This window comes from Kitasatospora atroaurantiaca (assembly GCF_007828955.1).
GTDB lineage: Bacteria > Actinomycetota > Actinomycetes > Streptomycetales > Streptomycetaceae > Kitasatospora > Kitasatospora atroaurantiaca.
Genome location: NZ_VIVR01000001.1, coordinates 969325 through 1084667, shown reverse-complemented (window position 1 = coordinate 1084667; position 115343 = coordinate 969325). Strand labels below are relative to the sequence as shown.

The window sequence follows — 115343 nt, the reverse complement described above, 5'->3', positions numbered from 1 at the left end:
TGTGGGCCGTCTCCACCGGGCGGCCCAGCACCGAACCCAGCTCGGCGATCAGCTCCAGCAGGGTGGTACGGGTACCGAAGGCCAGGTTCACCGGGTCGGCGTGCACCACCCGGCGGACCACCGCCTCGGTGATCACCTGGGTGACCGTGCCCACGTACGTGAAGTCCCGGCTCTGCCCGCCGTCGCCGTGGACCGTGACCGGCCGGCCGGCCAGCGCCGCGTCCAGGAAGGCCGGCACCACGGCCGCGTACGCGTGCCCGGCCGCCTGAAGCGGGCCGAAGACGTTGAAGAAGCGCAGCGGCAGCACGCCCAGGCCGTAGCAGTGGTGATAGGCCGCCAGGTATGCCTCGGTGGCCAGCTTGCTGACGGCGTACGGGCTCATCGGCGCGGTCCGCATGGTCTCGCGCTTGGGCAGCTCCCGGTTGGCGCCGTACACCGAGGACGAGGAGGCCGCGGCGACGTACAGCCCGCCGGCCCGGCGGGCCGCCTCCAGGACCTCCAGGGTGCCCGTGGCGTTGGTGTGGTGGCTTGCCAGGGGGTCGGCCACCGAGCGCGGGACGGAGGGCAGGGCGGCCAGGTGCACCACCGCGTCGGCGCCCGCGAAGGCCTCGTCCAGCAGGGCCGGGTCGAGGATGCTGCCCTCGTGCAGGGCGATGTCCAGTCCGTCCAGGTTGGACTTGCTGCCGGTGCTGAAGTTGTCCACCACCCGGACCTGTTCGATCTCCGGTCGGGCCAGCAGGGCCCTGGCGAGATTGGCGCCGATGAACCCTGCTCCGCCGGTCACGACCACGCGCATGTTCGAGGTTCCCCCCAGTTGGGCCGGAGCCTCCCCGCCCCGGGCTCTGCGCCGATGGTAGCCGCGCGGCGCCGGTCGGCGGGGCGATCCCTCACAAACTGTGCTGCCCCGACTTGCGCTGACGGTACATCTCCTCGGCGGCGTCCAGGACGGCCGAGAGGTCCCCGCCGGCCGTCGCGGTGGCCACGGCGGCCACCGCGCCCTCGACGAAGGGGGCGTCGGCGAAGCGCACCGGGAAGGGCAGCCCGTGCTCGTCCGCCGCGGCCAGCAGGGCCAGGACGGTGCCGACCGCGCTGCCGAGGTCGGCGAGGACGGCCACCCCGTGGCCCTGGTCGACCCGCCGGGCCGCGGCCGCGACCAGCACCGCGCTGGTGCCGGGCCCGTCGGCCAGGCTGCCGCCGGTGGTGGCCACCGGGGCGGGGTCGTCGCTGCCGGCCAGGGACACGGCCAGCCGGCCGGCGGCCGCGGCAAGCTCCTCGCTGTGCGAGACCAGGACCACCCCGACCCGGCCGTGGCCCGAGGGCCGGGCCGGACGGGCGGGCTCGGCCTCCGTCGGCTGGTCGGCGTGCGGAGCGGACGGGGCGTTCGAGATCGGGATGACATCGGCCCGGGGGGCGTCCCGGCGGTCCATCGGCTGCTCCTGGTGGCCAGTGAAGAGGTGCGGTGCGCGGTCTGATGGGGTGTGAGACCAACACTCTCGCAGTCCGGCCCGCCCGGCAGCCTCAACCGGGGGCCGTGTCCGGTAGGTGGGCGGGCGCCCCTTGCGGTTACCCCGCTGCCCCAGGCGGACGCCTTAACACAGCCGCCGCCGCCGGACGGGCGGAACAGGACGTTCTCGCCCCGGTCGGAGGAGTCCTGGGCACAAGCGCTTCCCAGCGCCGCGCGCGTGGATACGCTGAGGTCTCGGACGACGTCGGGAGGAGCGCAGCAGTGGCGGCCAACATCGGTACGAGCGTGGAGACCAGCAGCGGTACGGGGACCCTCGGGGGCGGTCGCAAGCCCGAGTTGGACCTGGCCGGGGCCGACTGGCTGTCGAGCAGCCAGGGCGTCGGGGACGTGCAGATCGCCTTCGTCGAGGGCTACATCGCGATGCGGGACGGGCGGCAGCCCGAAGGGCCGGTCCTGGTCTTCACCCCCGCGGAGTGGCGGGCCTTCGTGCTCGGTGCCCGCGACGGCGAGTTCGACCTGACCTGATCCGGGTCCCGCGATGTCAGGTCGTGGACCCGTCCCTTGATCCTTAAAAGAAATCTGATGGTCCGCTACTCGTTGACTGTTCGACAAGAAACGGCCCACAGTATGAACAGACAGGCAGACGCCGTGCCCATCGCCCCCACGCGACCGAGCACGGCGCCTGCTGTACTGCCGGCACGAGTGCCGGTTCCTCCCGAGGTGAATCCCCGTACGCGCCGGGGCGCGTCGGCCGGTCCCGGCCCCCTGAGGGGCCGGCAGTCGCCGGGAGGCGGTGGCGCCGGCGTCCGATAGCGACTCGGACGCAGGTGCCGGGTGCCCGGGATCCGCACGCCCCCACGCGGCGGTGTCCCGGGCAGGTCCGCGAGTGCGACGGGCCGGGGCCCCGCGAACCTGGCTTCTGGTGTTGTGTGGTGCCGGTCTGTCCGGTACTGACGGTCGGTGGACAGCTGGAAGTGCGTTGGCGGCTCAGGTGTGTCGCACGACGATGTGCACAGTGAGGGAACGCGCACACGGGCGCGCTGCGACATGCCGCCCCCCGGTGGATCGAGTCCACAGCGGCTGTCGTGCAGAACCGAACGTAGCCCGGACGGTTGCTCAGAGTCAACATTGGTCTCTGAGCGTGGATCTCGGTCGGACTGCCGACCCGCCCCGTGAGCAGGCGGTCACGGGCACGTACGATGGAGTCATGTCATTTCTCCGCCGTCGCTCCGGCTCGCCCGCAGGACCGGACTTCGACGTGCTCGCGATGGACCCGGGCGACTGGCCGGGCCACTTCGGGGCCATGATGATGACCGGCGCGGACGGCTCGTGCCAGGGGATCTTCCTGCGCTACGACCTCTTCGGCGGCCGCGGCCCCGCAATGTTCATCGGAAATTTGCCCGAGGGCTCGCCGGCCCGGGACGCGGAGGACGGCGTCCCGTTCGAGGTGCGGCAGCTGCTCGCGGCACTGGAGAACGAGGAGCCGGTGGAGTTCGTCTCCGCCGAGGACTTCCCGGTCATGCTCGGCGACGACCTGCTGATCGTGAAGAAGGTCAAGGTCAGCGAGGAGCGGGTGTTCTGCGCCCAGTTCGGGCGCAGCGACGGCGTGCAGGTCACCATCGCCTCCTGGGACCGGCCGATCGCGGACGATCTCTACCAGCTGCTGAAGCCGCTGCCCGCGGACATGTTCCAGCAGGGCTGAGCGCCGCCGCAGCGGGCGTTGCTTGACGATTTCGATCAACGCTTCGTACAGTCACGAGCATGTCGTGTCGCCGCATGCTGCTCACGCGCCGCAGCTATCTGGACCTGCGGCGGACCGCGAGCGCGGTGTGTCCGGTCTGTTGAGGGGGAGCCGCCGGCTCCTCCGGCGGCGCGCGCTCGGCTGATCGGCCGGCCTCCTCCCCTCCGTCGGGGCGCCGCACCAGGTACCGCGCGCCTCGCCCGGCGTGCCGCCCGCAGTCCGCCGAGCTCCACGCTGCCGCCCCGGAGGCACCCGCATCATGACCGTCACCGATGGCACCTCGCCGCTCGCGGACGCGCTCGCCCGCCTGCCCCGGGTGGTCGACCTGCTGGCCGCCCGCGCCGAGGAGCACGACCGGGACGCGACCTTCCCGTACCAGGGCATCGAGGCCGTCCACGAGGCCGGACTGCTCACCCTGACGGTGGCTCAGCGGTACGGTGGACCCGGCGGAACGCTCGCCGACACCGTCCGGGTGCTCGCCGGGCTCGGGCGCGGCGACGCCTCGGTGGCCGTCCTCGCGGCCTTCACCCTGCTGCAGCACGCCGAGCAGGCCAGGGCAGACCGCTGGCCAACCGCCGCCTACCGCAAGCTGCTCACCGAGTCCCGGCGCGGCCCGGCCCTGGTCAACACCCTGTCCATGGAGCCCGGCGGCTCCGGAGCCCTGCCGGCCACGGTGGCGCGGCGCGAGGGCGACGGCTGGCTGCTGAGCGGGCGCAAGACGTACTGCACCGGCGCCGAGGCACTCGCCTGGATGGCCGTTCGGGCACGCACCGACGAACCCGTCCCGAGGACCGGCCTGTTCCTGGTCCGTGGCGACAGCCCGGGGATCGAGGTGGACCCGGTCTGGGACCAGCTCGGCCTACGGGCCAGCGCCTGCCATGACGTGGTCCTGGACGGCGTGGCCGTCCCCGCCGAGGCCGTGGTCGGTCTCGCGCCGTACGAGGGGCAGGCCCCGGCCGACCCGATCGACCTGGCCTGGCACGACCTGGCGCTCTCCGCGGTCTACCTGGGCGTGGCCCGCGCCGCGCAGGACTGGCTGGTCCGGTTCCTGCACCAGCGCACCCCCGCCAATCTGACCGAGCCGCTGGCCACCCTGCCCCGCTACCGCAGCGCGCTGGGCGAGATAGAGAGCTCCCTGATCGGGGCCGAGGAACTGGTGGCCGGGCTGGCGGCCGGGGTGGACCGGGGCGAGCCGACGGCGGCCGCCCGCAGCGGGGCCGCTCAGCTGCTCGTCAACCGGGCCGCGACGGCCGCCGTGCAGCAGGCGGTGACGCTCACCGGGAACCCCGGTCTGAGCCGCCGTCACCCGCTCGAGCGCTATCTGCGGGACGTACTGAGCGGCCGGGTGCACTTCCCGGCGGACGAGGCGGTGCTGGACGCGGTCGGTCGGGCGGCCCTGGAGCGCGGGGCCGGCCGGGGGCTCTGAGGGACCCCGGCGCGGCCTCAGCGGGTGCCCACCGCGGCCCGGACCGCCCGACGGGCGAGCGCCGCGTCGTCGTACAGGCGGCGGATCATGATGCGCTGCTCCTCGCCCGCGCCCGGTACGTCGTGCAGCCGGATCTCCCGCATCAGCACCAGCACCAGGTTGACCAGGAACGCGTCCCGGGCCATCGTGCCGCCGGACTGGGCGAGTTGGCTGATCTGGCGGCGCGCCGCGCTGTCCCCGGAGAGCACGCTCCACAGCACCGCCAGGTCGTACCCGGGCAGGTACCAGCCGGCCTGTTCCCAGTCGACCAGGACCGGGCCCGAGGGCGCCAGCAGCATGTTGCCGAGCAGGGCGTCGCCGTGGCACAGCTGCCAGGGCATGTGGGCCAGCCCGTGCAGCAGGCCGCGCAGGTCGCCGGCGTCGCGATCGGTGAGCTGGCCCACCGAGTGGAAGCGGGCGATCTCCAGCTGGTAGTCGAGGGGCTTGCCGAAGACGTCCGTCGGCGGACGCCACAGGTTGAGCGTCCGGACGGCGCCCAGCACCGCGCGCACCTCGCCCGGCGTCGGCGCGTTGACCGGGTGCCGCTCCCGGGCCGCAGGGCGGCCGGGGACGCGCTCCAGCACCAGCACGCAGCGGTCGTGGTCGGCTGCCACCAGCCGGGGCAGCCGGACCGGCGGACGGTGCCGCACGAAGGCGCGGTAGACCGCGACCTCGTGGTGGAAGCGTTCGACCAGCTGCTGGTGGTGCTCGCTCCTCGCGGCCTGCGGGGAGAGGCACTTGGCGACCACCGGGGCCCGGCCGATGGTGCCGGCGATCAGGATGTGCTGGCTGCCCTCCCGGAGCACCTGGCGGGGGAGGAAGGCGGGACATATCCGCGAGATGTTGGCGACGGCGGCCCGGACGGCGGGGGTCTGCAGGGTCGCGGGGTCGACCCGGTCCATCGAGGTGTCGGCGGTACGGCCGCGGAGCAGCCGCTCGGCGCCGCCGCGGGCGGCGAGCTGGTCGGCGGGCCGGGGCATCGCCGTGCGGACGGCGAGGGCCCGGGGGTCGCGGAGGTCGGTGCCACGGGGGGCGGGGCCCTGGCCGGGGCGGCCGCCGGCTGCGGTGGGGGGGCGCAGCGCGGTGCGGGTCTGGGTGGGGGTGCCGGTGGTGGCTGAGGAGTACATGGGGTGGTGAGGATCCCTTCCTGGCCGGCGGTGGCCCCTGCCGGTGAGAGCTGACGCCAGTGGACTGCTCCGCCGCCGCGTGTTCCTGGCGCGTCGGGCGGAGCCGGAGGGTGGAGCTCAGGCGCCGGGCACGGAACGAGGCGTTCGCGGACCGTCCGCACCCTGGGGAATGCGGTGGTCGCTGCTGCCGCGGCCATGCCCGGCGCCTGTGCGCCACCCGGCCGCGCCACCCCCTCGGATGAGGCCACGGGAAGGCCGTTGACCGGCCGTCAGGGCAGCAGCCCCGGGCAGGTGGCGGGCCTTCCCGATCCGAAGTCGAGGTGGCGCACCTCTACATGACACCCGATCACCACTGGTACACCATGTGGCGGACCCTGGCGAAGCCTGGCGAATGGTCGCGTGGCACATGACAGCGCACTAGGGTCGAAGTAGCCGAGGAACCTGGGGGCTTCACGTGAGCAAGGGGCCGAACACCAGACTCGCCGACCTCTTCGCCCTGACCGGATGGTCCAAGGGCGAGCTGGCCAGGCTGGTCAACCGGCGGGGCGCGGCGATGGGCCAGCAGCAGCTGTCCACCGACACCTCGCGGGTGCGGCGCTGGATCGAGCAGGGGGAGATTCCCCGCGATCCGGTGCCGAGGGTGCTGGCCGCCGTGTTCACGGAGCGGCTCGGCCGTGTCGTCACCACTGAGGACCTCGGTCTGGAACGACACCGGCCCACCAGGTCCGACACCTCGCGGTCGGCAGAGCCTTGGGAGCCGGATCGGACGGCTGCGGTCCTCACCGAGTTCACGGGAATGGACCTCATGCTCAACCGACGCGGATTGGTGGGCGCGGGTGCCGCGCTCACGGCCGGCGCCGTCATCGCCGACAACCTCTACGACTGGCTCAACGGCCCGGACGTGGCGTACGCCGCCACCCGTCCCGGCCCCCGACAGGTGATCACCCAGGGCGGCATGCGGCCCGTGATGGACGTCTACGAACCCGGCCCGGTCGGGGCCGACGAGGTGATCGCCCTGGAACGCTCGGTGGAGGTGTTCCGGGCCTGGGACGCCTCCCGCGGCGGTGGGCTCCAGCGCAAGGCCGTGGTCGGCCAACTCAACGAGGTGGGCGGGCTACTGACGCACGACCTGCACCCCGAGGTGAAGCAGCGGCTGTGGACGGTCGCCGCCAACCTCGCCGTACTGGCCGGCTGGATGTCGCACGACGTCGGCCTGGAGCCCACCGCCCAGCGGTACTTCGTGATCGCCGCCCAGTCCGCCAAGGAGGCCAACGACCGCCCCAGGGCGGGCGAGGCGATCTCCCGGGCCGCCCGCCAGATGCTCCATCTCGGCCGTGCCGACGACGCGTTGGAGCTGATGCAGCTGGCCCAGGCCAGCAGCGGCGAGCGCGCGCTGCCCCGGACGCGGGCGATGCTGCACACCGTCGAGGCCTGGGCGCAGGCCGCGCTCGGCCGCTCGGAGGCGACCAGACGCGTGCTCGGCGAGGCCGAGGACCTCTTCGTCCAGGACACCGGCGAGGCTCCGCCGAGCTGGATGCAGCTGTTCAACGAGGCCGAGCTGCACGGCATGCAGGCCCTCGTCTACCGGACGCTCGCCGAGCACGACGCGGGCGCGGCCCGGCTGGCCGAGCGGCACGCCCGGCTGGCGATCGAACTGCGGCCGGTCAACGGGCGCGAGCGCTCGGCGCTGCTCGACCGGATCACCCTGGCCTCGGTGTACTGGATCTCCGGCGAGCCGGACGAGGCGCAGGTGCAGGCCAAGCTGGCGATGGCGGCGATCGGCCAGACGTCCTCGATGCGCACCTGGGACCGGCTGCGCGAGATGTACCGGCTGGCGGGCCGCTACCAGGGCCTGCCGGCGGTGGCCGAGCTGCGGGAGGAGATCGACGCGGTGATGCCGGAGCGCCGCCGGGAGATCTAGCCGGCCCGGAGCAGCAGAAGATCTAGAGGGTGCGCAGAAGCATCCGCAGGGCGGTCACGTGCCCGTCCTCGTCCAGCACCGGTTCGCCCGCGCACCGGACGCTGCCCACGCCGCCGTCCGCATGCCGGACGCGGACCACACCGGCTCCGGCATGCCCGTGCACCAGCGCCTCGGTGACCATGCGGTGCATCGCGGGCCGGTCCTGCGTGAGCAGGTGGGCGGGGAGCTGGTCGAGGGTCAGCGGGCCGAGCCGGGGGTCGCGGGCCAGCAGCCGGAAGGCCTCGGGCGACCAGTGCACCGCGTCCGTGAGCAGATCCCACTCGGCCGCGGCGGCTCGGCCGGCCGGCCCCTGCGCGGGCACCGCCGGAAGGGCACCGGAGGTGAGGCTCATAGCGGGTCCTACGGGTAAGGAGGATGCCGCGCGCACCTGGTACGGCGCGGCCGTGGATCGACTTTGCCATGGCCGCCCGTGCGGTGTGAGGGGTTCGCGCAAATCCCTTGGAAAACTTCCTGCGGCATATGCCGATCCGGTGGAGGGTCAGAGGTCCGGTTCGCCCTGTGTGCGTAGCGCGCGCCCAGGCGGTAACCTTCGGTGATTCCGGCGCCCGGGCGCCCGCGCAGTACCCACCAGACCCCCCGGCGACGGAAATCCCGTTGCCACCACGACCGCCGCAACGGATGCTGACCTCATGTTCGAGCCAGTGATAGCGCCCAGTGCCAGTCTCCTCGGCCTCCTCCAGCGAGGCCGCGGTGACGGGCAGCTGCATGCGCTGGCAGCCGACCGGGGCGAGGCGATCGCCGCTCTCGAGGAATGCGTCACCTGCGACCCGAGGGCCGACTGGCAGGTCGAGAACCGCTCCCTTTACTACGCACGCCTCTACATGGAGCTGGAGGCGCCGCTCACCGCCCTCGAGCAGCACCTGCACGCTGCCGAGGACGTCTACGACCAGGACGAGAACCGCACGGGTCTCGCCCTGGCCGTGCTCGGCCACCTCGCCGCGTACGGCCGCCGGGACGCGCTCGACCTGCTGCGCGGCTACGTGGCAGTCGGTACCAACTGGGCCTGGGCCCTGGACGAGCTCGCCCTGCGCGACGACGACCGGACGCTGCTCTCCCTGGCCCCCTCCGTACTCGCCCGCTTCCCCGCCGACGAGCGGGGCGACGCCGAGCTGAGGGAAGCCATCCGCACCGCGTACGAGCCCAGGCCCTGGCGGCTGTGGGCCCCCCACCACCCGCGGATCGCCGCCGCGAGCGAGCAGTCGCCCTTCGACCTCTGGCAGCGCCAGCTGAACCGCAGCGGCGTGACCCCGGGCTGGAGCACGTCCGACGTGCTCGCCTGGGCGGACCGGGTGGATCAGGCCGATCCCGGCTCCGCCGTCGATCCCGCGGCGGTGGCCCGCCGGGCCGCAGCGGCCGCTCGCTGCCTTGCCGCCGTGGTCCGGCCGCAGGATCGCGAGACCGTCATCGAGGCCGCGCGCCACGGCGAGCCCGGTGCCCGCACGGCGGCCCTGCGCTACCTGGTCGACCAGCAGGACCACTCGGCGGCCGAACTCATCGAGGCCGCGGCCGCCGACGTCGACGAGCGCGTCGTCAACGCAGCCCTGGAGGTGCTCGGCCGGATGCGCGGCCCCGAGGCGCTGGCGCATGCCCGCCGTTGGGCCGATCCGGACACCGGCGGCGCGGACAGCGCCCTCGGCGAGGCCGCCGTCCAGCTGCTCGCCGACGCGGGGGAGCCCGCCGACGGCCCGCTGGTGGTGGCCGCGCTGCGCCGCTGGATCTCCGTCCGCGGAGTCGCCGGTGCGGGCCTGGGCACCCTGGTGGACGGTGTGGGGCGGCTGGCCGCCGCCGGAGCCGTCCCCGCCCTGCGCCACGTCTACGGCGAGGCCGCCTCCTCCGAACTGCGCGGCCGGGCCGCCCAGGCGCTGGCCGTCACGGACCGGCACTTCGCCCGGGGCCTCGCCGTCGAGTGCCTCTGGGACTGCGAGGAGGCCACCCGTGAGCTGGCCGCCCGCCATGTCACCACCACCGGCGACGTCCGGGTTCTGGAGCGGCTGCGACGCCTCGCCGCGGATCCGGCCGAGGAAGCCGAGGTGCACGCGGCGGTACGCGGGCGGCTGACCTCGCGGGACCGTACTTAGTGGCTCCGCCGGTAGGTCGGCCATCGATCAGGTTTGGGCATCACAGGGGCGCGGGGGCACCTACCGGCGGAGCCTCTTAGCTTGGCTTTAAACCCCACCAAGATCATGTCTTGGTGGGGTTCGTCGTTCGCCTGACAGCTGGGCGGCCCTTGGGTGATCGTGTCTTCTCGCTGAAGTCGACAGTCGATCAACCCAAAGGCCGTGATGGACAGTCTGCAAGACGGCGCCGCGCGCGTCGAGGCCCTGGCCGGGTTGTCCCGGTTTCGCCGTGAGCTGTACGAGTGTTTGACGTTGCGGGCGGATGCCCTGTTCGAGCTCGTGGATGCGGTTCTGTGCGCCACCGGGCCGGTGACGTCCCTGCCGGAACTCTCGCTGGCGGGGGTGCACCGGCGTGGGCACGGAGCGATGTACGACGCACTGGCCCAGGGGCACATCGACGTGTCCCGCCTGCGGATCGCGCTGGCCGGACTGCGACTGCCGCGCGGGGCGGACGGGCAGCTGTCCATCGCCCTGGACGTCACCCCGTGGCCGCGTCCGGACGCTGAGTGTTCACCGGAGCGGTTGCACTGCCACCGACCGTGCCGGTGTGACGGCAGGCGCCAGACCGTTCCGGGCTGGCCCTACCAGGTCGCGGCGGCCCTGGGTGGTGGACGCTCCTCGTGGACCGGGCCGCTGGACGCGGTGCGGCTGGGGCCCGGGGACGATCCCACCGAGGTCACCGCCACCCAGATCCGCGACCTCATCGCCCGCCTGGAGCAGGCCGGGCAGTGGCGCCCGGGCGATCCGCCGGTCTTGTTCGTCCTGGACTCGGGCTACGACATCGTGCGCCTGACCTGGATGCTGCGCGAGGAGCCGGTGCGGCTGCTGGGACGCATCCGCGCCGACCGGGTGATGCACGCCCCGGCCGGCAAGCGCCACGGCTCATGGCCTGGGCGTCAGCCCCGGCACGGAGCGGAGTTCCGTCTGGCACAGGCCGCGACTCACCCGGCACCGGCCCAGGAGTCGACCGGCGTCCACGACCGCTTCGGCCAGGTCACCGCCCGCTGCTGGGGACACCTGCACCCGAAGCTGGAGCGACGCGGCTCCTGGGCCGACCACGAGGGTGAACTCCCCATCGTCGAGGGAACATTGCTCCACCTCGCGGTCGAATACCTGCCCGGCAACCGCGACCCCAAGCCGCTATGGCTGTGGCACAGCGACCCCGACGCCACCGCACACGACGTCGACCGCCTCTGGCGGATCTTCCTTCGAAGATTCGACATCGAGCACACCTTCCGCTTCCTCAAGCAGACGCTCGGGCTGACCCGCCCCCGCCTTCGCACACCCGAACAGGCCGATCGATGGGTGTGGCTGATCCTCGCCGCCTACACGCAACTCCGGCTCGCCCGACCCCTGGCCGAGGACCTGCGGCGCCCCTGGGAGAAGCCCCTGGCACCGGATCAGCTCACCCCCGGCCGGGTCCGGCGCGGCTATCCCCGCATCCGGCGGGCCGTGGGCACTCCAGCCCGCGCGCCGAAAGCATCCCGTCCCGGCCCGGGCCGCCCTAAGGGACGCACATCCGCCCCAGCACCTCGCCACCCGGTCGGGGTGAAACAGCGCAAAGCGGACATGCCTAGACGCGGCGGGGCCGAGTAGCAGCCTTAAAGATCAAGCTTAGCCGGGCCCGCCACCTGGTCGGGCGCGACCTGACGGACCGCGCGCGGATCGCGTTCGGCGCGGGGTGCGGTGGGGCATGATGGGCTGGCCCTGTCAGCTCTCGTCCAGGAGCGCCCGCTCTCATGAACCGTTCCCGCATCCTCGCCCGTGTCGCTGCGCCGCTGGCCGCTCTGGCGGGTGCAGTCGCGCTGGCGGGCCCCGCTTTCGCGCACGTCGAGGTCGAGTCGGACACCGCGCGGGCGCTGGCCGTCAACGCGGTGGTCGCCTTCGACGCCGAGGGCGAGTCGGCGACCGCCGGGATCAGCCAGATCCGGGTCGCGCTCCCGGCCGGTATCGCGCCGGCCGACGTGACGCTCGCCGAGGGGCCGCAGGGCTGGTCGCTCACCGCCGCCTCGGACGGTTACACGGTGGCCGGACCGGCGCTGGCGCCCGGCAAGAGCGCCGAGTACAAGATCAAGGTCAGGCAGCTGCCGGACGCCAAGGAGCTCGCCTTCAAGTCCCTGGTGACCTACACCGACGGCCAGGTCGACCGCTGGATCGAGCTGCCGCAGGGCGGCAGCAAGCCGGAGCACCCGGCCCCCGTCCTCAAGCTGACGGCGGCCGCACCGGGTGCGGCGCCGCTGGCCGCGAGCCCGAGCGCCTCCGCCGGTCCCTCCGTCCCCGCCACCACCTCCACCCCGACGGCGCAGCCGGCACCCCTGCTCGCCGTGCACTCCGACGGCGGCTCGTCGGACAGGACTCCGGTGCTGATCGGGATCGTGGCGGCGGTGCTCGTTGCCGGAGGCGGTGTCGCGTGGTGGCGGCGCCGGTCCGCCCGGAGCTGAGAACGACGCTGCTGCCCGGCCCCCTTCGAGCGGGGCCGGGCGGCAGTGCGGTCGGTACGGCTACTTGACGGCGCCCGCGTCCGGCGCCAGGACGTTCGCCGTCACCAGGCCCATGATCACCGCGCCGAGGATCACCCGGTACACCACGAACGGCATAAAGCTGTGGCTGGAGATGTACTTGAGGAACCAGGCGATCGCCGCATAGCCGACCACGAAGGCGATCACGGTGGCGAACATCGTCGGCCCCCAAGCGGGCGCCGGTCCCTCGCCGATCTTGAACAGTTCCAGCGTTCCCGAGGCGAGCACCGCGGGGATGGCGAGCAGGAACGAGTACCGGGCCGCCGCCTCCCGGCTGTAGCCGAGGAACAGGCCGGCGCTGATGGTGCCGCCGGAGCGCGAGACGCCCGGGATCAGGGCGAGCGACTGCGCCAGCCCGTACCCGATGGCGTGCGAGAAGGTCAGCTCGCTGATCGGCCGGGCGTTGCGGACCGCACGGGTGCGGTCCGCGACGGCCAGGATCAGGCCGAAGAGGATCAGCGTCGTCCCGATCACGCGGAGGTCGCGCAGCGAGGTCTCGATGGTGTCCTGGAAGGCGGCGCCGATGATGCCGATCGGCAGCGTCCCGAGGATCACGAACCAGCCGAGGCGGGCGTTCGGGTCGCTGCGGCGCTCCGGCTTGAACAGCGCGGCCGTCCAGGCCCCGATGATCGCCGCGATGTCGCGGCGGAAGTAGATCAGGACCGCGGACTCGGTGCCCAGTTGGGTCACCGCGGTGAAGGCCGCGCCGGGGTCCTCCCACCCCACGAGGGCGGAGAAGACCCGCAGATGGGCGCTGGAGGAGACCGGGAGGAACTCGGTGAGCCCCTGGACGAGGCCGAGTACGGCCGCGTGGAACCATTCGGTCACCGGGCACCCGCCGTGGGTATCCGTGGGTCGGTGCGCATCTGCGGTCCTGTTCTTGTCAGGGGAGGCATGAGGGCACGCCGACCCGGCGGCGCCGGTCGTCCCGGGGCTGGGCACCGTCCGGCGCGGCATGATGATAAGCGTTCAAGGTGTCCGGCTTCTGTCCAGGGAGTCAGGATTGCGTCAAGGCGGGCCCGCCAGGGCGCATCGCGTGCGAAGCTGGCCCGGTGACGATCTCCGACTTCCCACTCCGGTACGAGAGTTGGTTCACCCCGCTGGCCGTCCCGCTCGGGACCGGCCCGCGCAGAGCGGGTATCCGGATCAGCGACGGCAAGGTCTCGGTCCGGATGGGCTGGGCCTTCCACGCGGAGATCCCCCTCGGCGCGATCCGTAGGGCCGGACACGACCACGGCGGGGTCAGCGGCTGGGGCGTGCACGGCTTCGGCGGCCGCTGGCTGGTCAACGGCTCGTCACGAGGCCTGGTCCGCCTGGAACTCGAACCGGCCGTTCCCGCGCGTGCGGTCCTCCTCCCCGTCCGGCTGCGCGAGCTGCGGCTCAGCCTCGAGGACCCCGAGGCCTTCCTGGCGGCGCTGCGGGGTGCGGCCTAGCCGCGAAGCGGCTCCGCCGGCAGTTGGGCAGCGCAGCCAGTTGCACTGTCCAGGGGCGCGGGGAACTGCGCGAGGCGGGAGGCTGCGGGCTGTTGCCTTCCGATCTCGCGCAGTTCCCCGCGCCCCTGTTGTGGTTGCTCAGCTGCCTAAGCTCTGAGCAGGGCGAAGCGGATCGGCGTCCCCGGACGGGCCTGCGCGGCCGCGGCCAGGTCCGGCCCCGGGACGACGCCGACGACCGGGTAGCCGCCGGTGGTCGGGTGGTCGGCCAGGAAGACCACCGGGCGGCCGTCCGGCGGGACTTGGACGGCGCCCAGCACCATGCCCTCGCTGGGGAGTTCGCCCTCACGGGCCCGGGCGAGCGCCGGGCCCTCGGTGCGCAGCGCGATGCGGTTGCTCGCCTCCGCGACCTGGTAGCGGCTCCGGGCCAGCCCGGCCACCGCCTCGGCCGTGAACCAGTCGGCCCGCGGCCCGAGCCGGAGCCTCAGCACCAACTCGCCCGGCGGCGCGGGCAGCGGCACGAGGTCCACCGGCGGGTACGGTCCGGCGGCCTGCCCGACCGGCAGCAGGTCACCGACGGCCAGCGGCGCCGGGCCGAGACCGGACAGCAGGTCGGCCGAGCGGCTGCCGAGCAGCTCGGGCACCGCGATCCCGCCCGCCACCGCCAGATAGCTGCGCACCCCGTACGTCGCGGCCCCGATCTCGACCACAGCTCCCGCCGGTACGCCCACCGGCGCTCCCCACGCGGCCGGCCGGCCGGCCACCCGTACGGGCGCGGGCGCACCGGTCACGGCGACCACCGCCGCTGCCGTCGCGCGCAGGGCCACCCCGCCGAGCGTGGTCTCCAGGCCCGCCGCGCCCGGCGCGTTGCCGACCAGCCGGTTCGCCGCCCGCAGCGCCGGCTCGTCCAGGGCCCCGGCGCGCGGCACGCCGAGGTGCGCGACGCCGCGCCGGCCGAGGTCCTGAACCGTCGTCAGCGGTCCGGCCCGCACCACCTGCAGCGCGGTCACCTGGGCGCCCGTACGGGGAGGAACCGGACCCGCACGCCCGGCGCGAGCAGGGCCGCCGGTTCGCGCCGGGCGTCCCAGAGCGCCAGCGTGGTGCGCCCGAGCAACTGCCAGCCGCCGGGGGAGGAGCGCGGGTAGACCCCGGTGAACGGGCCCGCCAACGCGACCGCGCCCGCCGGGACGGAGCTGCGCGGGGTATCCCGCCGGGGCACCTCGTACCGGGCGGGCAGGCCGGTGAGGTAGCCGAAGCCCGGGGCGAAGCCGCAGAACGCCACCCGGTACTCGGGCGCCGCGTGGATCCGTACGGCGGCCTCCACCGACACGTCCCAGAGTGCCGCCACCTCCGGCAGGTCCGCGCCGTCGTACGCCGTCGGCACCTCGACCAGCGGGCCGTCGGCGGGCGGGTGCAGGGAGACCTGCCAGTCGGCCAGCTGCCGGGCCAGGGCGGCCCGGTCGGCGATGCCGTCCAGCAGCACCGTCCGCGCCGCCGGGACGATCTCGGTGATCTCGGGCAGCTCCGAGCGGCGGGCGAGCAGGTGGGCGTACAGCGACTCGGCCCGCTCGGTGCAGTCGGCCTCCACCAGCAGGGCGTCCTCGCCGACCGGGCGGAGCGCCAGCCCGTCCCGCATCAGACGAACGCCTCGACCCGCACACCCGCCGAGGCCAGCGCCCCGCGCACCCGCCAGGCGAGTTGGGCCGCACCCGGGGTGTCCCCGTGCACGCACAGCGAGCGCGCCTCGACCGGAACCGGCTCGCCGCCGATCGCCGTGACCAGGCCGTCCCGGGCGATGCCCACCGCGCGGGCGATCACCGCCTCCGGGTCGTGCACCACGGCCTCCGGGTCGCGGCGCGGCACCAGCGTGCCCGCCCAGGTGTACGCCCGGTCGGCGAACGCCTCGGTGACCACCGGCAGCCCCACACCCTCCGCCACCGCCAGCAGCCGTGAGCCCGGCAGGCCCAGGACCGGCAGCGGCCCGTCGCAGACCGCCCCCGCGCGCAGGACGCCCGCGACCACCGCCTCGGCCTGCTCGGAGTCGCCCACCACCTTGTTGTAGAGCGCGCCGTGCGGCTTGACGTACGAGACCCGGGAGCCGGCCGCGCGGGCGAAGACCTGCAGGGCGCCGATCTGGTAGGCGATCTCGTCGGCCAGCTCCTCCGGCGGGACGTCCATCGCCCGGCGGCCGAAGCCGACCAGGTCCTGGTACGAGACCTGGGCGCCGATCCGGACCCCGCGCTCGGCGGCCAGCGCGCAGACCCGCCGCATCGTCGAGGGGTCACCGGCGTGGAAGCCGCAGGCCACGTTGGCACTGGTGACCACGGAGAGCAGGGCTTCGTCGTCGGTCAGGCTCCAGCGTCCGAACCCCTCGCCGAGATCCGCATTGAGATCGATCACCGCATCGGCCACGCCACGCCCGCCTCCCGCGCCAGCAACCCGCGCCCGCTTCCTGGGCTGATCGTAGGGCCTGGCCAGGGGCCCGGGTGCACCTGACCCGTGCCCGGAGCGCGCCACCGGGTGCACGCGCTCCCTCGGGCGGCGGAACGTTTCGCAGACCGACCGGCAAACGGTGGGCGGCGTCGCGACGCCCGTGCTCTCGCCTGGACTGCGTTGCCGTCAGTCGCCGCAGCTCCGCTGGTACTCCTTCCTCCGCCTTGCCGGACTCGGCCCGGACGCCGCTCCTTCATCCGCCCACCGTTTGCCGGTCGGTCTCAGCTTGATCTTTAAGGCTGCTACTCGGCCCCGCCGCGTCTAGGCATGTCCGCTTTGCGCTGTTTCACCCCGACCGGGTGGCGAGGTGCTGGGGCGGATGTGCGTCCCTTAGGGCGGCCCGGGCCGGGACGGGATGCTTTCGGCGCGCGGGCTGGAGTGCCCACGGCCCGCCGGATGCGGGGATAGCCGCGCCGGACCCGGCCGGGGGTGAGCTGATCCGGTGCCAGGGGCTTCTCCCAGGGGCGCCGCAGGTCCTCGGCCAGGGGTCGGGCGAGCCGGAGTTGCGTGTAGGCGGCGAGGATCAGCCACACCCATCGATCGGCCTGTTCGGGTGTGCGAAGGCGGGGGCGGGTCAGCCCGAGCGTCTGCTTGAGGAAGCGGAAGGTGTGCTCGATGTCGAATCTTCGAAGGAAGATCCGCCAGAGGCGGTCGACGTCGTGTGCGGTGGCGTCGGGGTCGCTGTGCCACAGCCATAGCGGCTTGGGGTCGCGGTTGCCGGGCAGGTATTCGACCGCGAGGTGGAGCAATGTTCCCTCGACGATGGGGAGTTCACCCTCGTGGTCGGCCCAGGAGCCGCGTCGCTCCAGCTTCGGGTGCAGGTGTCCCCAGCAGCGGGCGGTGACCTGGCCGAAGCGGTCGTGGACGCCGGTCGACTCCTGGGCCGGTGCCGGGTGAGTCGCGGCCTGTGCCAGACGGAACTCCGCTCCGTGCCGGGGCTGACGCCCAGGCCATGAGCCGTGGCGCTTGCCGGCCGGGGCGTGCATCACCCGGTCGGCGCGGATGCGTCCCAGCAGCCGCACCGGCTCCTCGCGCAGCATCCAGGTCAGGCGCACGATGTCGTAGCCCGAGTCCAGGACGAACAAGACCGGCGGATCGCCCGGGCGCCACTGCCCGGCCTGCTCCAGGCGGGCGATGAGGTCGCGGATCTGGGTGGCGGTGACCTCGGTGGGATCGTCCCCGGGCCCCAGCCGCACCGCGTCCAGCGGCCCGGTCCACGAGGAGCGTCCACCACCCAGGGCCGCCGCGACCTGGTAGGGCCAGCCCGGAACGGTCTGGCGCCTGCCGTCACACCGGCACGGTCGGTGGCAGTGCAACCGCTCCGGTGAACACTCAGCGTCCGGACGCGGCCACGGGGTGACGTCCAGGGCGATGGACAGCTGCCCGTCCGCCCCGCGCGGCAGTCGCAGTCCGGCCAGCGCGATCCGCAGGCGGGACACGTCGATGTGCCCCTGGGCCAGTGCGTCGTACATCGCTCCGTGCCCACGCCGGTGCACCCCCGCCAGCGAGAGTTCCGGCAGGGACGTCACCGGCCCGGTGGCGCACAGAACCGCATCCACGAGCTCGAACAGGGCATCCGCCCGCAACGTCAAACACTCGTACAGCTCACGGCGAAACCGGGACAACCCGGCCAGGGCCTCGACGCGCGCGGCGCCGTCTTGCAGACTGTCCATCACGGCCTTTGGGTTGATCGACTGTCGACTTCAGCGAGAAGACACGATCACCCAAGGGCCGCCCAGCTGTCAGGCGAACGACGAACCCCACCAAGACATGATCTTGGTGGGGTTTAAAGCCAAGCTCAGGCGGCGAGCCCGTGCGGCTGTCGCACCGCCGCGGCCCACTCCAGCCGCCGGATCCCGCGCAGCACGATCAGCAGCGGGATGACCCCGATGACGCCGAACGACATGTCGACGAATCGCCAGTACAGCGGTATCCCGCGCAGCGGCCCGCAGATCAGTGCCAGCGGGATGATCCCCGCACAGGCGATCACCGCCCACTTGATCACCCAGACATTCCGGACCGGGTCCTTCAGCGGCCCCCAGCAGCCCGGACCTGGCCCGACCTGCGCGGACCTGACTCCAGACCTGAAATTGAACACGTTCAACATGGCTGCGAGGCCGGTCCAACCAGGACAACCGGGCTCGTTTCGGACCTTGTCGGTGCGAACCTCTAATCTTGTCCACCGTGACCGCCATCGCAGACCAGCCCGCCGCGTACGAGCTCCGGCCGACCGCCGCAGCTTCCGGCCGGCCCGCCCCCGGCCCGGCCGCCGACGAGGGGCTGGCCCGCCGGCTCAAGGCGCTGGCCTGCACCGCCCCGCTGCACGACCTGGAGAGCCGGAAGGTCAACCTGGCCGGCGAGTACAGCTCGTACGCCATGGCCGAGGTCGGCCTCGCCGTGATCGACCTGGTCACGCTCAACATGGACTTCGACACCGGCGCCGACCGCGACATAGTGCTCGGCCGCCTGATGCCCCGGATCGCGGCGCAGAACCCGGCCCGCCCGGCGGCCGAGCACGAGCGCGTCGGCCGCTGGGTGCTGGAGTCGCTGATCAACGTCGGCAGCGTCGACCGCGGCTTCCGCGCGGTCTACGGCACCTTCGGCGCGGACGGCGCCTACGTCCGGCGCGACTACGACTTCAAGCTGATCGAGGAGGTCCCCGGCCCGGACGGCGGGGTCTACCTCCGGACCACCGACGAGGCCGTCAACGTCCTGGTCGGCGCGCTCGACACCGACGTGACCTCGGCCCAGATCGCGGCCGAGGTCAAGCTGGAGGTGCTGATCCGCCGCGGGCGCCTCGCCGATGCCCAACTGGCCGCCGAGCAGGCCCGCTACCGCACCGTCCAGTACGCCGAGACGCTGCGCCGCGCGCTGGACGCGACCCGCCGCAACGTCCGCGCCGTCGACTGGATGCAGGCAGTCCCCGACCTCATCGACGAGGCGCTCGACCACATCGCCGACCGCTACCGGCACGAGAACGCGATCCTCACCAACATCCGCAAGGCCCGCGACGAGACGGAGGAGCCGGAGCACAAGCGCCGCGCCGCCGAGCTGGTCGACATCGTCAAGGACTGCATCCGCCGCCACACCCAGCTGCAGACCCGCCTGCTGGAGGCCGGCCCGCTGTTCCGCGCCGAGCAGGACCGCCAGGCCTTCGCCACGCCCACCGCGCGCAGCGGCATCGACCTCTACGGGCACCTGCTCGCCCCGCTGCTGAACCTGCCGATAGCGCAGGCCACCCGACCGACCGACGCGTTCTTCGCCCGTGGCACCGGGCTGCGCACCCCCACCTCCGTTCGCGTCACCGACCTGGTCGACCTGCTGCTCACCCCGCCCGTCGAGCGCGAGCACCTCGGGGCCGAGCTGCCCGACCCGGACTTGGTCGCCACCCCCGACGACAGCCGCTTCTCCGAGGCCCAGCTGGAGGCGGCGCTGGAGCTGCTCGACCTGCCCGCCGACGCACCCCGCCGGCTCTCCGGCCTGCTCGCCGAGGCCCGGCGGCGGGACCCTGAACTCCCGTACCTGGTCGCGCTGCTCGCCGTGCACGCGGCGAGCCCGCCGGTCGGCACCGCGTACCGGCAGGGCGAGGAACGCCTGCTCTTCGCCGTCGACGACGGCACCCCGCTGGACGACCCGGAGTTCGGCGGCGCCGACCTGATCGTCGGCAGTGCCCTGCTCGACTCCGCCGCCATGGCAGCCGACCGCAAGGACGCGAGCTGATGACGCCGCCCCACAGCCGCACTCCTCAGGTGGCGCCACCCCAGGGGCGCGGGGAACGGCGCGAAACGGAAGACGACCGCCGTTCACTCTCGCCCCGACGCCGGCCGGCACCTCGCGTCACTTCGCTGAGGGGTTGCCGCTTGCTCCCCGATGGATGGTGCGGCACCGAGCCCTCCCGATTCGCGCAGTTCCCCGCGCCCCTGAATACCTTCCCCGCGCCCCTGAACAACAAGGAGCACCGCCCGTGACGACCGACCACGAGCCCCCGGCACCGGCTGCCGCGGCCGTCACCCCCGCCGACGTCGCCGACGCTGCGCGCCTGGTCTCCTTCGGTCTCCAGGCCAAGCTGCTGCCCGCCCGCGACGCCGAGTACGCCGAGCTGGTCCGCCGCCACCGCGAGGACCCGCCGTTCGCCCGCCTCGCCGACGCCGTCGCCACCGGCATGGGCCTGGTCGTCCTGGAGGTCTCCCCGCGCGCCGGCATGGCCGTCGCCGCCGCCGAGGACTCCGTCTTCGCGGTGCGGATGGGCGACTACTCCCGCCGCGCCGCCAGCGAGTCCACCGACCGCTTCCTGCACGGCCTGGCGCACCTGGCCGTTGCCGCGATGGCCTTCCCCCGCCCGGAGGACCTCGCCGACGACGGCTACCTCGGCCGGATCACCGTCAACGGCGTCGACGCCTTCGTCCGCCAGGCCTGCCGCCGCCTCGAGCAGCAGGCCGACGCCGCGGGCGCCAACACCGACCCGGCCAGCGACGCCCCCGGCCTGGAGGCGGGCTGGCGGGTCTGGGCCCGCCGCAGCGCCACCGGCGCCACCAAGGACGCCCGCCGGCTCTCCGGCTCCACCATCGGCATCGTGGCCAAGGCCGTGCTCTTCCTGGTCGACTCCGGCTTTCTGCAGAAGACCTCGGACGACGCAGGCGGCACCTACCGCACCACCGCCCGCTACCAGCTCCAGGTCCGCGACCTCGCGAGCAGCGCCGCCATGGCCGAGCTGATCGACCTCGGCGTCGTCCCCGTCACCGACGGCACCGCCACCCTGCTGCCGCCCGACCACAGCGAGGACCTCGTCGCCGACGCGGGTCTGCCGTTCCACTCGCTCTGACCGTCTCGCCCGACCGCCCCACCCTGACCGTCCAGGAAAGATCCCTTCATGTACGAGCTCAACCGGGTCCGCCTGTACTCCATCGGACCGGCCGGCGCCCGCTACGCCGACACGGTGCTCGACCTGCGCGGCGTCGGCGAGCCGGTGGCCGACCCGGCCCCCCAGCAGCCCGGCCTGTTCGGCGAGGAGCCCGAGGGCCCGCCGCGCCGCCCGGCCCCGGCGGGTGTGCTCTTCCTGGAGAACGGCGGCGGCAAGTCCGTCCTGCTCAAGCTGATCTTCTCGGTGATGCTCCCCGGCCACCGCAACACCCTCGGCGGCGCCAGCTCCGGTGTGCTCCGCAAGTTCCTGCTCGCGGACGACTGCGGCCACGTCGCACTGGAGTGGCAGCACACCGTCACCGGCGAGCTGATCGTGGTCGGCAAGGTCAGCGAGTGGCGCGGCCGCCAGGTCTCCTCCGACCCGCGGAAGTTCGCCGAGACCTGGTACTCCTTCCGGCCCGGCCCCGGCCTCACCCTGGACTCCCTCCCGGTCGCCGAGCGGATCAGCCTGAGCGGTGACCAGAAGGCCCGCGGCCGCCGCCGCACCATGAAGGGCTTCCGCGACGCGCTGACCGAGGCCGGCAAGGCCTACCCGTACCTCGACCTGGTCTTCGAGGACATCCACGACCGCTGGAACGAGCACCTCGGCGACCTCGGCCTCGACCCCGAGCTCTTCCGCTACCAGCGCGAGATGAACGCCGACGAGGGCGAGGCGGCCGGCCTCTTCGCGGTCAAGCACGACGCCGACTTCACCGACCTGCTGCTGCGGGCCGTCACCGACACCCGCGACACCGACGGCCTGGCCGACCTGGTCCACGGCTTCGCCGCCAAGCTCGGCCGCCGCGCCGAGCTCACCGCCGAACGCGACTTCACCGGCGGCTCGCTGGAGCTGCTCCAGCGGATCGTCGAGGCCACCGCCGCCCGCGAGTCCGTCCGTGAGACCCACCGCACCGCCGAGCGCCGCACCCGCCGCCTGGTCCACGCGCTCTCCGCCCGCGGCGCCGCCGAGCGCGAGCGCGCGCACGACCTCGCGATCGAGGTCGCGGCCGCCGCGAGCGCCGTCACCGCCGCCGAGAGCGACCGCACCCGGCACTCGCTGATCACCGCCGAGCTGACCTACCGTCACGCCACCCTCGGCCTCGCCGCCGCCACCACCGAAGCCGCCGCGCTGCGCCGCGAGCTCACCGAGGCCCGCACTCTGCACTCCGCCTGGCAGGCCGCCGAGGCGGTGCTGCGGCACCGCGCCGCCGCCGACCGGGCGGCCAGGGTCGCCGTCGCCATCCGCGAGGCCGAGCTCGACGCCGCCCCCGCGCTCGCCGCCCGCGCCCAGGCCGCCGGTGCGCTCGCGCGTGCCCTGGAGACCGCCGCCCTGGCCGCCGAGACCCGGGCCGACCAGGAGGAGCTGCGGGCCGGCGAGCTGCAGTCGGACGGCGCCGCCGCCCAGACCGAGGCCACCGCCGCAGCGACCGCCGCCCAGAAGGCCCGCAGCGAGGCCGAGCACCTGCGCCAGCGCCTCGCCGAGGTCGAGCAGGAGACCCAGGCCGCCGTCGAGGCCGGCTGGATCGATGCCGGCACGGACGACCCGGACCCGGCCCGGGCAGCCCTGCAGGCCTCGGACGAGGAGAAGGCCGCCACCGCCGCGCTCGAGCAGGCCCGCGCCGCCGCCGAACAGTCCGCCGCCCGGGTCCGCGAGACCGCCGCTGCCGAGGCCCGCGCCGAACTGGCCGCCGCCCGCGCCACCGACGCCCGTACGGCAGCCCAGCGCGCCCTCGCCGCCGAGCGGCGCACCGCCGCCCAGCTCGCCGCCGAACCCCGCCTCGCCGAGCTGCTCGCCCTGACCCCCTACCAGGAAGGCGCCGACGAAGGGGAGGGGTTCCTGACCCCGGAGGTCCTCGACACGGCCGCCGAGGACCTCCGCGAGCAGCTCGACCAGAACGTCGCCACCGCCGAGCGCACCCTCTTCGACCTGCGTACGGCCGCCGCCGACGACTCCCGCATCCTCGCCGCCCTCGGCGACGGCGGCCTGCTGCCGCCGGGGCCGGACGTGCTGGCCACCGTCGAGTACCTCGGCGAGCACGGCATCCCCGCCCTGCCCGGCTGGCGCTACCTCGCCCAGTCCGTCGACCCGGCCGACCACGACGCGATCCTGGCGGCCCGCCCCGAACTGGTCGACGGTGTCGTCGTCACCGACCCGGGCTCGCTGGAGCGCGCCCGCGATACCCTCCAGGCGGCCGCTCTGCTGCCGCGCTCGACCGTCGCCGTCGGCACCGCCGCCGCGCTGATCGCACCGATCGCCGACGAGCCGCCGTTCTTCCTGGTGCCGCCGAACCCGGCCATGCACGACGAACGCGCCGCCGACGACGAGCGCCGCGAGCTGCGCACCCGCGCCACCGCCCGCGAGGAGCACATCCGCGAACTCGCCGCCCGGCTCGGCGGCGACCGAGCCCTCGCCGCCCGCCTGGCCTCCTGGCACGCCCAGTGCCCGCCCGGCACCCTGGCCGAACTCACCGAGGCCGCCCGAGAAGCGGCTCTGCACGCCGAGACCGCCGCCGCCGAGCTGGCCACCCTGCGCGCCGAGCACGCCGAGGCCGAGACCGACCACGCCGCCGCCGCGTACGCCCACGAGGAGCGCCGCGAGGCTGCCCAGCGGGCCCGCCGCCGGGCCGACGCCCTGGCCGGCCTCGCCTTCCGCCTGCGTGAGCGCGCCAACTGGACGCGCCGCCTGCGCGAACTCGCCGAGGACGCCGCCGAGTGCGAGCGCCGCCAGGCCGCCTGCGCCGAGCGGGCCCGTACCTGCGACGAGGACCGCCGCGCCGCCCAGCGCGCCGCCGACGACGCCCGCCGCACCGCCCGGACCCTGCGGGCCGAGCGTGCCGAGCTCTCCGCCGTCTCCGACACCGTCGAGCCGGCCGAGGCCCCCGCCTCCCTGCCCGCCCTGCGCGAGGCCTACCGCGCCGCCTCCCAGCTCTACGAGAAGGTCGGCGTCGGCGCCGACCTGCGCGCCGAGCAGGCCCGCGCCGAGGGCGACGAAGCGGCCGCCGCCACCGAACTCGACCGCCTCACCAACAAGGTGCGCACCCGCGCCGAGGAGCTGCTCGCCAGCCCCGACGGAGCCGACGGCCCGGCCCGCCAGGCGGCCGCCGCCCGCGCCGAGGAGCTGGTCGCCACCATCGAGGCCCGCTCCGCCACCGCCAGCGAGCAGCTCGGCCGCCTGCGCGGCGAGGCCGAACGCTCCGCCCCCGCCAGCGGCGAGGCCCACACCGAGCTGCCCGAGGACCTCGTCCCCACCGACCCCGAGCACGCCCAGGTCCTGCTCCGCACCGCCACCACCCGGCTCGCCGAGCGCCGGGAGCGGCTGGAGACCGCCCGTACCGAGCACGCCGACCTGCAGCGCACCCTGGACGCCGCACAGAGCGCCGCCGCGGACTTCGACGAGACGGCCGCCCAGCTCCGCGACGGCCTGCGCGACCACCACCCGGACGAGCCCGAGCAGGCTGCCGAGCCGTACCTCGGCAGCCTGGCCGAGGCCCGCGGGGCGGCCGCCGACACCCGGCGTACCCTGCGCGCGGCGGCCACCGAGCTCACCGCCGCCGAACTCGCCGTCCGCGACGCCTCCGACGCCCTGATCCGGCACGCCAACGCGGCCCGCTACGAGGCCGTCCGCACCCCGGCCCGGCAGCAGATCCGCGAGCTCCCGGCCGCCTCCCTGCCCGACCACGCCGCCGCCTGGGCCACCGCCTTCGCGCCCCGACTCCGGGTGCTCTCCGACGAGTTGGAACAGCTGGAGCGGAACCGCGGCAGCATCGTCGACCGCCTGCGCGGCCTGGTCGAGAGCTCGCTCACCACGCTCCGGGCCGCCCAGCGGCTCTCCCGCCTACCCGAGGGCCTGGGGGAGTGGTCCGGCCAGGAGTTCCTGCGGATCCGCTTCGAGGACCCGGACCACGCTGTGCTGGTCGAGCGCCTCGGCGAGGTGATCGACGAGGCCACCCGCGCCGCCGTCCGCAAGAACTCCGACCTGCGCCGTGACGGCATGTCACTCCTGCTCCGCGGCGTCGCGGCCGCGATCGGCCCGAAGGGCGTGAGCGTCGAGATCCTCAAGCCGGACGCCGTGCTGCGCGCCGAGCGGGTGAGCGTGGGCCAGATGTCGGACGTCTTCTCCGGCGGCCAGCTGCTCACCGCCGCCATCGCCCTGTACTGCACGATGGCCGCCCTGCGCGCCAACGACCGGGGCCAGTCCCAGCTGCGCCACGCCGGCACGCTCTTCCTCGACAACCCGATCGGCCGCGCCAACGCCACGTACCTGCTGGAGCTCCAGCGCGCCGTGGCCGACGCCCTCGGCGTCCAGCTGATCTACACCACCGGCCTCTTCGACACCACCGCGCTCGCCGAGTTCCCGCTGGTCATCCGGCTCCGCAACGACGCCGACCTGCGGGCCGGACTCAAGTACATCTCGGTGGAGGAGCACCTGCGCCCCGGTCTGCCCGCCCCGCAGGACCCGGACGGCCCGGCCGTCCACGGCGAGATCACCGCCACCCGGATGTTCAAGCGCCCGGCCGACGTCCCGGTGGGAGTGCCCGAGTGAACCGGCGGGAGGCCGGACGGCGCGGCGCGGAGCGCTGAGGAGAACCGTGCGCCGTCTGCGACCCGCGCGCTCCCTCTTGCCTCGGGCGACGGCCGAGGTTCACCGGGTGTGACCGGCCCGGAGAGGTAAGGTCGAGGCAGCTGTCCGCTCGGATCGTGCTTCGTCGAGGGGGATTTGACGATGCATCGGACAGTACCCACTCCGTAGCTTCCTGACCGACGCCGACCGGCCGGTCGTGGGGAGTCGAGGAAGAGTTGAAGAATTCTTCATATTCATAGATGCTGTAGCCCATACCGGCATCGGAGGCGGCTGTGGCAGACGTGTTCGACCAGGAGCTGCGCGAGCAGCTCGCCCAGGCACGCCTAGCGCTGGCGGCAGCCCGTGAGGCCGGGGACGAGGACGGCGTGGACGCGTACCGCGGCCGCATCACCGGGCTGCTCCGGATCGCCGCCCACCACGGCATCGAGCTGCCGCACACCCCCGAGGAAGAGGACGAGGACTGAGCATGCCGGTCCCGCTGTACCAGGCCAAGGCGGAGTTCTTCCGCACTCTCGGCCACCCGGCCCGTATACGAGTGCTCGAACTGCTCCAGGACGGCCCGCGCCCCGTCCGCGAGTTGCTCGCCGAGATCGACATCGAGGCCTCCAGCCTCTCCCAGCAGCTCGCCGTCCTGCGCCGCACCCAGCTGGTCACCGCCACCCGCGAGGGCAACACCGTGGTCTACGCCCTGAGCACCCCGGACGTCGCCGAACTGCTCCGTGCCGCCCGCCGGATCCTCACCGACATGATCGCCGACCAGGGGGAGCTGCTGGCCGAGCTGCGCGGCGGCGAAGTCCGCGGAACACGCCGGTGAGTGCGGCGTACGGTGCCCTCGGCCGCCGTAGCGCCGACCGCGTCCTCGCCGTCCTGCCGAACCGCCGGACGCTGGCCACGATGGCCCGTTCCCCGCGCCGGGACCTGCTGGCGGGCCTGACCGTCGCGATCGTCGCTCTCCCGCTCGCCCTCGGCTTCGGCGTCGCCTCGGGCGCCGGGGCCCAGGCCGGGCTGGCCACCGCGGTGGTGGCCGGGGCACTCGCCGCGGTCTTCGGCGGCTCGAACCTCCAGGTCAGCGGGCCGACCGGGGCCATGACCGTGGTCCTCGTCCCGATCGTCCACGAGTACGGCGCGTCCGGTGTCCTGACGGTGGGTCTGCTGGCCGGAGTGCTGCTGATCCTGCTGGCACTGGCCGGTGCCGGCCGGTACATGGCGTACGTGCCCGCGCCCGTGGTGGAAGGCTTCACGGTCGGCATCGCCGGGGTGATCGGGCTTCAGCAGGTGCCCGCCGCGCTGGGCGTCGCGCCGCGCGGCGGGGAGAACGTCGTGGTGAGCGCCGCGCACGCGGTCGCCGACTTCTCGTCCGGTCCGCACCTCGCCTCGCTCGCCGTGGCGGCGGGGGTGGCGCTGGTCATGCTGGTGGGCGGCCGGCTCCGTCCGGGAGTCCCGTTCTCGCTGCTCGCCGTGGTCGCCGCGACGGTGGTCACCGGTGTCGCCGAGTTGGACGTGGCCACCATCGGACACCTGCCGGCCGGGCTGCCGATGCCCTCGTTCGGCTTCTTCGATGCGGGCGCCGTGCCGGCCCTGGCCACCTCGGCCCTGGCGGTCGCGGCCCTGGCAGCCCTGGAGTCGCTGATGTCGGCGACCGCGGCCGACGCCATGACGGTCTCCGAACGACACGACGGTGACCGCGAGCTCTTCGGCCAGGGCGTGGCCAACCTGGTCGCCCCGCTGTTCGGCGGCGTCGCCGCCACCGGCGCGATAGCCCGGACGGCGGTCAACGTCCGCTCCGGCGCCGCCTCCCGCCTGGCCGCGCTGATCCATGCGGTCGTCCTGGCGGCCGTGGTCTTCGCGGCCGCCCCGCTGGTGTCGGGCATCCCGCTGGCCGCGCTGGCGGGCGTGCTGATCGCCACGGCCGTCCGGATGGTGGAGGTCGGGTCGCTGCGGGCGCTGGCCAGAGCCGGTCGCGGGGAGGCGGCCGTGCTGCTGCTCACCGCCGCTGCCACGCTGGCCTTCGATCTGGTCACCGCGGTGATCGCCGGGCTGGTGGTGGCCGGCGTGCTGGCGCTGCGCCAGGTCGCCCGGACGGCCGGTCTCACCAAGGTGGCCCTCCACGAAGGGCTGCCGCCCGCCGACCACCACCGCGAGGAGCAGGAACTGCTCGCGGAGCACATGGTGGCGTACCGGATCGACGGCCCGATGTTCTTCGCCGCCGCCCACAGCTTCCTGCTCGAACTCGCCGAGGCCAGCAACGTCAAGGTGGTCATCCTGCGGCTCTCCCGGGTCACGGCGATCGACGCGACCGGGGCGCTGGTGCTGGGCGACGTGATCGGCAAGCTGCGCCGGCGGCATGTGACGGTCCTGGTCTCCGGGGTGCGCGAGGAGCATCTGCGCACCCTCGACGCCCTCGACGTGCTGGGCGAGCTGAGAGCCGACGGCCAGGTCTTCGGGACCACGCCCGAGGCGATCGCCCACGCCCGGGCCCAGCTGCACCGCACAGGTATCCTGCCCGTCGGGACCGCCGAAGCCACCGAGAACCAAGGAGCCCCGCGATGAGCGACGCCAAGGCGGACGAGAAGAGCAAGCGAAAGTCGATGATGATCCGCGCCGTCATCTACATCGCGGCGACCCACGTGTGGGCGGGCTTCATGATCCTGCTCTTCACCCTCGGCAAGCGCTGAGCCGGCCCACAGCCGAGCGCCGCCGGCCCGAGCAGTACGGCTTCGCGGTGGAAAGGCGCGGCTGACCTGCGACCGGAGGATCAGCCTCGAAGCGGCGCCCGGCGTATGCCCGGGCGCCGTCCGCGCTCCCGGCTCCCCGCCAGCGGCGAGGCCGAGCCGGGCCCGCGCCTGCGCTGGGCGGCGATCTGACGGGAGATCATGATCTCCAGCAGGCACCAGGTCGTCCCGAACACTCCGAGGCCGCTGGCCAGCAGGGCCGGAGTCAGCAGCCCGCTGTGCGCGTACGAGGCCAGCGTCGCCACCGTCAGACTCACCAGCGTGCACGAGAGGAACAGCCACGCCCGTACGGCGGCGGCCCGGACCTCGTCGGGTAAACGGCGGCGTGCGGCGGACATCGGCGACCCCCAGGCGCAGACGGCGTACGGCGGCGCACGGCGCACCCCCGGGCAACAGCCTGCCCCGGGCGGCCCGGATCATGCCCGCAAAGCGTCGAATCCCTCGCAAACCGGGCAGGCGGCTCAGCCGAGGGTCGCGTCCAGCTCGTCGAGCGCCCCCACCACGATCGTGCGCATCGCCCGCTCGGCCTGCTCGGCGTCGCCCGCGCAGATCGCGTCCGCCACCTCCCGGTGCAGCTTCACCGCGTACGGCTTGGGCTGATGCGGCATCAGGTGATGCTCCGTCCGCCCGGTCAGCACCGCCCCGACCGTGTCGCCGAGGTGGGCGAACATCTCGTTCCCCGATGCCCGCAGGACGGTCGCGTGGAAGGCGATGTCGTGCTTCAGGAAGGTCTCCAGATCGGCGGCGCGGGCGGTGACGGTGAGTTCGACGGCCAGTGCGCCGAGCTCCCGCCGCTGGTCGTCGGTCGCCTGACGGGCCGCCAGTGCCGCCGCGGCCGGCTCGATCGCGACCCGCAGCGAGCCGAGCGAGCGCAACTGCGCCGAGCGGTCCGTACCGGCCAGCCGCCAGCGGATCACCAGCGGGTCGAAGACGTCCCAGTCCGACTTGGGCTGAACCGTGATGCCCACCCGCCGCTTCGACGTGACCAGCCGCATCGACTCCAGGATCCGCACCGCCTCGCGGACCACCGTCCGGGACACCCCGTACTTCGCCTCGAGCTCCTCGCTGCGCAGGACCGTGCCCGCCGGGATCTCGCCGGATGCGATGGCCGGTCCGAGGTCTGCGAGAAGTCGGCCGGGCAGGCCCTGGATGTCCATCCGTCCAGATTAGAGGCCGAGGCTGGGACCATCCCTCGTGCGACATGGAAAGTATGACGATTATGTTTCTAAGGCTTAAATAAGTCATACCTTTAGGCCAAGGTTGCACCGGATCAGGCAGAACAGGAGCACCACCCATGGCTCTCAGCGTCGAGGAGCACCGGCCGACCATCGTGGTGATGGGCGTCTCCGGAGTCGGTAAGACCACCGTCGCCCGACTGCTCGCCGCACGCCTCGGCCTCCCGTACGCCGAGGCGGACGACTTCCACCCGCCGGCCAACATCGCCAAGATGTCGGCCGGCACCCCGCTCGACGACCGGGACCGCTCCCCGTGGCTGCACGCTCTCGGCGGGTGGCTGGGCGGACGGGCGCAGGCCGGGACGGGGGGAGTGGTCACCTGCTCGGCGCTCAAGCGGCAGTACCGCGACATCCTGCGGACCCACTGCCCGGGCGCGTTCTTCCTGCATCTGAGCGGCGGACACGGCCTGGTCGAGGACCGGCTCGCCCACCGGGCCGGCCACTTCATGCCCGCCTCGCTGCTCGACTCCCAGTACGCCACGCTCGAACCGCTCCAGCCGGACGAGCACGGCGTGGTGCTGGACGTCGCCCACACCCCCGAACAGCTCGTCGAGCTGGCCGCGGCACTGCTGCGGCCCGTCAATGGAGACCTCGCGTGACGACCCCCGCCACCCTGCTCGCGGCCGCCCCACCGGCCCTGCCGCACACCGACAGCGACGCCCAGCTGCTGGTCGCGGTCCTGCTCAGCATCGGTGTGATCGTGCTGCTGATCACCAAGCTGAAGCTGCACCCCTTCCTCGCCCTGACGCTGGGCTCCGGCGTGCTCGCCGCGGTGGCGGGCGCCCCGTTCGACAAGCTCACCAGCAGCTTCGTCACCGGTTTCGGAGCCACCGTCAGCGGCGTCGGCCTGCTGATCGGGCTGGGCGCGATGCTGGGCAAGCTGCTCGCCGACTCCGGCGGGGCCAACATCATCGCGGACACCGTGCTGAGCCGCTCCAGCAGGCGCATGCTGCCCTGGTCGATGGCGCTGATCGCGGCGGTCCTCGGCCTGCCGCTGTTCTTCGAGGTCGGTGTCGTCCTGCTGATCCCGATCGTGCTGCTGGTCGCCCGCCGGGGGAACCTGCCGCTGATGCGGATCGGCATCCCGGCCCTGGCCGGCCTCTCGGTCCTGCACGGCCTGGTCCCGCCGCACCCCGGGCCGCTGGTCGCGGTGGACGCACTGAAGGCGGACCTCGGTGTCACCCTCGCCCTCGGCCTGCTGATCGCCGTCCCCACCCTGATCGTCGCGGGCCCGCTGTTCGCCCGCGTCGCCGAGCGCTGGGTCGGCCCGCTCGAGCTCCCGGCCGAGACCACGCCCGTCGAGACCGGGCAGCACCAGCGCACCCCGAGATTAGCCGCGGTCCTCGCGACGATCCTGCTGCCCGTCGTCCTGATGCTCGGCAAGGCACTGGCCGACGTGGTGATCGACGACCCCAAGGCAGGGCCGCAGCGCGTCCTCGACTTCGTCGGCTCGCCGCTGATCGCCCTGCTGGCCGCCGTCCTGCTGGGCATGCTGACCCTCGGCCGGGCCGCAGGCTTCAGCAAGGCGCGGATCTCCACCACGGTCGAGAAGTCGCTGGGACCGATCGCGGGCATCGTCTTCATCGTCGGCGCGGGTGGCGGCTTCAAGCAGACCCTGATCGACGTCGGGGTCGGCAACGCGGTCAGCACCTGGTCCGCCAAGTGGCACATCTCCGCGCTGCTGCTCGGCTGGCTGATCGCCGTCCTGATCCGGCTCGCCACCGGCTCGGCCACCGTCGCCACCATCACCGCGGCCGGCATCGTCGCCCCGCTCGCGGTCGGCATGTCCAGCACGCACGCGGCGCTGCTGGTCCTCGCGATCGGCGCCGGTTCACTGTTCTTCTCGCACGTGAACGACGCCGGGTTCTGGCTGGTCAAGGAGTACTTCGGGATGAGCGTCGGCCAGACCCTGAAGTCATGGTCGGTGATGGAGACGGTCATCTCCGTCGTCGCCATCGCGCTGATCATGCCGCTGAGCCTGGTCGTCTAGCCCGACCGCTGCGCCGCCCCCGCCCTGCTGAGGTTTACACCCCGGGGGCGGCGTGCCTAGCGTTGAAAGACGAAGAGCGTGGGGAGAGCAGCTATGACGTACACGATCTCCGGCAACTACGTCGCGGCCTGTTCGTGCGCCGTGATCTGCGGATGTGCGGTCGACGCGCAGCCCAGGGACGCGCAGGGCGGTACCGAGTGCCGTGGTGCAGCTGTCTTTCACATCAACGAGGGCAATCTCGACGACCTGGACCTGTCCGGTGTCGACTTCGCCTTCTACAACCTCTTCCCGTCGCACCTGACTGCGGGCGACTGGAAGGTCGGGCTGGTCGTCGACAGCGGCGCCAGCGACGAGCAGGCCGGTGCGCTCGAACGGCTCGTCTCGGGCCGGGAGGGCGGGCCGTTCGGCGAACTCGCGCAGTTCTTCGGTGAGTACCTCGGAATGGAGCGGGCCGGTGTGTCCCTCACCGACGGGGAGACGCCGGGATTCCGCGTCGAGGGGCGCAGCGAGGTCTCGTTCGAGGCGTTGAAGGGAATGGACGGGACTCCGACGACGATCAAGAACGCGATGTTCGGCTTCGCCCCCGAGTACCAGGTCGGCAAGTCCACGGGCAGCTCGGACGCCTTCGGTCTGAGCTTCAACGGGGACTACGGCGAGCGGGCCGACTTCGTCTTCAGCAGCGAGGAGGAAGGGGCCGTCCACGGACGCGTATGAGCGCTCGCGGTGCTACTGCCGAGGAGGCCGCGGATTCCGCAGGCCTCCTCTTCCACGTCCGCGACTCACATCTGTGTCATCTGCAGCCCCGGCAGCAGCCAGTCCTGGAACGGTGCGAGCACGGCGAGCACCAGGAATCCGATTCCCACCACCCGGGCGAGCACGGGCCCGTACCGCCACAGCTTCTCCAGGAAGATCGCCACGGCCAGCCCCGCCATTGCCGCGATGTTCATGACGCCCAGCGGGATCAGCACCACCATCAGCCCCGAGCAGCAGCCGAGGCAGTAGCCGCCGTGGTGCAGCCCCACCCGCAGGTCCCGGGCCCATGGCCGCCAACTCGAGTAGTGCATCAGCTGGGCCATCGGACTGCGGCAGTGCCGCAGGCAGACGTACTTGAGCGGGCCCAACTGGTACAGCCCGGCGAGCCCGAAAGCCACGACGCCGATCCAGCGGCCCGCGTCGGGGTGCCGGTCGACCAGGCCGCCGGTGAGCGCGAGGCCGCCGTAGGCGAGCAGCCCGAAGGCCGCCCAGACGAGCAGGTAGCCCGCGAGGAACTCGGCCGTCCGCGCCGCGCCCGCCACTCCGGGCGACCGGCGGACGATGGCCTTCGCCCAGGTCACGGCCACCGGCGCGACGGACGGCAGCATCATCGCGGCCATCATGGCGACCCAGAGCAGCAGGAAGGCCGGCAGCGCCATGCCCATCGTGCCGGGCTCGATGCCCATGTCCCGGGCCTGTCCGATGGTGAGGACCCAGGCGAGCGCCGCGATCAGCAGGATCAGGGCCCAGGCGATCGCGAGATCCCGGACCGGGAGGAGAGTCCCCGACCGGATCGGGCTCTGCAGCGGTGTGCGTGTCGCGGCCGTGTTCCGCGTGTACAGCATGGCCCACCTCCTGGGCCCCTCTCCAGGACAGCACGGAACCCTCCGCCGGGGAAACCCGGCGAGAACGCGGGAAGGGCGGGCACCCGGTCGGGTACCCGCCCTTCGCTCCGCGTGCCTTGCTCAGCCCTGCTTGCGCTCCGCGAGGAAGGCCTCGACCTGCTGCCGGATCTCCGGCGTGTCCAGGCCGCGGACCGTCATCGTGGTGCGGCGGCGCAGGACGTCGTCCGGCGTGTAGGCCCACTCGTTGTCGGCGGCGTACGCGACCTGGGCCCAGACGTCCGGGCCGTCCGGGTGGATCGGGTCGCCCAGCTCGGGGTGCTCGGCGATCAGGTGCGCGATCTCGAAGGAGAGCGTGCCGTAGTGGCTGGCCAGGTGCTTGGCGACCAGCGGCTCCATCCGCGAGCCGGGCTCACGGTCGATCAGCAGGCGGTGCGCGACGGCGTTCGGCGCACCGACACCCGGCAGCGGGACGGTCGCGGGGATCGCCGACATGTCCTCGGCCAGTCCGGTACCGGGCACGTGCGCCAGCTTGTCGAGCACGGTGCGGCCGATGTGACGGTACGTCGTCCACTTGCCGCCCGCGACCGACAGCATGCCGCCGCGGCCCTCGGTGACCACGGTCTCGCGCTTGGCGGCGGCGGTGTCACCCGGGCCGCCGGGCAGCACGCGCAGGCCCGCGAAGGCGTACGTGATCAGGTCGCGGTCGAGGTGCTCGTCCTTGATGGCGTGCCCGGCCTCGTCCAGGATCTGGTCGATGTCGGCCTCGGTGGCGCGCACGTCCTGCGGGTCGCCGGTGTACTCCTCGTCCGTCGTACCGAGCAGGACGTGGTCCTCCCACGGGATGGCGAAGGAGACGCGGTACTTGTCGATCGGGATGGTGAGGGCCGCGCGCCACGGCGTACGGCGCTTGACCACCACGTGCGCGCCCTTGGAGAGGCGGATGCTGGGCGCGGCGCCCGCGTCCTCCATCTTGCGCAGGTGGTCGACCCACGGGCCGGTGGCGTTGAGCACCAGGCGGGCGTTGACGCCGAACTCGGTGCCGTCCAGGCGGTCCTTCAGCTCGGCACCGGTCACCCGGGTGCCGGTGAAGCGCAGCCCCGTCACCTCGGCGTGGTTGAGCACCACGGCGCCGGCGTCGACGGCCGCACGTACCGTCATCACGGCGACGCGCGAGTCGTTCATCTGGTGGTCGCCGTAGACCGCGACCGAGCGCAGGCCCTCGGTGCGCAGCGCCGGCACCTGCTGGGCGGCGTGGGCGGCGGTGGAGACCCGGCCCATCCCGTCGCGGAAGGCGGACAGCGCCGAGTAGAGGAAGACGCCGGCGCCGAGCTTGGTCGCGCCGTGCGGGCCGCCCTTGTAGACCGGGACGAAGAAGGTCAGCGGGTTGACCAGGTGCGGGGCCACGTCGGTGGCCAGCGCGCGGCGCTCCTTGTGGTTCTCCGCGACCAGCTTGACCGCGCCGGTCTGCAGGTAGCGCAGACCGCCGTGGACCAGCTTGGAGGAGGCGCTGGAGGTGGCGCCGGCGAAGTCGCCCGCGTCGACCATGGCGACCTTGAGGCCCGACTGGGCTGCGGTCCAGGCGGTGGCGGTGCCGAGGATGCCGCCGCCGATCACCAGCAGGTCATAGGTGGCCTTGCCCAGCAGTTCGCGGGTCTCGGCACGGGAGGCGGCGTGGCCGGTGGTGCGGCCGGCGCCCAGAGTCGGGATGGTTGCCATGGTGTGTTCACGGCGGCCGGTGCGGGCGGCGCGCCGTTTCTCCTCTCGATGTGCGGTACGGCCTCGCGAGAGGCCGGGCCCGGCCTCGGTCAAGGCCGGCAACGACGATCGCCGGTCGGGGCCCGGTCAGGCCCCGACCGGCAGCACGGTCAGCTCTCCTCGTCCTCCTCCACCCAACCCATGGTGCGCTCCACGGCCTTGAGCCACTTCTTGTACTCGCGCTCCCGGGTGGCCTCGTCCATGCGGGGGGTCCATTCGGCGGCACGGTGCCAGTTGGCCCGCAGGGTGTCGAGGTCCGGCCAGAAGCCGACCGCGAGGCCGGCCGCGTAGGCGGCGCCGAGCGCGGTGGTCTCGGCCACGTACGGGCGCTCGACCGGGGCGTTCAGGACGTCGGCGATGTTCTGCATCAGCAGGTTGTTGGAGGTCATGCCGCCGTCGACCTTGAGGGCCGTCAGCTCGACGCCGGAGTCCTTCTCCATGGCGTCCACGACCTCGCGGGTCTGCCAGGCGGTGGCCTCCAGGACGGCCCGGGCCAGGTGGCCCTTGGTCACGTACCGGGTCAGACCGGCGATCACACCGCGGGCGTCGGAGCGCCAGTACGGGGCGAACAGGCCGGAGAAGGCCGGGACGAAGTAGGCGCCGCCGTTGTCCTCCACCGTGGAGGCCAGGGTCTCGATCTCGGCGGCGGTCGAGATGATGCCGAGCTGGTCGCGCAGCCACTGCACCAGCGAGCCGGTGACGGCGATCGAGCCTTCCAGGGCGTACACGGGGGCCTGGTCGCCGATCCGGTAGCCGACGGTGGTCAGCAGGCCGTGGTACGAGTTGACGACCTTCTCACCGGTGTTCAGCAGCAGGAAGGTGCCGGTGCCGTAGGTGGACTTCGCCTCGCCCTCGTCGAAGCAGGTCTGGCCGAAGAGGGCCGCCTGCTGGTCGCCGAGCGCGGAGGCGACCGGGACGCCCTCCAGGTCGCCCACGGCGTGGCCGTAGACCTCGGCGGAGGAGCGGATCTCCGGGAGGACGGCCAGCGGCACGTCCATCGACTCGGCGATCTTCTCGTCCCAGGCCAGGGTGTGCAGGTTCATCAGCATGGTGCGGCTGGCGTTGGTGACGTCCGTGACGTGCTTTCCGCCGTTGACGCCACCGGTGAGGTTCCAGATGACCCAGGTGTCCATGGTGCCGAAGAGGATGTCGCCGGCCTCGGCACGCTCGCGCAGGCCCTCGACGTTGTCCAGCAGCCAGCGGATCTTCGGGCCGGCGAAGTAGCTGGCCAGCGGGAGGCCGGTCTCGCGGCGGTAGCGGTCCTGGCCCACGTTGCGGCCCAGCTCGCGGCAGAGCGCCTCGGTGCGGGTGTCCTGCCAGACCAGGGCGTTGTGGACCGGCTTGCCGGTGTTCTTGTCCCACAGCACGGTGGTCTCGCGCTGGTTGGTGATACCGATGGCGCGGATGTCGTCCTTGGTCAGGCCGGCCTTCTCGAGAGCGCCGCGGACCACGGACTGCACACGGGTCCAGATCTCGGCGGCATCGTGCTCGACCCAGCCCGGCTGGGGGAAGATCTGGCTGTGCTCCTGCTGGTCGACGGCCACGATCCGGCCGTCGGCACCGAAGATGATGCAGCGGCTGGACGTGGTGCCCTGGTCGATCGCGGCGATGTAGTTGGCAGTCATGAAGTCCTCGGCTCGGGATGAGGGTTCGGGGAAGGGCGGGCCTGACGATGGGTCAGTCCCCTTGCACAGGCCTGAGGCAAACACGGGCTCAGAAGACCAGGTTGTACAGGCCGCCGGCCAGCAGGCCGCCGATGAGCGGTCCGGCCACCGGGATCCACGCGTAGGACCAGTCGGAGCCGCCCTTGTTGGGAATCGGCAGCAGCGAGTGCACGATGCGCGGGCCGAGGTCACGGGCCGGGTTGATGGCGTAGCCGGTCGGGCCGCCGAGTGAGAGACCGATGCCGACCACGGTGAGGGCGACGATCAGAATGCCGGTGCCGGAGAGGCCGAGGCCCTTGTTGAGGCCTTGGGTGAGGATGCCCAGGCAGAGCACCATGGTGCCGATGATCTCGGTGAGCAGGTTCTGGATCGGGTTCCGGATCTCGGGACCGGTCGAGAAGATGCCCAGGGTCGGATCCTCGTTCGCCTGGAACTGGCCGAGGTAGGTGACCCAGACCAGCGTGGCGCCGATGATCGCGCCGAACAGCTGGGAGCCGATGTAGAGCGGCACCTTGCTCCAGTCGCCGCTCTCCACGGCGAGGGCGATGGTGACCGCGGGGTTCAGGTGGGCGCCGGACTTGGGTGCGGACATGTACGCGGCAATAAGGACCGCGAAGCCCCAGCCGAAGGTGATCGCCAGCCAGCCGGCGTTGAAGGCCTTCGACTTCTTCAGGGTGACGGCGGCGCAGACGCCACCGCCGAGGAGTATCAGAGCGGCGGTGCCGAGAGTTTCGCCGACGAAGATGTCGCCGTTGGAGAACGCGGACACAAAGACTCCTTTGTCCGTATGGCCCGGAGCAGGGTGGGGGAGGGGTGCATCGCGGTGGGGGAGTCCGCGACGGGCGGGCGTATCCCGTCCCTGGGTCACGCCCTGGCGGTGGCTGTTCGGTGATCTCCGGACGCCGTTCGACAATGTCGACCGCCATGCGGAAGCTTCCCCCTCTCGCAGCCTCCGCGTCAAGGCCGGGTGACATACCTGTGACCCATCACTCGCAGTGGTCGGACGGTGCTGGAGAAGCTAGCGCTCGAATGGCCGGAAATGCGGACAAAACGCCAACATGCGGACAGGCCGAAACCCATCCGTGCCAAAGGCTTGGCGAAGTGTCAGGAGCGTCAGAACCGGCCCGCGCCCAGATCCCGCGAGATCGCGCGCGCTGCGCTGCGTACCGAGGCGACCAGCGAGGGCCGGACGAAGCCGTCCTCGCACACCGTCTCGACGGCCCCGCTGATGCACACCGCGCCGACCGGGTTGCGCCGCCGGTCCTGGATCAGCGCGCCGATCGAGGCCACGCCCTCCCAGGTCTCCTCGATGGCGTCTGCCCAGCCGCGCTCCCGGATCAGCGCGCACTCGGCGTCTATGTCGCCCGGGTCGGTGAGGGTCCGTGCGGTGTACGCCTCGAACGGCCCGTCGCCCAGCTGGCCGCGGGCCACCGGGTCGTACGCCAGCAGTACCTTGCCCAGCGCGGTGCTGTGCAGCGGCTGCATCGAGCCGACCTCGAGCACCTGGCGGGTGTCGTCGGGGCGGAAGACGTGATGGACGATCAGTACGCCCTGCTGGTGCAGTACCCCGAGGTAGACCGTCTCGCCGCTGGCCCGGGCCAGGTCGTCGGCCCAGACCAGGGCGCGGGCGCGCAGCTCGTGCACGTCCAGATAGCTCTGGCCGAGGCGCAGCAGCTCCGCGCCGAGCTGGTACTTGCCGCTCTCCGGATCCTGCTCGACGAAGCCCTCCATCTGAAGGGTGCGGAGGATGCCGTGCGCCGTGCCCTTGGCGAGGTCGAGCGAGGTCGCCACCTCGGAGAGGCCGAGCCGGCGCTCGCCACCGGCCAGTAGCCGCATGATCGCGGCGGCCCGGGAGAGCGACTGGATCGGGCCGGGCATGCGCACCTCCGCTGACAGGCGGTCGACATTGTCGACCACAGTGGTATCGCCATGAGTCTGCCAGGCCGGAGGCGCCGCGTGCACCTTTCCGGTCAGTTCTCCCCGGCGCGCACGGCCTCGGCGAGCCGGGAGATCTGCGCCGGACCCACCCGGCAGCAGCCGCCGACCAGCCGCGCCCCGTCGGCCAGCCAGGCCGCCACCCGCTCCGGGCGGAAGGTCGATCCGCCCTGCCAGTCCCGGGCGTCGGCGTCCCAGTGCTCCCCGCTGTTCGGGTAGACCACCACCGGCTTGCCGGTCACCTCGGCGGCGATCCGCACCGCCCGGTCGGCGTCCTCGGGGGTGCAGCAGTTCACACCCACCGCGAGAACCTCCGGCACGTCGGAGGCGAGCGCGAACGCCTCGGCCAGCGGCTGCCCGGCCCGGGTGCGGTCGCCCTCGATGCTGTACGAGAGCCAGGCCGGTACCCCGAGCCCGCTGATGGCACGCAGCAGTGTGCGGGCCTCGTCCGCGTCCGGGACGGTCTCGATCGCCAGCACGTCGGGCCCGGCTGCGGCCAGCGCCTCCAGCCTGGGCCGGTGGAACCGCTCGAGCTCCGCCTCGCTGAGGCCGTACCGGCCCCGGTACTCCGAGCCGTCCGCCAGCACCGCGCCGTACGGGCCCACCGAGGCGGCCACCCAGAGGGGGCGGGTGGGCTCGGCCTGCCGGGCGGCCTCGCGGGCCAGCTCGACGCTCCGGCCCAGCAGCCGGGCGGCCTCGGCGCGGCCGACGCCCCGCCGGGCGAAGCCCTCGAAGCTGGCCTGGTAGCTGGACGTGATGGCGACCTCGGCGCCCGCCTCGAAGTAGCCGAGGTGGGCGCGGGTGATCGCAGCCGGGTCGTCGGCCAGCAGCCGGGCCGACCACAGCTCGTCCGAGAGATCGTGCCCGGCGTCCGCCAACTGGTTGGAGAGCCCGCCGTCCAGCACCAGCGGGCCGGCGGCGAGCGCCTCGGCGAAACCGGCCGGGCGCGCGGGGGGAGTGGCGGGCACGAGCGCCTCCTGAAGGTCTTGGCAGCTGTCTGAACTCTAGGACGGCCCTGGTCAGCGCCGGATAGCGGGCTCGCCAGGCGAGGCGTCCGGCCGACTCCGGGGAAATGCGGTGGCCGGTTGTCGGAGGTCTGCGCTAAGTTGTTCTCAGTCGGAGAACGACTGGCTCCAGAGGTCATCGAGGGAGGTGCGGCATGGCAGCGCAGCGGGTGCCTGCCGACCAGCAGTGGCTGGCGGCGTACGATCCGCGGGCCTACGCGCCGGTGGCGGTCACGGTCGACGTGGTCGCCCTGACGCTGCGGCAGGGCAGGCTGCACGTCCTGCTGGTCGAGCGCGGCGGCCCGCCGTACCAGGGCTGCTGGGCGCTGCCCGGCGGCTTCCTGCGGGCGGGGGAGGAGGGCCTGGAGGAGGCGGCGGCCCGCGAGCTGGCCGAGGAGACCGGCCTGCACGGCACGGCCGGCTCCGACGCCGCGCTCAGCCGTGTCCACCTGGAACAGCTGGGGACGTACGGCGCCCCGGACCGTGACCCACGGATGCACGTGGTCTCGGTGGCCTACCTGGCCTTCGCACCCGACCTGCCCGACCCTCGGGCGGGCAGTGACGCGGCGGCCGCGGCGTGGCATCCGGTCGCTTCGCTCGACCTGCCTACCGCCGGGGCCTCCGGCGACCTGCCTGCCGCCGGATCCTCCGGCCCGTCCGCCGAGACCCACGGGGGTGGCCTCGGCGGGCGGGCCGCGAGCGAGCCGGCGGGCATCGAGCTCGCCTTCGACCACGCCAGGATCCTCGCCGACGGCCTCGACCGAGCCCGCGCGAAGATCGAGTACAGCCCGCTGGCCACCGCCTTCCTCGGCCACGACTTCACCATCCCCGAGCTGCGCGCCGTCTACGAGGCGGTCTGGGACGAGAGGCTCCACGCCGGGAACTTCCACCGCAAGGTGCTCTCCGTCCCCGGCTTCGTCGAGAGCATCGGCACCACGGCCGACCGCGGCGGCAGCCGGGGAGGCCCCCGCGCCCGCCAGTACCACGCCGGCGACGCCCAGCTCCTCCACCCACCGCTGCTCCGCCCCGCCCGTGAGGAGGAGGTCCGGTGACCGCCGCCCGCCCGGCCCGGCCGCCCACCACGCCACGCAGCTTCGTCGAGGCACTCGCCGCCGTGGCCGGCGCCACCCATCCGGACGACCTGTTCCCCGCCGACCTCCACGAGGCCGCCCGCCGGTACCGGCGCCTCGCCCGCCTGCTCCACCCCGACGCCGCCCCGGCCGCCCACCGCGCCGAGGCGCAGGCCGCCTTCGTCTCCCTCGGCCACCTCTGGGAGCTTCACCGGTGCACCGGCGGCCCAGCCACCGAGCTCCGTACCGCCCGCCACCACTACCGCCTCGGCCCGCCCGTCGCCACGGGCGACATCGCCCTCCTCCGCGCGGCGGAGACCGCCGGCACCGATGCCCTCCTCAAGATCCCCCGGTCCGCCGCCGACAACGACCTGATGGAGCGCGAGGCAGCCGCACTCACCCGCCTCGCCCGCCACGGCGACCGGCGCTTCCACGCCTACGCCCCGACCCTGGTGGAGACCTTCCGCCATCACGACGCCACCGCACCCGCAGCCACCGCCCGCCGTGTCAACGCCCTGGTCCGCCTCGACGGCTTCCACCCGCTCACCGACGTCCACCGTGCCTGGCCCGACGGCCTCGACCCGCGCGACGCCGCCTGGATCTGGCGCCGCCTGCTGGTCGCCCTCGGGTACGCCCACCGAGCCGGCGTCCGCCACGGCGCGGTCCTCCCCGAGCACGTCCTCGTCCACCCCGCCCAGCACGGGCTCGTCCTCGTCGACTGGTGCTACGCCACCACCGGCGAGCACGCACCCGCGCCCGCCCTGCTCGACCGCCACCGCGGCTGGTACCCACCCGAGGTCCCCGCCCGGCGCCCCGTCACCGAGGCGACCGACCTCCACCTCGCCACCCGCTGCATCGAGCAGCTCATGGGGCCGAAAGCACCGAAGCAGCTCCGGGCCTTCATAGCCGGCTGCACCCTGCCCGCCGAGGCCCGCCGCCCGCACGACGCCTGGAAGCTCCTCGCCGAGCTCGACGAGGTCCTCCACCGGCTCTACGGCCCCCGCACCTTCCGGCCGTTCCACCTGCCCACCACCCGCTAGGGAGCACCCCATGGGAAGCGGTACCTGGTCCACCAACGTCTACGACGCCGCCGCGCACTACCGCGCCGCCTCCGGCACCAGCGCCTTCGACTACAGCGACCGCGCCACCAGCGGCGCCCGCCACACCTGGAAGGCGCACCCGTCGCTCGACCCGCGCGGCCTCACCGTCCGCGAGAGCCGCGACTCCGACGAACACCCCGCCTCGCTCGCCATCGCCGTCCTCTTCGACGTCACCGGCTCCATGCAGACCGTCCCCCGCGTCCTGCAGACCAAGCTCCCCGAGCTCTTCGGCCTGCTCCTGCGCAAGGGGTACACCGAGCACCCGCAGATCCTCTTCGGCGCCGTCGGCGACGCCACCTGCGACCGCGTCCCGCTCCAGCTCGGCCAGTTCGAGTCCGACAACCGGATGGACGACCACCTCGGCAACATCCTGCTCGAGGGCGGCGGCGGTGGTCAGATGACCGAGTCGTACGAACTCGCCATGTACGCCATGGCCCGGCACACCGCACTCGACTGCGTCGAGCGCCGGGGCCGGCGCGGCTACCTCTTCCTGATCGGCGACGAGAAGCCGTACGGCAAGGTCAAGGCCCGCGAGGTCCGCGACGTCCTGGGGGACGACCTCGCCGAGGACATCCCGATCACCACGATCCTCGCCGAGCTGCGCCGCCTCTACGACGTCTACTTCATCCTCCCCGCCGGCACCGCGTACGCAGGAAGCGACGAAGTCCTCGGCACCTGGCGCAAGCTGCTCGGCCAGAACGTCATCGAACTCGACGACCTCGACGCCGTCTGCGAGACCATCGCGCTCACGGTCGGGCTGGGGGAGGAGGCGATCGACCTCGAAGAGGGCCTCGACGACCTCACCGACCTCGGCTCCGGCTCCGTCGCCACCGTCGGCAAGGCCCTGGACGGCCTCGCCCGGCGCAGCCGCGACATTGCCGTACCCGGCGCGTCCCTCCTCGACCCGGCCGACCAGGCCACGGCCGGGACCACCCGACTGTGACGAGCGATCACGTCATCGTCTGCGATCTCGGCTTCGGGGACGCGGGCAAGGGCACCGTCGTCGACCGCCTCTGCCGGGGCCCGTACGGCCCCGGCAGGGCGCGGCCCGTCCATGCGGTGGTCCGCCACAACGGCGGCGCCCAGGCCGCCCACAACGTGGTGACGGACGACGGACGTCACCACACCTTCGCGCAGTTCGGCTCCGGCACCTTCGCCGGCGTCCCCACCCATCTCTCCCGCTTCATGCTGGTCGACCCGCTCGCCCTCGCCGCCGAGGCCCGCCACCTCGCCGCCCTCGGCGTGCCCGACCCGCTCGCCCTGCTCACCGTCGACCGCCGCGCCCTGCTCACCACCCCCTTCCACGCCGCCGCCAACCGCCTCCGCGAACAGCGGCGCGGCCAGGCCCGCCACGGCTCCTGCGGCCTCGGCATCGGCGAGACCGCCCGCTACGCCCTCAGCCACCCCGGCGACGCCCCCACCGCCGCCGACTGCACCAGCCCCGCCCGGCTGCTGCGCAAGCTCACCCTCCTCCGGGACCGCCTCGCCGACCAGCTCGACACCAGCCCCGGCGAGTTCCCCGCGCCCCCGCCCGCCCACTGCGCCGACGCCTTCCACGCCTTCGCCGAGCACATCCGCCTCACCGACGAGGCCCACCTGCCCGAGCTGCTGCGCACCGGCCCGGTCGTGTTCGAGGGCGCCCAGGGCGTCCTGCTCGACGAATGGCACGGCTTCCACCCCTACACCACCTGGTCCACCACCACCTTCGCCAACGCCGAGACACTGCTCGCCGAGGCCGGTGCACCGGGCTCCGCCCTCCGCCTCGGCGTCCTGCGCACCTACACCACCCGCCACGGCCCCGGCCCGCTCCCCACCGAGTCCAAGGCCCTCGCCGTGCCCGAACCGCACAACGACACCGGCCGCTGGCAGGGCGCCTTCCGCCTCGGCCACTTCGACACCGTCGCCCACCGCTACGCCCTCACCGCCGCCGGCGGTGCCGACGCGCTCGCCCTCACCCACCTCGACGCCCCCGCGCGCCACCGCGACCTGCGCCTCTGCGAGGCGTACGAGCTCGACGGCGCACCCCTCCACTGCATCACCACCGGCGCCGTCGGCGACCTCGCCGCACAGGCGCAGCTCACCGCCGCCCTGCTGCGCGCCCGCCCCGGAAGCCTCACCGACCCCGGCCCCGATCCGCAGTCCTGGGTCGAGCAGATCACCCAGCGCCTCGGCGTCCCCGCGCTCATGGAGTCGTACGGACCGACAGCGCGCCACAAACGCCTCCCCATGCGCCCCACCCCGGCCGCTACGCTCGGACCCATGACCACTCAAGAGGCCGACGACCGGACGACCTACGGGCCCAACTCCCACTGCCACTGGTGCGGTACGCCCTACCCGCCCGGCACCGTCGAGTGGCCGCGCACCTGCCCCGGCTGCTCCGAGATGAGCTGGCGCAACCCGCTCCCCGTCGTGGTCACCCTGCTCCCGGTCAACCTCCCGGAGGGCGGCCAGAGCCTGGTCGTGATCCGACGCACCATCGAACCCGGCTACGGAGAACTCGCCCTCCCCGGCGGCTACATCGACTACGGCGAGAGCTGGCAGCAGGCCGCCGTCCGCGAACTCCGCGAGGAGACCGGCATCCACGCCGACTCCACCGACGTCACCCTGGTCGCCACCGACTCCGACACCGCCGGCGGCTTCCTCTGCCTCTTCGGCCTGCTCCCGGCGCGCGACCTCGCCGAACTCCCGCCCAGCAAGCCCACCGACGAGACCGACGGCTGGCAGCTCGCCACCCCCGCCACCCCGCTCGCCTTCTCCTTCCACACCCGCGTCAGCCAGTCCTGGTTCAGCGGGCAGTTCCGGTCCCTTCAGTAGACGAACCACCGACCCGCCCGGGACCCCCTGGCGCAGCCGACGATCACGTGGCAGGGTCTGGATCTGTCAGAGCCACCTCGGACGGGCCCTGCCACAAGCACTCCCGTCCCCACCTTCGGCCGGGAGACCACCACCCGTGAGCACCCCACCCCAGGACCAGCCGCTCTGGCGGCCCGACCCCGCTCGCGCCGCCACCGCCCAGATCGTGGCCTTCCAGGCATGGGCCGCCGAACACCACGGCGCCCCGGCCGCCCCCCTCGCCCCCGTCCCCACGGACGACGAGGCCGCCGCCCGCTTCGCCGCTCTCCACGCCTGGTCCACCGAGGACCTCAGCCGCTTCTGGGCGGCCATCACCGAGTGGTTCGAGGTGCGCTTCAGCACCGCACCCGAGTCCGTCCTGGCCGACCCGGCCATGCCCGGCGCCCAGTGGTTCCCGGGCGCCCGCCTCAACTACGCCGAGCACGCCCTCCGCTTCGGCGAGGCCCCGGAGAACGCGGACAAGCCCGCCATCCTCCACCTCGACGAGACCACCGACGAGCCGGTCACCCTCACCTGGGCCGAACTCCGCCGCCAGGTCGGCTCGCTCGCCGCCGCCCTGCGCGAGCGCGGCGTCCGGCCCGGAGACCGCGTCAGCGCGTACCTGCCGAACATCCCGCAGGCCGCCGTCGCTCTCCTCGCCAGCGCCGCCGTCGGCGCCGTCTGGACCTCCTGCGCCCCCGACTTCGGCGCCCGCAGCGTCCTCGACCGCCTCCAGCAGATCGAGCCGGTCGTCCTCTTCGCCGTCGACGGCTACCACTACGGCGGCAAGGACTTCGACCGCGCCGACGTCGTCGCCGAGCTGCGCCGCGAGCTCCCCTCGCTGCACACCGTCGTCCACGTCCCGCTCCTCGGCGGCCCGTCCCCCGAGGGCGCCCTCCACTGGGACGACCTGGTTTCGGACACGGCGGAACCCGTCTTCGAGCCCCTCCCCTTCGACCACCCGCTCTGGGTGCTCTACTCCTCCGGCACCACAGGCCTGCCCAAGGCCATCGTCCAGAGCCAGGGCGGCATCCTGGTCGAGCACCTCAAGCAGGCCGCGCTCCACCTCGACCTCGGCCCCGAGGACCGCTTCCTCTGGTACACCTCCACCGGCTGGATGATGTGGAACTTCCTCATCGCCGGCCTTCTCGTCGGGTCCACGATCGTCACCTACGACGGCAGCCCCGGCCACCCCGACACCGGCGCCCTCTGGTCCGTCGCCGCCCGCACCCGTGCCACCATCCTCGGCACCTCCGCCGCGTACGTGATCGCCAGCCGCAAGGCCGATCTCCACCCCGGCCGGGACCTCGACCTGTCCGCCGTCCGCTGCATCGGCACCACCGGCTCCCCGCTCCCGCCCGACGGGTTCCGCTGGATCTACGACGAGGTCAAGCAGGACGTCTGGCTCGCCTCCGTCAGCGGAGGCACCGACGTCTGCAGCTGCTTCGTCGGCGGAGTCCCGACCCTCCCGGTGTACCTCGGCGAGATCCAGGCCCCCTGCCTCGGCGCCGCCGTCGAGTCCTGGGACGTCCAGGGCAAGCCCCACACCGACGTGGTCGGCGAACTCGTCGTCACCAAGCCGCTCCCGTCCATGCCGACCGGCTTCTGGAACGACCCGGACGGCGCCCGCTACCGCGACAGCTACTTCGAGATGTACCCGGGCATCTGGCGCCACGGCGACTGGATCACGGTCACGTCCCGCGGCACCGTCGTCATCCACGGCCGCTCCGACTCCACCCTCAACCGCCAGGGCGTCCGGATGGGCTCCTCCGACATCTACGAGGTCGTCGAACGCCTCCCCGAGATCGCGGAGTCCCTGGTCATCGGCCTGGAGGAGCCCGAGGGCGGCTACTGGATGCCGCTCTTTGTGGTCCTCGCCCCCGGCGCGGCGCTCGACGACTCCCTCCGCGCCCGCATCCGCACCACCCTGCGCTCGGAGCTCTCCCCGCGCCACGTCCCCGACGAGGTGATCGCGGTGACCGGCCTCCCGCACACCCTCACCGGCAAGCGCATCGAGGTCCCGGTCAAGCGCCTGCTCTCCGGCACCCCGCTGGACCAGGCCGTCAACCCCGGCTCCGTCGACAACCTCGACCACCTGCGCTTCTTCGAGCAGCTCGGCCGAGACCGCCGCAGCTGACCGACAGGGGTGCGGGGAACGGCGCGGTTGCGCCGCGAAGTTCCCCGCACCCCTGTGATGGGTCCCGCTTACGACCTACTCCCCGGAGAGCACGTGCTGCGCCGCGGCGCGCGCCTCGTCCGCCGTGTCCGCCGCCCTCGCCGCCTCGGCCGCGCGCTGACACTGCGCCAGGGTGTACTTGGCCAGTGCGTCCCGCACGTAGGGAATCGACGCCGCGCCCATCGACAGGCTGGTGACACCGAGACCCGTCAGCACACAGGCCAGCAGCGGGTCGGAGGCCGCCTCGCCGCAGACGCCGCAGCTCTTCCCGGTGGCCCTGGCCGCATCGGCGGCCAGCGCGACCAGGTCCAGCAGGGCAGGCTGCCACGGGTCCTGCAGCCGGGCCAGCGTGCCGACCTGGCGGTCGGCCGCGAAGGTGTACTGAGCGAGGTCGTTGGTCCCCAGCGACAGGAACTCGACCTCCTGCAGGATCGCCCGGGCCCGCAGCGCCGCCGACGGGATCTCCACCATCGCGCCGAACTTCGCCCGCAACCCCGCCTCGCGGCACGCGTCCGCGAAGGCCTTGGCATCCACCCGGTCGGCCACCATCGGCGCCATCACCTCGAGGTGGACGGGAAGCCCCTCCGCCGCCTTCGCCAGCGCACGAAGCTGGGTCTGCATCACCTCGGGGTGCTCCAGCAGCGTCCGAAGACCGCGCACACCGAGCGCAGGGTTCGGTTCGTCGGCCGGCGTCAGGAAGTCCAGCGGTTTGTCGGCTCCGGCGTCCAGCGCCCGCACCACCACCCGGCCCTCCGGGAACGCCTCCAGCACCGTCCGGTACGCCTCGACCTGCTTCTCCTCGCTCGGCGCCTTCGCAGAGTCGTCGAGGAAGAGGAACTCCGTACGGAAGAGGCCGACGCCCTCGGCACCGGCCTCCAGCGCGGCCGGCAGATCCGCGGGCCCACCCACGTTGGCCAGCAGCGGGACCTTGTGCCCGTCCGAGGTCTGACCGGGCCCGGACGAGGCGGCGAGCGCCGCCTTGCGCTCGGCGGCGACGCGGCGCAGCTCCTCCTGCTTCTCCTCGGAGGGCTCGATCAGCACCTCGCCGGAGCTGCCGTCCACGGCGACGACGACACCCTCGGCCAGGTCCGTCGCACCGGGAAGTGCGACCACGGCCGGCACGCCCATCGCGCGGGCGAGGATCGCACTGTGGCTGGTGGGCCCGCCCTCCTCGGTCACGAACCCGAGCACCAGGGTGGGGTCGAGCAGCGCGGTGTCGGCGGGAGCGAGATCACGGGCGAACAGCACGTACGGCTCGTCGCTGTCCGGAACACCGGGCATCGGCACGCCCAGCAGCCGGGCGACGATCCGGTTGCGTACGTCGTCCAGGTCGGCGACCCGCCCGGCCAGGTACTCCCCGGCCGCGGCGAGCAGCGCGCGGTACGCGGCGAAGGCGTCGTAGATGCCCCGCTCGGCGCTGCTGCCCACGGCGATCCGGCGGCTGACGTCGGCCATCAGCTCGGGGTCCTGCGCCATCAGCGCCTGCGCCTCAAGCACGGCCTGGGCCTCGCCGCCGGCCAGATTCCCGCGGGCGATCAGGTCCGCGGCGACCGCATCCACGGCGGCCTGGGCCCGGGCCTGCTCGCGAGGCGCGTCCTCGGTCGGGACCTGCGTCGCGGGCGGCTCCAGGACCGCAGTACCCATGTGCCGGACCTGGCCGATCGCGACCCCGTGGCTGACACCTACGCCGCGCAGCGTCTTTTCCATCTCACCCGTCTCCGCTTGGGATGCGGCCTGGTGGTGGCCGCCCTGTGCTGGACCGCCCCGTCCGGGTCCGGCGGGGCGGGTGTGCTCGGCCTGGTGGGGCCTGTCAGGAGTGGGCCCGCGACCACTGTCGCTACCACTGTGCGCCTGTGCCCCGGACGCCGAGCGGTCCGGGGCGGGAGCGGCGCGGAGATCAGTTCCAGGTGAAGAGGCTGTCGCCCGACCGGAGATCGAGCGCCTCGGCCACGTCGCTCAGCGAGTCGGGACCGGCCTCCAGGGCGACGACCGGAGAGATCGGGGACTTGCCGGCGGCCTCGACCGCAGCCGGGTTCCAGCGGATGACGGCGTCGCCGCGCTTGACCTTGTCGCCCTTGCTGACCAGCAGCTCGAAGCCCTCGCCGTTCAGCTGGACGGTGTCGATGCCCAGGTGGGTCAGAACGCCGTGACCGTCCTCGTCCACCACCACGAAAGCGTGCGGGTGCATCGAGACGACGAGGCCGTCCACCGGAGCCACCGCATCGGTGACCTCGCGCACCGGGTCGATGGCGGTGCCGGGACCGACCATCGCGCCGGCGAAGACGGGGTCGGGCACGGCGGCGAGCCCTACGGCGCGGCCGGCCAGCGGCGACGTCACAGTGGTCATGGTGGAGCCTCCCAGGTACGGAGCACAGCGTCCGGCCGCGGAACAGCGGCGCCGACATCGACTGAAGCCTAAATCATGTCAACTTGGGACATATCGCAACGGAGCCACGGGTGCGCTCGGGACGCTGCGCCGGGCATCCCGGCGCCTCGCAACCCTTGCGCCGGACCGTCACCCCAGGTGGGGGCGGCTCCCGCGAGCTCAAGTGGTCTAGTCCTCTTGGCCAACGCGCCGCACTCTACGGCATCAGGCCGAGCGGCGACCATCGAGGCGAGCGACCGCCGCGCCCGGGTGGGCTCGGCCGATCGGGTGACTGGCGGCGCGGCTCGATTAGGCGCTCGGGCCGGGAAGGGCTATCGTTTGTCGAGTCGCCGCAAGCCGGTGATGAACATTGCGAGTCGGAACCGCAAAGATCTGGTTAAGACCAGGCAAACGGATCTGATAAGCTGGAGAAAAGAACGAAGCGCCCGGAGAGACACGAGAGTGTTTTGAAGGAAGTGTCCGTTCCTTGAGAACTCAACAGCGTGCCAAAAGTCAACGCCAGATATGTTGACATCCCCGGCCTGGACCGTTCGGTCCGGGTTGGAGATTCCTTTTGAAGTAAAAACACAGCGAGGACGCAGTGCGCGGGATCACCCTATTCCGGTGGTTGCCGTGCCGCTCAACGCGAGTGTCTCACCCGATTACGGGTAAACATTCACGGAGAGTTTGATCCTGGCTCAGGACGAACGCTGGCGGCGTGCTTAACACATGCAAGTCGAACGATGAAGCTCTTCGGGGTGGATTAGTGGCGAACGGGTGAGTAACACGTGGGAAATCTGCCCTGCACTCTGGGACAAGCCTTGGAAACGAGGTCTAATACCGGATATGACCTGCCTCCGCATGGGGGTGGGTGGAAAGCTCCGGCGGTGCAGGATGATCCCGCGGCCTATCAGCTTGTTGGTGGGGTAACGGCCCACCAAGGCGACGACGGGTAGCCGGCCTGAGAGGGCGACCGGCCACACTGGGACTGAGACACGGCCCAGACTCCTACGGGAGGCAGCAGTGGGGAATATTGCACAATGGGCGAAAGCCTGATGCAGCGACGCCGCGTGAGGGATGACGGCCTTCGGGTTGTAAACCTCTTTCAGCAGGGAAGAAGCGCAAGTGACGGTACCTGCAGAAGAAGCACCGGCTAACTACGTGCCAGCAGCCGCGGTAATACGTAGGGTGCGAGCGTTGTCCGGAATTATTGGGCGTAAAGAGCTCGTAGGCGGCCTGTCGCGTCGGATGTGAAAGCCCGGGGCTTAACCCCGGGTCTGCATTCGATACGGGCAGGCTGGAGTGTGGTAGGGGAGATCGGAATTCCTGGTGTAGCGGTGAAATGCGCAGATATCAGGAGGAACACCGGTGGCGAAGGCGGATCTCTGGGCCATTACTGACGCTGAGGAGCGAAAGCGTGGGGAGCGAACAGGATTAGATACCCTGGTAGTCCACGCCGTAAACGTTGGGAACTAGGTGTTGGCGACATTCCACGTCGTCGGTGCCGCAGCTAACGCATTAAGTTCCCCGCCTGGGGAGTACGGCCGCAAGGCTAAAACTCAAAGGAATTGACGGGGGCCCGCACAAGCAGCGGAGCATGTGGCTTAATTCGACGCAACGCGAAGAACCTTACCAAGGCTTGACATATACCGGAAAGCTGCAGAGATGTAGCCCCCCTTGTGGTCGGTATACAGGTGGTGCATGGTTGTCGTCAGCTCGTGTCGTGAGATGTTGGGTTAAGTCCCGCAACGAGCGCAACCCTTGTTCTGTGTTGCCAGCATGCCTTTCGGGGTGATGGGGACTCACAGGAGACTGCCGGGGTCAACTCGGAGGAAGGTGGGGACGACGTCAAATCATCATGCCCCTTATGTCTTGGGCTGCACACGTGCTACAATGGTCGGTACAAAGGGCTGCGATGCCGCGAGGCGGAGCGAATCCCAAAAAGCCGGCCTCAGTTCGGATTGGGGTCTGCAACTCGACCCCATGAAGTTGGAGTTGCTAGTAATCGCAGATCAGCATGCTGCGGTGAATACGTTCCCGGGCCTTGTACACACCGCCCGTCACGTCACGAAAGTCGGTAACACCCGAAGCCGGTGGCCTAACCCGTAAGGGGAGGAGCCGTCGAAGGTGGGACCAGCGATTGGGACGAAGTCGTAACAAGGTAGCCGTACCGGAAGGTGCGGCTGGATCACCTCCTTTCTAAGGAGCAATAGCCGACTGCGAGCGAATGTCTCGCACGGTTGCTCATGGGTGGAACGTTGACTATTCGGCACGCTCGGTTGATGACCGCCAGTACTGCACTTCGGTGCGTGGAAGACGGTTCATGGGTCGGGTGTGTCGGGCACGTTGTTGGGTCCTGAGGGAACGGCCGTATGGTCGTTGCTTCAGAGATGCCGGTCCCACTGACAGCGCTCCTGGTGAGCGTCGTAGGTGGGTGACTGGTCGTTGTTTGAGAACTGCACAGTGGACGCGAGCATCTGTGGCCAAGTTTTTAAGGGCGCACGGTGGATGCCTTGGCACCAGGAACCGATGAAGGACGTGGGAGGCCACGATAGTCCCCGGGGAGCCGTCAACCAGGCTTTGATCCGGGGGTTTCCGAATGGGGAAACCCGGCAGTCGTCATGGGCTGTCACCCATACCTGAACACATAGGGTATGTGGAGGGAACGCGGGGAAGTGAAACATCTCAGTACCCGCAGGAAGAGAAAACAACCGTGATTCCGGGAGTAGTGGCGAGCGAAACCGGATGAGGCTAAACCGAGATGGTGTGAGACCCGGCAGGGGTTGCCGTTTCGGGGTCGTGGGAGTGAGCTTGACCGGTCTGCCGGCCGGTCGGCGAGTCAGAAACCGTTGGTGTAGTCGAAGGACATGCGAAAGGTCCGGCGTAGAGGGTAAGACCCCCGTAGACGAAACATCAGCGGCTTGCTTGCTCATTTCCCAAGTAGCACGGGGCCCGAGAAATCCCGTGTGAATCTGGTGGGACCACCCGCTAAGCCTAAATATTCCCTGGTGACCGATAGCGGATAGTACCGTGAGGGAATGGTGAAAAGTACCGCGGGAGCGGAGTGAAATAGTACCTGAAACCGTGTGCCTACAAGCCGTGGGAGCGTCGGACATGCAGTTTACTGTGTGTCTCGTGACTGCGTGCCTTTTGAAGAATGAGCCTGCGAGTTTGCGGTGTGTAGCGAGGTTAACCCGTGTGGGGTAGCCGTAGCGAAAGCGAGTCCGAATAGGGCGTCTGAGTTGCATGCCCAAGACCCGAAGCGGAGTGATCTAGCCATGGGCAGGTTGAAGCGCGGGTAAGACCGTGTGGAGGACCGAACCCACCAGGGTTGAAAACCTGGGGGATGACCTGTGGTTAGGGGTGAAAGGCCAATCAAACTCCGTGATAGCTGGTTCTCCCCGAAATGCATTTAGGTGCAGCGTCACGTGTTTCTTGCCGGAGGTAGAGCACTGGATAGGCGATGGGCCTCACCGGGTTACTGACCTTAGCCAAACTCCGAATGCCGGTAAGTGAGAGCGTGGCAGTGAGACTGTGGGGGATAAGCTCCATGGTCGAGAGGGAAACAGCCCAGAACACCGACTAAGGTCCCTAAGCGTGTGCTAAGTGGGAAAGGATGTGGAGTCGCAGAGACAACCAGGAGGTTGGCTTAGAAGCAGCCACCCTTGAAAGAGTGCGTAATAGCTCACTGGTCAAGTGATTCCGCGCCGACAATGTAGCGGGGCTCAAGCACACCACCGAAGTCGTGTCATTGCAGCAATAGGGCCAACGCCTGCTGTGATGGGTAGGGGAGCGTCGTGTGCCGGGTGAAGCAGCGGTGGAAACCAGTTGTGGACGGTACACGAGTGAGAATGCAGGCATGAGTAGCGATACAAGAGTGGGAAACTCTTGCGCCGATTGACCAAGGGTTCCTGGGTCAAGCTGATCTGCCCAGGGTAAGTCGGGACCTAAGGCGAGGCCGACAGGCGTAGTCGATGGACAACGGGTTGATATTCCCGTACCCGCTTTGAAGCGCCAACGCTGAACCTCTTGATGCTAAGCCCGCAAAGCCGCCCCGGAGTCTTCGGACAAAGGGGAGTGGTGGAGCCGGTGACCCAACGGGGTAGTAGGTGAGCGATGGGGTGACGCAGGAAGGTAGTCCAGCCCGGGCGGTGGTTGTCCCGGGGTAAGGGTGTAGGACGCAAGGTAGGCAAATCCGCCTTGCACATAGTCTGAGACCTGATGCCGAGCCGATTGTGGTGAAGTGGATGATCCTATGCTGTCGAGAAAAGCCTCTAGCGAGTTTCATGGCGGCCCGTACCCCAAACCGACTCAGGTGGTCAGGTAGAGAATACCGAGGCGTTCGGGTGAACTATGGTTAAGGAACTCGGCAAAATGCCCCCGTAACTTCGGGAGAAGGGGGGCCGGATCTGGTGAGGGGACTTGCTTCCTGAGCTGGGGCCGGCCGCAGAGACCAGCGAGAAGCGACTGTTTACTAAAAACACAGGTCCGTGCGAAGCCGTAAGGCGATGTATACGGACTGACGCCTGCCCGGTGCTGGAACGTTAAGGGGACCGGTTAGTCCGATTTCGGTCGGGCGAAGCTGAGAACTTAAGCGCCAGTAAACGGCGGTGGTAACTATAACCATCCTAAGGTAGCGAAATTCCTTGTCGGGTAAGTTCCGACCTGCACGAATGGCGTAACGACTTCTCGACTGTCTCAACCATAGGCCCGGTGAAATTGCATTACGAGTAAAGATGCTCGTTTCGCGCAGCAGGACGGAAAGACCCCGGGACCTTTACTATAGCTTGATATTGGTGTTCGGTTCGGCTTGTGTAGGATAGGTGGGAGACTTTGAAGCCCAAACGCCAGTTTGGGTGGAGTCGTCGTTGAAATACCACTCTGGTCGTGCTGGATGTCTAACCTGGGTCCGTGATCCGGATCAGGGACAGTGTCTGGTGGGTAGTTTAACTGGGGCGGTTGCCTCCTAAAGAGTAACGGAGGCGCCCAAAGGTTCCCTCAGCCTGGTTGGCAATCAGGTGTTGAGTGTAAGTGCACAAGGGAGCTTGACTGTGAGACCGACGGGTCGAGCAGGTGCGAAAGCAGGGACTAGTGATCCGGCGGTGGCTTGTGGAAGCGCCGTCGCTCAACGGATAAAAGGTACCCCGGGGATAACAGGCTGATCTTCCCCAAGAGTCCATATCGACGGGATGGTTTGGCACCTCGATGTCGGCTCGTCGCATCCTGGGGCTGGAGTAGGTCCCAAGGGTTGGGCTGTTCGCCCATTAAAGCGGTACGCGAGCTGGGTTTAGAACGTCGTGAGACAGTTCGGTCCCTATCCGCTGTGCGCGTAGGAGTGTTGAGAAGGGCTGTCCCTAGTACGAGAGGACCGGGACGGACGAACCTCTGGTGTGCCAGTTGTCCTGCCAAGGGCATGGCTGGTTGGCTACGTTCGGGAGGGATAACCGCTGAAAGCATCTAAGCGGGAAGCCTGCTTCGAGATGAGCACTCCCACCTCCTTGAGAGGGTAAGGCTCCCAGTAGACGACTGGGTTGATAGGCCGGATGTGGAAGCCCTGTAAGGGGTGGAGCTGACCGGTACTAATAGGCCGAGGGCTTGTCCTCAGTTGCTCGCGTCCACTGTGTTGTTCTGAAACAACGACCCCACACCAGGTCACGGTGTGGTGCGGCGAAAAGTTTCATAGTGTTTCGGTGGTCATAGCGTGAGGGAAACGCCCGGTTACATTCCGAACCCGGAAGCTAAGCCTCGTAGCGCCGATGGTACTGCAGGGGGGACCCTGTGGGAGAGTAGGACGCCGCCGAACAATCATTCAGGGAAGCCCCCCATCCTCACGGATGGGGGGCTTCTTTGCTGTAAGGTCAATGCCGCACAGTTGTCTTACCGTACAGGAGGCCCTCAGGTGGAGGTCCAGGAGACGCGCGTCCAGACGGACCGCGTCCTCACCATCCCTAACCTGCTGAGCATGGGCCGGCTGGTGGGTGTGCCGATCTTCCTGTGGCTGATCCTGTGGCCGGTTTTCGGCGGCCCGGAGAACGACGGCTGGGCGGTTCTGGTTCTGATGCTGAGTGGCATCAGCGACTACCTGGACGGGAAGCTGGCCCGCCGGTGGGGGCAGATCAGCCGGCTCGGGCAGATTCTCGACCCGGCCGCGGACCGGCTGTACGTGCTGTCCACCCTGCTCGGGCTGACCTGGCGTGAGATTCTGCCCTGGTGGGTGACGGCGATTCTGATCGCCCGTGAGCTCTTCATCGCATCCCTCCTGCCGATTCTGAACCGGCACGGATACGGGCCGTTGCAGGTGAGCTTTCTCGGCAAGGCGGCGACCTTCAATCTGATGTACGCCTTTCCGCTTCTGCTCCTCGGCCACGGCACCAGCTGGCTCTCCACACTGGCCTGGATCGTCAGCTGGGCCTTCATCTGGTGGGGGACGGTCCTCTACTGGTGGGCCGGCATCCTGTACGCGGTGCAGGCCCGTCGGATCATCAAGGGGGACACCGCGGCCGCGGTCTGAGGGCAGGTCGCCGGCGGGTCCGATGAGACGATCCGCACGACGACACGGTGCGTCGGACCTTTTTATCCGGGTAGAGAAGCTCTGGAACGGTTTGATGGATCCCTAGGGTCCACCACCGCGAAGGAGGACGCACCCGTAATGAAAGCCGTTGTGATGGCAGGGGGCGAAGGCACCCGTCTCCGCCCGATGACCTCGAGTATGCCCAAGCCTCTGCTACCGGTCGCCAACCGGCCGATCATGGAGCACGTGCTGAGGCTGCTCAAGCGGCACGGCCTCACGGACACCGTTGTCACCGTTCAGTTCTTGGCCTCCCTGGTGAAGAACTATTTCGGGGACGGTGAAGAGCTGGGTATGCACCTCACCTATGCCAATGAGGAGACCCCGCTCGGTACGGCGGGATCGGTGAAGAACGCCGAGGACGCACTCAGGGACGACTCGTTTCTGGTGATCTCGGGTGATGCGCTGACGGACTTCGACCTCTCGGATCTGATCGCCTTCCACCGCCGGAAGGGTGCATTGGTCACGGTCTGCCTGACCCGGGTACCCAATCCCCTGGAATTCGGTATCACCATCACCGACGACGAGGGCCGGGTCGAACGCTTCCTGGAGAAGCCGACCTGGGGCCAGGTGTTCTCCGACACCGTGAACACCGGCATCTATGTCATGGAGCCCGAGGTCTTCGACTACGTGGCCGCCGGAGAGTCGGTCGACTGGTCGAGCGACGTGTTCCCCCAGTTGCTCAAGGAGGGCAAGCCGGTCTTCGGCTACGTCGCCGAGGGCTACTGGGAGGACGTCGGCACCCACGAGAGCTACCAGAAGGCTCAGGCGGACGTCCTGGAGAGCAAGGTCGACGTGGAGCTCGACGGCTTCGAGATCTCGCCGGGGGTCTGGGTCGCCGAGGGTGCCGAGGTCGACCCGGAAGCCGTGCTTCGCGGGCCGCTGTACATCGGCGACTACGCGAAGGTCGAGGCCGGTGTCGAGCTGCGCGAGCACACCGTGCTGGGCAGCAACGTGGTCGTCAAGCGCGGTGCGTTCCTGCACAAGGCCGTGATCCACGACAACGTCTACATCGGCCCGCAGAGCAATCTGCGGGGTTGCGTGGTGGGCAAGAACACCGATGTGATGCGCGCGGCCCGGATCGAGGACGGGGCGGTGATCGGTGACGAGTGCCTGATCGGCGAGGAGTCGATCATCTCGGGCAACGTCCGCGTCTATCCGTTCAAGACGATCGAGGCCGGCGCCTTCGTCAACACCTCGGTGATCTGGGAGTCCAGGGGCCAGGAGCACCTCTTCGGGGTGCGCGGCGTCTCCGGGATCCTCAATGTGGAGATCACCCCGGAGCTGGCCGTCCGGCTCGCGGGGGCGTACGCGACCACCCTCAAGAAGGGCGCCACCGTCACCATTGCGCGTGACCACTCCCGTGGTGCGCGTGCGCTCAAACGGGCGATGATCTCCGCGCTGCAGACCAGCGCGATCGACGTCCGCGACCTCGAGAACGTACCGATGCCGGTGGCTCGTCAGCACACCGCGCGCGGCAGTGCCGGCGGGATCTTCCTGCGCACCACGCCCGGTGTGCCGGACTCGCTGGACATCCTCTTCTTCGACGAGCGCGGCGCCGACCTCTCGCAGGCCGGTCAGCGCAAGCTCGACCGGGTGTACTCCCGACAGGAGTACCGCCGGGCGTTCCCTGGTGAGATCGGCGACCTGACCTTCCCGTCGAGCGTCTTCGACTCGTATGCGGGCAATCTGCTCAGGGCCGTCGACACCACCGGTGTGCGCGAGGCGGGGCTGAAGGTCGTGGTGGACACCGCGCACGGCAGTGCCGGGCTGGTCCTGCCCAGCATCCTCGGGCGGCTCGGTGTGGAGGCGCTGACGGTCAGCGGTGGGCTGGACGAGGCCCGGCCGACCGAGGACGCGGAGGAGCGCAAGGCCGGTCTGGCCAGGCTGGGCGAACTGGTGGCCTCCTCCCGGGCGGCCTTCGGCGTGCGGTTCGACCCCGTCGGCGAGCGGGTCTCCTTCGTGGACGAGCTCGGGCGGGTGATCGAGGACGACCGCGCGCTGCTGGTGCTGCTCGATCTGGTCGCGGCCGAGCGGCGCAGCGGTCAGGTGGCGCTCCCGGTGACCACCACGCGGATCGCCGAGCAGGTCGCCGCGTACCACGGCACCCAGGTGATCTGGACGACCACCTCGCCCGACGACCTGGCCAAGGCCGCCGCAGCCGAGGGCACGGTCTTCGGCGGGGACGGGCGGGGCGGCTTCGTGGTGCCGGAGTTCAGCGGCGTGCTGGACGGGGCCGCGGCCTTCGTCCGGCTGGTCGGGCTGGTGGCCCGGACCCAGCTCACCCTCAGCCAGATCGACGCCCGGATTCCGCAGGCGCACATCCAGCGCCGGGACATCGCGACGCCGTGGGCGGCCAAGGGCATGGTGATGCGCTCGGTGGTCGAGGCGGCGGGCAACCGGTTGCTGGACACCACCGACGGCGTCCGGGTGGTCGAGCCGGACGGACGGTGGACGCTGGTGCTGCCCGACCCGGCCGAGGCGGTGACGCATCTGTGGGCCGAGGGCCCGGACGACGCGGCCACCCAGCAGCTGCTGGACGAGTGGGCGGCCGTGGTGGACAGCGCGGGCCGTTAGCCGTCGGCACGGACACCTGGGCGGGAGGGCCGGAGCGCCCTCCCGCCCAGGTGCGTGGTCACGATCCGGTGCGCATTCGTCGTGTGAACGGCGGGGGCTGTGCGCCTGGTGCGGCGGCGACATGGGACGATGTTCCGCATGCCAGCACAGCCGACGCCGAGTGACCGGGAGGGACGCTTCTCGCGCCCCGACGCCTCGATGTCCCTGCTGACCACCGTGATGGAGCACAGCCTCGACGACGGTTACGCCGAGGCGGCCAGGGCCAAGGGGGCCGAGGGTTCCAGCAAGATGCCCACCTCTGTCCGCGGACGGCTGACGCTGGCCCTGGGGCTTGCGCTGGTCGTCACGGTGGTCACGGTGGGTGCGGTCACGTCCCACGAGGCCGAGCCGACGCTCGCCAAGGAGCGCGACGCCCTGGTCCACCGGGTCAACGACGCCACCACCGTGGCGGACCAGATGCAGAAGCAGATCCAGGACCTGCGCCGCAAGGTCGACCAGGCTCAGCAGCAGGCGCTGCAGACGGGCGACGGCGCAGCCCTCGCGACGCTGGCCGTGGAGGCGGGCACGGTAGAGGTCACGGGCCCGGGTGTACGGCTGGTCATCGAGGACGCCTCGGGCACCGGCGCCGGTGGCTCGGCCAGCAACCCGCGGGAGGCGGGCGGTTTCCAGGACGTCGGCCGCCTGCGCGACCGCGACCTGCAGCTGGTGGTCAACGGCCTCTGGCAGGCCGGGGCCGAGGCCATCTCGGTCAACGGGCAGCGTCTCACCACACTCTCCGCGATCCGGGCGGCAGGCGACGCGATCCTGGTGGACAACCGGCCGCTGGTCCCGCCGTACACGGTGCTGGCGATCGGTGACGGGCCCCAGCTCGCCTCGTCCTTCCAGGAGGGGGAGGCCGGCCACTACCTGCACATCATCCAGGACAGCTACGGCATCAAGTCCAGCCTCTCCGTGCAGAAGAAGCTGACGGTGCCGGCCGCGCTCGGCATCACCCTGCGGTACGCGCAGCCCGTGATGCCCGAAGCACCGAGCAAGTCGCCCTCCGCGGGGACATCGACAGGGACAGGAGCACCAACACCGTGATTGCCGTTCTGGGTCTCGTGATCGGAGTGGTCGTCGGCCTCTTCGTGCAGCCCGAGGTGCCCGATGCCGTCGTGCCGTACCTGCCGATCGCGGTGGTGGCGGCGCTGGACGCGGTGTTCGGCGGCGTACGGGCGATGCTGGACGGGATCTTCGACGACAAGGTCTTCGTGGTGTCGTTCCTCTCGAACGTGGTCGTGGCGGCGCTGATCGTCTTCCTCGGCGACCAGCTCGGGGTCGGCTCGCAGCTCTCGACCGGCGTGGTGGTCGTGCTCGGCATCCGGATCTTCTCCAACGCGGCCGCCATCCGGCGGCACGTCTTCCGGGCCTGAGCGGCCGAGAACGACTGGACGGGAGGAGGAGACATGGACCAGGACCGCACTCCGGGTGAGCAGCCCGAGGAGAAGCCGGAGGAGCAGCCGGCCCGTGAGCCGGGTGGCAGGGCGGACGACGAGCAGGTAGCGGGTCGGCCGGAGGCTCCCGAGCCTGCGGAGGAGCCCGCGCCCGCCGGGGAGCCCGAGCCTGCCGGGGAGCCCGAGCCTGCCGGGGAGCCCGAGCCTGCCGCGGAGGGTCCCGCGGCGGAGCTCCCCCCGTCGGACGAGCCCCCCGTCTCGGAGTGGGTTGAGGAGCCGTCAGGAAAGCCCGCCCCGCCCTCCGACGCCCGCCGCAGGCTCAAGGCCGCCCTCTGGCCCCCGCGCATCTCCCGTGGCCAGCTCGTGGTGGCGCTGCTGCTGTGCTCCCTGGGCCTGGCGCTCGCCATCCAGGTCCGCTCGACCAACGACCACAGCCAGCTGCGCGGCGCCCGCCAGGAGGATCTCGTACGGATTCTCGACGAACTGGACAGCCGCCAGCAGCGTCTCCAGCAGGAGAAGTCGCAACTCGAGCAGTCCCTGGCGCAGTTGGAGAACAGCTCCAACCAGGCCAAGGAGGCTCAGGAGCAGACCAAGAAGAAGGCGACGGAACTCGGCATCCTGGCGGGTACCGTCAAAGCCACAGGTCCGGGCATCGTACTGACGGTCGATGACCCCCAAGGGCAGGTGAAGGCGGATATGCTGCTGGACACCCTGCAGGAACTCCGAGCGGCGGGGGCGGAGGCGATTCAGATCAACGATGTGCGAGTGGTGGCGAGCACCTACTTCACCGATGCCTCGGGGGGCGGGGTGCAGATCGACGGCAAGAACGTGTCGCAGCCGTTCCGGTTCACCGTGATCGGGAACCCGCAGGACCTGACGCCCGCGCTGAACATCCCGGGCGGTGTGGTCCGCACGCTGGAGAAGCAGCAGGCGCGCGCCACCATCACCCAGCAGCAGAAGGTCGTGGTCGACGCGCTGGCCACCCCGACGCCACCCCAGTACGCCAAGCCGGCGGCGAAGTGACGGGGAGCCTTCCGTACGGTCCGTCAGCTGCGCAGCGCCCCCGGTGGCGGGCGGGCGGAAGCCGTCGGCGACACTGGGACGTACCACTCGCTCGGCCCCGGCCCGATGCCGGGCTCGCTTCCTGTCCGAGCCTCTCACCCTGCCCCGCGGGCGGGTCTGTCACACGCAAGGGGATTCGCCCGTGAGTCTGTTCTCGAAGCTTTTCGGCCGCAACAACCGCCGCGCTGCGGCCGTTGAGGCGCCCACCGCGCGCCACCGCCGGTCCGAGGAGGAGGCCGCCGGAGTGCCGGGCATGCGGCCGGCCTCCGAGGCGGGCGCGTACGCCGAGCGTCCGCTGTTCCGCGACGGGGCCGGCGCCCCGGTCGGCGGGCCCCAGGCCCATGAAACAGGGGCGGGCGGCTACGGCGCGTCGGTTGATCCGTCGGGTGCTCCGCGCATAGGTTTCCCGTCAGGACCCTCAACCTCTGGTGGAGGGTTTGCCCCGGATCCCTACGCCGGGCACGTCCCGTCGGGTGTGCCGCGCCAGGAGGCTGTGAACATGGCTGGCCCCACTCCCTGCCCCAGGTGCGGGAACCAGAACCCTGCCACGGCCCGCTTCTGTTCCAACTGCGGCACGCCTCTGCGCGCCGGGGTGCCCGAGGGCGCCGTGGAGACCACCTCGACCATCTCGATCTCCGGCCTGGAGTCGTACGACCCCAACGCCACCAGCACCGGCGCCACGCCGGCGCTGTCGCCCGAGGTCCTGGCGGCGATCGACGCGCTGCCGCCTGGCTCGGCCCTGCTGATCGTGCAGCGCGGCCCGAACTCCGGCAGCCGGTTCCTGCTGGACGCCGACGTCACTACGGCCGGCCGTCACCCCGAGGGTGACATCTTCCTGGACGACGTCACGGTCTCCCGCCGTCACGTGGAGTTCCGCCGGACGCCCGGCGGCGGCTTCTCGGTGGCCGACGTGGGCAGCCTCAACGGCACGTACGTCAACCGGGAGCGGATCGACGAGGTGCCGCTCAACAACGGCGACGAGGTGCAGATCGGGAAGTACCGGCTGGTCTTCTTCGCCAGCCACCAGCGGGGGTACTGAACACAACGCCGACAGGAGCCCGAGTGACCGCGCACACCCCTACATCTGTCGAGGCCAGGTCCGTGCCGAGCTCGCGTCGAGCGGGCGAGGTACGGCGGCGCGGTGACGAACTCCTCAGCATCGGTGCGGTGTTGACGTTCCTTCGGGACGACTTCCCCGAGGTCACCATCTCCAAGATCCGCTTCCTGGAGGCGGAGGGCCTGGTCGAGCCGCAGCGGACGCCCTCGGGCTATCGCAAGTTCAGCCCGGCGGATGTGGAGCGGCTCGCGTACGTGCTCCGCATGCAGCGCGACCACTACCTGCCGCTGCGGGTGATCCGCGAGCACCTGGACGCCATCGAGCGCGGTGAGGCGCCCCCGGCGCTGCCGGCCCCCGAGGCGCGGCCCGGCCCCGTGGAGGAGGCCGACCGCGAACTGGTGGCCGCCTCCGGGGCGGCGGGCGGGGTGCGGCTGGGCCGTGCCGAGCTGCTCGCGGCGGCCGAGGCGGGGGAGGGCGAGCTGGCCGAGTGGGAGGCGTACGGGCTGATCGCCCCGGGCCCGGACGGCGGGTACGACGGCGAGGCGTTGCAGGTGGCCAGGCTGGTGGCGGAGCTCGGGCGGTACGGCCTGGAGCCACGCCACCTGCGGGCCATGAAGGCGGCGGCGGACCGCGAGGTGGCGCTGGTCGACCAGGTGGTCGCCCCGCTGCGCCGGCACCGCAATCCGCAGACCCGTGCCCATGCCGAGACGACCGCCCGGGAGCTGGCCACCCTCTCGGTACGCCTGCACGCAGCGATGGTCCAGGCCGGCCTGCGGGTCAGGCCGTCGGGCCATGCCTGACCGGGCCCGGAGCGGCTGCGCTTTCATATCCGGGGCATGGGTCATAGGGTTGCGACTGTGAATGAGCTCGACGTCGTGGGTGTCCGGGTTGAGATGCCTTCCAACCAGCCGATCGTGCTGCTGCGGGAGGTAGGGGGCGATCGGTACCTGCCGATCTGGATCGGCCCTGGCGAGGCGACCGCGATCGCCTTCGCCCAGCAGGGCATGACGCCGGTGCGCCCGCTGACGCACGACCTCTTCAAGGACGTGCTGGAGGCGCTGGGGCAGCAGCTCACCGAGGTGCGGATCAGTGACCTCCGGGACGGCGTGTTCTACGCGGAGCTGGTCTTCGCGGGCGGCGTCGAGGTGAGCGCCCGGCCGTCCGACGCGATAGCCCTCGCGCTGCGCACCGGTACTCCGATCTACGGGAGCGAGGAGGTGCTCGCCGAGGCGGGCATCGCGATCCCGGACGAGCAGGAGGACGAGGTGGAGAAGTTCCGCGAGTTCCTGGACCAGGTCTCGCCCGAGGACTTCGGCGGCCAGCAGTAGCCCCGGAGCCTTTCACCCGCAAGTCGGGTTTTGCCAAAGTCCGTCCACCTACCCACACTAGGGGCACGAAAAACCACCCCACCGGGTGACATTGGTGCCGAGCCTCGGCGTGGCGATCGTTGACGGGTCACTGGCGACTGCCTACCGTCAGGAGTGGCTCCGGTGGGTTACGCCACCCGGGGCCCGGGTGGCCCACAGGACGAGCGGACGGAGGTTGGCATGAGCGGCATTGGCGACGAAGCAGCCGTTGGAGGCCTGTGCTCCGTGCACATCCCTCGCTCCGGGCGCAATCTGCTGGAGCGGGCCTGGGAGGGCCCCGGCATCGAGCAGCCGGACGCCGACCTTCCGAGAGTCGGCCGCTTCCCGGCCGTGCAGCCCGGCCAGCCGGCCATCGAACGCCTCTCGCCGACCTCCACCCTGGTGGGCTACCGGGGTCCGACCGCCTGCGCGGCGGCCGGGATCACCTATCGCCAGCTGGACTACTGGGCGCGTACCGGCCTGCTGGAGCCCAGTGTGCGTTCGGCGTACCCGGCGAACACCCAGCGGCTCTACAGCTTCCGCGACATCCTGCTGCTCAAGATCGTGAAGCGGCTGCTGGACGCCGGTGTCTCGCTGCAGAACATCCGGGTCGCCGTCACGCATCTGCAGTCCGCCGAGGTCGCCGACCTGGCCGGGCTCACCCTGATGAGCGACGGTGCCACGGTCTACGAGTGCACCTCCCCGCAACAGGTGGTCGACCTGTTGAAGGGCGGTCAGGGCGTCTTCGGCATCGCGGTCGGCGCGGTCTCGGAGGAGCTGGAGACGGCGCTCGGCCGCCTGCACGCCGAGCGGACGGACACCGGGGAGACCCTGCTCGGGCACGACCCCGAGGACGAACTGGCCCAGCGCCGCAACCGCGCCGGGTAGGCACCGCGCAGAGCTTGACCGAGGGCCCGGACGGGGAACCGTCCGGGCCCTCGGCGTCGTCGGGGCAGGTGAGTCGATCAAGGGGAGGCAGAGTGCGGCGAATACCCCGGCCACGGGTGCGGTGGCCGCGTACCAGGCGCGGCAGGCGGCGGGCCTTCCAGGCGGCGGTGCTGCTGAGTGTGGTCGCGCTGGCACCGAGTGCCTGGCTGCGGCTGAGCGAGGGTGACCGGGTCGGCACCGTGGAGAGCGCGCCGGAGGCGCCGGTCGCGGTGGTCTTCGGCGCCGGGCTGTTCGACGGTGAGCCGTCCCCGTACCTCGCACACCGCCTGGACGCGGCGTTGACGCTCTATCAGCAGCACAAGGTGCAGGCGATCCTGGTGACCGGCGACAACAGCCGTGACGACTACGACGAGCCGGATGCCATGCAGGCCTACCTGGTCGGGCACGGGGTGCCCGAGGTACGGGTGGTGGAGGACTACGCTGGCTTCGACACCTGGGACTCCTGCACCCGGGCCCACCGGATCTTCGGGGTGGACCGGGCGGTGCTGGTGAGCCAGACCTTCCACGTCCGCCGGGCGCTGGCGCTCTGTCAGGCGGCGGGCATCGACTCGTACGCGGTCGGCGTCCACGAGCCGGAGGACGTCACCTGGTACTACGGCGGCCTGCGGGAGATCCCGGGTGCGGGGAAGGCCGCGCTGAACGCCTGGCTGCGGCCCGACCCCCGGTTCCTCGGAGCCAAGGAGCCCGGTATCACCAAGGCACTGACGGACGCGGCGGGCCACTGAGAGGCTCCGCCGGCATCCCAGGGGCGCGGGGAACTGCGCGAAGCGGCGGGCACAGGTCATCGCCTTCCGATCTCGCGCAGTTCTCCCCCAGCCTCCGGCCGGGAGGTGCCCCCACGCGCCCCTGTGGTTACCCATCTGCCCACCTACCGGCGGTCGGTCTCAGGGTGGATTGTCAGACCCCTGCGGGATGATCGTCAGGTGCGGACAGTGCCGAGCATCATCCACCTCGACATGGACGCCTTCTTCGCCGCGGTGGAGCAGGCGGCCAAGCCGAGCCTGCGCGGCAAGCCGGTGGTGGTCGGCGGGCTCGGCGGCCGGGGGGTGGTCGCCACCGCCTCGTACGAGGCGCGGAAGTTCGGGGTGCACTCCGCGATGCCGATGGCCCAGGCCCGGCGGCTCTGTCCGAACGCCGCCTTCCTGTCGGGCCGCTTCGAGGCCTACCGGCAGGTCAGCGAGCTGGTGATGGGCCTGCTGCGGGAGCTGTCGCCGCTGGTCGAGCCGCTCAGCCTGGACGAGGCCTTCGTCGACCTGGAGGCGGGCCCGTACGGCCCTGCGCTGGCCGAGGCCGGGCCGGCGGGCGGTGCGGAGCTGGTCCTGGCGATCGCCGAGGACCTGCGCGCGGACATCCAGGAGCGGACGGGGCTGACCGCCTCGGTCGGGGCGGCGGGCTCCAAGCTGATGGCGAAGATCGCCTCCGAGCAGGCCAAGCCCGACGGCCTGGTGCTGGTCGAGATCGGCTCCGAGCGTGCGGTGCTCAGCGTGATGCCGGTACGGGCGCTGCCCGGGGTCGGCCCGGCCACCGAGCAGGCGCTGCGCCGGGCCGGGCTGACCACCGTCGACGACCTGGCGGAGGCCGGGGAGGCCGAGCTGGTGCAGCTGCTGGGGCGGGCGCACGGCGCCGGCGTGTACCAGATGTCCATAGGCCTGGACGAGCGCCCGGTGGTCCCGGACCGGGACGCCAAGTCCGTCTCCGTGGAGGACACCTTCGAGGTGGACCTCGCCGACCGCGACCGCATCCTGCACGAGATCGACGTGCTGACGGCCCGCTGCGTCCGCCGGCTGCACGCGGCCGGCCGCTCGGGCCGCACGGTGGTGCTGAAGGTACGCCGCTTCGACTTCTCCACGCTCACCAGGTCGGAGACCCTGCGTGCGCCGACGGACGACGAGGCGGTGATCGCCGAGACCGCCCGGCGCCTGGCCCTGCAGGTGGACGTCACGGGCGGGGTGCGGCTACTGGGGGTGGGCGTCTCCCAGCTGGCCGACTACACCCAGGAGGACCTCTTCGCCCAGGCGGCCGTCCGGGAGCCGCTGGAGGACCACCGGCCCGAGCCGGCGGTACGGGAGGCCGAGCCCGAGGAGCCGGCCGTCCGGCGCTGGTTTCCCGGCCAGGACGTGACGCACGCTCAGCACGGCCCCGGCTGGGTGCAGGGGAGCGGGGTGGGCCGGGTGACCGTCCGCTTCGAGACACCCGACAGCGAGCGGGGGCGGGTGCGGACCTTCGCGGTGGACGACCCCGAGCTGGTGCCCTCGGCGCCCTTGCCGTTGAGGCCGCTGAAGACCTGAGCCCTGCGGCCGTGAACGGCACCGGCCCCCGGAATCCACAGGGGATTCCAGGGGCCGACTGTCGGGCTGGGCCTCGGGCGGGTCGCGATGCCCTCACCGACCACCGGGGCCCAGTCCCCTCGCGCCCTGTCCCGGAGCGCGAGGGTGGACGCCTCGTCAGGCGTCGGTCTTGGCCAGCTCCAGGCCGACGCTGCTCTCCACCGGAGCGGCGACAGCGGGCTTGATGCGGCGGATGGCGAACGGCACGGCCGCGGCGACCAGGCACATCACGGCTGCGGTCCAGAAGGCGTGCTTGTACGCGTCCAGGGTGGGCAGCGGGATCGGCAGGTGCTTGATGGTGTCGCCGGTCAGGATGGCGCCCATCACGGCGGTGCCGACGGCGCCACCGACGGTGCGCAGCACCGCGTTCATGCCGTTGGCGATGCCGCTCTGCTCGATCGGCACGGCGCCGTTGATGAAGGCGGGCATGGCGGCGTAGGCGAGGCCGACACCGAGGCCGAACACGGCGGAGGCGGTGTAGATGTCACCCTCGGCACTGTGCCGGACGGCCAGGTACGCCATCGAGACGGCGCCGAGCACGCCACCGAGCACCAGCGGCAGACGCGGGCCACGGCGGGCGATCAGCATGGCGCCGACCGGGGCGGCGACCATCGAGCCGACGGCGGACGGGAGCAGCATCACGCCGGCGTGCAGCACGGTGGCGGTGAAGCCGTAGTGGGCGAGCTTCTCGGGGGTCTGCGCGAAGTTGCTGATCACCAGGAAGGAGCCGTACATCCCGAAGCCGATGAGCAGGCCGGAGATGTTGGTGAAGGCGACGGCCGGGCGGGACATCATCTTCATGTCCACCAGCGGGTGGCTGACCTTGGTCTCGATGACGATCCAGACCAGCGCGATCACGGCGGCGACGGCGAACAGGCCGAGGGTCTTGTTGGACGTCCAGCCCCAGTGGTTGCCCTGGCTGACGGCGACCAGCAGGGCGGAGAGCCAGCCGGCCAGGGTCAGCGCGCCGAGCGGGTCGGCGCCGCCGTCCTTGTCGATCACCGGGTCCTTGGGGACGCGCAGGGCGACCAGGGCGACCGCGATCAGGCCGAAGACGAGGCCCATCCAGAAGATGGACTTGTAGCTCCAGTGCTCCAGCAGCAGGCCGGTGGCGACCAGGCCGAGGCCGCTGCCGACGCCCATCGAGGCGCTGATCAGGGCGACCCCGCCGGTGACCTTCTCCCGGGGGAGCTCGTCACGCACGATGCTGATCGCCAGCGGCAGCACGCCACCGCCGGCGCCCTGCAGGACGCGGGCGACGACCAGCCAGGTGAAGGAGTGGGTCCCGACCGCGAGCGCGGAGCCGGCCACCAGGCCGGCCAGCGAGACCAGCAGCATCGGCTTGCGGCCGCGCAGGTCGCCGAAGCGGCCGAGCAGCGGGGTCAGCACGGCGGCGGAGAGGAGGTTGGCCGTCATCAGCCAGGTGATGTTGGAGCCGGAGACGTTCAGCTCCTTGGCCAGCGACGGCAGGATCGGCACGACCGCGGTCTGCACCACGCTGAACGCCAGCATCGCCAGTACCAGGGCGGGGAGCACACGTGCGCTGCTCGGCTTCGCGGCCGTGGCGGTGGGCTGTGGTGCCTCACTCACGGTTCTTCCTCCAGTTCAGGCCACCCGAGCGATGTGCTTCAGATGGGCGAAAGTAAACGAACTGAAGTAACCATGCAGCCAGATACTTCACTATGTCAAATATCGACTGGTGAAGCTTAGGCGACGCAACGGCCCCGGCCCGCCGAGGAGCGGGCCGGGGCCGTTGGACTCACCGGGGTCGTTGGACTCAGGAGGGGCGAAGCGGCTCCGGCCGAGGCGAGTCCGGCATTGGGGCCTGCGCCGCGGCGGGGGCCGGGGCGTCGGCGGCCGGCTCGGCACCGGCGCTGTCGTCGATCTCGACGTGCTCGCGGCGCAGCTCCTCGCGCACCACGTGGTCGTCGGTGTAGCGCTCGACGACCAGTCGCACCCGCTCGATCGGCACCAGGTACTTGCGCACCATCGGCCGCTCCTCCCGCAGCGTGACCTCCTCGACCGCCTCGGCGATCTCCTCCTGGGTCAGCGCGTCCCGCTCGCCCTCGGTGACCGGCACCCGCTCCACCCGGACCCGCTCCCGCACCACCGGCACATGGCGCTCGACCGTCTCGCTGGTCACGTACTTGCGGAGCCGGGCCGTGTACGTCACCTGCCACTCGGTGGTGATGTCGAGCCGCTCCTCGCGGCAGGTGACCTCCAGCGGCCCGTTCGGGGTGCTGGTCATCGGCGCGTCCGATGCCGGGACGGGCTGCGCGACGGTCGGGGTCATGGACCGTACGTTGGTCTCGGAGGTCTCGGGGATGGACTTCTCGACCGTTGGGGACGGCTTCTCGTGATCGGTGAGCGGTGCGGTGAACGGCATCGTTGCGGCCTCGGTCTTCGGGGGTGCGGGGGCGGGGGCGGCGGGGACTGCGCCGAAGTCGAGGTCGGCGCCCTTCGGTGCGACGGAGCCGTTGGTGGCCGAGGCGGGGGGAGTGCCGCCGGCGTCCAGCCCGTAGTAGCGGTAGAGCTGGAGCTCCTGGGCCGGGGACAGGTGCTGGCCCACGCCGAAGTCGGGAGACTCCTTGATCAGGGACTTGTCGTACGGGACCTTGAGCTCCTCGCCCGAGAACTCGCTGGTGGTCAGCGGGACGAACGCGTCCCGGCCGAAGATCCCGGTGCGGACCGCGGCCCACTCGGGCTCGCCGGTCGCGTCGTCGAGATACACCTCGTCGACCGTGCCGATCTTGTCACCGTTCCGGTCGACCGCCTTGTGCCCGATCAGGTCTCGCGGATCGATATCGGTCTGCACGCTTTCCTCCAGTCCAACTGCTCCTGTGGAATCTCCGTCAGGGGGCGGTTGGAGGAGCTGCCCATCCGCCACTTCACACGAAAAGGCATCAATCGGGCACCTGCGACCCGAGCGCGGCCGTCCGGGATACCACTGGGCCGTCCGGGGTACTTCGCACCCGTACCGACGGCCCCGCCCTGACCGGTGATCTGCGGGGATTCCGCTGGTACCCTGGGCGCGACCGCCGAGCCCGCGCGGGAGAGTCCCCGACCCCGTGAAACAGCGAGGCAGGGGCGCCGAAGGAGCAACTCCTCCCCGGAATCTCTCAGGCATCCGTACCGCGTGGGATAGGTCACTCTGGAAAGCAGGGCAGGACCGCCGGCGCAGGAGCCGGTGGCCACCACCCTCACCGACGGTGCAAGTCGACGGGATGCCAACGGGCGCCGGTACGACGAAGCTCTCAGGTACAGATGACAGAGGGGGAGGCTTACGGGTTCGTGCGTTGAAGGCCTCCCACGGCGGCCGTCCGGCGTGCGTACCCCCGCCGGTCCGTGACCAGGAGGCCTCGACCCCCATGAACGCCCAGCCGATCACCGGTCGCACCCACAGCGACGCGACGCTCACCGAGCTCGAGCAGGCCAGCCCCTTCGAGACCCGCCACATCGGCCCCGACGCGGCCGCACAGGACAAGATGCTCGCCCACGTGGGCTACGGCTCGCTGGACGAGCTGTCCGACGCCGCCGTGCCCGAGGCGATCCGCAGCCTCACCGCGCTCGGCCTCCCCGCGGGCCGCAGCGAGGCCCAGGTGCTCGCCGAACTCCGCGAGCTGGCCTCCCGCAACCAGGTCCTCCAGCCGATGATCGGCCTGGGCTACTACGGCACCTTCACCCCGCCGGTGATCCTGCGCAACGTGCTCGAGAACCCCGCCTGGTACACCGCCTACACCCCGTACCAGCCGGAGATCTCGCAGGGCCGCCTGGAGGCGCTGCTCAACTTCCAGACCCTGGTCTCCGACCTCACCGGCCTGGCCACCTCCGGCTCCTCGCTGCTCGACGAGGGCACGGCGGCCGCCGAGGCGATGGCGCTGGCCCGCCGTGTCACCAAGGTCAAGGGCGGCGTCTTCCTGGTCGACGCCGACACGCTGCCGCAGACCATCGCGGTGATCCAGACCCGCGCCGAGCCGACCGGTGTCGAGGTGGTCGTCGCCGACCTCTCCGCCGGCATCCCGGCCGAGATCGCCGAGCGCGGCGTCTTCGGTGCGCTGCTCCAGTACCCGGGTGCCTCGGGCGTCGTGCGGGACCTCAAGCCCGTCATCGAGCAGGCCCACGGCCTGGGCGCGGTCGTCGCCGTCGCCGCCGACCTGCTGGCCCTCACCCTGCTGAAGTCGCCGGGCGAGCTGGGCGCCGACATCGCCTGCGGCACCTCGCAGCGCTTCGGCGTGCCGATGGGCTTCGGCGGCCCGCACGCCGGCTACCTGGCCGTCCGCGCCGAGTACGCCCGCAACCTGCCCGGCCGCCTGGTCGGCGTCTCCGTCGACGCCGACGGCAACCGCGCCTACCGCCTGGCCCTGCAGACCCGCGAGCAGCACATCCGCCGCGAGAAGGCCACCTCCAACATCTGCACCGCCCAGGTGCTGCTCGCCGTGATGGCCTCGATGTACGCGGTCTACCACGGCCCCGACGGCCTGGCCGACATCGCCCGCCGCACCCACCGCTACGCCGCCGCGCTGGCAGAGGGCCTGCGCGCCGGTGGCGTCGAGCTGGTGCACGGCGAGTTCTTCGACACCGTCACCGCCCGCGTCCCCGGCCGCGCCGCCTCCGTGGTCGCGGCCGCCCGTGACAACGGCGTCAACCTCTTCCAGGACGGCGAGGACCTGGTCTCGATCTCCTGCGACGAGACCACCACCCGCGACCACCTGGCCGCCGTCTGGGCCGCCTTCGGCGTGCGCGGTGCCTCGGTGGACGAGACCGCCGACGCGCTGCCGGCCGCCCTGCTGCGCGAGGACGAGTACCTCACCCACCCGGTCTTCCACAGCCACCGCTCCGAGACCGCCATGCTGCGCTACCTGCGCCGCCTCTCGGACCGCGACTACGCGCTGGACCGCGGCATGATCCCGCTGGGCTCCTGCACCATGAAGCTCAACGCGACCACCGAGATGGAGCCGGTGACCTGGCCCGAGTTCGGCCAGCTGCACCCCTTCACCCCGATCGACCAGGCGGAAGGTTTCCTCACCCTGATCCGCCAGCTGGAGCAGCAGCTGGTCGAGGTGACCGGCTACGACGCCGTCTCCATCCAGCCCAACGCGGGCTCCCAGGGCGAACTGGCCGGCCTGCTGGCCGTCCGCGCGTACCACAGGGCCAACGGCGACACCCAGCGCGACGTCTGCCTGATCCCGGCCTCCGCGCACGGCACCAACGCGGCCTCCGCCGTGATGGCTGGCATGCGGGTCGTCGTGGTCAAGACCCTGACCGACGGCGACGTGGACGTCGTGGACCTGCAGGCCAAGATCGACCAGCACCGCGACCAGCTCGCCGTGCTGATGGTCACCTACCCGTCCACCCACGGCGTGTTCGAGACCCAGATCACCGACATCTGCGCGGCCGTGCACGAGGCCGGCGGCCAGGTGTACGTCGACGGTGCCAACCTGAACGCCCTGGTCGGCCTCGCCAAGCCGGGCAAGTTCGGCGCGGACGTCTCGCACCTGAACCTGCACAAGACCTTCTGCATCCCGCACGGCGGCGGCGGCCCGGGCGTCGGCCCGGTCGCGGTGCGCGAGCACCTCGCGCCGTACCTGCCCAACCACCCGCTGCAGAGCGAGGCGGGCCCGGCCACCGGCGTCGGCCCGATCTCGGCGGCGCCGTGGGGCTCGGCGGCCATCCTGCCGATCTCCTGGGCGTACGTCCGCCTCATGGGCGGCGAGGGCCTCAAGCGCGCCACCCAGGTCGCGGTGCTGAACGCCAACTACATCGCCAAGCGCCTCGCCCCGCACTTCCCGGTGCTCTACACGGGCCCCGGCGGCCTGGTCGCGCACGAGTGCATCATCGACCTGCGCCCGCTCACCAAGGAGACGGGGGTGACCGTGGACGACATCGCCAAGCGCCTGATCGACTACGGCTTCCACGCCCCGACCATGTCCTTCCCGGTGGCCGGCACGCTGATGATCGAGCCCACCGAGTCCGAGGACCTGCACGAGATCGACCGCTTCTGCGAGGCGATGATCGAGATCCGCGGCGAGATCGACAAGGTCGGCTCCGGCGAGTGGGCGGCGGAGGACAACCCGCTGCGTAACGCCCCGCACACCGCGGCCACGCTGGCCGGTGACTGGGCGCACGGCTACTCGCGCCAGGAGGCGGTCTTCCCGGCGGGCGTCAACCCGGCCGACAAGTACTGGCCGCCGGTGAGCCGGATCGACGGCGCGTACGGGGACCGCAACCTGGTCTGCTCGTGCCCGCCGCTGGACGAGTACGGCGCGTAATCGGACAGCCCGGGCAACCGGGTAGCCCGAAGGGGCGCGGGGAACGGCGCGGGGCGGAGGAGCTGGATCGTCAGCCGGGTTCGGACAGTGAGTTGCATGTGCTGTCCGAGCCCGGCTGCGGCGTGGGGCCTTCCGGTTTCGCGCACGCTTCTGATCAAGCAGAGCCCCGCGCCCCCGGTGGTTGGCCCGCTGCCTCCGGTTGCCTCTGGTCAGGCTGCGATGGCCAGGGGGCGGCGTGGGGCGATCACCCGGCCGTCGGGCAGCAGCTCGCCGGTGTCGTCGAAGAGCAGGACGCCGTTGCAGAGCAGGCTCCACCCCTGGTCGGGGTGGCAGGCGACCGGCACGGCCGCCTCGCGGTCGGCGGATTCCGCGGACGGGCACTCAGGACGGTGCTGGCACATAGCTCGTACCCTCGCTTCGCTTGCAATCCCGGCCCGCAGGTGTGAACCGGCGCTTCGATGGGTAGGACTGACGCCCCTCCCACGCTGGTTCCCAGTGTCGGCATCCCGAGGCCATCCCGCAGCAGTTTCGTGACATGCGCCACAACTGAGCGCCCTACATCACCCATTCAGATGGCGGACCGAGGCGAGCGACTTCCGGACGGGTCATCAACGGGCTGGCCGGATCGGGTCAGCCCGGATGGCCCGTCCGGGTGAATGTGTCTCAGGGGACCCAGGAGCCTCAGGAGGCTCAGGAGATCCCGAGTGCGAGCGGAGCGGGGACGCGGGTGCGCTCCAGCAGGGCCAGCAGTTCGGCCGCCGGGTAGACGCGGTGGGCCGTGATGCCGAGCGGCGCCGGCGCCAGTGGGATCAGCAGGTCGGTGGCCGGGCCCGGCTCGGGGTGGTGCAGCCAGAGCGCCGTGGCGTAGTGGCCCGGCATCGACAGCAGCCTCGGCTGATGCCGCGAGCGCGAGGCCTGGGCGAGTTGCCAGGCCTGCCGCAGCGCGCGGACGGTCGAGTCCAGGTACGGCCCGGCGGTGAAGTGCGAGAAGGAGTGGCCGTCCGGCGTCTCGACCACCTCGGCCGCCGCGGCCACCTCCGACGCGCCCTGCTTGAGCGGGCTGTGCTTGATCAGGAAACGCCACCCGGTGCGCCGGGCCGACGCGAGATGGGTACCGGGCCCGTCCAGCACGTGCACCGCGAGCGGATGCGTGGGCAGCAGTGCGCCCGCCGCGCCGCGCAGGGCGGCGGCGGCAGGCTGGCACAGCGCGGCCTCGCAGTCCAGCGCGCCGAGTACGGCGCGCAGGGCACTGGGCGGGGGCTGGGGCGTCTGCAGAGTCATGGCGGGTCGCCTCTCCGTGCTAGATCGGCGTGCGAGTGCGGCATACCGGCGTGGCGTTGGTGTGACGGGACCTGGCCGTGTCCGGTTGTGCATGATCGCGGTGCGGGCGCGGAGTGTGCCAGCTACGAGGGGGCCGTCGACAAGGGTCTCGGAGCGGCATGCAACCGGGCCGGAGCGCAGTGCGAATTCTACTCGAACAGGTGCGCAGGGTGACCTTCTTATCACGTTCGGTGGTCTGGGGCAAGTTGGAAAGTCGCTGATAGAACGTCAGGAAGCTTGTCCCGCCAACGCGTTCGAGCAGGCGGCTATCGATCTTCGCGCTGGGCATGATGCAGTAACGGTCGACCTAGGTGAAGGGGCACCCATGGGCGAGAAGGTCGTGGCGACTCGCGCGGAACTGTCCGACCGACAGCTGTACCGTCGCAAGCTCCAGTCGTGTCTGGACGCCCTGGAGCGGATGCTGCGCGAGGAGCGCTTCGACCGTCCCAGGGCCATGATGGGGCTGGAGATCGAGCTCAACCTGGCGGACGAGCAGGGCCAACCGCTGATGCTCAACGAGCAGGTGCTCGGCGCCATCGCCTCCAGTGACTTCCAGACCGAGCTCGGCCAGTTCAACATCGAGGTCAACATTGCACCGCGCCGGCTCGGCGGGCATGTCCTGGAGGAACTCCGCGAGGAGATCGACACCGGCCTGCGGTACGCCGACCGCAAGGCCGCCGAGGTCGGCGCCCGGATCGTGATGGTCGGCATCCTGCCGACCCTCGACCTGGACCACACCGGCCTCGAGAGCATGTCCCACAACGACCGCTACACCCTGCTCAGCGACCAGATACTGGCCGCGCGAGGGGAGGACATCGCCCTCGACATCGAGGGCGTCGAGCACCTGGCCGTCGAATCGGTCTCGATGGTCGCCGAGGCCGCCGCCACCTCGCTCCAGCTGCACCTCCAGGTCACCCCCGAGCGCTTCGCCTCGGTCTGGAACGCCGCCCAGGCGATCTCCTCGATCCAGGTCGCGCTCGGCGCCAACTCGCCCTTCCTGTTCGGTCGGGAGCTGTGGCGCGAGACGCGCCCCGTCCTCTTCCAGCAGGCCTGCGACACCCGTTCGGCCGAGCTCAAGGCGCAGGGCGTACGCCCCATCACCTGGTTCGGGGAGCGCTGGGTCGACTCCGCGCTCGATCTCTTCGCCGAGAACCTGCGGTACTTCCCGGCCCTGCTGCCGATCTGCGACGACGAGGACCCGGTCAAGGTGCTCGCCTCCGGCGGCGTCCCCAAGCTCTCCGAGATGCGCCTGCACAACGGCACCATCTACCGCTGGAACCGCCCGGTGTACGACGTCGCCGGCGGCGTACCGCACCTGCGGGTGGAGAACCGCTGCCTGCCGGCCGGGCCCACCGTGGCGGACACCCTGGCCAACGCGGCCTTCTACTACGGCCTGGTCCGGGTCCTCGCCGAACAGCCGAGGCCGGTCTGGACCCGGCTGCCCTTCGCACAGGCCGACGAGAACTTCCACACCGCCGCCCGGTACGGCGTCGAGGCCGTCCTGCAGTGGCCCAGGCACGGCCGCGGGGCCCGGGGCACGGCCCCCGTCGCGGCCACCGACCTGGTGCTGAACGAGCTGCTCCCGCTCGCGTACCAGGGCCTGGACCAGTGGGGTGTGGCGCCGGGGGACCGGGACCGCTATCTCGGCATCATCGAGCAGCGCTGCCTGCGCCGCACCAACGGGGCCGGCTGGCAGAGCGCCACCGTGCACCGGCTGCGCGAGCAGTTCGGCATGGACCGGGGAGCGGCCATCTCCGCGATGACCCGGCGGTACATGGAGTACATGCGCACCGGCGAGCCCGTCCACACCTGGCCGGTGGGGTGACCGTTCCGAGTCGCCTTGGTATGGAAGGATGATCGGCCCGGCGGCAGGATCGGTCGCCGGGCCGAGCCTCGTGTGCTGGAGACCTGGTGACCACCGTTTCGACCGAGTGCGAGACCTCGGCGCCGTCCCGTCGGCTGCTCGGCGTGGAACTGCTGATCGTCCTGGGGCTGTCGCTCGGTGCGAGCGGTGTCGCCGCGCTGATCAGCTTCGCCGGCTCGCTCACCGAACCGCTCGCCCTCGGCAAGCAGGTCGCCACCCTGAACGCCTCCCGGGCGCCGGGCCGGCCCTGGCTGGACCTGGCCTGGCAGACCTACTACATCCTCCGCGGCCTGATGCCCGTGGTGCTGGTCGGCTACCTGCTGGTCCGGGAGGGCACCTCGCTGCGGGTGCTCGGCTTCGACCTCCGCCGCAAGCTGGGCGACCTCGGCCGGGGCGCGGCCGTCGCCGCCGCGATCGGCGGCTCCGGCCTCGCCCTCTACCTGGCCGCACAGGCGCTCGGCTTCAACCTGACCGTCGCACCGTCAGGCCTGCCGAGTGTCTGGTGGCGCATCCCGGTGCTGATCGCCTCCGCCTGGCAGAACGCCATCCTGGAGGAGGTGATCGTGGTCGGCTACCTGCTGCGCCGCCTCGGCCAGCTCGGCTGGGGCTGGCCCGCCATGCTGGTGACCAGCTCGGTGCTGCGCGGCTCGTACCACCTCTACCAGGGCGTCGGCGGGCTGGTCGGCAACATGGTGATGGGCGTCGTCTTCTGCCTGCTGTACCGCCGTTGGGGGCGGGTGATGCCGCTGGTGGTCGCCCACGGGCTGATCGACACCGTCGCCTTCGTCGGGTACGCCGTGCTGGCGGGGCACGTCAGCTGGCTGCCGACGGGCTGAGCACTCCGTCCAGTACGGTCACCGCGCGCCCGGAGAGCAGGACCCGGTCACCCGTCAGCTCGCAGACGACCAGGCCGCCGCGCGCCGAGGCCTGGTAGCCGGTCAGCCGGGTGCGGCCCAGCTGCTCGGCCCAGTACGGGGCGAGAGCGGTGTGGGCGCTGCCGGTGACCGGGTCCTCCGGGACGCCGACGGCCGGGCCGAAGAAGCGGGAGACGAACTGGTACTCCGCCGAGGGGTCCTCCGCGGGTGCCGTGACGACCACGCCTCGGGTGGGCAGCCCGGCGACGGCACCGAGATCGGGGCTGAGCGCCCGGACGGTTTTCTCGTCGGGGAGCAGCACCAGCAGGTCGCCGAGCGGGCCGGTGTCGAAGCTCGCGACCACCGGGCTGCCGAGGGCCTCGGCCAGGCCGTCCGGCGCCGGGACCGGAATCCGCGGGTTGACCGGGAAGTCCAGGGTGATGGTGCCGTCGGACTCGGGACGGGCCCGCAGGACGCCGCTGCGGGTGGCGAAGCGTACCCAGCCCTCGACCAGCAGGCCGTCGGAGCGCAGGGCGTGGACGGTGGCCAGGGTGGCGTGCCCGCACAGGTCGACCTCGTTGCCGGGGGTGAACCAGCGCAGCCCCCAGTCCGCCTCGCCTTCGCCCGGCAGCGGCCGGGCGAAGGCGGTCTCGGAGAGGTTCATCTCGATGGCGAGCCGCTGCATCCAGGCGGCGTCGGGCCAGTCGGGCCCGTCCAGGACGCAGACCGCGGCGGGGTTGCCGGCGAAGGGCCGGTCGGAGAAGGCATCGATGACTCTGATCCGCATGGGACCGACCCTAGGGGGCGTCGGCCGCCTCCGGACAGGGCCAATCGGCGGTAGGTGGACCGGAACCTACCCTGCGCGCCGCAGCCGGCTCACGTCGGGCGCCGCTCCAGCGGCCGGTCGACATGGTGGCGTTGCCTCCGGTCACCCGGTTGTGACGGGCACCTTCGCCGGGGTGACGACGATCGGGGCCCGGGCCCGGGAGAGCCGGCGGACCTCCGGCACCGCCAGTACGGCGGCGGCGAGCAGCCCGGTCAGTGCCGTGCACGTCCACAGCGCGCCGCTGAGGCCCAGCGCGTTCGAGGCCGGGCCGGCGAGCGCGGTGCCGACGGGGGTGAGGGCGAGCGAGCCGAAGTAGTCGTACGCGGAGACCCGGGAGAACAGCTCGACCGGGATCTCCTGCTGGAGCGCCACCATCCAGTTCACCCCGAAGACCGTCACCCCGGCCCCGGCGACGAACATCGCGGTGGCGAGCACGGGGAGCGGGGCGGTGAGTGCCAGTGCCAGGGCGGGGAGCGCGAACAGGAAGACGCCGTAGTTGCCCACCAGCAGGATCCGGCGCGGCTGCCAACGGGCCATCGGCACACCGCAGGCGAGCATCCCGATGCCGAAGGCGGCCATCGCGAAGCCCCAGTCGCGGGCGCCGCCGAGGTGCTGCTGGGCGACCACCGGGCCGTACACCGACTCGACCGCGGTGATGCAGGCCATCACCACCGAGAACTGCAGGACCACGGCCCAGAGCCAGCGCCGCGAGACGAACTCGCGCCAGCCTTCACGCAGTTCGTGCACCATGCTGTGACCGGCGCCGTCGCCGGTGGCAGGGGCCGCCTCGACCTCCAGGAAGATCCGCAGCCCGGCGGCGACGGTGAAGCCGACCGCGTCGATGGCCAGCACCCACCCGGGCCCGACGGCGGCGACCAGGGCGCCGCCGAGCGCCGCACCGCCGATCTGGGCGCCGTTCATCGCCATCCGGAAGATCGAGAAGGCCTTGCCGGCGTGCTCCTGGGCCACGCTCTGCATGATCATGCCCTCGGAGGCCGGAGAGTAGAAGGCCTGGCCGGCGCCACCGGCGGCGGAGAGCAGCAGCAGCTCCCAGAGTCGGACGCTGCCGCTGAGCACCAGCGCGGCGAGGGCGGCCTGGGAGAGGGCGTTGAACAGGTTGGAGGCGACCATCACGTGGTGGCGCGGCAGGCGGTCGGCGAGCGCGCCGCCGATCAGCAGCAGGAGTACCAGGGGCACCATCCGCGCGGCGGTGACGTAGCCGACCTCGGTGGTGCCGCCGCCGGTCGCCAGGACCGCGTAGGCGGTGGCGATCGGCGCGGCCGCGTTGCCGAGCCCGCTGACCACCGTCGCGGCGGTCTGGATCCGGTAGTTGCGGCCGGCCCAGGAGAAGGGGCTGCTGGGCTGAGGCTGGCTGGTCACCCCGAGACTATGGTGTCCGCACCCACCGCCTGTCCATCCGATTATCGGCGTCCGCCGTTCAGCCCAGGTGACCCCGGAGGAAGCTGAGCGTCCGCTGCCAGGCGATCCGGGCCTGCAGCGCGTCGTACGTGCCGATCAGGTTCTCGTCGTTCATGAAGGCGTGGCCGGCCGGATAGAAGTGGATCTCGGGCCGGCGGTCGGTGGCCTCGCCGATCCGGATCGCGGCCTCGTCCACGGCGGCGACCGGGTTCGACCGGTCGTGCTCCCCGAAATGCCCGAGCACATGGGCGGTCAGCCCGCGGTAGTCGAAGCCGGGGTCCTTGGGCAGGCCGTAGAACGGTACGACCGCCGCCACCCGGTCGCCCTCCTGTGCGGCCAGCACCAGCGCGAGCCCGCCGCCCATGCAGAAGCCGACGACCCCCACGGAGTCCCCGGCCACCTGGGGCTGCTCCAGCAGGAAGTCCACCGCCCCGCGCAGGTCTTGGGCGGCCCGCTCGGCCGGCATCTCACGCAGCAGCCGCGCGGCCTCGGCCTTGTCGTGCGTGGTGGTGCCGCCGTACAGGTCCGGTGCGAGGGCCACGAAGCCCTCGGCGGCGAACCTGTCCACCACGGAGGCGACATGCGAGGTGAGCCCCCACCACTCCTGAATGACGATCAGTCCGGGCCCTGTGCCCGTCGGTGGCAGCGCGAGGTAGCCGTGCGCCGTTCGACCGTTGCTGGGGAAGGTGACGTTCTGCCGGGAACCGCCCATCAGTCCTCTTCTGTGTTCGAATGCGCGAAGCGTGGCAGTGCGGATACGGTCGGCGCCGTGTCCGGCGGGTGCAGGTGGCTCGCTGGAGCGATGCTATGTGTGGCGCGGTGCCGGTGTCCGGCACCGACGCACGCCGATCGGGTGAGTGGTGGTTTCAGCCCATCTCCTCCAGTGCCCGGCCCTTGGTCTCCCGGATGCAGAGGGCCACGAAGGGGATGGAGAGCACCGCGAAGACCGCGTAGATCACATAGGTGGCCGACAGGTTCCAGTCGGAGAGGTTCGGAAAGCTCACCGTGATGGCCCAGTTGGCGATCCACTGGGCGGAGGCGGCCACCGACAGGGCCAGCGCGCGGATCTTGTTGGGGAACATCTCACCGAGCAGCACCCACACCACCACGCCCCAGGAGAAGGCGAAGCAGAACACGAAGACGTGCGCGGCGACCAGCGCCGCCGTGGCGTACGTGTCGGCGAGCGTCGCCGTGTCGCCCGTGCCGACCCGGTAGGAGAAGGCCCAGGCCGCCGTGCCGAGCGCCAGCGCCATGCCCGCCGACCCGGCGAGGGCGAGCGGCTTGCGGCCGATCCGGTCCACCAGGGCCATCGCGACCACCGTGCCGATCACGTTGATGATCGAAGTGGACAGGCTGATGAGCAGCGAGTTGCTCTCGTCGATACCGACCGACTGCCACAGGAAGGAGGAGTAGTAGAAGATCACGTTGATGCCGACGAACTGCTGGAAGACCGAGGCGCCGATGCCCACCCAGACGATCGGCAGCAGGCCGAACCGGCCGCTGAGCAGGTCCTTCGGCCTGGGCTTGTGCGTACTCTCCAGCACCGCCCGGATCTCGGCCACCCGGGCGTCGAGGTCGACGCCCGCGCCCTCCACCTCGGTCAGCACCTTGCGGGCCTCTTCCTCGCGGTGATCGGCGATCAGGAAGCGCGGCGACTCGGGGATGGCCAGCGCCATCAGCCCGTACACGATGGCCGGGATCGCCTCCACGCCGAGCATCCACTGCCATGCCTGCACCCCGCCGAGGTGCCCGGTGGACTCGCCGCCGGCCGCCTGGTTGAGCCCCCAGTTGGCGAGCTGCGAGACGGTGATGCCGAGCACGATGGCGAGCTGCTGGAACGAGGCGAGCCGCCCGCGGTACGCGGTGGGGGCCACCTCGGCGATGTACGTCGGTGCGATCACCGAGGCGATGCCGATCGCGATGCCGCCCACCACCCGCCAGAAGCCCAGCAGGCCGATGTTGGGCGGGAACATCGAGCCCACGCCGCTGATCGCGAACAGCACGGCGGCCAGCAGCATGGTCCTGACCCGGCCCAGGTGGTCGGCCAGCCGGCCGGCGGCCACCGCGCCGGCCGCCGAACCGAGCAGGGCGATCGCGACCACGAAGGCGGTCTCGCCGTTCCCGACGCCGAAGTGCTTCTGAATGCCCGTCACCGCACCGTTGATGACCGCGCTGTCGTAACCGAACAGGAAGCCGCCCATCGCGGCGGCCGCCGAGATGAAGACGACATGGCTGAGATGCGCCTCGCCGGCCCAGCGGGTCGGAGGGGTGGTGGACAGGAGGCGCTCCCGGGGTTCGGCGGCCCGCGCGCTCGGCCGGACGGAGAGGATCCGGCTCACATTCCATCAGCCTTACGTGCTCATTGCGCGTTATGCAGCTGATGAACCGAAATGTCGGATCCCGCCCACCCCTCGGAGGTGCCGTCAGCTCCGCAGCGCGTTGCGTCGGAGCAGCTGCGCCCGGGCGCCCGCGTCCAGCCCCTGGCCGCGCTCTGCCAGCCGGTCGGCCAGTGCGGCCTGCTGCTCGGCCGGCTTCTTGTCGTCGTACTTGAACTTGGCGTCGACCCGGCGGACCGTCAGTAGCAGCCCGCGGATGCCGGAGAGCAGTCTGCCGAACGGCTCCTCGCCCGGGGTGACCCGGGTGTCGGGCGTCTCCGGCTGGAAGTGCGCGAGCTGGCGGTTGAGGATCTCCGCCTTGCCCGCCGCGTCCTCGACGATCTCGGCGCTGCAGGAGAACTGGACGGAGGCGTAGTAGCTGGTCGGCGTCCCGGGCTCGCCGCGCCAGTGGCCGGGTGCGAAGGCGTAGTCGTCCGTGACCGACAGCGTCACGTGCGGGTCGGCCCGGACCGCGGCCCAGAGCGGGTTCGGGGTGGCCAGATGGAGCAGGATCTCACCGAGCTCGGCGTCCAGCACGAAGTGGGTGGGGACGAGCACCGGCCCGCTGCCGGCGGGGCCGTTGGCGGCCAGCAGGCCGAAGTCGCGCCCCGCCGCGAGCCACTCGCGCCACTCGGCCTCGCTGCCCCTGTCCCAGGACCTGATGAGCATGACCGGCCCTCCGTCAGCGGAAGTCGCGCAGATACGCGGGCAGCGGGACGGTGGTCGAGGCGTCCGGCACCGGGGTGCCGTGCACCGTCGAGACCGGGACCACACCCGCCCAGTACGGCAGCTCCAGGTCGGCCTCGTCGTCGTCCACCCCGTCGTCCCGGGTCTTCGCCGACACCTCGTCAAGCACCAGCCGTACCACCGCCGTCGCCGCCAGCTCCTTGGCGTTGGGCCGGCGGACGTCGCCCGAGCGGCCGGGGACGGAGTGGTCCACCAGGGCGTCCAGGGCCACCGCCAGCTCCTCCGGGTCGGTGACCTGCTGGGCGATGCCGTGGGCCACCACGGAGCGGAAGTTGACCGAGTGGTTGAACGCGGACTTGGCCAGCACCAGCCCGTCCACCAAGGTCACCGTGACGCACACCGGCATGCCCTGGTCGGCGCCGGCCCCGCGCAGCGGGCGGCTGCCCGTCGAGCCGTGCACGTAGAGGCGGTCGCCGACGCGGGCGTAGATGGTGGGCAGCACCACCGGCGCGCCGTTCGCCATGAAGCCGAGGTGGCAGATGTACGCGCTGTCCAGAATGGCGTGGATGGCCTCGCGCTCCCAGGTGGCCCGGTCGCGGTAGCGGGTCGGAGTGGTGCGTTCCGTACGGGCGTAGGTGGTGTCCGACATGACAACCTCTATGTACTAGTGCATAATTCCTTTTGTGCTAGGAGACTATCGGATCAAGGGTCGGCGTGCCAACGAGATTGCCGCCGACATCGAACACGCCGTCAGCAGTGGCGAGCTGCAGCCGGGCGCCGCACTCCCGCCGCTGCGCGACCTGGCCGGCGAGCTGGGCGTCAACCCCAACACCGTCGCGGCCGCCTACCGCCTGCTGCGCGACCGCGGGGTGATCGAGACGGCGGGCCGCAAGGGCAGCCGGGTCCGCCCGCGGCCCGCCACCACCCCGCGGGACCAGATCCGCATCCCCGTCCCGGCCGGAGCCCGGGACCTCTCCGACGGCAACCCCGACACCGCGCTGCTCCCCGCCCTGGCCCCCGCCATGGCCGTAGCGGCCGCCGCCGGCGACCGGGCCCCGGTGCTCTACGGGCACCCGCGGGCCGACCCCGAGCTGCTCGCCCTGGCCCGAGCCTCCTTCCTCGCGGACGGCGCCCCGGACGGCTCCCTGGCGGTCTGTTCCGGCGCGCTGGACACCATCGAGCGGATCCTCACCACCCAGCTGCGCCCGGGCGACCTGGTCGCCGTCGAGGACCCGGGCTGGGGCAGCGTGCTCGATCTGCTGCCCGCCCTCGGCCTGCGCCCCGCTTCCGTCCGGCTGGACGACGAGGGCCCGCTGCCCGACTCGCTGGCCGAGGCGCTCGCCGCCGGTGCCAGGGCCGTGATCGTCACCGTGCGCGCCCAGAACCCCACCGGCGCAGCCCTGACCCCGGCCCGCGCGGCGGCCCTGCGGGCGGTGCTCGCCGAGCATCCCGGGGTCCTGCTGATCGAGGACGACCACGGCCACGGCATCGTCGACCAGCCGTACCAGCCGCTCGCCACCGGCCGCTCCTCGCGGTGGGCGGTGATCCGCTCCGCGGCCAAGGCGTACGGGCCCGACCTGCGCCTCGCCGTGGCGATCGGCGACCAGGACACCATCGGCCGGGTCCTGGGCCGTCAGCGCCTGGACACCGGCTGGGTCAGCCTGCTGCTCCAGCGCACCGTCGCCGAGCTCTGGCGCACGGACGCGGCGCCCGTCCGTGAGGTGGCGGCCGCCTACCGCGCGCGCCGGGACGCCCTGTTGGCGGCCCTCGCGGCGCACGGGATCGAGGCGCACGGCGCCGGCGGGCTGAACGTCTGGGTGCCGGTGCCGGACGAGTCCGGGGTGGTGGCGGCCCTGGTCCAGCGGGGCTGGGTGGTGGCGCCCGGGGCGCGCTTCCGCCAGCAGTCGCCGCCCGGTGTACGGATCACCATCGCGACCCTCGCTCCCCGGGAGGCCCCGCAGTTGGCGGCCGACCTGGCGGCCGTCCTGGGGGCGTCCGGAGCGACCTCGAGGCTGATCTGACCCCTGATCTGACCCGAAGGGCGGGTGCCATACCGCCTGTAGTCGGACAATCACGCAGCAAAGGTCGTCCAAGAAACTTGTGTTGGATACCTAGCGGTAACAAGCGCGGTCATGTCACATTCATCGCGCCACCGGCCGGCGGCCCACCCTCACCCGAGCCTCCCGACCCCACTCACGGGAGGCCGTCAGCAGGAGTTCCGCCGTGCTCAAGAGCTGTCGAAGACTTACCTCCCTGCTTGCCACAGCGGCCCTCGCCGGCTCGCTGCTCGCCTTCGCCACCCCCGCCGAGGCCGCCACCGGCCCGACCGCCAGCGTCTCGATGGGGGACAGCTACATCTCCGGAGAGGCCGGTCGCTGGAAGGGCAACAGCGACACCACCAGCGGTGCCCGGGACGGCACCGACCGGTCCTGGACCGGCAGCACGTACGACCCCACCCGCGTCTACGGCAGCACGTATGCGAGCGGGTGCGACCGCTCGGACTCGGCCGAGGTGCGCAGTGCGCCCGTGGGTACCCAGACCCAGATCAACCTGGCCTGCTCGGGCGCCGTGACCGCCAACGTCTTCCGCGCCGCCAACGGCGGCCAGTCCTACAAGGGCGAGGCCCCGCAGGCGGACCAGCTCGCCACCGTCGCAGCGCAGAACAACGTCAAGCTGATCACCCTCTCGATCGGCGGCAACGACCTCGGCTTCGCCGACGTGATCGCGACCTGCGTGAAGGACTACCTGATCTGGTACTCCTACTGCAACGACGACCAGCAGACCGCCATCGACGCCAAGATGCCCGCGGCGATGGCCGGCGTCGGCAAGTCGATCGACGAGATCCGCGCCGTGATGTCCGCCGCGGGCTACGCCTCCGGCGACTACAGGATCGTGCTGCAGTCCTACCCCTCCCCGATCCCGCGCAGCACCGAGATGCGCTACCCCGAGAGCGGCTGGAGCCGGGCCGACACCGGCGGCTGCCCGTTCTGGGACGGCGACGCCGACTGGGCCCGCGACTCGATGGTCCCGCAGATCTCCGACGCACTCGCCGGGGTCGCGGCCGCCAAGGGCGTGCAGTTCATGGACCTGCGCGACATGCTGCAGGGACGTGAGGTCTGCGCCACGGCCTCCCGCCTCGCCACCCCGACCACCGCGCCCTCCGCCACCACCAGCGAGTGGGCACGCTTCGTGGACGCCGGCCTGAGCAGCCCGCAGGGCACCACCCAGGAGTCCATGCACCCGAACTACTACGGTCAGCTCGCCGTCGGCCGCTGCCTGACCCTGATGTACGCCAAGCCCTCCGGCAACTACAGCTGCCGCAACACGGCCGGCCAGGACGCGACCGGGATGTACCTGCTCGCCAAGTGACCGTCAGGTGCGCACGGCGCCGCGCAGCAGCTTCCCCTCGGTCGACAGCAGACCGGTGCGGTAGTCGAAGCGCGGCGCCGCCGCGAACATCAGGTACAGGTACTTGAAGTTCTCCGCGAACAGGTAGCCCGGCGTCAGATCCCCGAGCCGCATCCGGGAGGTGGTGACGTCCTCGGCCACCGTGTACCCGCCGGCCACCCGGAGGTTGGACTTCAGCCCCTGGAGGTAGCGGTACGCGCTCTGCTTGAACTCCACGTCCCCGGTGAGCCGCCAGAGGTCGAGGGAGGAGTTGACGTACTCGGGCCGCAGGTCGTTGCGGGCGTTGTGGATCTTCCCGGACTCGTAGTCGAAGGCCTCGGGCAGCACCCGGAAGGTGTCCAGCGTCGTCGTCCAGGAGCGGTAGTACTCGCGGGCGGTGGACAGGTCGCCGCCCTTGCCGAGCAGCCCGGCGTAGAACGAGCCCAGCTCCGACTGGGCGTGCCCGAGCGCCTTGCCGCTCGCGTAGTCGACCTGCCGGAAGTAGGTGTAGCCGTTCGGGCGCACCAGCTGGTACTTGAGCACGGCATTGGTCAACAGCCGGTACAGATCCCGGAGTTCCTGGTCGTCGAAGAGCTGGGAGCCCAGCCACAGGTACTCGTAGAAGGAGTCCACCGGAGGGTTCGGCGCGCACGAGGTGGTGTCGGTCCAGCGCCCCGACTCCACGTTCAGCGTGGTGCCCAGCAACCCCAGCGAGGAGCGCCGCGCCGCCACCGCCAGGCTGGCGCGCTTGGCCCTGCTCCAGTACTTGTCGTCACCCGTCAGCCGGGAGAGCACACCGAACTCCGCCAGGTTGGTGCCGATCTCGGCGAGCGGGCTGGTGGCGCCGGAGACCGCGCCGGTGCGCAGGTTGACGTAGCGGTACGGCATCTCGGTGGGGGACTTGGTGAAGGCCGGCAGCAGGCGGTCGGCGAGTGTCCTGCAGAGGGACAGCAGCTTCGGGCGGCCGGTGCACAGATAGCCCGCCAGCAGGCCGCCGACCAGGCGGATCACCACCTCGAAGACCTGGACCTCGGCGTCGACGGTGGGGTCGAAGTGCGCCTCGATCCAGTCCGCCGCGAGTTTCACCTCGTCGTCCAGCTCCATCAGCCAGAGGGTGTCCAGCGCCTCGACGATCGACAGCCCGAAGGTGTGGCCGCCGGCGAAGAAGTCGTGCCGCCCGCCGGAGACCGGCCGGACTTCGTCGTAGCCCCAGGCGGCCCGCTTGTACCCCTCCCAGCAGTGCAGGAACTCGTCCCGCACCTCCTTGGCGATCGCGGCGTCCGTGGGCAGATCGGCGGCACGGGCGGGCCGGCTGGCGGCCGCGCCGGCGGTGGCCACGGCGGCGGCTCCGAGGACGGCACGGCGGCGGGGCAGAGAGACAGGGTGCATGGCGCCGGAGGCTAGCGGTCCGCCTGTCTCCCGTACACGAAGCGCCCCGCCCGCGTGTCGGCGCTCCCGCCCAGGTCAGGACGGGAGCGCCGGTACGATCAGCGGAGGATGGTTCACCCTTTTGCCAGCAGGGCCTGGGCGTGCGCGCGGACTTGATCCTTCGTCAGATAGGCGTCGGTGTACTCGAAGTCGCGCAGCCGGGCGGGCTGTCGGGCCAGGAAGCCGGTCCGGACGAAGTCGTCGCCGGCGGTGGCGTTGAGCAGCCAGTTGGCGCCGACCCGGAACTTCGCGGCGTTGGTCCGCATCGCCATCAGGTGATAGCCGCGGGCGACCAACTGGGCCGGGATTCCCTTGAGTTCGACGCCGATCGGCTTGGACACCGCGTCCTTGCCGCCGAGGTCGACCACCAGGCCGAGGTCCTTGTGGTAGTACGGCTCCAGCGGCTGGTTGCGCAGCGCCGCCACCAGGTTGTCGGCCACCGCCCGTCCCTGACGGGCCGAGTGCTGGGCGGTCGGCGGGCAGACCGCGCCGTCCCCCTTGGCAAGATCCGGTACGGCGGCCGCGTCGCCGAGCGCGAAGACGCCCTCGAACTGCGGTACCCGCATCTCGGCCGTCACCGCGATCCTGCCCCGGACCGTCTCCGCGTCCAGGGTGCCGATCAGCGGGCTGGCGGCGACGCCGGCCGTCCAGATCAGCGTGCGGCTCGGCAGCACCCGGCCGTCGGTGAACTTCACCGACTCCGCGCCGACTTCGGCGACCGAGACGCCGAGCGAGACCTCGATTCCGCGCTCCCGCAGTACCTGCAGAGCGGTGCTGCCCAGCTTGTCGCCCAGTTCGGGCATCAGCTTGGGGGCGATGTCGATCAGGTGCCACTTGATCTGGCGCGGGTCCAGACGCGGGTAGCGCTTGGTCGCGGCGGTGGTGAGCCGCTGCAGGCAGGCCGCCGTCTCGGTGCCGGCGTAGCCACCGCCGACCACCACGAACTGCAGCCGGGACTCGCGCTCGTGCTGGTCCAGCGTGGCCGAGGCGAGGTCGAGTTGGGCGATCACATGGTCACGGACGTACGTCGCCTCGGCGAGCGTCTTCATCCCGCGCGCGTAGTCGGTCAGGCCCGGGATGTCGAAGGTGCGGGTCACGCTGCCCGGCGCGAGCACCAGGTAGTCGTACCGCTCCGCCACCACCTCGTCGGTGATCTTCCGGACCACGCAGACCTTGGAGCGCGGATCGATGCCGATCGCACCGCCCGGGACGATATGGGTGCGGCGCAGCGTGCGGCGCAGCGAGACCGCCACCGACTGCGGGGTCAGCACCCCGGCCGCGACGTGCGGCAGCAGCGGCAGATAGAGCTGGTAACTGAACGGCGTGACCAGGGAGATCTCCGCCTCCGAGGATGCGAGCTTGCGCTCGAGCCGGCGTGCGCACTCCAGACCGGCGAAGCCACCGCCGACTATCAGGATCCGAGGTCGCTCCATCGTTCTTCCCTTACCTGTGCTGGTCCGTGCCGTACCAGGACAACTGTTCGCCACACTCGCACGGTCCCCGGGGCGCTGCCACCGCAGCGCCGCGCAGGGGGGATGCGGGCGAGCGGGTGGCCGAGGAATCGATAGGGTGGGCGGGTGCTCCCCGAGGTGACGGCGGTCCGGTATGTGACGCCACTGCGAGAAGGCGGCTCGATGCCGGGCCTGGTCGAGGCGGACGACCACCGGCTCTACGTACTGAAGTGGTCCGGCGCGGCGCAGGGCCGGAAGGCGCTGATCGCCGAGGTGCTGGCCGGTGAGCTGGGCCGGCGGATCGGGTTGCCGGTGCCCGAGCTGGTGCGGCTCGACCTCGATCCGGTGCTGGCCCGCAGCGAGCCCGAGCAGCAGATCCAGGACCAGATCCGGGCCAGCGGTGGTGTGAACCTGGGGATGGCCTTCGTCAGCGGCGCGCTCAACTTCGACCCGCTCTGCTTCGACGTGGACCCGGCGCAGGCCGGGCGGGTGCTCTGGTTCGACGCGCTGATCGGCAACGTCGACCGCTCCTGGCGCAACCCCAACCTGCTGGTCGCCACCGGCGGGCTGCGCCTGATCGACCACGGCGCCAGCCTGATCTTCCACCACCACTGGGCAGGCGCGGCCGGCTGGACCAGGAAGCCGTACGACGCCTCCGACCACGCCCTGCTGCGTGCCGCGCCGGACCTCAAGGCCGCGGACGACGAGCTGGCCCCGCAGGCCGTGGCGGCGCTGGCCGGGGCGGTGGCGGCGATCCCGGAGGAGTGGCTGCTGGACGAGCCCGGCTTCGAGACGGCCGAGGCGGTGCGGGAGGCGTACACCGCCCAGCTGACGGCCCGGCTGGCGGGCCCGCGCGACTGGCTGCCGGAGGTGCCCTCGTGACGAGTCGACTGCACGACTACGAGTACGCGGTGATCCGGGCCGTGCCCCGGGTCGAACGGGGGGAGTGCATCAACATCGGGGTGCTCCTCTACTGCCGGCAGAACGCGCACCTCGGCGCCCGCACCCATCTCGACCAGGCCCGGCTGCTGGCCCTGGACCCGGTGGCGGACGTCGCGGGCGTCCGGCGGGCGCTGTACGGGATCGAGGCCGTCTGCTCGGGCGGCCGGGAGGCGGGACCGGCCGCCGCCGACAGCCCCGGGCAGCGGTTCCGCTGGCTCACCGCGCCGCGCAGCGCGGTCGTCCAGCCGGGGCCGGTGCACACCGGCCTGACGGCCGACCCGGAGGCCGAGCTGCGACGGCTCTTCGAGCAGCTGGTGCTCTGAGGCAGCTGCTGCTTGCCCCGGTCAAAGCTGGAGTAACTGAAGCAGTTGTGCGTACCCTGGCGACCATGGGCCCCACAGCGACCACCACCGCACCGACCACCGCCGATCTGATGGAGACGGTGGCAGCAGTCGGCGCCGCCTACTTCCAGGACTTCGCCGCGGCCGCAGGCCGGCACGGGCTGAACTCCTCACAGGCCAAGGCGCTCAAGGCGGTCCAGGTACCGGTGCCGATGCGGGCGCTGGCCGGGCGGCTGGGCTGTGACGCCTCCAACGTCACCGGCATCGTGGACCGGCTGGAGGCCCTCGGGCTCGCTCGGCGCGAGGCTGCGGCGAGCGACCGCCGCGTCAAGATCGTCGCGATCACCGACCGGGGCCACGAGGTGCTGACCCTGATCCGCGACGACATGACCCGCGCCCACGAGGCCTTCGCCTCCCTCGACGAGGACCAGCGGATCGCCCTGGACTCCCTCTGCCGCCAGGTCCTGCCCCTGCTGACGGGTCGCTGACCGGGACGGTTTCATCCGCATGGCGAGATCATCTGGTTTACATCCCGCCTGATCGGTGTTTCGATGGAACTGAGGCGCGCTCAGATTCTCGAGCGGACACGCCAAGTGACACCTGCATCTTTTTTCGGATGACCCGTGTTCTGTTCTCCGGACGCCATGGGATATCACGATGAGCAACGCCACGCGGCAGCCAGGGGGAAAGGTCGAACCGCGCGCTGCACCTCGCCTGGTCCGTCTGCGGCGGCTGGCGCACGCCATCGCCAGGCGGATCCGGCGCTTCGTGCGGGTGGCCCACCTGCGCCTGGTGGCGCGGCGGAAGGTGGTCCGGGGCGGATTCCCCTTCTCCTGGTACACCGTCCGGAAATACCTCGAGATGCTCCCTGCGCTGATCTTCCTGATTTTCATCGGATATTCCGTGTACAGCATCGTCGAGGGCCGGAAGGGCGTCATCGAGAGACGCTGTTCGGACGCCGGCGGTGCCTGCGGTGTCGTCCTCGGATTCGTCTCGCCGTTCCTGTCCTTGGCCTTGGCGACCACCGCCTTCCTGCTCTATCGCTATTGGAAGATCAGGCGGCCGATCGTTAGGAAGGCCAAGCACCGGCCGAGCGAGCTGGTGACGACCGCGGGCAAGGGCGTCGAGCAGGTGGTCGGCCGCAGGGAGCTGTGCACGGTCATCTCCCACGTGCTGCGTGACCGCCGCAACCGGCGGCCGTGTCTGCTCGTCGGGAGTGTGGGTGCCGGTAAGACCGCGGTGCTCGTCCAGCTCACCCAGATGCTGGCCGAGAACGGGCGGGTGCCCATTCCGGTCCGGCTCCGGGACGTCGGTACGGACGGCGCCAAACTGGACTTCCGCGAGCTCGCGCAGCAGCGGTTCTACGAGGAGGCCGACCCCGGCGGGCTGTTGTCGGGCGAGCAGTGCGCGAAGGTCTGGCGGCAGTTGTGCAGTGACGGCCGGGCCGTGGTCCTCGCGGACGGCCTGGAGGAGGCCCTCACCTCGGACGATCAGAAGCGGGACCGGGACAACGCCATCCGGCGTGCCATCCAACGGGCGGAGCGGCAGAAGCTCCCGCTCGTCATCGCCTCGCGGCCGCACGCGCCGCTGGAGGAGACCCAGGCCTCGATCATCGATCTGGAACCGCTCTCCGAAGAGGCGGCCCTGGACTACCTCACCAGCGACGACCCCGACCCGGACAGCCACCGGCTGGACTGGATCGTGGAGACGGCCGTGGTCTCCGAGTCGCCGTTGTACATGCAGCTCGCCCGGCAGCTGCGGCGGCACCATCTGCTGGAGCACATAGAGCGGGGCAAGATCTGGGATCAGCTCGACACCCGGAGCGGCGACAGTTCGACGCTGAGGCTGCGCCTGCTCGAGGCCTGGGAGAAGGCACTGGTCAAGGGGCACCTCCGGGAGGAGGTCGCGCTCCCCGAGGACGAGCGCAAGAAGACCGTCGAGACGATCGCCATCCTGGCCACCATCGGACTGCTGCAGGATCGGCTGGAAGTGGGCTTCAACGAACTGACCAAGCCGAGCGAGGAGCTCGCCGGCCCGGTCGGAGTCCTGCAGAAGAAGCTGAGCGCCCTGCTCGACATGGACCTCGGCCGCTGTCAGAGTCTGCTGGCCCTGTATGCCTCCCGAGGGGAGCAGCTCGGCCTGGTCGAGTCGCTCGGCGACCGGATCCGCTTCCCGCACAGCATCATCCAGGCCTATCTCGGGTCCCGGTACCTGGGTGAGGTGCCCGACGGGCTGGACACCTCACTCCGCGGGGACCGGCTCGGGCGCGAGCTGCTGATCGCGCTCGTCCTGAGATCCTGCGCAGACGAAAGGTCGGCGACCGACGAAACCGCGCGGAAGCTCCTGAAGGCGGCCAACAGGCGCAAGGACGCCAAGGCGCTCGACCTCTACGCCGCGGCGCTGGAGGTGGATCTCCACGCGCAGCAGTTCATGCCGGACAGACCGGTGTCGATTCACGGGAAGATCGCCAACAATCTGCGCGGCAGCTGGTCGGACATCATGTCAGGGGATCGGAGAACATTGGACGAGGCGAGGGGCCGCCTCATCCACCGGTTCGGCGAGGTGCTCCGGGAGATCAGCCGGCTGGCGGACGCCAAGGAGTGGCCGGTCGCATCGGGCGAACCGGCCTACAAGCAATTCTTCAAGCTCGCGACCCAGGAGCCGTCCTATGCGCTGCGGCTGGCGATCGCTCAGGAGATCGGGGCCGGCGGTGACACCGCCTTCGACATGCTCCGGGAACTCTTCCGTTCGGAGCGCCGTACCGAGGGCGACGACCCGGTGGAGCAGTACAAGCAGGTCATGGAGGAGCACCGGACGCTGGAGCGTCTGCACAGCGACGCGACGATCCGGCCCGGACCCGACCTGGCCGACCGGCGCGCCCAGTACCCGAGCAATGTGCAGAAGGTCGAGGAGCTCCGCAGGGAGAAGTGGCGCGAGTACGCCACCCGGGCCTGGCTGGTTCCCATGATCGTGGGGTCGGTCGGGGTCGAGCGCCGGGGCGAGGCAAAGGAGCGCCTGAGCCTGTGGCTGAAGCACCTGGACCCGGCGATGTCCCCGAGCGGCCGTGCCGACCTGCCGCTCTCCTTCGAGATTGCCCTTGCACAGGGCTTCAAGAGCGCCGCCAACCGCCGCCGGCGCCACCCGGACACCAACAACGAGGCACGCGAGTATCTCGTCGAGCAGGCGGAGACCATGCTGGCCCGGGCCCGGTTCTGGTTCTCCCAGCTCACCCTGATCCACGCGCTGTGCCTGTGGGAGCTGCCCGACCACACCGGGCGGACGCCGCCGGGCGAGAACCGGAGCAGCGGCTCCGTCCGATGGCGCCACCCCAAGGCCGATCCGCAGGACGCGGTGGAGCGCTGGCTCCGGATGGCCGGCAGCGACCGGGCTGCCGTCGATCGCCGCGTGGAGGACCAGGGCCGTAAGGGCGAGCGGCTGCACCCGTTCGTCGCCCGCGCGGCGCGGTTGGCCGTCCTGGCGCTGGAGACCGGCCGCCCCGAGCAGTACATCTGGATCGACGAGAAGGGGGCGATGGAGAACGTCGGATCGTGCCCGGGCGACCCGCAGTTCTACCGGAAGCACAATCTCTGGATCCCGTCGTCGGTCGGCTGGACCACGCTCGACCCCCGGGCGCAGCAGCTGCTCGCGGACGTCCTGCTGCTCATCAACCTCACCGAACGCAACGGTGAGCCGGAGGAGCTGGACACCCGCCTGGAGCGGGCGAACCGCAACTCGCTGCCGCCGTGCCTGACCAAGGACCGCAGGCCGCTCCAGCCCGAGCGCACCATCGGCATGGCCGAGGTCGCCGAGCCGGGGAACACCTGCCTGCGCGACTGCCCGTTCGAACTCTGCCCGTACCCGCCCAAGGGCGAGCGGCCTCGCGCCGAACTGCGTGAGGTGTTCTGCCGGCAGCAGGAGGCGCTGCTGGGCTCGCACCGCGGCTGGATACCCGTGCTGGGCCGCAGGCGCGCTCCCTGGCAGGGCATGACCTGCAAGGAGCTCCGCCGCTTCTGGGCGGCGATGGCGGTACGCACGCACACCCCCAGGTCGTGACTAGGGCCCACCGTCTCCGATCAGGCCGTCTCCGATCAGGTCGGCGACGCAGCATTCGGCCAGTTCCTCGGCGTGGCCGGGAAGGGGCCGGCCGTTGCGCAGGTGGCGGCGGACGATGGCGAGCGGCAGGTCGATGACGGCCAGGGAGATGCGCTCGGCCTCCACGGCGGTGGTGGCGCCGAGGCTCTCGGCGAGCTGGGCGACGGCGCCGAACACCCGGCGGTTGCCGTGCTGTGCGCGCCGGGTGTGCTCCTCGGGCCACTCGTCCCGGCCGAACTCGTCCGGCCCGTGGAGCAGCAGGGAGGCCTCCTGCGGGTGGGCCCGGCTCCAGGAGACGACGTGGCGGGCGGCCGCCGCCGCGGCCCGGTGCGGCTCGGGCGCGGAGTCGAGCGCGGCGAGGTAACTCTCCTGGAACCGGCCGACGGTGCGCAGCCAGAGCTCGGCCAGCAGCACCACGCGCTGCGGGAACCGGTGGTACACCGAGCCGTTGGGCGCGCCGCTCTCCTTGGCGACCGCCGCCATCGTCACCGCAGCAGGCCCCGCCGCTGCCGCCAGTCGCACGGCCGCGTCGAGGAGAACGGATTCGTCGTACCGGGGTGGCCTCGCCATGTAATGGAGAGTACTCTCCAATTGAATTGGATGGACCACTCCAAAACGACGGGGAGGCCGCCATGGCGGTGCTCAACATCCACGAACGCGTACTCCCGGCGACCGAGGACGAGGTCGGCGCACTCCTCGACAGCCTGGCGAGCGAGGACGACGTGCTCTGGCCGGTCCCGGACTGGCCCCCGATGCGCCTGGACGGGGGCCTGGCGGCGGGCTCGGCCGGAGGGCACGGGCCGGTGCGCTACACGGTGGCCGCGTACGTGCCCGGCCGATGGGTGCGCTTCGCTTTCACCGGACCGCGCGGCTTCCACGGCTTCCACGAGTACTCCGTCCACGCGACGGACGGGGGCGGTACGACGCTGCGCCACACCCTCGCCATGAAGGCCCGCGGCCCCGCCCGGCTGACCTGGCCGCTGGCCTTCCGCCGACTGCACGACGCCTGCCTCGAGGACAGCCTCGACCGTGCGGAGCGGGCCGTCACGGGCACGGTCCGCCGCCCGGCCCGCTGGAGCCCGTACGTCCGGCTGCTGCGGAGCTCGATACGCTGAGCCGCGCGCGGCGGCAGCGGTCGAGCCGCCGCGAGCGGGGCTGACCTCGACTGTTAGGCTTGCGAAGCGTGAGCGCGAAGCCCCAGATCCCCAATGTCCTGGCCTCCCGGTACGCCTCGGCGACCCTGGCCCAGCTGTGGTCCCCCGAGCACAAGGTGGTCCTCGAGCGCCACCTGTGGCTCGCCGTCCTGAAGGCCCAGCAGGACCTCGGCATCGAGGTACCCGCGACCGCCGTCGCCGACTACGAGCGGGTCGTCGACCAGGTCGACCTCGACTCGATCGCCGCCCGTGAGCGGGTCACCCGGCACGACGTCAAGGCCCGGATCGAGGAGTTCAGCGAGCTCGCCGGTCACGAGCAGATCCACAAGGGCATGACCTCTCGGGACCTCACCGAGAACGTCGAGCAGCTGCAGATCCGCCAGTCCCTGGAGCACGTCCGCGACCGTACGGTGGCGGTGCTCGTCCGCCTCGGCAGGCTCGCCGCCCAGCACGCCGAGCTGGTCATGGCCGGCCGCTCGCACAACGTCGCCGCCCAGGCCACCACCCTCGGCAAGCGCTTCGCGACCACCGCCGACGAGCTGCTGGTCGCCTTCAACCGCCTCGAGGAGCTGATCGCCCGCTACCCGCTGCGCGGGATCAAGGGCCCGGTCGGCACCGCCCAGGACATGCTCGACCTGCTCGGCGGGGACGCCGAGAAGCTCGCCGAGCTGGAGCAGCGCGTCGCCGGCCACCTCGGCTTCGACAACGTGCTCACCAGCGTCGGCCAGGTCTACCCGCGCTCGCTGGACTTCGAGGTGCTCTCCGCCCTCGTCCAGCTCTCCGCCGCGCCGTCCAGCCTCGCCAAGACCATCCGCCTGATGGCCGGGCACGAGCTGGTCACCGAGGGCTTCAAGGCCGGCCAGGTCGGCTCGTCCGCGATGCCGCACAAGATGAACACCCGCTCCTGCGAGCGCGTCAACGGCCTGGCCGTCATCCTGCGCGGGTACGCGTCGATGACCGCCGAGCTGGGCGGCGACCAGTGGAACGAGGGCGACGTCTCCTGCTCGGTGGTCCGCCGGGTCGCGCTGCCGGACGCCTTCTTCGCCTTCGACGGCCTGCTGGAGACCTTCCTGACCGTCCTCGACGAGTTCGGCGCCTTCCCCGCCGTCATCGAGGCCGAGCTGGACCGCTACCTGCCGTTCCTGGCCACCACCAAGGTCCTGATGGGCGCGGTGCGGGCGGGCGTCGGCCGGGAGGCCGCGCACGAGGTCATCAAGGAGCACGCCGTCGGCTCGGCGCTCGCGATGCGCGAGGGCGCGCGGGAGAACGCGCTGCTCGACCGGCTCGGCAGCGACGACCGGATCCCGCTGGACCGGGCCGCGCTGGACGCGCTGCTCGCCGACCGGCTCTCCTTCACCGGCGCGGCCGGTGCCCAGGTCGCCGAGGTCGTCCGCCGTGTCGAGGCCGTCGCCGCCGCGCACCCGGAGGCCGCGAAGTACGCCCCGGGCGACATCCTCTGAGGCTCGGCCCACCCGCGCCCCTGTAGGAAGCAGCTCTAGTGCCCCGAAGGCTCCGCCCGTCTGTGGTGGGCGGCGCCGTCGGGGCACTCGTGTCCGGGGTCGAGCGGTGGGGTGGGCGGCCCGGAGTACCACTCGCAGTCCGGCTCGGCCAGGGGCTCCTCGTGGTCCAGTACGTTGGTGCGTACGGTCGCCAGGGCCAGCAGGCCGCCCGCCGTCAGCAGGCCCGCGCAGATCAGCATCGCCGTCCGGAAGGCGTCGTCCACCTCGGCCGGCACCTGGTACGCCTCGCCGCTCAGGCCCGACAGCGCGGGCAGGGCCGCCACCGCGAGCAGTCCGGCGGCGCGGGCGGCGGCGTTGTTGACCCCGCTCGCGATGCCCGCCCGGCGCACCTCCACAGCGGCCAGCACGGTCGCCGTCAGCGGCGCCACCAGCACCGTGATCCCCATGCCCATGACCACCACGGCCGGCAGCACGTCCGTCCAGTAGGAGGCGCCGGGCCCGATCCGCAGCATCATCAGCACCCCGGCCGCGCAGAGCAGCGGCCCCAGGCAGAGCGGCAGTCGCGGGCCGACGAGGCGGCTCAGCTTCCCGGCCCGGCCGGAGAACGCGAGCATCAGCAGCGTGATCGGCACCAGCGCGAAGCCGGAGGCCAGCGGTGTGAAGCCCGAGACGATCTGCAGCTGCACCACCAGGAACAGGAACACCCCGCTGAAGGCCGCGTACACACACAGCGTCACCACGTTGACCGCCGTGAACAGCCGGGACGAGAACAGTTCGAGCGGCAGCATCGGGTCGGGGCTGCGCCGTTCGACCGCGACGAAGACGACGCCGAGCACCAGCCCGGCCACGCCGGCCAGCAGCGACAGCCCCCGGCCGCCCTCGGTGAGTGCGTACGTGACGCCGCCGAGGGCCAGCGCCGCCAGCACCGCGCCCCGTACGTCGAAGTGGCCGCTCGCGGTCTCGTCCCGGCTCTCCGGTACGTGACGCGCCGTCACCGCGACGACCACGGCGGCCAGCGGGACGTTGAGCAGGAAGATCCACCGCCAGCCGGGACCGCCGACCAGCCAGCCGCCGAGGAAGGGGCCGACCGCCGCCGCCACGCCGCCCAGGCCCGCCCAGACGCCGACCGCCCCTGAACGGTCGTCCGGCCGGAAGGTCGCCTGCAGCATGGCGAGCGAACCAGGGGTGAGCAGTGCGCCGCCGACGCCCTGCAGGGCGCGCGCCAGGACCAGGAGCTCGATGTTCGGCGCCGCCGCGCACAGCGCCGAGGCCGTCGCGAACCAGCAGACACCGATCAGGAAGACCCGCCGCCGCCCGTACCGGTCGCTGAGCGAGCCGCCCAGCAGGATCAGACCGGCCAGGGTGAGCAGGTAGGCGTTGACCGTCCACTGCAGTGCGGCGATGGAGGCGCCGAGGTCGACGCCGATCCGGGGGAGCGCGACGTTCACCACCGTGCCGTCGAGCATCGCCATGCCGGAGCCCAGCACCGTCGCGAGCAGTACCCACCGCCCCTGCGTCGTACCGAGCCGTAGGGTGCCCGCGCCCTGCTCTTCTGCTTCCACGCCCCGATCCTGCTCCTGTCGGGGGCCGATTGCACCCCGATCGGCGCCGGCGTTCTGCCAGATTCCGATGGCAGGGCCCGGCCCCTGTCGGACCGGGTGTGCGCGCCTCGATGCTGATTCCTCAGGTACCTGTCAAGGAGGAACAGATGAGACGTCAGCTGGCACGTTGGTTCACGGTGGCGGCGAGCGCGGTCTTCGCCGTCGGCGCCCTGGTGCTCCCCGCGCAGGCCGCTTCCTCGCCGTCGCCGAGTGTGGTGGGCGGGACGCGGGCGAGCCAGGGAGAGTTCCCGTTCATGGTGCGGCTCTCGATGGGCTGTGGCGGTGCCCTGTACACCCGGCAGATCGTGCTGACGGCGGCCCACTGCGTCGACGGCACCGGGTCCAACACGGGCATCACCGCGACCGTGGGCGTGGTGGACCTCAGGAGCGGCAGCGCGATCAAGGTCAAGTCCACGTACGTGTACCAGTCCCCGTCCTTCACCGGCGCGGAGAACGGCAACGACTGGGCGCTGATCAAGCTGGCCTCGCCGGTGACCAGCAGCTCGGTCACCACGCTGCCGATAGCCACCAGCAGCGCCTACGACAGCGGTACCTTCACCATCGCGGGCTGGGGCGCCACCCGGGAGGGCGGCGGCCAGCAGCGCTACCTGCAGAAGGCGACCGTGCCCTTCGTCGACGACTCCACGTGCAGCTCGGCCTACCCGGGCCTGGTCACCAACGCCTCGATCTGCGCCGGCTATGTCGACGCGGGCGGCGTGGACACCTGCCAGGGTGACTCCGGCGGCCCGATGTTCCGGCGTGACGGGTCGGGCAGCTGGATCCAGGTCGGCATCACCAGCTGGGGCCAGGGCTGCGCGGAGGCCGGCTACCCCGGGGTGTACACCCAGGTGAGCACCTACGCCTCGGCCATCGCTGCGGCGGCCGCCAAGCTCTGACCGTGACCTCGTGGTGCCCCCTCCCCGGAGGGGGCACCACGGCGTCGGTGCCGTCAGGCCGAGACGCGGTGGCGGGCGAGCCAGGCCTCGGCCTGCCGCCGTTCCTGCGCCACCCGCCCGCCGGTGCTCTCCGCGACCCGTCCCAGCGTCGCGGCCGCGGCCTCGGGCTCGCCGGCCCAGGCGTACGCGCCGGCCAGCCGGGCGGTCACCAGGGCTCTGAAGTGATCCTTCTCGACGGGCAGTTGGGCCAGGGCGTCGAGCAGGCCCGTGACCGCGGCCCGGGCGTGCGCGCGGCGGCCCGTCCGCACCGCCAGGTCCCGGTGGCAGGTGCCGTGTGCGACGGAGAGCACCGCGTCGGCCTCGCCCGCCCAGCGCTGCGCGGCTCGGCTCCGGGCAGCCGCCTCGGTGAGCGCGGCCGCCTCCTCGAGTGCCCGCTGGGTGCCCGAGCGGTCACCGGCCAGTGCAAGGCCGCGGGCCCGGGCGATTGCTGCGCGGGCCTGCAGGGCGGGCCGTCCGCGTGCCGTCTCGTACGCCGCCGCGGCCGAGGCGATCGCGGCGGCGGAGTGGCCGCAGGACCAGTGCACCGCGCTCTGCCGGGCCAGGAGAAGGCACGTCGTCCCGGAGTCCCCGGCGGAGGCGGCGAACTCACGCCCGTGCTCGTACCAGACGAGCGCCCGCCCGTACTCGGCGTCGTCGAAGCGGGCCCAGCCCGCGAGTTCGGCGTATCTGGCGGCCAGGGAGGACAGTCGGGCCCGCGCCGCCGGCTGCGCGCCGCGCTGCTGGCGGGCGATCAGGCGGATGTGATGCTCCAGGACGTCGACCAGGGCGCGGCCGCCCATCGCCTGCCCGGCGGCGCGGTAGGCGTCCAGCAGCTGCTCCATGCCGTCGACGGGAGCCGGGGTGGCCAGGGCGCGGCCGCGCTGGGCGAGCCGCTGCCGCTCCTGCTCGACCTGCGGCCAGAGCTCTGCCAACTCCCCGTCGGTGCCGAGAAGTTCGTCGATCCGCTCGGCCATTCCCGCGGGTGGCCAGCGGCGGGTGTTCTCGACCCGGCTGATGTGGGAGTCGTCGTACCCGAGGCGCCGGCCGAGCTCCGCCTGGCTGAGCCCGCGCAGGCGGCGCCAGTGTCGTAATCGCGAGCCGAAGCGGGAGCGGGCCGAGCCGGACACGTGCAGGCTGAGGGACACGGGACCTCCAGTGGGGTGGACGGACCGTTGGGAGCCTCGCAAAGAATTGTCATGGACAGGTATCCCCGTGATGCCGAGAACGTCAAACCGCCGCGACCGGAAGGGGCGGTCGCGGCGGGACGGGCGGCTGTGGCTCAGGCGATGAGCCGGGCGCGGAGCGCGTCCAGGGTCTCGTCCTTGAGGCCGAGCCCGGCGCGGGCGTAGCTCTCCGCATCTCCCCAGAGGTCGGTCATCGTGTCGAGGGCGGCGGCCAGGTACGCCGGGCGGACGGTGAGGATCGCCTCGGCGATCTCCGGGTTGCCGCCCGCGCGGATGAAAGCCTCGATCACGGGCGCGAAGGCGGCCTTCACCGCGGGAGCGACGGAGAGGTACTCCGCCTCGACGGTCCGGGTATCCGCGCCGAGCAGCAGGAGGATCAGCGTGGCACCCCAGCCCGTCCGGTCCTTGCCCGCCGTGCAGTGGAACAGCAGCGGCCCGCCCTCGGGACGGGCGACGGCGGTGAGGAGCTGCTTGTACGCGGCGCGGGCGGAGGCGCTGGTGACGAAGGCGCGGTAGTCGTCCATCAGGGCCTGCTGGGCGCGGCGGCCGTCGAAGGTGCGGTTGGCCAGGGCCGGATCGGCCATCGCGGCGCCCAGCCGGGAGGCGGCTCCGGAGCCGGCCGAGTCCGCCATCACGTCCGCGACCAGCAGGTGCGCGCCGCCGGGCATCCGGTCGGGCCGGGCCGTGCGCTCGTACTCCGTACGGAGGTCCACCACGGTACGCAGCCGGAGGGCGGCGAAGGCGGGCTCGCCGGCCAGGTCGAGCCGGTCGAGCTGTCCGGAGCGGAAGACCGTACCCGGCCGTACCCGGCCGCCGTCGGGCAGCGGGATACCGCCCAGATCCCGCAGGTTGGCGACGGTGACGGACTCGACGGCCTGCGAACTCGGCATGACGACCTCCTGCGTGTGACGGCCCTGCTCAGCACGGTAGGCGGCGGGCGGCCCCGGCGCGCGCGGAGAGCCGTCGGCGGGACCGGCGGTGGCGCACGGGTGCATCGGTGGGGCGCGGGGCAGGGCGGGGGCGCGCGCCTCATTGCTCCGTGGTCCGCCGCGCGGCAGGGTGAGGCGGGGCCCACATCGGGTGGGCGGACGAAAGGACGTACCCGGGCATGGCAGCCAAGATCCTGATCGTCACCGGCGACGCGGCGGAGTCGCTGGAGGTCTTCTACCCGTACCAGCGCCTGCGCGAGGAAGGGTACGAGGTGCACATCGCGGCGCCCACCCGCAAGACGCTGCAGTTCGTGGTCCACGACTTCGTGGACGGCTTCGACACCTACACGGAGAAGCCCGGCTACACCTGGCCGGCCGACCTGGCCTTCGGCGAGGTCGACCCGGCGGAGTACGCCGCTCTGGTGCTGCCGGGCGGACGCGCGCCGGAGTACCTGCGCAACAACCCCGAGGTGCAGCGGATCGTCACCCACTTCTTCGAGCTCGACAAGCCGGTGGCGCAGATCTGCCACGGTCCGCTGATCACGCTGGCCGCCGGATCGCTGACGGGCCGTCGTACGGCCGCCTACCCGGCCCTTGAGCCCGATGTGCTGGCGGGCGGGGCCGGCTTCGAGGACGGCGAGGCCGTGGTGGACGGTGTGCTGGTCTCCGCCCGCGCCTGGCCGGACCACCCCGGCTGGATGCGCGCCTTCATCGAAGTCCTGCGCGACAAGGCTCCGGTCGACTGACGTTCCGTCACCGCGGCGCTCGGGCCCGCCCGGTAGAGGGCGGGTCCGGGCCGTGGCGCTGCACGGACTCACGGCATGCCCGGGGTAGCGTCGACTGCATGCATGTAGTGATCGCCGGTGGCCATGGCAAGATCGCGCTCCGACTGGAACGGCTGCTCGTCGCGCGTGGCGACTCCGTCACGGGGCTGATCCGCCGGGCCGAACAGGCCTTCGACCTGGAGGCGCTGGGCACCCGGCCCGTGGTCTGCGACCTCGAGACCATCCCGGCGGAGGACCTGGCCGGCCATCTGCGGGGCGCCGACGCCGTGGTCTTCGCGGCGGGCGCGGGCCCGGCCAGCGGCAGCGGCCGCAAGGACTCCGTGGACCGGGGAGCCGCCGCCCTGCTCGCCGACGGCGCGGAACTGGCCGGGATCCGCCGGTACCTGATGATCAGCACGATGGGCCTGGACCGCGCGGGCGTACCCGGGATGGACGAGGAGTTCTCCGCCTACCTCCGCGCCAAGGCCGCCGCCGAGGACGACCTCAGGGCCCGTGCACTCGACTGGACGGTGCTGCGCCCGGGCCCGTTGACCGACGACGCGGGCACCGGGCTGGTACGGCTGGCGCAGCCGCCGCTGCCGCTCGGCTCGGTGCCGCGAGACGACGTGGCGCACGTCCTGCTGGCGCTGCTGGACGCACCGGAGTCCGCCGGGCTCACCCTGGAACTCACCTCCGGTGCCGTGTTCGCGGCCGATGCGGTGCGGGACGTGCTGGTCGCGCGCTGAGCAGGGATAGGCGTACCGGTCGGCCCTCCGGGGGCGCAGTAGGTGAGGCAACGGGCCAGGCACAGGGGCGCGGGGAACTGCGCGAAGCGGTAGGGCAGGGGTCGTCGCCTTCCGGTTTCGCGCAGTTCCCCGCGCCCCTGGGGTGACCCGATCCGATCGGTTGGTCGCTGTGGGCAGGAGGTGTCAGAGGTACGGCTCCGGCGACGGCGGGGGTGCCGGGTCCGGGTCCGGAGTCGGGGGGACGGGTGCCGGGTCGGGGGCGGGGTCGGGCAGGGGCGGCGTAGGGGTCGGCTCCCCGTCCGGCCAGGGGTCTGGATTCGGGTGCGGGTTCGGGAAAGGCTCCGGCATCGGCGGCCGGGTGTCGGGGTCCTTGGGGACCGGGATGCTCATGGTCGTGCCTCTCAACAGCCCAGGGCCTGGGCGAGCTGCTTCTTGTTCATCTTTGAACGGCCCTTGATGCGCGGTGCTTCGCCTCCTCGTACAGCTGGTCCTAGGCAGGAGCTCGCGCACCGTGTGGGTGCCTCATCGTGCGCCTACCCGGGCCCGTGCGGCTGACACGGCCGGCCGGCGGGTGATTGACCACCGGCCGAGTGGGTACGAACGACAGCGGAGTCGGGAGATGATCTCCGTGGGAGTGTCCGGGATTCCGGCCTTCAGCCTTGATCTCGACGGGCGCCCCGGTTCGGCGCGGACGGCCCGCCGGGTGACCATGCGGTTCCTGGCCGGTCTCGGGGACGGCGCCGGGCCCGGGCCGGCCGAGGACACCCGACAGGACGTCGTGCTCGTGGTCAGCGAGCTCGTCGGCAACGCGTGCCGTCACGCCCCCGGGCCCTGCCGCCTGACGGTCAGCGTCACCGGGAGCGGCACGGTCGAGGTCGCCGTGGAGGACACCAGCCCGCGCCTGCCGGAACCGCGCCGGGTGCCCGAACCGGCCGGGTACGGGCTGCGCGTGGTGAACGGCCTGAGCCGCGGATTCCGGGTGGTCCCCACCGGCACCGGCAAGATCGTGCACGCCACGGTGGCCGAGCGCTGAAGACTCAGCCGTCACCGGCTCCGGGAACGGGTTCGGGCGGGGGCTCGGCAGGCGCCGGAGTGCGCAGTTCGCTGATCACGGCCCAGATCACCGACACCGCCGGAACGGCCACGACCGCCCCCACCACGCCGGCGGCGATTCCGCCGGCGAGTACCGAGACGGCCACCACCACGGGGTGCAGGCTGACCGCCCAGCTCATCACCAGCGGGTGCAGGACATGCCCCTCGATCTGGCCGATGACCACGATCAGCAGCAGGACGATGATGGCCGTGACCGGGCCGCGGGCGGCCAGCGCGACGACCGAGGCGACCACCATGGCGACCGGCGAGCCGATCAGCGGCACGAAGGAGGCGAAGAACTCCAGCAGCGTCAGCGGCAGCGCGAGCGGCACCTGGAGCGCGAACAGCGCGATGCCCACCAGCGCCGCATTGGTCGCGGCGACGATCACGATCCCCCGGGTGTAGCCGGCGAAGGTGCGCCAGGCGGCTCTCCCCGCCCGGTCCCAGGGCTGTCGGGCTCCGGGCGGGAGCTGCCGCTGGGACCAGAGCCACATCCGGTCGCCCGAGTACAGGAAGAACAGCGAGCAGAACAGCGAGAGCGCGGCGCCGGTCGCCACCTCGACGAGCCGGCCGGCCCCGCTGACGGCGGTGCTGATCAGTGCCGAGCGATGCGAGCTGATGTAGGAGGAGATCTTTCCCCGCAGGCCGGAGACCGTCCCCGCGCTGACCCGGAACGGCGGCCCCTGCAGCCACCGCTCGATCCGGGTCAGGCCGCCCTGCAACTCCCGCCCCAGCGTGGCCGCCTCGCCCGCCACCGCATTGCCGACCAGGGACAGCAGACCGGCCAGCACCACCAGCGCGCCGATCAGGCAGATCAGCACGGCGATCGCGCGCGGAAGCCTGCGCGCCAGCAGGTCGGCGAGCGGCCGCAGCACCGAGGTGATGACCAGCGCCAGGAAGATGGCGACGGCGATGAGCTGGAAGCGCCCCAGGATGTTGACCACCGCGTAGACGGCCACCCCGACGACCAGCAGGCGCCACGCGTAGTCGGCCGCCTGCCGGAGTCCGGCATGAACCGGCGGGGCGCCCGGGGAGCGCGGCACCGCCCGTACGACGGCCCGAGGGCCCCGGCTCCGGAGCACCCGCCGACCGCCCGACGGGCGCCGGCTGCCGGTCTGCCCGCCCGGCTCCGGCTCGCCGGGCCGGTGGCTCATGCCCACACCACGGCTGCCTGGGCGGGGCGGGGGTGCCGGGTGCCGGGCGGACGCCCCGTGCCCCGCGGTGTGATGGCCATCGTGGAGACCCTCCTGTCGGTCCCCACCAGGCTGCACACTCGCGGGCGCGTCGCCGGTGTCACGCGCCGAGGCCCGCCGGGAATTCCTCGGGAGGCGCTGTCGAAAGGGCGTCGCAGTGGAGTGAAGCGCTGCGAAGCGGCGTCGCGGCCCAGGGGTGCGGCGGGCCTATGGTGGATTTGGTGAGGCCCGCGTGATCGGGAGGAGCGAGCCGATGGACCGTGACACCGCAGGTGAGGCCGGGACGGCCGGTGCCGGGCAGCTGACGGTGTCGGTGAGCGTCTCGGCGCTCGGCGTCGTGATGCGGCCCGAGGGCGAACTCGACCAGGACAGCCTCGAACCGCTCCGTGCGGCGCTCGACTCCGCCCTCCTCGAGGCCCCTGGCCGGCTGGTGGTCGACTGCGGTGGCCTGGAGTTCTGCGACTCCACCGGCCTCAGCCTGCTGCTCCGGTCGCAGGCCACCGCCGAGGAGGCGGGCGGCAGCCTGGTGCTGGTGGCACCCCGGCCGATCGTCTTCCGCATGCTGGAGATCACCGGCGTCCAGGAGGTCCTCCGGGTGTACGACACCGTCGAGGAGGCCCTCCGGCAGCCGGAGGGCGACTGAGAGCGCGGGCCGGCCCGAGGTTTCCGTCCGCCGGTCCCGGGCAGCCGCGCTTCATGGAGCAGCGCGCGCCACATACGGGAGATGCGTGGTGACAGCCTTCGGTTACTACCTGTGCTCCGAGGAGTTCACCCCGGCCCAGCTGCTGGAGCAGGCCCGGCTCGCCCAGCGGGCAGGGTTCACGCACCTCGGGGTGTCCGACCACTTCCACCCCTGGAACGACGAGCAGGGGAGCAGCCCGTTCGTCTGGTCCCTGATCGGGGCGTTGTCCCAGGTCAGCACGCTGCCGGTGACCACGCTGGTGACCTGCCCGACCGTGCGGGTGCATCCGGCGGTGATCGCCCAGGCGGCCGCGACCTCCAGCGTCCTCACCTCGGGCCGGTTCCGGCTCGGGGTGGGCACCGGTGAGGCGCTCAACGAGCACATCCTCGGGACGGTCTGGCCGTCGTACGAAGTCCGGGCCGAGATGCTGGCCGAGGCGGTCGCGGTGATGCGCCGGCTCCTCACCGGCGCGCTGACGAACCACCACGGCCGGTACTACACCGTGGAGAACGCCCGGCTCTACACCGCTCCGGAGGGTGGGCTGCCGATCCACGTCTCCGGTTTCGGCCCGAAGGCGGCGAAGCTCGCGGCGCAGATCGGGGACGGCTTCATCACCGCCACCCCGGACCCCGAGCTGGTCCGGGCGTTCCGGCACGCCGGCGGGGAGGGCCGGCCGGTGATCGGTACCGCCAAGGTCTGCTGGGGCCCCGATCGCCAGGAGGCGGTCCGGACCAGGCACCGGCTCTGGCCGACCGAGCTGCTGCCCGGTGAACTGGCCCAGATCCTGCCCACACCACGGCACTTCGAGCAGGCGAGCCGGCTGGTGACCGAGCAGATGGTGGCCGATGCGGGCGTCTGCGGCGACGACCCCGAGGAGCACCTGGCGCTGCTGCGCCCGTTCGTCGAGGCCCGGTTCGACGAGGTCTACGTCGGCCAGACCGGCCCCGGCTACGAGGGGTTCTTCGACTTCTACCGGGACCGGGTACTGCCGGAGCTCAGGCGCTGAGGGCATCCGCCAGCCGGTATGGCAGCGGGCCGACCACAGGGCGCGGGGAACTGCGCGAGATCAGAAGGTGCCGCCTGCAGCCTCCCGCTTCGCGCAGTTCCCCGCGCCCCTGGGATACCCGATCCTGATCGGTGCACCTGCTGGCGGAGCCTCTCTCAGCGCCGCCGGGACTGGCTGCGGACGAGCAGCCAGGGCAGCACCAGCCAGCAGACCGTGAACCAGGCCATCACCGCGGCCGTGATGGCCCAGGCCGTGCCGCTGCCGGTGGCCACGTGCAGGAGCAGCAGCAGCGAGGCGCCCACCGTGACGGCCAGCAGGGTGACGCCCGCGGAGATCAGCTTCCCGCCGGCCTGGACCAGCTGAGGCTTGAGCCGGTGCCCGGAGAGCAGCCGGTGGTAGGAGACCGGGGCGATCAGCGTGCCGGTGGCCAGCGCGCCGAGGACGACCGTGATCACGTAGAGGGTCTTGTCGAAGGTTCCGAGTTCCGCGAAGCGATTGGTGAACGCGACGCTCAGCAGAAAGCCGAACAGGATCTGCGCACCCGTCTGGGCGACGCGTACCTCCTGGAGCATCTCCGACCAGCGGCGGTCGGCCCGCTCGTACGGGGTCTCGTGCCGCCGGGGTGGTTCCTGCTCCGAGCCTCCCGTCTCGGCGGGCCGTCGGTCCATGGCCGGCTCCCGGTCAGGCCGCCAGGAGGGTGGCCAGGGCGTCCGCGTTCTCCTCCTCCTCGGCGAGCACGGACTCGATCAGCCGGCGGGTGGTCGGATCGCGGTCACCGAGCCACCGGGCGATCTCCTGGTAGGCCGAGATGACGATCCGGGCGGCCAGCAGGTTCTGCTCCAGCATGGCCTTGAGCGCGGCGTCGTCGGGGACGGAGTAGTCGGTGTGGGCGCGCTGGGCGAGGGTGGCGGGGTCGAAGTTCGGCTGCCCGCCGAGCTCGGCGATCCGTTCGGCGACGCGCACGGCGTGCTGCATCTCGTGGTCCGCATGGGCGCTGAAGAGGGTGCTCACCTGGGACCGGTCGGTGCCACGAGCGGTGATCGCGTGCCGGGTGTAGCGCAGCCACCCGACCACCTCGGTGGCCACCACGTCGTTGAGGACGCTGACCACCCGCTCGGTGTCGAGTCCGTACGGGCTGGTCGCCGGGCCCGCAGCCATAGTCCGCAGGGCCTCCTTGCGGATCCGGTCGACATCCAGCGCCAGGCTGTCGGTCATGGCCGTGCCTCCTTCTGGCGTCCGTCGCCGCTACCGAGCGTATGTCCGCGTCCCGCGCGGTGAAACCGGAGCTCACGCCCGGAGGCACCGCGCCGGAGGCGTGCGCCGGGTGACGTTAGAAGCGGGCCGGGCCGGGCACCCGCCTGACAGACCCCGCCCCCGGGCAGTTCCGAGGCGCCGGTGACCGACCGGCCCGCCTGACCCGGTCCGAGCGGTGGATCCTGGAGGCGATCCCGATGGACCAGCGGGAGGACACGAGGCTCGACCAGCGGCCGAGCACGACGAAAACGGGGCCGCTGCGCCGCGCCTGGCTGGCACTGTGCGGGGTCCGGGGCTCCACGGTGGTGGTGCTGCTCGCCTTCTCGCTCGGCCTGCTGGCCGTGGGCGTCCAGGTCCACTCGACATTCATGCGCGCAATGTTCGGCATCGTCTGGTTCGCCACCTTCGTCGCCCTCATCGGGCTGGCCGGCCACTGGATGATGGCTCGCACGAGCCCCGGCCGGCACAGGCGGCCGGCGTGACCGGCCCGAGGACGGCGGCCCACCAGCTGATCGAGGGCCATCTGCAGGAGGGCCGGATGGTCCCGGGCGAGGAGATCGCCCTGCGGGTGGACCAGACCCTCACCCAGGACGCCACCGGCACCCTGGTGATGCAGGAGCTGGAAGCCCTGGGCCTCGACCGCGTGCGTACCGAACTCAGCGTCCAGTACGTCGACCACAACATCCTGCAGGCCGACGAGCGCAACGCCGAGGACCACCTCTTCCTGCGCTCCGCCGCGCACCGTTTCGGCCTCTGGTACTCCAAACCCGGCAACGGGGTCTCGCACCCCACCCATATGCAGCGCTTCGGGATCCCCGGCAAGACCCTGATCGGCTCCGACTCGCACACCTGCGCCGCCGGGGCGCTCGGCATGCTCGCCATCGGCACCGGCGGCCTCGACGTGGCCCTGGCCATGGCGGGCGAGCCGCTGCATCTGCGGATGCCGCAGATCTGGGGCATCCGGCTGACCGGTGCACTGCCGGACTGGGTCAGCGCCAAGGACGTCATCCTCGAGCTGCTGCGCCGGCACGGGGTCAAGGGCGGCCTGGGCCGCATCCTGGAGTACCACGGCCCGGGGCTGGCCGGGCTGAGCGCGATGGACCGGCACGTCATCGCCAACATGGGCGCCGAGCTCGGCGCCACCGCGAGCGTGTTCCCGGCCGACGAGGCGGTACGCGACTTCCTGCGCGCCGAGGGGCGCGAGGAGGACTACCGTCCGCTCGTGGCCGAGCCCGGCGCCGGCTACGAGCTGACCGAGGAGATCGACCTCGCCACCCTCGAACCGCTGATCGCCATGCCGACCTCACCGGGCAACGTGGTGCCCGTACGGGAGGTGGACGGCACCAGGATCGGTCAGGTGGTGATCGGGTCCTCCGCCAACCCCGGCCTGCGCGACTACGCGGTGGCCGCCGCCATGGTGAAGGGACGTCAGACCTCCGGTCGGGTCAGCTTCGACGTCAACCCCAGCTCGCGCGAGGTCCTCCAGGACATGACCAGGACCGGCGTGACCTTCGACCTGATCGCCGCCGGTGCCCGCATCCACCAGGCCGGCTGCCTCGGCTGCATCGGCATGGGGCAGGCCCCGGCGTCCGGGCGCCACTCGCTGCGCACCTTCCCGCGCAACTTCCCCGGCCGCTCCGGCACCGCGGACGACTCGGTCTGGCTCTGCTCGCCCGAGACGGCGGCCGCCTCCGCACTGACCGGGGTGATCACCGATCCCCGGGCGTGGGCGCTGCGCGAGGACGTCGGGCCGCCCCGGCTCGACCTGCCGACCGAGGTCTCGGTCAACCGGGAGATGCTGGAGCCGCCGCTGCCGCCCTCGCGGGCAGCGCACGTCGAGCTGGTCCGCGGGCCGAACATCTCGGCCCTGCCCACGCTCGACCCGCTGCCGGACGAGCTGGCCGGCCCGGTACTGCTCAAGGTCGGCGACGACGTCTCCACGGACGAGATCTCGCCGGCCGGCGCACAGGCCCTGCCGTACCGGTCGAACCTGCCGAGGCTGGCCGAGTTCACCCTCACCCGGATCGATCCCGGATACCCCGAGCGGGCCCGCCGGGCGGGGACGCATCTGATCGTGGCCGGCGAGAACTACGGACAGGGCTCCTCGCGCGAGCACGCGGCGATCACCCCGCGACTGCTGGGCCTCAGGGCCGTGCTGGCCAAGTCCTTCGCCCGGATCCACTGGCAGAACCTCGCCAACTTCGGAGTCCTGGCACTGGAGTTCGCCGACCCGGCGGACTACGGCCGGATCGCCCAGGGCGACCAGCTGCGGCTCGGGGGCCTGCACGCGGCGCTCGAGGCGGACCGGGAACCGCAGCTGCTGGTCAGCAACGTCACCAAGGGCGAGGAGTACCGGGTGACCCACCGGCTGTCCGGCCGCCAGCGGTCGGCGGTACTGGCCGGTGGGGTGATCCCGGCGCTGGCGGCTCGCTGAGCTCCGCCAGGAGTCAGGCAGCCGAGCCAGTTGCACTACCAGGGGCGCGGGGAACTGCGCGAGGCGGAAGGCAACGGCCTGTGCGGCCTGTGCCCTCCCGCCTCACGCAGTTCTCCCCCACGCGCACGCGCCCCTGGGATGCCCCATCCTGCTTATCCGGGCAGCCGGACCTCCAGCGCTCCCGAGGTCACCCGGGTCTCGAAGGCCGGCTGCGGGGCCGTCGCGGGGCCCCGGACCACCGCACCGTCCTTGAGGCGGAAGGTGCTCCCGTGAAGCGGGCACCGTACGCAGCCGTCCACCAGCGTTCCCTCGGAGAGTGACCCCGAGAGGTGGTTGCAGCGATCGGCCAGCACCCGGCAGCCGCTCTCCGTCCGGACGACCAGTACGGGCACCTCGCCGACCATCCGGCGGGTCGTCTCGCCCGGCGGGAAGTCGTCCACCGGGCCGAGCGAGTGCCAGCCGGCCGGTACCAGGCGCGGTACCGCCTCGGCATGGTTGACCCCGACGGCATGCCGGTAGGCGAGATGACCGCCGAGGGCGGCGCCCCCGGAGACGGCCAGCAGCCCGGCCAGGCCGAGAGCCCGCCCCCGGACCTCCCGTCCGCCTGTCCGGGCGAGCAGCGAGCCCGAGTACAGCAGGACCGCGCTGGTGTTCGACAGCGCGTGCACCAGGCCGGTGCGCCGCTGCGGGGGTGTCAGGTCGGCCCAGTCCACCCATCCGGCAAGCGCCGCCGGGCCGGCCCCCAGTAACCCGATGCCGATCAGCCGGCGGGCGGCCCGCGCGTCGCCGCCGGTCAGGTCCAGCAGGCCCGCCGCCAGCCAGCAGCCCGCCGGTACCAGGACCAGCGCCGGGTGCAGCGGGTGACCGAGCTGGCGGCCGTGCAGCAGATCGCGGGCCGGCGGCCGGAGCGGCAGTGCCCGGACTGCGCGCTGGACGGCGTCCGAGGCTCCGTCCAACTGTTGCCAGCCGGCCGGTGCGTCCATCGCCGCGCGCAGCTGCCGCCACAGCGGGTGGTCCGGAATGTGCATCGATAGACGTGTCATATCCGGCGGCTAGCCGGGATGGCCCCGCCCAAACCCCCCGGGGCGAGGTTTGCCGCCGCCTCGATCGGGCCAGACGCGCAGTGCGAAGTCGTCGATGCACTGGGAGGCTGGTCGTCATGGTCACCCTGCAAGGCTTCATCATCGCGTTCCTCGTCGCCCCGACGGGTGTCGAGCAGGTCGAGCTGACCTCTCCCTGGCAGGCGGTCGCCGAGGCGGGCGGAACGCCCCGGCTGGTGTCCACCAAGCCCGGCCGCATCCAGGCCTTCCGCCATCTCGACCGCTCGGACACCTTCCCGGTGGACGACACGGTCGGCGAGGTGGCCGCCGACCGCTTCGACGGGCTGGTGCTGCCGGGCGGTGTGGCCAACCCCGACAACCTGCGGCTGGACGGCAAGGCCGTCGCGTTCGTCCGCGAGTTCTTCGACCTGGGCAGGCCGGTCGCGGCGATCTGCCATGCGCCGTGGACGCTGGTGGAGGCGGACGTGGTCCGAGGCCGCACCCTCACTTCCTGGCGCAGCGTGCGCACCGACCTGGTCAACGCCGGGGCCACCTGGGTCGACGAGCCGGTGCACATCTGCAAGGACGGCCCGAACACCCTGGTGACCAGCCGCAAGCTGGCCGACCTGCCGTTTTTCGAGGAGGCTTTCGTGACGGAGCTCGCCCACGCCGGCGCCCGGCACACGGTGGGTTGATCCACAGCCGGCCTGACTACGGGTCAGGCCGCGGTCCGCTCCCACTTCTCCTTCGTCAGCGCGTACTCCACATCACCGTGCTCGGCGCCCTCGATGTACGCGGGCCACTCCTCGAAGAAGGTCCGCACCAGGGTCAGCCCGGCCTTCTCCAGGACCCGCCGCGAGCCCGCGTTCACGGTCATCGTCGTCGCCACCACCCGTTCGACTCCCGGCTCCGCGAACGCTCTTCTGACCAGTGCCCGCGCTCCCTCGGTGGCGAAACCGCGTCCCCATGCGGCAGGGCGCAGCCGGTACCCGAGTTCGGTGCCCCCGTCGAGGCCGACGCTCGTTGCCGGGCGCAGCGAGAACCAGCCCAGGAACGTACCGCCGGACTTCTCGACGGCAGCCCAGCGGCCGAACCCGGCCGGCAGCTCCCGGTAGTCCCGCAGGATGCCCGGCAGGGTCTCGCGCTCGACCACCGGACGAGGCACCGGACGCCCGTCGTCGATGTAGCGCATCACGGCGGGGTCGCCGTGCAGGGCGGCTAGATCGTCGGCGTCCGCCTCGGTGAAGCGGCGAAGCACCATGCGCTCGGTCTCGGGGCAGGTCTGCACCGTCCGATTCGACCAGCGGTCGCGGCCTGCGGCAACCGGGTTTCCCAGGCCGTAAGCTGCCGCAGGGGATCGGTCCCTGACACCGATACCGAGAAGCGCGGAGGGGCGGCGATGGAGACCGGCACGGAGTACGGGGGCCCGTTGGCGGTGGTGGCGGCCAGTGCGGAGGTGCTGCGGCACCCGGAGGCGGACGAGCGGCTGCTCACCGATCTCGAACGGGCGCGGGCGGCGAGGTTCCGGCGCGAGGCGTCGAGGCTCGACTTCATCGCGGCGCACCTGCTGGTCAGGCTCTGCGCCGCCCGGGTGCTCGGTACGGCCGCAGCCGGGCTGACGCTGGCCCAGAACTGCCCGGACTGCGGGCGCGGGGACCACGGCAAGCCGTACCTGCCCGACCACCCGGACGTCCATGTGAGCCTCTCGCACACCAAGGGCGTGGTCGCCGCGGCCGCCGGCCACCGGCTCGTGGGTATCGACGTGGAACTGCCCACCCGGGACGGGAACCCGCCCGAGGTGTTCGAACGCGTGCTCACGGAAGGCGAGTTGCGGCAGGTCGAGCAGCACGACGACCCCCAGCGCGCATTCCTGCGGCAGTGGGTCCGCAAGGAGGCCCTGGTCAAGGTCGGCCGGGCGACCCTCGACGGCATGCGGGAGGTGGATCTCTCCGGACTGCCGCTGACCGCCGTCGACGGCTCACCGCTGCGCAGCAGGTTCGAGGACCTGCACCTGCTCGACTGGGACGACGAGCAGCGCGGAGCGACCGTCGCGGTGGTCGCCGCCGACCCGCCGAGCCTCGCCACCGCAGCCGTCCTCGGCGCCTGACCGCGCTCGGACCGGCCCGGACCGGCCCGGACCGGCCCGGACTAGGGTGGCGGTCGTGACGAACTTCGACGGTGGGAGACATGGAATGCCGGTCGCCGGGAACCTCGACGTCAGCTGGCACGCCGGCTGGCCGTCCGCCAAGCACGACCCGGCTCCCGAGATCCAGGTCCACGCCTACGACGAGAACACGCTGATCCTCCGCCAGAACAAGTCGGTGCACTACGAGGCACCGTTCATGTTCCTGCTGCTGGGGGAGGAGCGGGCGCTGCTGCTGGACACCGGCGCGACCGCCGACGCGCGCTGGTTCCCGCTGCGCCGCACCGTCGACGAGCTGCTCGCCGGCCGCGGGGAGGGCTACGGACTGCTCGTCGCCCACACCCATGGGCACGGCGACCACGTCGCCGGGGACGTCCAGTTCGCCGACCGGCCCCGCACCACGATCGTCGGGCGCAGTACGGAGGAGGTCATCGCGGCCTTCGGCCTGGCGGACTGGCCCGAGGGGCTCGGCGAACTCGACCTCGGCGGGCGGGTGCTCGACCTGATCCCAGGCCCCGGCCACCACAGCGCCGCCCTCGTCTTCCACGACCGCCGGACCGGGCTGCTCCTCACGGGGGACTCCTTCTACCCCGGCCGGCTCTACGTCCAGGACGCGGCGGCCTTCTCCGCGACCGTCGACCGGCTGCTCGCCTTCTGCGAGGCCAACCCTGTGACGCACATCCTCGGCTGCCACATCGAGATGAGCACGACGCCGGGCGAGGACTACCCGCGCGGGACGACGTACCAGCCCGACGAGCCGCCGCTGCAGATGACGGTCGATCAGCTCCGCGCGCTGCAGCGCGCACTTGCCGACGCCGGGAACCGGCCGGGCGTCCACCGGCACGACGACTTCGTCGTTCACCTGGACGGCTGAGGCAGGACGGGGCCGGGTCACCCGCCGCCGTCCACGGGAGGGCAGTGGTGTCCGCGTCGCTGCCCGCCTGCGGCAACGCCGAGTGGTTGCATGAGCACGATGCGTTCCGTCGGATGGCGTGCTGCGGCTCGCCCGGCTCGGCAAGGAGACTTGGGTGGCGAATGACACGGGCGCCCCGACGCCGGTCCATGAGCCGGTCCGCGAGCCGGACGACGTACGGGCCCGGGTGCGGCTCGGCTCGAAGGTCCTGCGGTGGCTGACCACCACCGATCACAAGGTGATCGGCAACATGTACCTGGTCACGGCCTTCTGCTTCTTCCTGTTCGCCGGCCTGCTGGCCATGGTGATGCGGGCCGAACTGGCCCGCCCCGGGCTGCAGTTCCTCAGCAACGAGCAGTACAACCAGCTGTTCACCATCCACGGCACGGTCATGATGCTGCTGTTCGCCACCCCGACCTTCGCGGGGTTCGCCAACGCCGTGATGCCGCTGCAGATCGGCTCGCCGGACGTGGCCTTCCCCCGGCTGAACGCCTTCACCTACTGGGTGTTCCTGCTGGGCGGACTGATGGTGGTCAGCGGCTTCCTGACCAGCAACGGCGCCGCTTCGTTCGGCTGGTTCGCCTACGCCCCGCTGAACGGCCCGGTCTTCACCCCGGGCACCGGCGGCGACCTGTGGACCATGGGCCTGTTCGTGGCCGGTCTGAGCACGATCCTGGGCTCGGTCAACTTCATCACCACGATCGCCTGCCTGCGCGCCCCCGGTATGACGCTGTTCCGGATGCCGATCTTCACCTGGAACGTGCTGTTCACGTCGATCCTGGCCCTGCTGTCGTTCCCGGTCCTGGCGGCCGCGCTGGCCGGGCTGGAGGCCGACCGCAGGTTCGGCGCGCACGTCTTCGACGCGGCCAACGGCGGCGCCCTGCTCTGGCAGCACCTCTTCTGGTTCTTCGGCCACCCGGAGGTGTACATCGTGGCGCTGCCGTTCTTCGGCATCATCTCGGAGA

Annotated in this window: 97 protein-coding genes, 3 rRNA genes, 1 pseudogene and 2 riboswitches (2 of these 103 only partly in view); of the genes and pseudogenes, 60 read left to right on the top strand and 41 right to left on the bottom strand. The window is 71.8% G+C overall.

Annotated elements, in window-relative coordinates:
- Positions 1–796, bottom strand: partial view of an NAD-dependent epimerase/dehydratase family protein gene (locus FB465_RS04935; protein ID WP_145787922.1) — the 5' portion only. The gene continues 134 nt to the left of window position 1, outside the view; the window shows 796 of its 930 coding nt (coding positions 1–796); it begins with the start codon at positions 794–796; its stop codon lies beyond the left edge, outside the window.
- Positions 797–887: 91 nt separating this feature from the next.
- Positions 888–1295, bottom strand: coding sequence for a PTS-dependent dihydroxyacetone kinase phosphotransferase subunit DhaM (locus tag FB465_RS04930; protein ID WP_246193131.1), 408 nt, complete (start codon positions 1293–1295; stop codon positions 888–890).
- 455 nt (positions 1296–1750) lie between these two features.
- Between FB465_RS04930 and FB465_RS04925 the strand changes: the two genes are divergently transcribed.
- The 3 genes from FB465_RS04925 to FB465_RS04915 all read left to right on the top strand — a co-directional run bounded on the left by FB465_RS04925 (position 1751) and on the right by FB465_RS04915 (position 4632).
- Positions 1751–1990, top strand: coding sequence for a DUF397 domain-containing protein (locus tag FB465_RS04925; RefSeq protein ID WP_145797138.1), 240 nt, complete (start codon positions 1751–1753; stop codon positions 1988–1990).
- 682 nt (positions 1991–2672) lie between these two features.
- Positions 2673–3167 carry a hypothetical protein gene (locus tag FB465_RS04920; RefSeq protein WP_145787918.1) on the top strand — a complete coding sequence of 165 codons (495 nt, stop codon included), beginning with the start codon at positions 2673–2675 and terminating at the stop codon, positions 3165–3167.
- A 298-nt stretch (positions 3168–3465) separates the two neighbouring features.
- Positions 3466–4632, top strand: coding sequence for an acyl-CoA dehydrogenase family protein (locus tag FB465_RS04915; protein WP_145787916.1), 1167 nt, complete (start codon positions 3466–3468; stop codon positions 4630–4632).
- A 17-nt stretch (positions 4633–4649) separates the two neighbouring features.
- Here FB465_RS04915 and FB465_RS04910 read toward each other — a convergent pair whose 3' ends face one another.
- Entirely contained in the window at positions 4650–5798 is a 1149-nt protein-coding gene (locus FB465_RS04910; RefSeq protein WP_145787914.1) for an aminoglycoside phosphotransferase family protein, read from the bottom strand.
- 454 nt (positions 5799–6252) lie between these two features.
- Here FB465_RS04910 and FB465_RS04905 point away from each other — a divergent pair, with 454 nt between their 5' ends.
- The gene (locus FB465_RS04905) at positions 6253–7719 is read left to right on the top strand and encodes a DNA-binding protein NsdB (protein WP_145787912.1); all 1467 of its coding nucleotides are present in this window, start codon (positions 6253–6255) and stop codon (positions 7717–7719) included.
- 22 nt (positions 7720–7741) lie between these two features.
- Here the strand turns inward: FB465_RS04905 and FB465_RS04900 are convergent, their stop codons facing one another.
- Entirely contained in the window at positions 7742–8110 is a 369-nt protein-coding gene (locus FB465_RS04900; protein ID WP_145787910.1) for a PAS domain-containing protein, read from the bottom strand.
- A gap of 298 nt (positions 8111–8408) precedes the next feature.
- Between FB465_RS04900 and FB465_RS04895 the strand changes: the two genes are divergently transcribed.
- The 3 genes from FB465_RS04895 (at position 8409) to FB465_RS04885 (ending at position 12337) form a co-directional block, all read left to right on the top strand.
- Entirely contained in the window at positions 8409–9857 is a 1449-nt protein-coding gene (locus tag FB465_RS04895; protein ID WP_145787908.1) for a HEAT repeat domain-containing protein, read from the top strand.
- Between the two features lie 204 nt (positions 9858–10061).
- On the top strand, positions 10062–11492 hold the full coding sequence (locus FB465_RS04890; protein ID WP_145786718.1) for an NF041680 family putative transposase: 1431 nt from the start codon (positions 10062–10064) through the stop codon (positions 11490–11492).
- A gap of 143 nt (positions 11493–11635) precedes the next feature.
- Positions 11636–12337, top strand: a complete 702-nt coding sequence (locus tag FB465_RS04885) for a DUF1775 domain-containing protein (protein WP_145787906.1) — start codon at positions 11636–11638, stop codon at positions 12335–12337.
- Between the two features lie 60 nt (positions 12338–12397).
- Here the strand turns inward: FB465_RS04885 and FB465_RS04880 are convergent, their stop codons facing one another.
- Positions 12398–13243 carry an undecaprenyl-diphosphate phosphatase gene (locus FB465_RS04880; protein ID WP_246192513.1) on the bottom strand — a complete coding sequence of 282 codons (846 nt, stop codon included), beginning with the start codon at positions 13241–13243 and terminating at the stop codon, positions 12398–12400.
- A 224-nt stretch (positions 13244–13467) separates the two neighbouring features.
- On the opposite strand from FB465_RS04880, the gene FB465_RS04875 reads away from it, so the two are divergent.
- The gene (locus tag FB465_RS04875) at positions 13468–13848 is read left to right on the top strand and encodes a hypothetical protein (RefSeq protein WP_211785722.1); all 381 of its coding nucleotides are present in this window, start codon (positions 13468–13470) and stop codon (positions 13846–13848) included.
- 146 nt (positions 13849–13994) lie between these two features.
- Here FB465_RS04875 and FB465_RS04870 read toward each other — a convergent pair whose 3' ends face one another.
- From FB465_RS04870 to FB465_RS04850, 5 genes and pseudogenes are all read right to left on the bottom strand, one after another.
- Positions 13995–14855, bottom strand: a complete 861-nt coding sequence (locus tag FB465_RS04870) for a 5-oxoprolinase subunit C family protein (RefSeq protein ID WP_145787903.1) — start codon at positions 14853–14855, stop codon at positions 13995–13997.
- Complete coding sequence (locus tag FB465_RS04865; protein WP_145787901.1) at positions 14852–15481, bottom strand: 5-oxoprolinase subunit B family protein; 630 nt, start codon at positions 15479–15481, stop codon at positions 14852–14854. The genes FB465_RS04870 and FB465_RS04865 overlap by 4 nt, the downstream gene beginning before the upstream one ends.
- Positions 15481–16257 carry a LamB/YcsF family protein gene (locus FB465_RS04860; protein ID WP_246192512.1) on the bottom strand — a complete coding sequence of 259 codons (777 nt, stop codon included), beginning with the start codon at positions 16255–16257 and terminating at the stop codon, positions 15481–15483. Before FB465_RS04860 ends, FB465_RS04865 begins: the two co-directional genes overlap by 1 nt.
- A gap of 323 nt (positions 16258–16580) precedes the next feature.
- Entirely contained in the window at positions 16581–18011 is a 1431-nt protein-coding gene (locus tag FB465_RS04855) for an NF041680 family putative transposase (protein WP_145786718.1), read from the bottom strand.
- A 125-nt stretch (positions 18012–18136) separates the two neighbouring features.
- Positions 18137–18379, bottom strand: a pseudogene (locus FB465_RS04850) (hypothetical protein); the annotation flags it as partial.
- A gap of 143 nt (positions 18380–18522) precedes the next feature.
- On the opposite strand from FB465_RS04850, the gene FB465_RS04845 reads away from it, so the two are divergent.
- The 7 genes from FB465_RS04845 (at position 18523) to FB465_RS36675 (ending at position 28494) form a co-directional block, all read left to right on the top strand.
- Positions 18523–20058, top strand: a complete 1536-nt coding sequence (locus FB465_RS04845; RefSeq protein WP_145787899.1) for a hypothetical protein — start codon at positions 18523–18525, stop codon at positions 20056–20058.
- Between the two features lie 154 nt (positions 20059–20212).
- A complete protein-coding gene (locus FB465_RS04840; RefSeq protein WP_425461130.1) occupies positions 20213–21160 on the top strand; it encodes a hypothetical protein in 948 nt (315 codons plus the stop codon).
- Between the two features lie 48 nt (positions 21161–21208).
- Positions 21209–25780 carry an ATP-binding protein gene (locus tag FB465_RS04835; RefSeq protein WP_145787897.1) on the top strand — a complete coding sequence of 1524 codons (4572 nt, stop codon included), beginning with the start codon at positions 21209–21211 and terminating at the stop codon, positions 25778–25780.
- Positions 25781–26091: 311 nt separating this feature from the next.
- Positions 26092–26283 carry a hypothetical protein gene (locus FB465_RS04830; RefSeq protein ID WP_145787895.1) on the top strand — a complete coding sequence of 64 codons (192 nt, stop codon included), beginning with the start codon at positions 26092–26094 and terminating at the stop codon, positions 26281–26283.
- A gap of 2 nt (positions 26284–26285) precedes the next feature.
- Positions 26286–26633 (top strand): ArsR/SmtB family transcription factor, encoded by a 348-nt coding sequence (locus FB465_RS04825; protein WP_145787893.1) that lies wholly within the window; start codon positions 26286–26288, stop codon positions 26631–26633.
- A gap of 80 nt (positions 26634–26713) precedes the next feature.
- Entirely contained in the window at positions 26714–28369 is a 1656-nt protein-coding gene (locus FB465_RS04820; RefSeq protein ID WP_145797135.1) for a SulP family inorganic anion transporter, read from the top strand.
- Positions 28366–28494 (top strand): DUF6126 family protein, encoded by a 129-nt coding sequence (locus FB465_RS36675; protein WP_246192511.1) that lies wholly within the window; start codon positions 28366–28368, stop codon positions 28492–28494. The genes FB465_RS04820 and FB465_RS36675 overlap by 4 nt, the downstream gene beginning before the upstream one ends.
- Positions 28495–28574: 80 nt before the next feature.
- Here the strand turns inward: FB465_RS36675 and FB465_RS04815 are convergent, their stop codons facing one another.
- Together FB465_RS04815 and FB465_RS04810 are read right to left on the bottom strand one after the other, a co-directional pair.
- Positions 28575–28889 (bottom strand): hypothetical protein, encoded by a 315-nt coding sequence (locus tag FB465_RS04815; protein ID WP_145787892.1) that lies wholly within the window; start codon positions 28887–28889, stop codon positions 28575–28577.
- Positions 28890–29012: 123 nt separating this feature from the next.
- Positions 29013–29708 carry a FadR/GntR family transcriptional regulator gene (locus tag FB465_RS04810; protein WP_145787890.1) on the bottom strand — a complete coding sequence of 232 codons (696 nt, stop codon included), beginning with the start codon at positions 29706–29708 and terminating at the stop codon, positions 29013–29015.
- Positions 29709–29845: 137 nt separating this feature from the next.
- Here FB465_RS04810 and FB465_RS04805 point away from each other — a divergent pair, with 137 nt between their 5' ends.
- From FB465_RS04805 to FB465_RS04795, 3 genes are all read left to right on the top strand, one after another.
- A complete protein-coding gene (locus FB465_RS04805) occupies positions 29846–30385 on the top strand; it encodes a gluconokinase (RefSeq protein ID WP_145787888.1) in 540 nt (179 codons plus the stop codon).
- On the top strand, positions 30382–31776 hold the full coding sequence (locus FB465_RS04800) for a GntP family permease (protein ID WP_211785721.1): 1395 nt from the start codon (positions 30382–30384) through the stop codon (positions 31774–31776). The genes FB465_RS04805 and FB465_RS04800 overlap by 4 nt, the downstream gene beginning before the upstream one ends.
- A gap of 93 nt (positions 31777–31869) precedes the next feature.
- Positions 31870–32490 (top strand): DUF1326 domain-containing protein, encoded by a 621-nt coding sequence (locus FB465_RS04795; RefSeq protein WP_145787886.1) that lies wholly within the window; start codon positions 31870–31872, stop codon positions 32488–32490.
- A gap of 65 nt (positions 32491–32555) precedes the next feature.
- Here FB465_RS04795 and FB465_RS04790 read toward each other — a convergent pair whose 3' ends face one another.
- The 6 genes from FB465_RS04790 to mmuM form a co-directional block, all read right to left on the bottom strand.
- Entirely contained in the window at positions 32556–33374 is an 819-nt protein-coding gene (locus tag FB465_RS04790) for a DUF2182 domain-containing protein (RefSeq protein WP_145787884.1), read from the bottom strand.
- A 120-nt stretch (positions 33375–33494) separates the two neighbouring features.
- The gene (locus tag FB465_RS04785) at positions 33495–35090 is read right to left on the bottom strand and encodes a glycerol-3-phosphate dehydrogenase/oxidase (protein ID WP_145787882.1); all 1596 of its coding nucleotides are present in this window, start codon (positions 35088–35090) and stop codon (positions 33495–33497) included.
- A 149-nt stretch (positions 35091–35239) separates the two neighbouring features.
- Complete coding sequence (glpK, locus tag FB465_RS04780) at positions 35240–36754, bottom strand: glycerol kinase GlpK (RefSeq protein ID WP_145787881.1); 1515 nt, start codon at positions 36752–36754, stop codon at positions 35240–35242.
- Between the two features lie 88 nt (positions 36755–36842).
- Positions 36843–37562 (bottom strand): MIP/aquaporin family protein, encoded by a 720-nt coding sequence (locus FB465_RS04775; RefSeq protein WP_145787879.1) that lies wholly within the window; start codon positions 37560–37562, stop codon positions 36843–36845.
- A gap of 344 nt (positions 37563–37906) precedes the next feature.
- Positions 37907–38671 (bottom strand): IclR family transcriptional regulator, encoded by a 765-nt coding sequence (locus FB465_RS04770; RefSeq protein WP_145787877.1) that lies wholly within the window; start codon positions 38669–38671, stop codon positions 37907–37909.
- A 92-nt stretch (positions 38672–38763) separates the two neighbouring features.
- Positions 38764–39696, bottom strand: a complete 933-nt coding sequence (gene mmuM / locus FB465_RS04765) for a homocysteine S-methyltransferase (RefSeq protein WP_145787875.1) — start codon at positions 39694–39696, stop codon at positions 38764–38766.
- A gap of 191 nt (positions 39697–39887) precedes the next feature.
- On the opposite strand from mmuM, the gene FB465_RS04760 reads away from it, so the two are divergent.
- The 5 genes from FB465_RS04760 (at position 39888) to FB465_RS04735 (ending at position 46871) form a co-directional block, all read left to right on the top strand.
- Positions 39888–40784 carry an NUDIX hydrolase gene (locus FB465_RS04760; protein WP_145787874.1) on the top strand — a complete coding sequence of 299 codons (897 nt, stop codon included), beginning with the start codon at positions 39888–39890 and terminating at the stop codon, positions 40782–40784.
- Positions 40781–41842, top strand: coding sequence for a BUD32 family EKC/KEOPS complex subunit (locus tag FB465_RS04755; RefSeq protein ID WP_145787872.1), 1062 nt, complete (start codon positions 40781–40783; stop codon positions 41840–41842). Before FB465_RS04760 ends, FB465_RS04755 begins: the two co-directional genes overlap by 4 nt.
- Positions 41843–41852: 10 nt before the next feature.
- A complete protein-coding gene (locus tag FB465_RS04750; protein WP_145787870.1) occupies positions 41853–42845 on the top strand; it encodes a hypothetical protein in 993 nt (330 codons plus the stop codon).
- Complete coding sequence (locus FB465_RS04745) at positions 42842–44716, top strand: adenylosuccinate synthetase (protein WP_246192510.1); 1875 nt, start codon at positions 42842–42844, stop codon at positions 44714–44716. The genes FB465_RS04750 and FB465_RS04745 overlap by 4 nt, the downstream gene beginning before the upstream one ends.
- A gap of 136 nt (positions 44717–44852) precedes the next feature.
- Positions 44853–46871, top strand: a complete 2019-nt coding sequence (locus FB465_RS04735) for an acetoacetate--CoA ligase (RefSeq protein ID WP_211785720.1) — start codon at positions 44853–44855, stop codon at positions 46869–46871.
- A gap of 75 nt (positions 46872–46946) precedes the next feature.
- On the opposite strand, the gene ptsP is transcribed toward FB465_RS04735, so the two are convergent.
- Both ptsP and FB465_RS04725 read right to left on the bottom strand, forming a co-directional pair.
- Positions 46947–48617 carry a phosphoenolpyruvate--protein phosphotransferase gene (gene ptsP, locus FB465_RS04730; RefSeq protein WP_145787867.1) on the bottom strand — a complete coding sequence of 557 codons (1671 nt, stop codon included), beginning with the start codon at positions 48615–48617 and terminating at the stop codon, positions 46947–46949.
- Positions 48618–48807: 190 nt separating this feature from the next.
- Positions 48808–49257, bottom strand: coding sequence for a PTS sugar transporter subunit IIA (locus FB465_RS04725; protein WP_145787865.1), 450 nt, complete (start codon positions 49255–49257; stop codon positions 48808–48810).
- Between the two features lie 693 nt (positions 49258–49950).
- On the opposite strand from FB465_RS04725, the gene FB465_RS04720 reads away from it, so the two are divergent.
- The 14 genes from FB465_RS04720 (at position 49951) to FB465_RS04655 (ending at position 66554) form a co-directional block, all read left to right on the top strand.
- Positions 49951–51474: ribosomal RNA gene (locus FB465_RS04720) — 16S ribosomal RNA — on the top strand.
- 282 nt (positions 51475–51756) lie between these two features.
- Positions 51757–54878: ribosomal RNA gene (locus FB465_RS04715) — 23S ribosomal RNA — on the top strand.
- A gap of 83 nt (positions 54879–54961) precedes the next feature.
- Positions 54962–55078, top strand: a 5S ribosomal RNA gene (gene rrf / locus FB465_RS04710).
- The 16S, 23S and 5S rRNA genes sit together here, the layout of an rRNA operon.
- Before the next feature lie 96 nt (positions 55079–55174).
- Positions 55175–55786, top strand: coding sequence for a cardiolipin synthase ClsA (gene clsA / locus FB465_RS04705; RefSeq protein ID WP_145787863.1), 612 nt, complete (start codon positions 55175–55177; stop codon positions 55784–55786).
- 138 nt (positions 55787–55924) lie between these two features.
- A complete protein-coding gene (locus FB465_RS04700; RefSeq protein WP_145787861.1) occupies positions 55925–58420 on the top strand; it encodes a mannose-1-phosphate guanyltransferase in 2496 nt (831 codons plus the stop codon).
- Between the two features lie 138 nt (positions 58421–58558).
- Positions 58559–59503: a DUF881 domain-containing protein gene (locus tag FB465_RS04695; RefSeq protein WP_246192509.1), complete on the top strand. Its 945-nt coding sequence runs from the start codon at positions 58559–58561 to the stop codon at positions 59501–59503.
- Positions 59500–59832, top strand: coding sequence for a small basic family protein (locus tag FB465_RS04690; RefSeq protein ID WP_073927316.1), 333 nt, complete (start codon positions 59500–59502; stop codon positions 59830–59832). Before FB465_RS04695 ends, FB465_RS04690 begins: the two co-directional genes overlap by 4 nt.
- 33 nt (positions 59833–59865) lie before the next feature.
- Positions 59866–60876 carry a DUF881 domain-containing protein gene (locus FB465_RS04685; protein WP_145787860.1) on the top strand — a complete coding sequence of 337 codons (1011 nt, stop codon included), beginning with the start codon at positions 59866–59868 and terminating at the stop codon, positions 60874–60876.
- A gap of 181 nt (positions 60877–61057) precedes the next feature.
- Positions 61058–61954: a double zinc ribbon and FHA domain-containing protein gene (locus FB465_RS04680; protein ID WP_145787858.1), complete on the top strand. Its 897-nt coding sequence runs from the start codon at positions 61058–61060 to the stop codon at positions 61952–61954.
- Between the two features lie 62 nt (positions 61955–62016).
- The gene (gene ftsR, locus FB465_RS04675; protein ID WP_145797131.1) at positions 62017–62772 is read left to right on the top strand and encodes a transcriptional regulator FtsR; all 756 of its coding nucleotides are present in this window, start codon (positions 62017–62019) and stop codon (positions 62770–62772) included.
- A 57-nt stretch (positions 62773–62829) separates the two neighbouring features.
- Positions 62830–63300, top strand: a complete 471-nt coding sequence (locus tag FB465_RS04670; protein ID WP_145787856.1) for a bifunctional nuclease family protein — start codon at positions 62830–62832, stop codon at positions 63298–63300.
- A 219-nt stretch (positions 63301–63519) separates the two neighbouring features.
- Positions 63520–64206, top strand: coding sequence for a MerR family transcriptional regulator (locus FB465_RS04665; protein ID WP_246192508.1), 687 nt, complete (start codon positions 63520–63522; stop codon positions 64204–64206).
- A gap of 92 nt (positions 64207–64298) precedes the next feature.
- On the top strand, positions 64299–64991 hold the full coding sequence (locus tag FB465_RS04660) for a SanA/YdcF family protein (protein WP_246192507.1): 693 nt from the start codon (positions 64299–64301) through the stop codon (positions 64989–64991).
- Between the two features lie 198 nt (positions 64992–65189).
- On the top strand, positions 65190–66554 hold the full coding sequence (locus FB465_RS04655) for a DNA polymerase IV (protein WP_145787853.1): 1365 nt from the start codon (positions 65190–65192) through the stop codon (positions 66552–66554).
- A 156-nt stretch (positions 66555–66710) separates the two neighbouring features.
- Here FB465_RS04655 and FB465_RS04650 read toward each other — a convergent pair whose 3' ends face one another.
- The gene (locus tag FB465_RS04650; protein ID WP_145787851.1) at positions 66711–68183 is read right to left on the bottom strand and encodes an MFS transporter; all 1473 of its coding nucleotides are present in this window, start codon (positions 68181–68183) and stop codon (positions 66711–66713) included.
- 187 nt (positions 68184–68370) lie between these two features.
- Positions 68371–69408 (bottom strand): PRC and DUF2382 domain-containing protein, encoded by a 1038-nt coding sequence (locus tag FB465_RS04645; RefSeq protein WP_145787849.1) that lies wholly within the window; start codon positions 69406–69408, stop codon positions 68371–68373.
- Positions 69409–69632: 224 nt separating this feature from the next.
- A riboswitch (glycine riboswitch) is annotated at positions 69633–69738 on the top strand.
- Position 69739: 1 nt separating this feature from the next.
- A riboswitch (glycine riboswitch) is annotated at positions 69740–69871 on the top strand.
- Positions 69872–69961: 90 nt separating this feature from the next.
- Between FB465_RS04645 and gcvP the strand changes: the two genes are divergently transcribed.
- Positions 69962–72862 carry an aminomethyl-transferring glycine dehydrogenase gene (gene gcvP / locus FB465_RS04640; RefSeq protein ID WP_145787847.1) on the top strand — a complete coding sequence of 967 codons (2901 nt, stop codon included), beginning with the start codon at positions 69962–69964 and terminating at the stop codon, positions 72860–72862.
- A 209-nt stretch (positions 72863–73071) separates the two neighbouring features.
- Here the strand turns inward: gcvP and FB465_RS04635 are convergent, their stop codons facing one another.
- Positions 73072–73263, bottom strand: a complete 192-nt coding sequence (locus tag FB465_RS04635) for a DUF5999 family protein (protein ID WP_145787845.1) — start codon at positions 73261–73263, stop codon at positions 73072–73074.
- A gap of 289 nt (positions 73264–73552) precedes the next feature.
- On the bottom strand, positions 73553–74143 hold the full coding sequence (locus tag FB465_RS04630; protein WP_145787843.1) for a hypothetical protein: 591 nt from the start codon (positions 74141–74143) through the stop codon (positions 73553–73555).
- Between the two features lie 364 nt (positions 74144–74507).
- Between FB465_RS04630 and FB465_RS04625 the strand changes: the two genes are divergently transcribed.
- Both FB465_RS04625 and FB465_RS04620 read left to right on the top strand, forming a co-directional pair.
- Positions 74508–76007: a glutamate-cysteine ligase family protein gene (locus FB465_RS04625; RefSeq protein WP_145787841.1), complete on the top strand. Its 1500-nt coding sequence runs from the start codon at positions 74508–74510 to the stop codon at positions 76005–76007.
- An 86-nt stretch (positions 76008–76093) separates the two neighbouring features.
- Positions 76094–76882 carry a CPBP family intramembrane glutamic endopeptidase gene (locus FB465_RS04620; protein WP_145787840.1) on the top strand — a complete coding sequence of 263 codons (789 nt, stop codon included), beginning with the start codon at positions 76094–76096 and terminating at the stop codon, positions 76880–76882.
- On the opposite strand, the gene FB465_RS04615 is transcribed toward FB465_RS04620, so the two are convergent.
- From FB465_RS04615 to FB465_RS04590, 6 genes are all read right to left on the bottom strand, one after another.
- A complete protein-coding gene (locus tag FB465_RS04615; protein WP_145787837.1) occupies positions 76860–77687 on the bottom strand; it encodes a PhzF family phenazine biosynthesis protein in 828 nt (275 codons plus the stop codon). The genes FB465_RS04620 and FB465_RS04615 overlap by 23 nt on opposite strands.
- A gap of 141 nt (positions 77688–77828) precedes the next feature.
- The gene (locus FB465_RS04610; protein WP_145787835.1) at positions 77829–79106 is read right to left on the bottom strand and encodes an MFS transporter; all 1278 of its coding nucleotides are present in this window, start codon (positions 79104–79106) and stop codon (positions 77829–77831) included.
- A gap of 58 nt (positions 79107–79164) precedes the next feature.
- The gene (locus FB465_RS04605) at positions 79165–79857 is read right to left on the bottom strand and encodes a dienelactone hydrolase family protein (RefSeq protein WP_145787833.1); all 693 of its coding nucleotides are present in this window, start codon (positions 79855–79857) and stop codon (positions 79165–79167) included.
- Positions 79858–80011: 154 nt separating this feature from the next.
- Positions 80012–81475 carry a sugar porter family MFS transporter gene (locus tag FB465_RS04600; protein WP_211785936.1) on the bottom strand — a complete coding sequence of 488 codons (1464 nt, stop codon included), beginning with the start codon at positions 81473–81475 and terminating at the stop codon, positions 80012–80014.
- A 93-nt stretch (positions 81476–81568) separates the two neighbouring features.
- Positions 81569–82189: an FMN-binding negative transcriptional regulator gene (locus tag FB465_RS04595; protein ID WP_145787830.1), complete on the bottom strand. Its 621-nt coding sequence runs from the start codon at positions 82187–82189 to the stop codon at positions 81569–81571.
- Positions 82190–82202: 13 nt separating this feature from the next.
- Positions 82203–82856, bottom strand: coding sequence for a pyridoxamine 5'-phosphate oxidase family protein (locus tag FB465_RS04590; protein WP_145787828.1), 654 nt, complete (start codon positions 82854–82856; stop codon positions 82203–82205).
- 34 nt (positions 82857–82890) lie between these two features.
- Here FB465_RS04590 and FB465_RS04585 point away from each other — a divergent pair, with 34 nt between their 5' ends.
- Positions 82891–84228 carry an aminotransferase class I/II-fold pyridoxal phosphate-dependent enzyme gene (locus FB465_RS04585; protein WP_145787826.1) on the top strand — a complete coding sequence of 446 codons (1338 nt, stop codon included), beginning with the start codon at positions 82891–82893 and terminating at the stop codon, positions 84226–84228.
- A gap of 202 nt (positions 84229–84430) precedes the next feature.
- Entirely contained in the window at positions 84431–85576 is a 1146-nt protein-coding gene (locus FB465_RS04580) for a GDSL-type esterase/lipase family protein (protein ID WP_246192506.1), read from the top strand.
- Positions 85577–85579: 3 nt separating this feature from the next.
- Here FB465_RS04580 and FB465_RS04575 read toward each other — a convergent pair whose 3' ends face one another.
- Positions 85580–86983 carry a glycoside hydrolase family 47 protein gene (locus FB465_RS04575; protein ID WP_145787824.1) on the bottom strand — a complete coding sequence of 468 codons (1404 nt, stop codon included), beginning with the start codon at positions 86981–86983 and terminating at the stop codon, positions 85580–85582.
- A 113-nt stretch (positions 86984–87096) separates the two neighbouring features.
- Positions 87097–88455 (bottom strand): NAD(P)/FAD-dependent oxidoreductase, encoded by a 1359-nt coding sequence (locus FB465_RS04570; RefSeq protein ID WP_145787823.1) that lies wholly within the window; start codon positions 88453–88455, stop codon positions 87097–87099.
- 144 nt (positions 88456–88599) lie between these two features.
- On the opposite strand from FB465_RS04570, the gene FB465_RS04565 reads away from it, so the two are divergent.
- From FB465_RS04565 to FB465_RS04550, 4 genes are all read left to right on the top strand, one after another.
- The gene (locus FB465_RS04565) at positions 88600–89355 is read left to right on the top strand and encodes a HipA family kinase (RefSeq protein ID WP_145787821.1); all 756 of its coding nucleotides are present in this window, start codon (positions 88600–88602) and stop codon (positions 89353–89355) included.
- Positions 89352–89738, top strand: a complete 387-nt coding sequence (locus tag FB465_RS04560) for a DUF3037 domain-containing protein (protein WP_145787819.1) — start codon at positions 89352–89354, stop codon at positions 89736–89738. The genes FB465_RS04565 and FB465_RS04560 overlap by 4 nt, the downstream gene beginning before the upstream one ends.
- Before the next feature lie 65 nt (positions 89739–89803).
- A complete protein-coding gene (locus tag FB465_RS04555) occupies positions 89804–90244 on the top strand; it encodes a MarR family winged helix-turn-helix transcriptional regulator (protein ID WP_145787817.1) in 441 nt (146 codons plus the stop codon).
- 169 nt (positions 90245–90413) lie between these two features.
- On the top strand, positions 90414–93809 hold the full coding sequence (locus FB465_RS04550) for an NACHT domain-containing protein (RefSeq protein ID WP_145787816.1): 3396 nt from the start codon (positions 90414–90416) through the stop codon (positions 93807–93809).
- Here FB465_RS04550 and FB465_RS04545 read toward each other — a convergent pair whose 3' ends face one another.
- On the bottom strand, positions 93810–94418 hold the full coding sequence (locus FB465_RS04545; protein ID WP_145787814.1) for a TetR/AcrR family transcriptional regulator: 609 nt from the start codon (positions 94416–94418) through the stop codon (positions 93810–93812).
- 62 nt (positions 94419–94480) lie between these two features.
- On the opposite strand from FB465_RS04545, the gene FB465_RS04540 reads away from it, so the two are divergent.
- Together FB465_RS04540 and purB are read left to right on the top strand one after the other, a co-directional pair.
- Positions 94481–94963 carry an SRPBCC family protein gene (locus FB465_RS04540; protein WP_145787812.1) on the top strand — a complete coding sequence of 161 codons (483 nt, stop codon included), beginning with the start codon at positions 94481–94483 and terminating at the stop codon, positions 94961–94963.
- 68 nt (positions 94964–95031) lie between these two features.
- Complete coding sequence (gene purB / locus FB465_RS04535) at positions 95032–96462, top strand: adenylosuccinate lyase (protein ID WP_145787810.1); 1431 nt, start codon at positions 95032–95034, stop codon at positions 96460–96462.
- 35 nt (positions 96463–96497) lie between these two features.
- Here the strand turns inward: purB and FB465_RS04530 are convergent, their stop codons facing one another.
- Entirely contained in the window at positions 96498–98024 is a 1527-nt protein-coding gene (locus FB465_RS04530; RefSeq protein ID WP_246192505.1) for an MFS transporter, read from the bottom strand.
- 146 nt (positions 98025–98170) lie between these two features.
- Between FB465_RS04530 and FB465_RS04525 the strand changes: the two genes are divergently transcribed.
- Entirely contained in the window at positions 98171–98959 is a 789-nt protein-coding gene (locus FB465_RS04525; protein ID WP_145787808.1) for a S1 family peptidase, read from the top strand.
- A 53-nt stretch (positions 98960–99012) separates the two neighbouring features.
- Here the strand turns inward: FB465_RS04525 and FB465_RS04520 are convergent, their stop codons facing one another.
- The gene (locus tag FB465_RS04520; protein WP_170290499.1) at positions 99013–100143 is read right to left on the bottom strand and encodes a helix-turn-helix transcriptional regulator; all 1131 of its coding nucleotides are present in this window, start codon (positions 100141–100143) and stop codon (positions 99013–99015) included.
- A gap of 134 nt (positions 100144–100277) precedes the next feature.
- Positions 100278–101072: a tyrosine-protein phosphatase gene (locus FB465_RS04515; protein WP_145787804.1), complete on the bottom strand. Its 795-nt coding sequence runs from the start codon at positions 101070–101072 to the stop codon at positions 100278–100280.
- A gap of 218 nt (positions 101073–101290) precedes the next feature.
- Between FB465_RS04515 and FB465_RS04510 the strand changes: the two genes are divergently transcribed.
- The 3 genes from FB465_RS04510 (at position 101291) to FB465_RS04500 (ending at position 103654) form a co-directional block, all read left to right on the top strand.
- Complete coding sequence (locus FB465_RS04510; RefSeq protein WP_145787802.1) at positions 101291–101857, top strand: DJ-1/PfpI family protein; 567 nt, start codon at positions 101291–101293, stop codon at positions 101855–101857.
- A 98-nt stretch (positions 101858–101955) separates the two neighbouring features.
- A complete protein-coding gene (locus tag FB465_RS04505) occupies positions 101956–102621 on the top strand; it encodes an SDR family oxidoreductase (protein WP_145787800.1) in 666 nt (221 codons plus the stop codon).
- Between the two features lie 619 nt (positions 102622–103240).
- Complete coding sequence (locus tag FB465_RS04500; protein WP_145787798.1) at positions 103241–103654, top strand: ATP-binding protein; 414 nt, start codon at positions 103241–103243, stop codon at positions 103652–103654.
- A 4-nt stretch (positions 103655–103658) separates the two neighbouring features.
- Here FB465_RS04500 and FB465_RS04495 read toward each other — a convergent pair whose 3' ends face one another.
- On the bottom strand, positions 103659–104867 hold the full coding sequence (locus FB465_RS04495) for an AI-2E family transporter (protein ID WP_145787796.1): 1209 nt from the start codon (positions 104865–104867) through the stop codon (positions 103659–103661).
- 292 nt (positions 104868–105159) lie between these two features.
- On the opposite strand from FB465_RS04495, the gene FB465_RS04490 reads away from it, so the two are divergent.
- Positions 105160–105549, top strand: a complete 390-nt coding sequence (locus FB465_RS04490) for an STAS domain-containing protein (protein ID WP_145787794.1) — start codon at positions 105160–105162, stop codon at positions 105547–105549.
- 88 nt (positions 105550–105637) lie between these two features.
- Positions 105638–106594 carry a TIGR03557 family F420-dependent LLM class oxidoreductase gene (locus FB465_RS04485; RefSeq protein ID WP_145787792.1) on the top strand — a complete coding sequence of 319 codons (957 nt, stop codon included), beginning with the start codon at positions 105638–105640 and terminating at the stop codon, positions 106592–106594.
- A 155-nt stretch (positions 106595–106749) separates the two neighbouring features.
- Here FB465_RS04485 and FB465_RS04480 read toward each other — a convergent pair whose 3' ends face one another.
- Positions 106750–107262, bottom strand: coding sequence for a DUF6328 family protein (locus tag FB465_RS04480; protein ID WP_145787790.1), 513 nt, complete (start codon positions 107260–107262; stop codon positions 106750–106752).
- A 13-nt stretch (positions 107263–107275) separates the two neighbouring features.
- The gene (locus tag FB465_RS04475) at positions 107276–107809 is read right to left on the bottom strand and encodes a ferritin-like domain-containing protein (RefSeq protein WP_145787788.1); all 534 of its coding nucleotides are present in this window, start codon (positions 107807–107809) and stop codon (positions 107276–107278) included.
- Positions 107810–108045: 236 nt separating this feature from the next.
- Here FB465_RS04475 and FB465_RS04470 point away from each other — a divergent pair, with 236 nt between their 5' ends.
- Together FB465_RS04470 and FB465_RS04465 are read left to right on the top strand one after the other, a co-directional pair.
- Positions 108046–108330, top strand: coding sequence for a hypothetical protein (locus tag FB465_RS04470; protein WP_145787785.1), 285 nt, complete (start codon positions 108046–108048; stop codon positions 108328–108330).
- Between the two features lie 56 nt (positions 108331–108386).
- Entirely contained in the window at positions 108387–110282 is a 1896-nt protein-coding gene (locus FB465_RS04465) for an aconitate hydratase (protein ID WP_246193123.1), read from the top strand.
- Positions 110283–110434: 152 nt separating this feature from the next.
- Here the strand turns inward: FB465_RS04465 and FB465_RS04460 are convergent, their stop codons facing one another.
- The gene (locus FB465_RS04460) at positions 110435–111325 is read right to left on the bottom strand and encodes a Rieske (2Fe-2S) protein (RefSeq protein ID WP_246192504.1); all 891 of its coding nucleotides are present in this window, start codon (positions 111323–111325) and stop codon (positions 110435–110437) included.
- A gap of 116 nt (positions 111326–111441) precedes the next feature.
- On the opposite strand from FB465_RS04460, the gene FB465_RS04455 reads away from it, so the two are divergent.
- Positions 111442–112017 (top strand): type 1 glutamine amidotransferase domain-containing protein, encoded by a 576-nt coding sequence (locus tag FB465_RS04455; protein WP_145787781.1) that lies wholly within the window; start codon positions 111442–111444, stop codon positions 112015–112017.
- Between the two features lie 23 nt (positions 112018–112040).
- Here the strand turns inward: FB465_RS04455 and FB465_RS04450 are convergent, their stop codons facing one another.
- Positions 112041–112610, bottom strand: a complete 570-nt coding sequence (locus FB465_RS04450; protein WP_425461127.1) for a GNAT family N-acetyltransferase — start codon at positions 112608–112610, stop codon at positions 112041–112043.
- 111 nt (positions 112611–112721) lie between these two features.
- On the opposite strand from FB465_RS04450, the gene FB465_RS04445 reads away from it, so the two are divergent.
- From FB465_RS04445 to ctaD, 3 genes are all read left to right on the top strand, one after another.
- Positions 112722–113429, top strand: a complete 708-nt coding sequence (locus tag FB465_RS04445) for a 4'-phosphopantetheinyl transferase family protein (protein WP_145787778.1) — start codon at positions 112722–112724, stop codon at positions 113427–113429.
- Between the two features lie 55 nt (positions 113430–113484).
- Entirely contained in the window at positions 113485–114339 is an 855-nt protein-coding gene (locus FB465_RS04440; protein WP_246192503.1) for an MBL fold metallo-hydrolase, read from the top strand.
- A 226-nt stretch (positions 114340–114565) separates the two neighbouring features.
- A protein-coding gene (gene ctaD / locus FB465_RS04435) for an aa3-type cytochrome oxidase subunit I (protein WP_281292378.1) crosses the window boundary here: on the top strand, positions 114566–115343 show its 5' end (the start). It continues 851 nt past the right edge of the window; 778 of the gene's 1629 nt are visible here — the first part of the coding sequence; it begins with the start codon at positions 114566–114568; its stop codon lies beyond the right edge, outside the window.

Bases quoted from the DNA above. Each gene is read 5' to 3' on its own strand.
- FB465_RS04525 (WP_145787808.1), top strand. From the start codon at position 98,171: ATGAGACGTCAGCTGGCACGTTGGTTCACGGTGGCGGCGAGCGCGGTC.
- FB465_RS04770 (WP_145787877.1), bottom strand. From the start codon at position 38,671: ATGCCCGGCCCGATCCAGTCGCTCTCCCGGGCCGCCGCGATCATGCGG.
- FB465_RS04570 (WP_145787823.1), bottom strand. From the start codon at position 88,455: ATGGAGCGACCTCGGATCCTGATAGTCGGCGGTGGCTTCGCCGGTCTG.
- FB465_RS04480 (WP_145787790.1), bottom strand. From the start codon at position 107,262: ATGGACCGACGGCCCGCCGAGACGGGAGGCTCGGAGCAGGAACCACCC.
- FB465_RS04790 (WP_145787884.1), bottom strand. From the start codon at position 33,374: ATGCTGTACACGCGGAACACGGCCGCGACACGCACACCGCTGCAGAGC.
- FB465_RS04890 (WP_145786718.1), top strand. From the start codon at position 10,062: ATGGACAGTCTGCAAGACGGCGCCGCGCGCGTCGAGGCCCTGGCCGGG.
- FB465_RS04630 (WP_145787843.1), bottom strand. From the start codon at position 74,143: ATGACTCTGCAGACGCCCCAGCCCCCGCCCAGTGCCCTGCGCGCCGTA.
- FB465_RS04920 (WP_145787918.1), top strand. From the start codon at position 2,673: ATGTCATTTCTCCGCCGTCGCTCCGGCTCGCCCGCAGGACCGGACTTC.
- FB465_RS04635 (WP_145787845.1), bottom strand. From the start codon at position 73,263: ATGTGCCAGCACCGTCCTGAGTGCCCGTCCGCGGAATCCGCCGACCGC.
- FB465_RS04625 (WP_145787841.1), top strand. From the start codon at position 74,508: ATGGGCGAGAAGGTCGTGGCGACTCGCGCGGAACTGTCCGACCGACAG.
- FB465_RS04665 (WP_246192508.1), top strand. From the start codon at position 63,520: ATGAGCGGCATTGGCGACGAAGCAGCCGTTGGAGGCCTGTGCTCCGTG.
- FB465_RS04515 (WP_145787804.1), bottom strand. From the start codon at position 101,072: ATGCCGAGTTCGCAGGCCGTCGAGTCCGTCACCGTCGCCAACCTGCGG.
- FB465_RS04820 (WP_145797135.1), top strand. From the start codon at position 26,714: ATGGCCCGTTCCCCGCGCCGGGACCTGCTGGCGGGCCTGACCGTCGCG.
- FB465_RS04810 (WP_145787890.1), bottom strand. From the start codon at position 29,708: ATGGACATCCAGGGCCTGCCCGGCCGACTTCTCGCAGACCTCGGACCG.
- ptsP (WP_145787867.1), bottom strand. From the start codon at position 48,617: ATGGAAAAGACGCTGCGCGGCGTAGGTGTCAGCCACGGGGTCGCGATC.
- FB465_RS04865 (WP_145787901.1), bottom strand. From the start codon at position 15,481: ATGCGGGACGGGCTGGCGCTCCGCCCGGTCGGCGAGGACGCCCTGCTG.
- FB465_RS04500 (WP_145787798.1), top strand. From the start codon at position 103,241: ATGATCTCCGTGGGAGTGTCCGGGATTCCGGCCTTCAGCCTTGATCTC.
- FB465_RS04750 (WP_145787870.1), top strand. From the start codon at position 41,853: ATGGGAAGCGGTACCTGGTCCACCAACGTCTACGACGCCGCCGCGCAC.
- FB465_RS04900 (WP_145787910.1), bottom strand. From the start codon at position 8,110: ATGAGCCTCACCTCCGGTGCCCTTCCGGCGGTGCCCGCGCAGGGGCCG.
- FB465_RS04725 (WP_145787865.1), bottom strand. From the start codon at position 49,257: ATGACCACTGTGACGTCGCCGCTGGCCGGCCGCGCCGTAGGGCTCGCC.
- FB465_RS04910 (WP_145787914.1), bottom strand. From the start codon at position 5,798: ATGTACTCCTCAGCCACCACCGGCACCCCCACCCAGACCCGCACCGCG.
- FB465_RS04855 (WP_145786718.1), bottom strand. From the start codon at position 18,011: ATGGACAGTCTGCAAGACGGCGCCGCGCGCGTCGAGGCCCTGGCCGGG.
- FB465_RS04505 (WP_145787800.1), top strand. From the start codon at position 101,956: ATGCATGTAGTGATCGCCGGTGGCCATGGCAAGATCGCGCTCCGACTG.
- FB465_RS04700 (WP_145787861.1), top strand. From the start codon at position 55,925: ATGAAAGCCGTTGTGATGGCAGGGGGCGAAGGCACCCGTCTCCGCCCG.
- FB465_RS04465 (WP_246193123.1), top strand. From the start codon at position 108,387: ATGGTCCCGGGCGAGGAGATCGCCCTGCGGGTGGACCAGACCCTCACC.
- FB465_RS04475 (WP_145787788.1), bottom strand. From the start codon at position 107,809: ATGACCGACAGCCTGGCGCTGGATGTCGACCGGATCCGCAAGGAGGCC.
- FB465_RS04550 (WP_145787816.1), top strand. From the start codon at position 90,414: ATGAGCAACGCCACGCGGCAGCCAGGGGGAAAGGTCGAACCGCGCGCT.
- FB465_RS04835 (WP_145787897.1), top strand. From the start codon at position 21,209: ATGTACGAGCTCAACCGGGTCCGCCTGTACTCCATCGGACCGGCCGGC.
- FB465_RS04595 (WP_145787830.1), bottom strand. From the start codon at position 82,189: ATGCTCATCAGGTCCTGGGACAGGGGCAGCGAGGCCGAGTGGCGCGAG.
- FB465_RS04785 (WP_145787882.1), bottom strand. From the start codon at position 35,090: ATGGCAACCATCCCGACTCTGGGCGCCGGCCGCACCACCGGCCACGCC.
- FB465_RS04915 (WP_145787916.1), top strand. From the start codon at position 3,466: ATGACCGTCACCGATGGCACCTCGCCGCTCGCGGACGCGCTCGCCCGC.
- FB465_RS04615 (WP_145787837.1), bottom strand. From the start codon at position 77,687: ATGCGGATCAGAGTCATCGATGCCTTCTCCGACCGGCCCTTCGCCGGC.
- FB465_RS04605 (WP_145787833.1), bottom strand. From the start codon at position 79,857: ATGGGCGGTTCCCGGCAGAACGTCACCTTCCCCAGCAACGGTCGAACG.
- FB465_RS04545 (WP_145787814.1), bottom strand. From the start codon at position 94,418: ATGGCGAGGCCACCCCGGTACGACGAATCCGTTCTCCTCGACGCGGCC.
- FB465_RS04510 (WP_145787802.1), top strand. From the start codon at position 101,291: ATGGCAGCCAAGATCCTGATCGTCACCGGCGACGCGGCGGAGTCGCTG.
- glpK (WP_145787881.1), bottom strand. From the start codon at position 36,754: ATGACTGCCAACTACATCGCCGCGATCGACCAGGGCACCACGTCCAGC.
- FB465_RS04575 (WP_145787824.1), bottom strand. From the start codon at position 86,983: ATGCACCCTGTCTCTCTGCCCCGCCGCCGTGCCGTCCTCGGAGCCGCC.
- FB465_RS04455 (WP_145787781.1), top strand. From the start codon at position 111,442: ATGGTCACCCTGCAAGGCTTCATCATCGCGTTCCTCGTCGCCCCGACG.
- FB465_RS36675 (WP_246192511.1), top strand. From the start codon at position 28,366: ATGAGCGACGCCAAGGCGGACGAGAAGAGCAAGCGAAAGTCGATGATG.
- FB465_RS04805 (WP_145787888.1), top strand. From the start codon at position 29,846: ATGGCTCTCAGCGTCGAGGAGCACCGGCCGACCATCGTGGTGATGGGC.
- FB465_RS04895 (WP_145787908.1), top strand. From the start codon at position 8,409: ATGTTCGAGCCAGTGATAGCGCCCAGTGCCAGTCTCCTCGGCCTCCTC.
- FB465_RS04470 (WP_145787785.1), top strand. From the start codon at position 108,046: ATGGACCAGCGGGAGGACACGAGGCTCGACCAGCGGCCGAGCACGACG.
- FB465_RS04760 (WP_145787874.1), top strand. From the start codon at position 39,888: ATGGCAGCGCAGCGGGTGCCTGCCGACCAGCAGTGGCTGGCGGCGTAC.
- FB465_RS04495 (WP_145787796.1), bottom strand. From the start codon at position 104,867: ATGAGCCACCGGCCCGGCGAGCCGGAGCCGGGCGGGCAGACCGGCAGC.
- gcvP (WP_145787847.1), top strand. From the start codon at position 69,962: ATGAACGCCCAGCCGATCACCGGTCGCACCCACAGCGACGCGACGCTC.
- FB465_RS04885 (WP_145787906.1), top strand. From the start codon at position 11,636: ATGAACCGTTCCCGCATCCTCGCCCGTGTCGCTGCGCCGCTGGCCGCT.
- FB465_RS04460 (WP_246192504.1), bottom strand. From the start codon at position 111,325: ATGACACGTCTATCGATGCACATTCCGGACCACCCGCTGTGGCGGCAG.
- FB465_RS04815 (WP_145787892.1), bottom strand. From the start codon at position 28,889: ATGTCCGCCGCACGCCGCCGTTTACCCGACGAGGTCCGGGCCGCCGCC.
- FB465_RS04685 (WP_145787860.1), top strand. From the start codon at position 59,866: ATGGACCAGGACCGCACTCCGGGTGAGCAGCCCGAGGAGAAGCCGGAG.
- FB465_RS04695 (WP_246192509.1), top strand. From the start codon at position 58,559: ATGCCAGCACAGCCGACGCCGAGTGACCGGGAGGGACGCTTCTCGCGC.
- FB465_RS04590 (WP_145787828.1), bottom strand. From the start codon at position 82,856: ATGTCGGACACCACCTACGCCCGTACGGAACGCACCACTCCGACCCGC.
- FB465_RS04490 (WP_145787794.1), top strand. From the start codon at position 105,160: ATGGACCGTGACACCGCAGGTGAGGCCGGGACGGCCGGTGCCGGGCAG.
- FB465_RS04540 (WP_145787812.1), top strand. From the start codon at position 94,481: ATGGCGGTGCTCAACATCCACGAACGCGTACTCCCGGCGACCGAGGAC.
- FB465_RS04840 (WP_425461130.1), top strand. From the start codon at position 20,213: ATGGTGCGGCACCGAGCCCTCCCGATTCGCGCAGTTCCCCGCGCCCCT.
- FB465_RS04445 (WP_145787778.1), top strand. From the start codon at position 112,722: ATGGAGACCGGCACGGAGTACGGGGGCCCGTTGGCGGTGGTGGCGGCC.
- FB465_RS04825 (WP_145787893.1), top strand. From the start codon at position 26,286: ATGCCGGTCCCGCTGTACCAGGCCAAGGCGGAGTTCTTCCGCACTCTC.
- FB465_RS04795 (WP_145787886.1), top strand. From the start codon at position 31,870: ATGACGTACACGATCTCCGGCAACTACGTCGCGGCCTGTTCGTGCGCC.
- FB465_RS04555 (WP_145787817.1), top strand. From the start codon at position 89,804: ATGGGCCCCACAGCGACCACCACCGCACCGACCACCGCCGATCTGATG.